The sequence below is a fragment of the Terracoccus sp. 273MFTsu3.1 genome (genome assembly GCF_000383675.1).
Classification (GTDB): Bacteria; Actinomycetota; Actinomycetes; order Actinomycetales; family Dermatophilaceae; genus Terrabacter.
The window spans coordinates 288,358-400,150 of sequence record NZ_KB911820.1; the positions used below are offsets into that span (position 1 = coordinate 288,358).

Genomic DNA, 111,793 nt, shown 5'->3' on the forward strand with positions numbered 1-111,793 from the left:
AGGGTCTGCTGCACGAGGTCCTCCGCGAGGTGGGAGTCCCCGCAGATGAGCCACGCGGTGCGGAAGAGGTGGGTACGCCTGCGCGCGACGTAGTCGCTGAACTCCGCCTCGCGCTGTGCCCTCGTCCGCATCGCTGCACCGTCCCCTGTCCGTGTGGATCGTCGCCGAGGCGTCCGTCACCGTCTAGACGAGCGTGGGTGCCCGACGGTGGGTCAGGCGCCGGGGTCGTGCGGCGTCAGGCGGCGTCAGGCGGGTCGGACGGCTCGGCCGAGGTAGCCGAAGACCCACGGCCGCATGACCTTCGGCATCGGCGCATAGGCCCGCTCGACGTCCTCGAGGACGAGGCCCGACTCCTCGACGAGACGGTCGATGGGTCGGGTCAGGTGGCAGCCGTCGAAGACCTTCTTCTGGACGGGCTCGATGAGGCGCTGCCAGCGCTGCACCCCCTCTTCGGGGGCGACGCCGTGCTCGAGGAAGTGCAGCGCGGCCCCCGGGCGCAGGACGCGTCGGACCTCGGCGAGCGCTCGGTGGACGTCCGGGATCGTGCACAGCGTGAACGTCGAGAGGACCGCGTCGGCGCTCGCGTCCGGCAGGCTGAGCCACTGGCCGTCGAGGTCTCCACGATCGATGGGGATCGGGCTGCGTGCCCGGCGCTGCGCCCCCAGCTCCCAGGCGACGTCGGACGGCTCGACGGCGACGATGCGGGTGACTGCGGCGGGGTAGAGCCCGACGTTGAGACCGCTGCCGAAGCCGAGCTCGACGACCTCGCCGTGAAGGCCTGCGCAGGCCCGAGCCCGCAGCGCACGGACCTTCTCGTCCTCACCGCCGGCCGCGACGAGGCGCGGCGTGACCTGGGTCGACCAGATGCCCATGCGAGCAGACTACGGGTCGACGAACGACGGCGAGGCGTCCGGCCGGAGCGGTTCAGGCGGGGGTGCCGAAGCGGACCGCGTTGCGCTCGCGCGCCTTCTGGCGCTCGATCTCGCGGTCCTTGGGCGGTGCCGTCGTCGTCAGGTGCTCGAGCAGGTGGGCCGTCGCGTGCGCGACCGCCTCGACGGCCTCGTCGAAGGCCTCCTGGTTGGCCTGGCTGGGCTTGGTGCTCCCGCTGACCTTCCGGACGTACTGCAGCGCGGCGGCACGGACCTCGTCGCTCGTCGCGGGCGGCTCGAAGTTGTGGAGCTGTCGGATGTTGCGGCACATACCTCGACTGTATGTCGCGCCACCCACCGTCGTGCCCCACCGGACCACGTCGTTCGAGGTGCTCGCGGAACCCACCTCGGTGTCGGGACCACCTCGCCTCGCGGGCGCAGCGGTGAACATTTCTCGAGGAAAGGGTTGCGAAACGAGAGTTAGTAAACTTTACTAACTCTCGTGACCACCGCACTGCCGCGAGCTCGCCGCGTCTCCCCCCGCACCGCCGTGCTGCCCGCGCACGGCCGGCGGCACAACCTCTCGCTCGTGCTGCAGATGCTCTACTCCGTCGGCGCGATGAGCCGTGCCGACCTCGCCCGCCGTCTGGGGATGAGCAAGGTGACCGTCTCCGACCTCGTCTCCGAGCTCATGGACAGCGGCCACGCCGTCGAGCTCGGACCGTCCGAGGTCGTGCGCCCCGGCAAGCCGGGCACCCTCGTCGACGTCAACCGCACCGGCCTGCAGGCCATCGGCGTCGACCTCGCCGCCCACGAGGTGCTCCGCGCTGCGGTGCTCGACCTCGACGGCAACATCCTCGTCCGCGCCGAGCGCCCGATCGGCGACGACTCCGGCCAGGCCGTCGTCGACACGGTGCTCGACCTCGTCCACGAGGTCATCGGCGCCGCCACGGCGCCGCTGCTCGGGATCGGCGTGGGCACGCCCGGCATCGTCGGGCCCGGCGGCGTCGTCGACACCGCCCCCAACCTCGGCTGGAACGACGTGCCGCTGCGCGACATCGTCGCCGACGCGACCGGCCTGCCCGTCTTCGTCGTCAACGACGCGGACGCCGCCGTCCACGCCGACTACACCCTCGGCGACGGCGGCGACGACCTCGTCCTCGTCAAGATCGGCCGCGGTGTCGGCGGAGGCCTCATCGTCGGCGGACAGCGGGTGCGCGGTGCGCATTTCGCGTCCGGCGAGATCGGCCACGTCACCGTCGGCACCGACGGCGGCGCGACGTGCCGCTGCGGCAAGGTCGGCTGCCTCGAGACGTGGATCTCGGCCCCCAACCTCGAGAAGGCGCTCGCCGCGGCGCCGGGCGACGACCCGCAGGGGCCGTTGCGCGAGGCGGGCGAGCGGCTCGGCATCGCGCTCGCCCCCGTCGTCGCGGCGCTCGACCTCTCCGAGGTCGTCCTCAGCGGCCCCGAGCACCTGCTCGGGGGCGTCCTGCGCGACGCCGTCGAGGAGACCCTCCGGTCCCGCCTCCTCGCCCGCACGACGACCGACCTCACGGTGCGCCTCGCGCACCGCTCCGACGACATCGTCCTGCGCGGCGCCGCCGTCCTCGTGCTCTGGGACCAGCTCGGCGTCGCCTGACGCCACGGTCCACCCGACCCGGCCCGGCGGCCTACGCCATCGGTCCCCGACACCGCACCACCCCTCGAACTCCCCTCCACAGGGACACCCCTCCACTCGCGTCCAGCGAACAACCGGTCCGCACCGCGGCCCTTCGAAAGGAAGACAAGGAATGAAGAAGACCCTGGGTCTGGCCGTGGCCACGACCACCGCGGCGCTCGTCCTCACCGCGTGCGGTGGGGGAGCCACCGGCTCGACGACCGACCCGTCCGCGGGAGCGTCGGGCAACGCGGGCAAGACGATCACCCTCTGGCTCGCCGGCACCGACACCCCGAAGGAGCTGCGCACCTACCTGCAGGACACCTTCAAGTCCAAGACCGGCGCCACGCTCAAGATCGAGGAGCAGAGCTGGGGCGACCTCGTCACGAAGCTGACGACGTCGCTGCCCGACCCGAAGAACACGCCCGACGTCACCGAGATCGGCAACACGCAGAGCCCGACCTTCACCAACGTCGGCGCCTTCAGCGACGTCTCGGACCTCTACCCGGAGCTCGGCGGCAGCAAGCTGCTCCAGTCGTTCGTCGACGTCGGCAGCGTCGACGGCAAGCAGTACGCGCTGCCCTACTACTTCGGCTCGCGCTACATGTTCGCGCGCAAGGACCTCTGGAAGGAGGCGGGCGTCGCCGCGCCCAAGACGCTCGACGAGTTCAACGCCGCCGTCAAGACGATCACCGCCAAGAACCCCCGCACCATCAAGAACTTCTCGGGCTTCTTCCTCGGCGGCCAGGACTGGCGCAACGGCATCTCGTGGATCTTCGCCAACGGCGGCGAGCTCGCGAAGCAGGAGAACGGCCAGTGGGTCTCGACGCTCGCCGACCCCAACACGGTCAAGGGCCTGACCCAGCTGCAGGACCTCTACCGGAACGCGTCCAAGGCCCCGGCCGACGCCAAGGACCAGACCCCGTGGCTCTACGTCAACGACGCCGACGAGATCCTCGACGAGTCCGGCAACGTGACCGGCAAGACGTCCCTCGCCGCCGCGACGATCATGGCCCCGGGCTGGGCGCACTGGTCGATCGGCGACCTCAAGGACAAGGACGGCAAGAAGGTCCGCGAGTGGAACGACGCGAAGTTCAGCGCCTTCGTGCTCCCGGGCAACGACGGCAAGCCCGCCCCGGTCTTCGCCGGTGGCTCGAACATCGCCATCTCCAAGGCCAGCCAGAACCAGGCCCTGTCCAAGGAGCTGCTCAAGATCATCTTCTCCGCGGACTACCAGAAGAAGCTCGGCGGTGCCGGCCTCGGCCCGGCCAACACCGACTACGTCAGCTCGCTCGGTGACGACCAGTTTGCCAAGGCGCTCATCGACTCCGCGACGAACTCCAAGCTGACGCCGGCCGCCCCGGGTTGGGCCACGGTCGAGTCGAAGATGGTCATGGAGGAGTTCTTCTCCAAGATCCGGGACGCCTCGGACCTCACGGCCCTGGCCCGGGAGTACGACGCGAAGATCACGCCGCTTCTCAACCTCAAGTGACCTGATCCTCGCGTGACACCACGTCCGGCGGTCGGGTGCCCCACCCACCCGACCGCCGGCCGCCAGGTTCGAAAGGCCCGCCCATGACCTCCACGGCGACCGCTCCCCCCGAGACCGCCCCAGCGCCGGAGCCCACGGCTCCCGCCCGCCCCGCCAGACGGCATACGCCCGCGTGGCTCGTGCTCCCCTCGCTCGTCCTGCTCGTCGCCGCGCTCGGCTACCCCGTCGGGTGGCAGGTCGTCACGAGCTTCCAGCACTTCGGGATGATGCAGCAGTTCGGCCAGCCGCCCGAGTGGGTCGGCCTCGCGAACTACGCCTCCCTCGTGACCGACCCGGAGCTCTGGGTCATCGTCGGGCGCTCCATCGTCTTCTGCCTCGTGTGCGCCCTGTCGACGGTGGCGATCGGCCTCGGCCTCGCCCTGCTCATGGGCGCGGTCAGCCGTGCTGGACGCCTCGTGCTCCAGGTCGCGCTCCTGCTCGCCTGGGCCATGCCGGTCGTCGCCTCGATGACGGTGTGGACGTGGATCGTCAACTGGCGCAACGGACTGCTCAACTGGGTGCTCGAACGCGTCGGCGTCGACGCCCAGGGCCACAACTGGCTCGTCGAGCCGCTCTCGTTCCTCGTCGTCGCGGCCGTCATCGTCGTCTGGATGAGCGTGCCGTTCGTCGCCCTGTCGATCTACGCGGGCCTGACCCAGCTCTCCCCGGAGGTGCTGGAGGCGGCCGAGATCGACGGTGCCGGAGGCTGGAAACGCCTGCGGCACATCATTCTTCCCCTCGTGGCGCCCGTCATCTCGATCGTCCTGCTGCTCCAGCTCATCTGGGACCTGCGCGTCTTCACGCAGATCAAGCTGCTCCAGGACGCCGGTGGCGTGGCCAACGAGACCCACCTGCTCGGCACGTACATCTACCAGCTCGGTACGGGTGCCGGCGACTTCGGGATGGCCAGCGCCGTCTCGATCCTCATGCTCCTGCTCACCGTCGCGGTCAGCTGGTACTACGTCCGCTCGCTCATGAAGGAGGAGTCGTGAGCCGCATCCTCGGCCCCGCCAGCTCCCGTCACTCGACCCGTGGCTCGACGCGGCGCTCGGTCCTCACGGTCGTCGCCGTCCTCGTCGCCCTCGTCTGGGCGTTCCCCGTCTACTGGATGGTCAACTCCGCCTTCCTCGACAAGGTGACGCTCCAGTCGAGCACCCCGACCTTCCTGCCCTTCGGCGGCTCGTTCGACAACTTCGCCACCGTCTTCGGCGACGCGGGATTCATTCGCGCACTGGGGATCTCGCTCGCGGTCACCCTCGTCACCGTCGCTGCCGCGATCGTCATCGCCTTCCTCGGCGCCCTCGCGATCAGCCGCTTCCGCTTCCGGGGCCGGCGCTCGTTCATCCTCGCGCTGCTCCTCATCCAGATGCTGCCGGCAGAGGGCCTCTTCATCGCGCAGTACAAGATGATGAGCTCGGTCGGGATGCTCAACAACGTGCTCGGCCTCGCCCTGCTCTACACCGCTGCCGTCGTGCCGTTCACCGTGTGGATGCTCCGCGGCTTCGTCGCCGGCGTCCCGGTCGAGCTCGAGGAGGCCGCCATGGTCGACGGACTCTCGCGCACCAAGGCCTTCCTGCGGATCACGTTCCCGCTGCTGGCTCCCGGCCTCGTCGCGTCGGGCGTCTACGCGTTCCTCCAGGCGTGGAACGAGTTCACCGTGGCCCTGGTCGTCATGACCGAGGAGCAGTCCCGCACCCTCCCGCTGTGGCTGCGCGGCTTCGTCCAGGCGAGCGCGACCCGCGAGACCGACTGGGGCCAGGTCATGGCCGCGTCGACCGTCGTGGCCGTGCCGGTCATCATCTTCTTCCTCGTCGTCCAGGGACGCATGAGCAACGGCCTCGTCGGCGGGGCGGTGAAGGGCTGAGATGAACACCTCACGAGAGGCGCTGCGGCGCCTCGCCGTCGGCACGCTCATGCCCGGATTCGTCGGCACCACCGTCCCCGCGTGGATCGAGCGGGAGCATGCCGCCGGGCTGGCCTCCGTCTGTCTCTACGGCGCGAACGTCGTGGACCCCGACCAGCTGGCACAGCTGTGTGCGTCGCTGCGGTCGGTGGCGCCGGACCTCCTCGTGGCGGTCGACGAGGAGGGCGGGGACGTGACGCGGCTGCACTACCCGACCGGGTCCACGCAGCCCGGCAACGCCCTCCTCGGTCGCCTCGACGACACCGCGCTGACGCGCGCCTCGGCCGCGGCCATCGGGCGCGAGCTCGCGGCATACGGCATCAACCTCGACCTGGCACCCGTCGTCGACGTCAACTCGGCCGACGAGAACCCCGTCATCGGGGTGCGCAGCTTCGGCGCCGAGGCGGCCCACGTCGCGCGGCACTCGGCGGCCTACGTCGACGGCGTGCAGTCGGTCGGGGTCGCCGCCTGCGCCAAGCACTTCCCGGGCCACGGGGACACCGTGACCGACTCGCACCACGCGCTGCCGTGGGTGCACGCCGAGGCGCACGTGCTCGACGCGCGCGAGCTCGAGCCGTTCCGTGCGGCGATCGAGGCGAGGGTCGCGTGCATCATGACCTCGCACGTCGTCGTCAGCGCCATCGACGCCGAACGCCCGGCGACCTTCTCACCTCTCGTCCTCGGCGACCTGCTGCGCGACCGGCTCGGCTTCGAGGGCGTCATCGTCTCGGACGCCCTCGACATGGCCGGGGCCTCGGCGGAGACCGGGATCCCCGAGGCCGCGGTGCGCGCCCTCGTCGCGGGCTGCGACCTGCTCTGTGTCGGCTCCGAGACGACGGAGGACTGCTACCTCGCCGTCGTCGAGGCGGTCGTGCAGGCGGCCGCGTCGGGTCGGCTGCCGCTCGAGCGACTCGAGGAGGCGGCGGCGCGGGTCGTCCTGCTGTCCCAGGGCTTCGCGGTCGGCGGCCCCGGCGCGCTCGGCACGGCCGCCGACGTGACGGCGCCCGCCTGGGCCAACGGCGCGCTCGTCGGCGGCTTCGAGGTCGGGGACGCGGTGCGCGAGTGGCTCGACGCCCCGGGCGATGCCGTCATCGTGCAGGTGGCATCCGACCCTAACCTCGCCGTCGGACGGGTCGCCTGGGGGCCGAAGGCCGCCGGGCTGACGACACCCGAGGCCGACGTGCCCGAGGCCGCCAGGGTCGCGGTGGCCGGCCGTGGGCTCGCTGCGGGGCACCCGCTCTGGGAGGTCGCCGATCGCTTTCGCGCGCAGGGACATCCGACCATCGTCGTCGACTGCGGCTGGCCCCGCGGAGGCGCGGACCTCGTGACCTTCGGCGGCTCCGTCGTCGTCGCCCAGGCCCTCGGCCGCTACCTCGGGGTGGCGGCGCGATGACGGCCGAGCCGCGGCTCGGGATCGACATCGGTGGGACGAAGACGGCTGTGGTCCTCGTGGCCGACGGCTCGGTGCAGGCGATGCGGTCGGCGCCGTCCGGACGCGGTGCGTCAGGAGTCGTCGACGTCGCCGTGCGGTTGGCGCGCCAGGTCCTCGACGCGCACGCACCTCACGCGAGGGGTCGCGGCGCCGACGTGTCGGTCGGGGCCTGCATGCCCGGACTGGTCGACCCGGTCAGCGGCCTCGCACGCCACGCCGTCAACCTCGACGTGGAGTCGCTGGACCTTGCCGGCGGGCTCTCGGCGCGGCTCGGCGTCCCGGTGGCGGTCGAGAACGACGTCAAGGCCGCAGCCCTCGGCGCCTGGCGCCTCCGTGGGTCCTGGTCGGCAGGGTCGGCGAGCCCGGGGGTGTCGGCGGCCGGTGTCGGGCCGGTGAGCGGGTCGACCCACCCTGGGGACGATGCGGCGCTGGCCTACCTCAACCTCGGGACGGGCCTCGCCTCGGCCGTCGTGCGCGACGGCGTCGTCGTCCGCGGGATCGACGGGGCGGCCGGCGAGATCGGGCACCTGCCGGTCGGCGGGGACGCCCCCTGCACCTGTGGCCAGATCGGCTGCCTCGAGACCGTGGCCTCCGGATCGGCGCTCGCCCGTCTCTGGCCGGTGGCCGGTCGCCGGGCCAGGGACCCCTTTGCCGCTGCGGCTGCCGGAGACGCCCTCGCGGCCGCCGCCGTCGACGTGGTCTGCACGGGCGTGGGGCTGGCGGTCCAGCTGCTCGCCCTCGCGTCCGGCGCCGAACGCGTCGTCGTGGGTGGTGGCCTCGCCGGGCTGGGGGCCCCGCTCATCGACGGCATCCGCGCCGATCTCGAACGGCGCGCCCGCAGCTCACGGATGATCGACGCCCTCGGCCTGTCCGACCGCGTCGAGCTGTTGCCGGCCGACGTGCCCGTGGCCGCCCTCGGCGCCGCGTGGCTGCCCGCACCAGAGCTCCCCGGCGCCCCACGGCTGGCCTCCGTCGGCTCGCCGGGCGGGCTCGCCGACGTGACCGTGCCCGGTGAGAGGGTGGGGTGATGGAGGTCCTCGTCCTGCCGACGCCCGCCGACGTCGCCCGCCGCGCTGCCGAGGTCGTCATCGACGGCCTCGAGGCCGCGCGCCGCGACGAGCCGGTCCTCGGGCTCGCGACCGGGTCGTCGCCCCTGGGGCTCTACGCGGAGCTCGCGCGGGCCGTGGCGAGCGGTCGCCTCGACCTGCGCGGCGCCCGCGGCTTCGCGCTCGACGAGTACGTCGGCCTGCCCGCCGGTCATCCCCAGTCGTACCGCGAGGTGTTGCTCCGCGAGGTCTGCGGGCCGCTGGCGCTTGCGCCCGACCGGCTCCACGTGCCCGACGGCTCCGGGGAGGACGAGGACGAGCTCGTCGCCGGCGCAACGGAGTACGAGCGACTCATCCGTGAGGCGGGCGGGGTCGACGTGCAGATCCTCGGCATCGGCGCCAACGGTCACCTCGGCTTCAACGAGCCCGGCTCGGCGCTCTCGTCGCGGACGCGCGTCAAGCGGCTGTCCGACCGCACGCGCCACGACAACGCGCGCTTCTTCGAGGGGATCACCGACGTGCCGACCCACTGCGTCACCCAGGGTCTCGGCACCGTCCTCGACGCGCGACGCCTCGTGCTCGTCGCCTCCGGACCCGGCAAGGCCGAGGCCGTCGCGGCCGCGCTCGAGGGCCCGCTGTCGGCCTCGTGCCCGGCCTCGGTGCTCCAGTGGCACGCAGACGCGACCGCGGTGCTCGACGAGGCCGCCGCCTCGATGCTGCGCAACCGGGACTACTACGACGCCTCGGCCGCCGGGCTCTGAGCGTGTCCGTGCGACCGCGGCAGTCTGCTTACCCCATGGTCGGGCGTGTCGCGACCGGCTGTGGACAACGCACAGGGGTGAGGAACTTGTTCTCCACAGGAGGTGGACAGGCATCTGCGCAGGTCACCGAGCCTGACGGGATGTGACCGGCGCCACATGCCCACAGTTGTTCACACATGTTGTCCACACCTGTTGACGGCGTGTCGGGGGTGTCCGTCCACCGGTTGTCCACAAGGGGACGAGGCCGGGGGGTGGCTGAGGTTGTTGTCCGTGGAGCCCCGCACCTACGGTGGGGCGGGTGCTCCTCGGGAAGGGCGCGCGACGGGCTGGGTAGGTCTCGTCGGCGCCGTCCTGCCTGGCGCTGTCAGCGCCACGCTGTCTACTGGTGTGGACCGGGTTGCACCGATGTCATTCATTACTCAGGGGAAGGGGAGCACGTGTCGCTCGCTGAGCTGAGCACGAGCGCGTTCGCGTCGTCGTCGACCCGTGACGGCGGGCCCCCGGACGACCGCCTCCCGCCGCAGGACGTCGGAGCCGAGCAGTCCGTTCTCGGCGGCATGCTCCTGTCCAAGGACGCGATCGCCGACTGTGTCGAACAGCTCAAGGGCACCGACTTCTACCGTCCCGCGCACGAGCTCATCTACGACGCCGTCCTCGACCTCTACGGCCGCGGCGAGCCCGCCGACGCCATCACCGTCAGCGACGAGCTGACCAAGCGCGGCGACCTCGGGCGCGTCGGCGGCCAGGCCTACCTGCACCAGCTCATCGCCTCGGTGCCCACTGCGGCCAACGCCGGCTACTACGCCCAGATCGTCGCCGAGCGCGCCGTGCTGCGCCGCCTCGTCGAGGCCGGCACCCGCATCGTGCAGCTCGGCTACGCCCAGGGCGGCGGCGACGTCGAGGACATCGTCAACGCGGCCCAGGCCGAGGTCTACGCCGTCGCCGACAAGCGCGGCGGCGAGGACTACCACGCCATCGGCGACATCATCGAGGCAACCGTCGACGAGATCGAGGTCGCGTCGGGCCGCTCCGGTGAGATGACCGGTGTGCCAACGGGATTCACCGACTTCGACGCCCTCACCAACGGCCTCCACCCCGGCCAGATGATCGTCATCGCCGCCCGTCCCGCGATGGGCAAGTCGACCATCGGACTCGACATCGTCCGGTCGGCGGCGATCAAGCACAAGATGGCCGCCGTCGTCTTCTCGCTCGAGATGAGCCGCACGGAGATCACCATGCGTCTGCTCTCGGCCGAGGCCGGCATCCAGCTGCAGCACATGCGCAAGGGCACGATGCGCGAGGAGGACTGGACCCGCCTCGCCTCGACGATGGGCCGGGTCTCGGACGCACCGCTCTTCATCGACGACTCTCCCAACATGTCGCTCATGGAGATCCGCGCCAAGTGCCGCCGGCTCAAGCAGCGCGAGAACCTCAAGCTCGTCGTCATCGACTACCTCCAGCTCATGAGCTCGGGCAAGCGCGTCGAGTCGCGCCAGCAGGAGGTCTCGGAGTTCTCGCGTGCGCTCAAGCTGCTCGCCAAGGAGCTCGAGGTCCCGGTCATCGCCATCTCGCAGCTGAACCGTGGTCCCGAGCAGCGCACCGACAAGAAGCCCGCGATGAGCGACCTGCGAGAGTCCGGGTCGATCGAGCAGGACGCCGACATGGTGATCCTGCTGCACCGCGAGGCCGCCTACGAGAAGGACTCCCCGCGTGAGGGCGAGGCCGACCTCATCGTGGCCAAGCACCGAAACGGCCCCACCGACACGATCGTCGTGGCCTTCCAGGGCCACTTCAGCCGCTTCACCAACATGGCCAACAACTTCTGAGACGCCGCCTGCGAGGCGGCACGACGGAACGCCGGCCCGACGGAACGCCGGCCCGACGGAGGTCGGACCGGCGTTCGGTCGAGCGGCAGGCGCTGGGACGGCTGTCGGCTCAGGTGTAGAAGGTCTGCTTGTCGGAGTAGAGCCAGTTGCCGGCGGCGCTCTCCCAGCGCAGCTGCATGTCGTACAACGCGTCCTCACGGATGCTCAGGTTGCCGGTGCAGTACCAGCCGGCCCCACCCGAGTTCGACGCGGAGCGGATGGCGCGGTCGGGCTCGGACAGCCCGTAGTGGGAGCCGATCGCCACCTGACCCCAGGCGCCGGAGCTGCCGTAGACGATGACGCACAGGTTGTCGGTGAGGTCGTCCCACGTGGCCTTGACCACGACGGTGCCGTCGGCCTTCTTGAGCACCATGGTCTTGTCGTTGGCGGAGGCCGCACCACTGCTTCCCATGACGAGCGCGGCCGTCGCGGCGGTGGCCGCGACGCTGCGGGCAAGCGTTCTCTTTCGCATGTCCTTGTCCCCTGGTTCAGGGCCGACGCCCTTGGTCGGCCGCGCTCAAGGCTCACACAGGTGGGTTGAGCCGACAACCGGAAGCGCCCCACCGTCAACGGAATCGGCGTGGCGAGGGCTGCGGGGGCGACTCTAGGGTGGGCGCATGGCGACGGTGCGGCAGGTCCAGGTCACGTTCGACTGTGCGGATCCCGAGCGCGTGGCTCGCTTCTGGTGCGAGGTGCTCGGCTACGAGGTGCCGCCACCGCCCCGGGGCTTCGCCTCGTGGGACGAGTTCGACCAGTCGCTGCCGCCAGAGCGTCAGGGCTCGGCGTTCGCCTGCTCCGACCCGACGGGCGTCGGGCCCCGCCTGTTCTTCCAGCGCGTCCCGGAGGGCAAGGTCGTCAAGAACCGGGTCCACCTCGACGTCCGGGTCGGCACGGGCCTCGTCGGTGAGGAGCGCCTCGCCGCCCTCGAGTCCGAGTGCGTGCGGCTCGTCGCGCTCGGAGCCACGCGGGGGACGCTGCTGCGCGCCGACGGCTTCAACGAGTCGTGCCAGGTGATGCAGGACGTCGAGGGCAACGAGTTCTGCCTGGACTGAGCGCGCCGGACCCGGCCACCCTGTCCCGTCCTCACGAACGGTTGGGCGGCCGGGTCGGTGACAGGTCTCAGTCGTCGGCCAGCGCGGCGAAGGTCTGCTTGGTGCCGGTGTACCAGGCCATCGACTTCTTCGGGTGCCGCCACCGGGCCTTCATCGCCTGACGGGCCTCCTGGTGGGTGGCGTCGCCCGACTTCTCCGCCTCCTTGAGGTGGCGGTCCTGGGCCTTGATGATCTCGTCGGCGGTGTCGGCCCGGTGGGCGAGGTCGCACGGTCCGCCGAGGTCTCGGCAGGTCATCGTCTTCATGGTCGTCTCCTTCTCGCGGGGGTGTCTCGCTCTACTGACGAGCGGGACGCGGCAGATGTGACAGGCCTCGATCGCTCAGCGCGCCGGCTCCAACCGCCTGATGTCGGTCCACCCGGTCCACCCGCGCTCCTCGAGCAGCTCGAGCAGCCGGGCCGCGCACGCGAAGGACTCGAGAAACGCCGCGTCGAGGAGGGCGATGAGGTCCTCGCTCACGGGGTGCACGTCCTCGATGCCCTCGGCCTCGGCGGACGCGGCCTCGATGAAGGCGGTCACGCGGTCGGCGAGCGCAGGCAGCCGGGGGTCGTCGGGAGCGCAGTCGACGAGATCGCCGATGTCGAGGTAGAGCCGGCGCAGCACCTCGTGCTCGATCTGGGTCTGCTTGATCTCCATGAAGGCGGCGACCTCGTCGGGCATCTGCGCCGCGATGAGGATCCAGCTGTCGCGCTCGACCTCGATGAGCCGCTCGGGAAAGCCGAGCTCGCGCATCCGGTCGACGTAGGCGACCACCTCGGGCGGCAGCGCCAGGCTGTCGCCGGCCGCGAGCTTGGCGATGCGCTCACGGTGGCGCTGCAGCTCGCGGATCTCGGTGCGCAGGCGGCGGTCGATCTGCTCGACCGCCGCCGCGAACTCCTCGTCATCGGCCTCGAGGAGCTCGTGCACGCGGGACAGTGGGACCCCGGCGTCGGCGAGGGTGCGGATCCGGACGAGCTGGACCACCGCCGCCGCGTCGTAGCGCCGGTAGCCCGAGTGGTCGCGCTCGGGCTCGGGCAGCAGCCCCTTGGCGTGGTAGTGCCGCACGGTGCGCACGGTGACGCCGGCGTACGCCGCGAGCTGGCTGATGGTCAGCATGGCCCTATTCTGCGACCTTCGACGCGACCGCGCGGTTCAGCTGGGACCGCCACGTGTCGGCATACGTCGTGACACCGCTCAGGTGCTCGTCGCAGAAGCCGGCGACGTCGCGGCCGGTGACGTCGAGGACCGGCCGCCCCTCGCCGGCGCTGTCCTCGAAGAGCTGGAGGACGTCCCGCAGCACCGCGACGACGTCCATGCCGTCGCCCGAGGTGAAGCGCCACATGTACGACTTCATCTCGCCGTAGACGACCCGGTAGTCGTGGGGCAGCGCGTGCGCCCGCGCCTCCATGGCCTTCCACTCCTTCTTGTCACCGATGATCTTGCTCAGCAGGTTGTTCATGAGGGTCTCCTTGACGAGGTGGATGTGGGTGTATGCCGTGTCAGGCGAGCTTGCTGCGGTAGGTGCGCATCGCGAGCGCGTAGGCCACGAGAAGGAGCCCGACGCACCAGGCGAGCGCGACCCAGCCGTCGCTGCCGACGGGCTGCTGCTCGAAGAGGCTGCGGATGGTGTTGACGATCGAGGTGACCGGCTGGTGCTCGGCGAACCACTGGACGGGGCCGGGCATGCTCTCGGTCGGCACGAAGGCCGAGCTGACGAAGGGCAGGAAGATCAGCGGGTAGGAGAACCCGCTGACGCCGTCGACGGTCTTGGCCGTGAGGCCCGGGATCACGGCGAGCCACGTGAGGGCGAGGGTGAACAGCAGCATGATGCCGATGACGGCGAGCCAGGCGAGGACGCCGGCGCCGGTGCGGAAGCCCATGGCCAGGGCGACGAGGACGACGAGCACGAGCGAGGTCAGGTTGGCCACGACCGACGTCAGCACGTGCCCCCAGAGGAAGGCCGAGCGGGTGATCGGCATCGACTGGAAGCGCTCGAAGATGCCGCCCGAGACGTCGGTGAAGAGCCGGAAGGCGGTGTAGGCGATGCCGGAGGCGACGGTGATGAGCAGGATGCCGGGCAGCAGGTAGTTGACGTAGGAGGCGCCGCCGACGTCGATGGCACCGCCGAAGACGTAGACGAAGAGCAGCAGCATGGCGATCGGGGTAATGGCCGTGGTGATGATGGTGTCCGGGCTGCGCAGGATGTGGCGCAGGGACCGCTTGAGCAGGACGTCGGTGTCGTGCAGGACGTAGGTGGTCATCGCTGGGCTCCTTGGTGGGCGGCGTCGTCGTGACCGACGATCGCGAGGAAGATGTCTTCGAGGGACGGCTGCTTCTCGACGTACTCGACCTTGGCCGGCGGGAGCAGCTGCTTGAGCTCGGCGAGCGTGCCGTCGGCGATGATGCGGCCCTCGTGGAGCACCGCGATCCGGTCGGCGAGGTGCTCGGCCTCGTCGAGGTACTGCGTGGTGAGCAGCACGGTGGTGCCCCGACCGGCCAGCTCCTGCACCGTCTTCCAGACCTCGATGCGCGACTGCGGGTCGAGCCCTGTCGTCGGCTCGTCGAGGAAGAGCACGGGCGGGTCGCCGATGAGGCTCATCGCGATGTCGAGTCGGCGGCGCATGCCGCCCGAGTAGGTCGCGACGCGCTTCCCGCCGGCCTCGGTGAGGCCGAACCGCTCGAGCAGGGAGTCGGCGATGGCGCCCGGGCCGTCGAGACGTCGCAGCTGGGCGACGAGGACGAGGTTCTCGCGTCCCGTGAGGATCTCGTCGACGGCGGCGAACTGCCCGGTGAGGCTGATCGCCGCGCGGACCTTGTCGGGCTCGGTGGCGACGTCGTGGCCGCCGACGGCGGCGGTCCCACCGTCGGCCTTGAGCAGGGTCGAGAGGATCTTGACTGCAGTGGTCTTGCCGGCGCCGTTGGAGCCGAGCAAGGCGAAGATCGTGCCCGAGGGGACAGTGAGGTCGACTCCCTTGAGCACTGCGTGGTCGCCGTAGGACTTGGTGAGCCCGACGATCTCGATGGCTGTTGTCGTGGTCATGGGAACAGCGTGCAACCCTGACGTTGCGTCAAGGTCAAGCGCGGATCGTGACCGACTTTCGCGCGGGCCGCGACCCGTCAGCGAGCGCTGGTGAGAAGGCGTCGCCGGACGTCGAGCAGTCGCGTCGCGACGTCCTTCTCCACCCGCTCCGCGTCGGTGAGCCAGTCCACGAGGGCGCGGTCGTCCCGCGTCACGCCGGACCGCTCGTCGGCGATCGCCGCGGCCATGAGGGCGCCCGTGCGCGGCACCGGAAGGTCCGGGCCGAGCGCCTCGTCGGCCCAGACGTCGGCAGAGCGGATCAGCGCGTCGTCGACGTGGCGGCGTCGGGCCACTGCCAGCACGTCCGCGGCCGCGGGGAGCGACCCAGCCGCGGCCGGACCGGCCACGGAGCGCACCTCGGACACGAGCGCGTCGAGGTGGATCTCGAGCAGCCACGTGGGCATCCCGCGTGCGGCGAGGACGCGTGACAGCCACTGAACCTGGTGCACGGCACGGCTCTCGGCCAGCGTGGCGAGAGAGATGAGCCACGCGGAGTCCGTCGTGGCGAACCGGGAGCCGCGCTCGCCGTAGCGGATGCCGTAGTAGGGCATCGCGTCGATCGACCCCTGCGCCGCCCGGACAGCGGCACGCAGCAGCGTCGCATCCGTCGTGATCTCGTAGCCCCCGGAGGCCGGGTTGACGACCCCCGCGTCCACCGCCTGGCCCGAGCTGCGGCGGATGAGTCCGGCCGAGACGTGGCTCGTCGCCTCGGCGACGAGGGCGGCGAGGCGCTCGGGGTCCGCGCCTGGCACGGGCTGGCCCTCGAGCGCTGCGCGCAGCACCTGCTCGTCGGTGGATCCCGTTGCGACGACGAGGCGCTCGATCCCGACGACGGCCGCGAGCACTGCCGAGTCCTCGAGCGGGCCGGTCACCCGACGATCGGCATGGGCGTAGAGGACCTGGCGCGCTGGGTCGGCGTCGACGGCGTGGCTCACGAGGTCAATCCTCGTGCACCGTCCCCCGCCGTGTCTCGCCACCCCGGCACATCGCACGGGTCGGGAATGGCCGGGCAGCGCGGCGCGTTGACGCCATCGTGCAGCATACCCATGGGGGGTATGCGTGGGGCGGGCTCAGTGGGCCTCGCCGCCTCGGACCGGAAGGATGACCATGAACCACGCGACGAACCACGCGACGAGCTCATCCGGGACGCGCCGTCCCGCGCACCACGACCCGCACGCTCACGCCGGTCACGGCGACGGGCTCGCCTCCATGGCAGCCGGGGCAACGCTGCACTGCCTCACGGGCTGTGCCGTCGGCGAGATCCTCGGCCTCATGATCGGTACCGCCGTCGGGCTCGCCGCCGGCGCGACCATCGCCCTCTCCGTGGCCCTCGCGTTCCTCTTCGGCTACGCGCTCTCGAGCCTCCCCCTGCTGCGCAGTGGCGTCCCGCTGCGCGCTGCGCTCGCCCTCGTCCTCGCTGCCGACACCGTCTCGATCCTCACGATGGAGGTCGTCGACAACCTCGTCATGGCCGTGATCCCCGGCGCCATGGATGCGGGCCTCGTCAACGCCGTCTTCTGGGTCGGCATGTCGATCTCGCTCGTCGCCGCGTTCGCCGCCGCCTATCCGGTCAACCGCCACCTCCTCGCACGCGGGAAGGGTCACGCCCTGACCCACGCGCACCACGGAGCGAGCGGGGCGATCACCGGTTGGCGCAGGTTCATCCCCGACCTGCCCGCTCCGGCGCTGGCCGCAGCCATCGCCGCGTTCATGCTCGGCGGGCTCGTCGTCGCGGTCGCCGACGGCCTGGCGTGACGCGACCCTCGCTCGGGGGATCGGCCCGGCGCTCGGTGCGCCCATGATAGAAGTTAGGCATGCCGAACTCCGAGACCAGGCGACTCGTCACCGGGACGCTCACGACGATCCTCTTCGTCGGATGCTTCGTGCTGCTGGCCCGGCTGCTCACGTAGTCTCTGGCGGTGGCCAAGCCCGAGAACCGCACCGCCGTCGAGGACTACCTCAAGGTCATCTTCTCCCTCGGTGAGTGGCAGGAGGAGACCGTGAGCAACGCGGCCGTCGCCGCCCGGCTCGGGGTCTCGACGTCGTCCGTCTCGGAGATGGCGCGCAAGCTCGCCGACAGCGGGCTCGTCGCCCACAAGCGCTACGGCGGGATGCGGCTGACCGACGAGGGTCTCGAGCAGGCGCTGCGGATGGTGCGCCGCCACCGCCTCGTCGAGACCTTCCTCGTCCGGTCCCTGGGCTACTCGTGGGACGAGGTGCACGACGACGCCGAGGTGCTCGAGCACGCCGTCTCGACGCTCATGGTCGACCGCATGGACGACCAGCTCGGCCGCCCCTGGCGCGATCCGCACGGTGACCCGATCCCCACGCCGGACGGCGTGCTGCACCAGCCGGCCGCCGAGCCGCTCGCGGCGAGTACCGCCGGGGAGCGCCGCTTCGTTGCCCGCATCGACGACGACGATCCGGCACTGCTCCGCTGGTTCGCCGACACCGGTATCGCCGTGGACGCCGAGGTCGTCGTCCGGGAGCGTAAGCCCTTCGGCGGCGCGACGCGGCTCGAGGTCACCCCACCCGGCGCAGCGGCGGGGGTGACCCACGAGGTCGAGCTCGGCGCCCAGGCCGTCGCCGCCCTTCTCGTCAGCCTCGAGCCGGCCTCGCCGGATCCCTTGAACGACAAGGGTTGCCACTATGTCGGATGTCGGCACATCGGCGTCCCAAGGGTTTCCGAGAAGAATCGCTAGGCGCACCGAGACGTTGCACGACGCGCGGCGCTCCGCCTACGGTCGGGGCATCGAAAGGGAGTAGTCCCCAACGACCGCATCGACATCCTGGCTCCGGCCCGGTGCGGCCGGCCCTGACCGCGACGCCGACTCGGCGGGCGCGGACCCGCGGCGGACGAGACTTTCGACCTCGTGCCGACCCACCGACGGGCGCGCCAGGTCGCGGCTCCCGGCGGTGCCTCGTGCCTGCGCGCCGAGGAGACCGATCCGATGTCCGCCTTCCTGCTGAGTGCAGCAGTCATCTTCGTCGCCGAGCTCGGCGACAAGAGCCAGCTCATGGCGATGACCTTCGCCACCCGCTTCAAGATGCTCCACGTGCTCGCCGGCATCACGATCGCGACGGCCGTCGTGCACCTCGGCTCCGTCGCCATCGGCGCCGCCATCGGCGACCGCCTCCCGCGAGACGCCATCTCGATCACCGCCGGGGTCGCGTTCCTCTTCTTCGCCGCCTGGACGCTGCGCGGCGACTCCCTCTCCGACGAGGAGGCCGCCGTCGCGCGGACGACGCGGCGCACGGCGATCATCGCCGTCTCCGTCGCCTTCTTCCTCGCCGAGCTCGGCGACAAGACGATGCTCGCCACCATCACCCTGGCGACGCAGCACGGGTGGTTCGGCACCTGGCTGGGAAGCACCGTGGGCATGGTCGCCGCGGACGCGCTCGCCATCGTCGTCGGCGCTGCCCTCGGCAGGCGTCTGCCCGAGCACGTCATCAGGTGGGGCGCTGCCGCGGCCTTCGTCGTCTTCGGCATCCTGCTCATCGTCGAGGGAGTCCGCTGAACCGGAGGTCTCAGGACGCGGATCGTCCGGGAGCCGTCCTAGGCTTCCTCTCGCGCCAGCGACCACGAGCCAAGGAGACCGGGATGAGCGACGTGACCTACGACGACCAGCAGGGCGCCCGCTTCGAGCGAGTGCGGCTGACCGGTGCGACCTTCGAGGACGTCTACCTCGACGGAGTGCAGCTGCACGACGTGGACCTGCGGGGGGCCTCGCTGCGGATGGTGGACCTGCGGGGTCTGCGAGCGCGTGACGTCTGGCTCGAGGACGTCGACATCACCGGCGACGTCGAGAACCTCGTCATCAACGGCGTCGACGTCGCGCCGCTCATCGAGGCCGAGCTCGACCGCCGTGACCCCGACCGACCCAGGATGCGGCCGACGGATGCTGCCGGCTACCGCGAGGGCTGGGACGTCGTCGAGCGACTCTGGGCCGGCACGGTCGCCAGGGCACGCACCTTCGCGCCCGAGCAGCTGCACGAGCGGGTCGACGGCGAGTGGTCGTTCATCGAGACCCTCCGCCACCTCGTCTTCGCCACCGACGCGTGGGTGTGCCGAGCCCTCCTCGGCGAACCCGAGCCCTGGGATGCCCTCGACCTGCCGCACGACGACATGCCGGACAGTCCCCCAGTGCCGCGCGACCGTGACGCGCGCCCGACGCTCGACGAGGTGCTCGCCCTGCGGGCCGACCGGATGGCGACGGTGCGTCGCGTCGTCGACGGCCTCACCGACGACGACCTCGCTCGCACGACCGAGCCGGTCACCGCCCCCGGCTACCCCGAGCCGGAGGCGTATGCCGTGACCCGGATCCTGCGCACCATCCTCAACGAGGAGTGGCAGCACCGCCTCTACGCCGAGCGCGACCTCGACGCGCTGGCCACACGCCAGGGCGCGGAAGGCGACACGGCGGCCGCTGCGCGCTGACCGGTGTGACCCCGCGCTCGGCGGGCTCACAGCCGGCTCCCGGACGTTTCCCACCCGCGGCTCCTACGGTGCCCCCTCACCATGCGTGCGCGGGCGCGGGAAGCCGCCGGCGCCGCCGACGTCAGGAGGTTCCCGTGGCAGATCTCGGGTGGCCGGAGCTCAGCATCATCGCCCTCGCCGTCGTGCTCCTCTTCGGCTGGAAGCGGATGCCCGACATGGCCCGCAGCCTCGGACGGTCAGCACGCATCTTCAAGTCCGAGGTCGACCAGATGCGGTCCGGGCCGGACGCCACCGTCAAGCCCGCCGCGAGCGCGCTCGCCGGTCTTGACGACGCGACGGTCTCGGCGGCCGAAGACCGCGTGACTGCTGCCGAGGCCGAGGTCGCCCGGCTGCGCGCCGAGCTCGAGACCCGGAAGCACGCGAGCGGCTCGCACTAGTCCGCGACGGTGACGAGCGACCCCTCCAGCTCTTCGTGGTCCTCCCCGGCCACTCGCGGTCAGGCGACGGTGTGGATCGGGTCGTTCGGCAGCTTGCGCACCTTGGCGCGCCGGCGCCGGCGCTCCGGGATCATCGAGCGCATCTCCTCGAGGCGGCCGAAGCACAGCAGGCGGTCCTCCGCCTCGAGCACGACCCGGCGTCGAGGGTTGGGGATGACGCTCGTGCCGCGGTGCAGGGTGAGCACCTGGAGGTCGCGCTCCTCGAGGCCTGAGTCGCCGATCGTCTTGCCGATGATGTCGGCGCCCGCGTGCACGACGAGCTCGGCGACGCCGTAGCCGGTCGAGACGGTGAGCCGCTGGCGCACGTCGATCTCGGGGAAGGCGACCTGGCCGGCGATGTGGTCGATGATCGCGCCGGCGACGTCGAGCTTCGTCGCAGTCTCGATGCCCTCGAGGCCGGGGGAGGAGTTGACCTCCATGACGAGCGGGCCGTCGTTGCCCTCGAGCATGTCGACACCGGCGACGCGCAGGCCCATGATCTGGGCCGAGCGCACAGCGGCCTGCTCGTACTCCGGCGTCAGCTCGACCGCCTCGACGGTGCCGCCGCGGTGGACGTTGGAGCGGAACTCGTCACCGCTGGCCCGCCGCCGCATGGCGGCCACGACGCGGTCGCCGACGACGAGCGCACGGATGTCGCGTCCCCGGCTCTCGGTGACGAAGCTCTGGATGAGCACGTTCTGCTTCGTGCTGTGCAACGTCTCGATGATCGCCTCGGCGATCTTGATGTCGGGCGCGAGGATGACGCCGATGCCCTGGGTGCCCTCGAGCAGCTTGATGACGACGGGGGCCCCGCCGACGCGCTCGATGGCCGGCATGACGTCGGCGCGGTTGCGCACGAAGGTCGTTGCGGGCATGCCGATCTGGTGGCGCGAGAGGATCTGCGCGGCGCGGAGCTTGTCGCGGGCGTTGGAGATGCCGTTGGCCGTGTTCGGTGTGTAGACGTCCATCTGCTCGAACTGGCGCACGACGGCCGTGCCGAAGTAGGTGATCGAGTTGCCGATGCGCGGCAGCACCGCGTCGTAGTCGGAGATCGGGCGTCCGCGGAACTGCAGGTCCGGCTCCGGGCCCGACAGGTCGATGGCGAAGCGAAGCGTGTTGAGCACCCGCACCTGGTGCCCGCGGTCGAGCGCTGCGGTGCGCAGGCGCTGCGTCGAGTAGGCACGCGGCGCGCGGGAGAGGATCGCGAGTTTCATGCAGGGTCCTGCCAAGATGGGCGGGTGTCTGGGCCGGCCTATTCAAGCACTCCTGTCGGATGGAGGGAGTGGGTCGGTATGCCCGGAATCGGCCTGCCGTGGCTCAAGGCCAAGATCGACACCGGAGCCCGCACGTCGTCGTTGCACGCCGCGGACGTCGAGGAGTTCGACCGCGACGGGCAGCCCTGGGTGCGGTTCACCGTGCACCCCTGGCAGGACGCCGACGACGACGCCCGGACCATCGAGTGCCCCGTGCACGACCGCCGCAGCGTGCGCAGCTCCTCGGGCCACGTGACCAAGCGCTACGTCGTGCGCCTCGACCTCTCGCTCGCCGGGCGCACGGTGCCGGCCGAGGTGACGCTGAGCAAGCGCGACCGGATGGGCTTCCGGATGCTCGTCGGCCGTGAGGCCCTGCGCCAGGGCTACGTCGTCGACCCGTCGCGCTCGTACGCCGGCGGCAAGCCCCCCAAGGACGTCCGCCGCCGCAACCGCGGTCGCTGACCTGCGCGCACGAGCGCCGTCCCGAGGAGCGCCATCGCTGCTGCGCCGAACGGCGCCCCCGGGCCGTATGCCGTCCCGAGCGTCGCGAGGATCGCCGGCGCGACCGACGTGGCGAGTCCCCACGTCAGTCCCAGCACGGCGAGGTAGGTGCCGCGCGACCCGTCCGGCGCCAGCGTGCCGGCGCGGGCCATCGTCGTCGCGATGACGAGCAGGCTGCCGACGTCGAAGGCGACGAGGCCGGCGGCGAGGGCGACCGGGTGGCCGGCGAGGGCGATCGTCGCGAGTCCCGCCGAGGCGACCATCTCGCCGACGAGGAGCACCCCGGCGTCGTCGGTGCGGCGGCGCAGCGCGGCCGCGAGCCACGCCCCCGGGACGCCGGCCGCAGCACCCGCGGCCAGGACCCAGCCGGTGACGGCCGGTGACAGGCCGCGCTGCTCGACGAGGAGTGGCACGCCGAAGACGACGACCATCGTCACGGTCGCCGCGACCGTGCCGAAGGCGACGACGGGACGCAGGCGCCGGTCCGTGAGGGCAGCGACCCAGCGTGCGCGAGCCGGGGTCACGCCCACGTCGGTCGCCTCCCTCGGGGGCGACGAGGCGCCCGTGCTGCGGGGGATCCGGTGGGCCACGACGGCCGCGCACGCGAGGCAGGTGGCAGCGTCGACGACGAAGAGCCAGCGCAGGCCGAGTCCCGACACGGCTGCCGCGACGAGGCCGGCGAGGACGCCCGCGACGGCGAGCGAGGCGTTGAGCGCCGAGTAGGCGAAGGCGCGGGAGTGCTCGGGCACGAGGTCGGAGACGAGGGCCTGCGTCGGCGGCTCGACGACCTCGTAGGCGAGGCCGAGCAGGACGGCTCCGAGGAGCGCCCAGGCGAGGGTCGGCGCCGCGGCGATGACGAGCTGCGCGGCGGCGCAGCCGGCGAGACCGAGGAGCATCGTCGACCGGTGGCCCCACGCGTCCGCGAGGTGGCCACCGACGATCCGCGAGGGGATCGTCGCGACGCCGAAGCACGTGAGGGCCAGGGCCGTCTCGGCCGCTCCGGCCCCGAGCTCGCGAACGAGGAGCACCCCGAGGAAGGCCATCGAGAAGCCGCCGAGCCGGTTGACGCAGCGGGCCGCGATGAGCACCCGCAACCGGGGCGGCAGGGACGGCGTGCGGGGTGGTCGGGCCATTGTCCCTCCTGACTGTCGAACTAGACTTCGGTGGTCACGAGCCTACGAAGGGATAGGTGACTGGTCAAATGCGTTTCGACAGTCATGTCGAGCGGCTGCTCGACGCGACGGTGGCCCTCGTCAACCTCGCGAGCCCCGGGGAGGCGCACGGGACGGCATACGACCCCCCCGTGGGGGCCGACCTCGTGCGAGGGGTGGCCGAGGCGACGTCCTCGCCCGAGCGGCGCTCGCGGCCGACGCCCGCGGACGCGCGGGGGCTGCTCGACGTCGTGCCGCAGGCACGTGTCGTCTTCGAGGCCGCGGATCGTGACGACCTCGCGGCGGCGGCGGCCGTCGTCAACGACCTGCTCGTCTCGACCGCTGCCCGTCCTCGCCTCGACCCGGACGACGAGGGCCGACACCAGCTGCACTTCCACGGCCCCGACGACGGGTTCGTCCGCGGGTGGCAGGCCGGGATCGCGTCGGGGCTGGCCGTCGCCATCGGCAGCGACCTCGGCGGCCGGCTCGGCGTGTGCGACGCCCCGGGCTGCGACCGCGTCTACGTCGACGGGTCGAAGAACGGCACGCGCCGCTACTGCTCGGCGCGGTGCCAGAGTCGCGTCAAGGCCGCCGCCCACCGCGCCCGCACCCGCTGAGGAGCGGAGTGCCTCGTCCTCAGGCGCCGGCGGCCGCGTGGGCGGCCCAGAGGCGGGCCTCGGCGTCGGCGTCCATCGGGCCGCCACCACGGTTCGTCGGCCGCTCCGGCAGACCCTCGCGCTGCAGCCAGGCCCACGTGTCGGCGACCGTCTCGGGCATCGGCCGGCAGTGGAGCCCCGCCGCCCGGGCGGCAGTGGTGTCGAGTGCGTGCAGGCCCGCGAGCTCACCCGTCGGCGGGACCCAGATCGGCAGCTCGGTCCAGGGCTGCACCCCGGCCGCCTCGACCGCTGCGGGCTCGAGCCAGACGAGCTCGGCGTCACTTCCCGTCACGGTGTGCACCTCGTCGAGGAGTGCCCCGATCGTGGTGTGACCGGGCTCGCTCACCATGTTGAAGGTGCCGACCGGACGCGACCCGAGCACCCAGTCCGCGATGTCCCGGCAGTCGACGTACTGCAGCGGCCGCTCGTACGGTCCCGGCGCCGGCACTCGCCCACCCGCTGCGATCCGACGGAGCCAGAACGGCATCCGGCCGACGATCTCGTAGGGCCCGAGGATGAGGCCCGCACGCGCGACGGCCACGTCACCGTCGAACTCCGCCAGGGTGGCGAGCTCGCCGCCGCGCTTGGCCGCGGCGTAGTCGGAACCGTCGGTCGAGGCCGGGTCTCCCTCGACGACGGGTGCTCCCTCGTCGGCGCCGACGGCGATGGGCCACGTGTAGACCGAGCACGACGAGATGTAGGTGTAGTGCCCCGCGCGACCGCGGAGCAGCCGCGCCGACGTCTGCACCGCGACGGGCTCCGCCGACCACGTGTCGACGACGGCATCCCACTCGTCGTCCCCGAGCGCCGTGCGCAGCGCCTCGGGGTCGAGGCGGTCGGCGTGGCGCGCCTGGGCGCCCTCGACGGGGGTGCCGGTGAGTCCCCGGGTCACCGTCGTGACGTCGTCGCCGCGGGCGACGGCGGCCTCGACGAACGCGCGGCCGACGTGGTGGGTTCCTCCGAGCACGAGCAGTCTCATGGGCACGATCCTCGCCTGCGCCGGCCTCCGAGCCAAGGCCCCTTCGCTGTCGACGTAAGGCCGGAGCGGGTGCGTCCCCGAGGGCGCCCCTAGGTCCAGTCGGCGATGTGGGCCGCCGTCGCGCGACCCTCGGTCAGGTCGGCGACGTGTTGCGAGAAGCGCGGGCACGCGACGATGTCATGAGCCCTGCACCGCAGTGCGTGCTCGGTCATCTCGCGTGACCGCTCGATCGACCGCGCTCGCTCGTCGAGGTCGCGCAGGTGGGCCTCGAGCACCTCGTGGCGCCCGGCCGCCTCGCCGTCGAGCAGCACGCCGATCTGCTCGAGCGTCATGCCGGCGGCCTTGTTGCGGAGGATGACCGCGACGCGGACGAGATCGGGCCGGCCGTAGCGCCGATAGCCGGACCCGTCGCGCTCCGGGGTGAGCAGCCCGAGCGTCTCCCAGTGGCGCAGCACGTTCGTCGGCAGGTCGAAGCGTGCCGCCAGCTCTCCGACGGTCCAGGTCTCGTCTCGCGCTCTTGCCTTCATGTCGACATGAAGGTACACGCTGGATCGCAACAGGCACAGAGCCGCTCGAGCACTCGCCGCACCGATCACCAAGGAGCCACCATGACTGCCAGCACGCACACCGACGTCGCCGTCATCGGCGGAGGCCCCGCCGGCCTCCAGGCCGCACTCACCCTCGGTCGCGTCCATCGCGACGCCGTCCTCTTCGACGACGGCACCTACCGCAACGCCACGGTCAGCCACATGCACAACGTCGTCGCCCACGACGGCACCCCGCCGGCGGACTTCCGCGCCGACGCGCGCCAGCAGCTCACGGCATACGACACCGTGAGCGTGCGGGAGCAGCGGGTCACGACGATCGAGGAGGTCGACGGACACTTCCGGCTGCACGTGGCCGACGGCACGGGCGTGACGGCACGGGCCCTCGTCCTCGCCACCGGCGTCCGTGACACCCTGCCGCCCGTGCCCGGGCTCGACGCGCTCTGGGGCGACCTCGTCGCGCACTGCCCCTTCTGTCACGGCCACGAGCTCAGCGGTCAGCGCGTCGGCATCCTCGGGGCGACCATCGCCCCGCACCTGTCGGGCCTGCTCGGCCGGATCGCGTCCGAGATCGTCGTGCTCACCGACGGAGACGCCGTGCCCGTCGGTCTCCCTGTGGGTACCGCCGCCCGCACGGAGCGGGTCGTCTCGGTCGAGCGGTACGACGGGGGCGTACGCGTCGTGCTCGCGGGTGCGGACGGCGAGCAGGCGCCCGCCGGGACGACGGAGCAGGTCGCCGGGCTCTTCGTGAAGCCGGAGCTGAGCCAGTCGGCCCCGTTCGCCGAGCAGCTCGGCCTCGAGCTCAACCCGTCAGGCGCCGTGCGGGTCGACGAGTTCGCCCGGTCGAGTCGCGAGCGGGTCCTCTGTGCGGGTGACATGGCGCACCTGCCCGCCTACCCGATGCCGATGGCCTCCGTCGTCGCGGCCGCCGCGTCGGGACAGCTCGCGGCCTCGGCGGCGATCATGGCGCTGACGGCACACTGAGTGGGGTGCCGGCGGCGCGGCATACGATGCTTGGGATCCCGAGAAGCTCGAAGGAGTGGCCCATGCCGCGCGACCTCGCCCCCGACCTCGTCGAGCGCCTCACGAAGGCGTTCGAGGCCGACCCCACCGCACGAATGCTCCAGAACGCCGTCACGACGACGTCGGTCGACGAGATCGCGCTCGACCGCCGGGTGGTGACGGCCATCGACCACTCGGTCTCGAACCTCCTCGACGACTGGACGGCGACCTCCCAGGAGAAGAGCGGCCGTTGCTGGCTCTTCGCCGGCACCAACCTGCTGCGCGCGAGTGCCCGCGAGAAGCTCAAGGTCAAGGACTTCGAGTTCTCGCAGAACCACCTGCTCTTCTGGGACAAGTTCGAGAAGGCCAACCACTGGCTCGAGTCCGTCATCGCGACGGCCGACCGCGACGTCGACGACCGCACCGTGGCCCACCTGCTCGCCACGCCGGCCGAGGACGGCGGGCAGTGGAACATGTTCGTCGCGCTCGTCGTCAAGCACGGCCTCGTGCCCAAGGTCGCGATGCCCGAGACGAAGAGCTCGAGCAACACCGGACAGATGAACCGCGACCTCAGCACGATCCTGCGGCAGGCCGCCCGCGACCTGCGGGCCCAGGCAGCCGACGGCGCCGACGCCGACGACCTCCAGGACGCCAAGGAGCAGGTGCTCGCGACGGTCCACCGACTGCTCTGCATCCACCTCGGCACGCCGCCGGAGTCGTTCGTGTGGCAGTGGAAGGACACCGACGGCGGCTTCCACCGCGACGGCACGATGACGCCCCTCGAGTTCGCGGAGCGCTACGTCACCGTGCCGCTCGAGGACTACGTGTGCCTTGTCAACGACCCTCGCGCGAGCAGCCCCTACGGGCACACGTTCACGGTCGAGCACCTCGGCAACGTCGTCGGAGCGCCGCCGGTCACCTACCTCAACGTCGAGCCGGATCTCATGAAGTCCCTTGCGGCACAGGCGATCGTCGGCGGCGAGCCGGTCTGGTTCGGCTGCGACACCGGCCAGATGTCCAACGCCACGCTCGGCCTCTGGGACGCCGGCCTCTTCGACCGCGCCGCGATCTACGGCACCGAGCCGAGCCTCGGCAAGGCCGACCGCCTGCTGCACCACGAGTCCCTCATGACGCACGCCATGCTCTTCACCGGCGTCGACCTGATCGACGAGGTCCCGCGTCGCTGGCGCGTCGAGAACAGCTGGGGCACCGAGAAGGGCGACAAGGGCTTCATGACGATGAACGACTCGTGGTTCGCCGAGTTCGTCTTCGAGGTGGCCGTGCGCCGTGACGCGCTGCCCGCCGAGCTGCAGGAGGCGCTGACCCGCGACCCGATCGTGCTCCCTGCTTGGGACCCGATGGGTGCCCTCGCCGGCTGAGTCCCTCCGCTCCGCGTCGAGCGCGCCGTCGCCGGTCAGGCGACGGCGCGCTCGTACGTTCAGGAAGACCGCCAGGGCGACCGGCCTGACCTACGCTGCGAGGCGATGACGACCTCCGAACCATCCCGCACGACACCGGGCCCGGCCACGGACGCTGATGTGCCGGGCTACGTGCGCTCCCTCGGACTGCCGGGGCTCGCCGACATCCACGTGCACTTCCTGCCCGACGCCATGCAGCGCAAGGTGTGGGCCTACTTCGACGAGGCCGAGACCCACTACGGCGCGCCCTGGCCGATCACGTACCGCGACGACGAGCCGACGCGCCTCGGGACGCTGCGCGCCCTCGGGCTGCGCGCGATCCCCGCTCTCGTCTACCCGCACAAGCCCGGCATGACGACGTGGCTCAACGCGTGGTGTGCCGACTTCGCTCGGAGGGTGCCCGACGCGGTGCACTGCGCCACCTTCTATCCGGAGCCGGGCGTGGGTGACCAGGTGGCGGCGGCTCTCGACGCCGGGGCCCGCCTCTTCAAGATCCACGTCCAGGTCGGGGACTTCACCCCGGACGACGACCGGCTCGACCCGGCGTGGGCTCGAGGCGGCTCGGGTGCCCGTCGTCATCCACGCCGGCTCGGCGCCCCTCCGCGGCACCCACACCGGCCCGGGTGCCGTGCGCGAGGTGCTGCGCAGGCACCCCGACCTCGTCCTCGTCGTCGCCCACCTCGGCATGCCGGAATACCACGAGTTTGCCGACCTCGCGGACGAGTTCGTCGGTGTCCACCTCGACACGACGATGAGCGGCACCGACTTCACGAACCGTTTCGCCCCCTTCCCGGACGACTACGTCGACCGTCTGGGCGGGCTGCGCGACCGGGTCGTGCTCGGCTCGGACTTCCCGAGCATCCCCTACGCCTACGCGCACCAGCTCGACGCGCTCGCCCGCCTCGACCTCGGTGACGACTGGATGCGAGCCGTGCTCTGGCACAACGGGGCCCGTCTGCTGGGCCTGCCCACCGCCTAGCCGGCAGGCCGACCCGGCGTCAGCCCAGGTGCTCGCCCAGGAAGGCCTCGGTGCGACGGATCGAGGTGTCCCACTGCGGCGACGCCAGCGTGTGCCGTCCACCCGGGTAGATGCGCAGCTCGACGTCCTTGCCCTTGGCCTCGAGCGCTGCGACGGACTCGCGCGACCACGACAGCGGGCAGTCCTCGTCGGCGGTGCCGTGGTGGATGAGGAGCGGCTCGGTGATGCGGCCGAAGTAGGTGCGTGGGCTCGTCGCCGCCCAGGCCGCCGGCTGCGCCTCGGGAGTGCCGAGGCGGCCGATGACGGCGCGAGCCGCCCCCGACCTGGCGGCGTCCCGGCGCACCCACTTGTCGAAGTTGTCGACGGTGTCTGAGCTGACCGGCGCGTAGGCCACGGCGGCACGGAAGAGCCCCGGGCGTACGACCAGGGCGGTGTAGACGACCCCGCCGCCCATCGACCGGCCGATGAGCGCGATGCGGTCGGGGTCGACGACCCGGGCCTTCTTGAGCGCCAGCCCGGCGTTGATGGCATCGACCGTGTAGCCCGCCCGGAGGTTGGCGTCGTTGCGGGGGTCCCTGTCGGACTGCGCGTGGTTGCGGTAGTCGATGTGCAGCGTGACGTAGCCCTGTCGCGCGAGGTGGTCGCGCTCGCGGAGCATCGTCTCGCCGTTCGTGTAGACCGCGGGGTCGACGTAGCCGTGCGCGAGGACGACGGCCGGGAACGGGCCCGTGCCGCGCGGGATGTTGATGCGCCCCGAGATCGTCAGCCCGTTGCTCACGTACGTCACGAAGTACTGCCGGTAGGCATCGGTGCTGCCGCGCTCGCGCCCGAGCCTGAGGTTGCCGCCGTCGTACCGCGTGGCGATGAGAGCCGCGATCGACGCCGGGTCGGGCGGCGCGGGCTTCGGCGTGCTGGTCGCGCCCGGTGTCGGGGGCTGCTCTGCCGCCGTCGGTGCGGGCGGGGAGGACGGTGCGCTCGACGCGCTGGCGTATGCCGTCGGGCTGGCTCCCGCTGCCCCCGCCCCCGTGGTCCCGCCCCCTCGGTCGTCGGTGGGGCCCACGGTCGAGCAGGCGCCGAGCAGCAGTGCGGCGATGAGGCCGGCGGCGAGGGCTCGTGGGGTGCGCACGTCTCGAGTCTCACCCGCGAGAGGCGGGATTCCCAGCCCGCTCCCAGCCTTCGTGCCCGATCCGAGACCTTCCCGATGAGGTCAACCGAGCGCGGCGGCTGCCTCGAGGACGGTCCAGGCCTGCAGCTGCGGCGACAGCTCGAGTGGGGGTGCGGGCGCCGGCCCGGCCGGTTCGACGGGGAAGACCGACGGGTCACGCCGCCCCGCGACCCGCAGGCTGCCGCGACCTGCCCAGAGCGCGTCGGCCGTGCCCGTGACGAGCCGCCGTGCGGTCTCCCGCGCCTCGGCGTCGAGGGCGCTCGCGTCGGCCGCGAGCGCGAGGTAGCGCACGAGGATCCCGGTGAAGAGGCCGCCGTCGCCGCCGCCGTGGGTCCGCAGCACCCGGGCGCCACCGACCTCGGTCGTCAGCCGCGCGTCGACGGCGGCGACGAGAGCAGCCGCTCGGGCCAGGCTCTGGTCGTCCCCGAGCGTCACGAGCGCGCCGAGCACCGTCCCCTGGTTGTAGGACCAGACGTCGGGGACGAGCACCTCCGAACCCCCGCGGAGCCGTATGCCGTCGAGCACGAGCCCGGTCTCCGCCGACCACAGGCGGGCGTAGAGCCAGTCGACGAGCCGGCGGGCCTCGTCGGCCTCGCCGAGCCGCGCCAGGTGCAGGGCGGCCGGGCCGGTGGCGGGACTGTTCTTGAAGTCGCGGTCCCGGCTCCAGAAGAGGCCGCCGCCGAGGTCGTCCGTGTGGGCCGCCCGCAGCTGCGCCGTGAGGTGGCGGCCGGCCGAGCGGAGGCGCCGGCCCCGCGCGGTGCGCCCGATCTCGTCGTGCAGGTCCTGCAGCCGCCCGGAGGCCAGCGCGAGCCAGGCCATGTCGTCGTAGAAGTCGTTGACCCAGCGCACCCGGTTGCGCAGCCGGATCGTCGAGAGCAGCCGGTCACCCTGGCGGGCCCGGAGGTCGGCGCCGCCCGGGTCGCCGGTGCGCAGGGCCCGGAGGCCGGCGTCGACGACGGCGTCGAGGTAGTGCGCCTGCCACCAGTAGTGCCACGCTCCGCGCAGCCCGCCGCACGTCCGTGACCCGGGCGGCGCGGGGTGCACGATGCGCGCGAGGTGCGTCAACGGCATACGCCCGAGCCGCCCCGCGAAGAGCGCCGTGACGGAGCGCTCGGCCTCGGCGGCGCGCTCGTCGAGGGCCGTCGGAGCAGCGGTCGGGTGGCTGGCGGCGGACACGCTGCGACGCTACCGCGGCCCTCGCCGCTCCCGACTGTGGAAGGGTCGGTGACGGTGTCGAGATCACGGCCACGGCTCCGACGTCACTCACGAGACGCGAACCGGCCGCCGCGACGGCGGCACGAGGAAGGAGTCGACGTGAAGTACCTGCTCATGATCTGGAGCAACCCGCAGACGTGGGGGCACCCGATCTTCCTGCGCACGCCCGAGGCCGCGGCCATGTCCGACGACGAGCGCGCCGGGATGCTGCGCGACTTCGAGGAGCTGATGGGCGAGATCAGCGAGTCCGGGGAGCTCGTCACCGCCCAGGCGCTCGCCGACCCGCTGACGGCTCGGAGTGTTCGGGTGCTCGACGGCGAGAGCCTTGTCACTGACGGCCCCAGCACCTCGTCCAAGGAGCAGATGGCCGGCTACTTCGTCGTCGACTGCGCGACGCCCGAGCGGGCCGAGGAGATCGCGAGGCGCTTCCCCGACGCCAGGTTCGCCGCCGTCGAGGTGCGCCCGCTCATGGGTGGATCGGCCGAGGACCTCTGAGCAGGCTTGTGACGTGGGCGGATCCGCCGTGACCGACGACCTGTGGCGCAGCGTGACGCCGCAGGTCATCGGAGCGCTCGTGCGTCGCTACCGCGACTTCGACCGTGCCGAGGAGGCGGCCCAGGAGGCGCTCCTCGCCGCGGCAGCACAGTGGCCCGAGGAGGGCGTGCCGGACGACCCCAAGGCGTGGCTCATCCGGGTCGGCTCGCGTCGGCTCATCGACGGGCTGCGCAGCGACGAGGCACGAGAGCGCCGTGAGCTCGCCGACGCGAGTCGCGTGCCGGCCGAGGACCTCGTCGCCCCGGCGCCGTATGCCGTCGGGCCGGGTGACCGCGACGACACCCTGACGCTCCTCCTCCTGTGCTGTCACCCCGCGCTGCCCCCGGCGTCGCGGATCGCCCTGACCCTCAGGGCGGTCGGCGGCCTGACGACGGCGCAGATCGCCCACGCCTTCCTCGTGCCGGAAGCGACCATGGCGCAGCGGATCAGCCGGGCCAAGCAGCGGATCCGTGAGTCGGGTGCCGAGTTCCGGATGCCGCCGCCCGACGACGTGCCCGAGCGGCTGCGCGAGGTGCTGCACGTCCTCTACCTCGTCTTCACCGAGGGTCACACGACGAGCAGCGGAGACACCCTGCACCGGGTCGACCTGACGACAGAGGCGATCCGCCTCACGCGCCAGGCGCACGCCCTCCTGCCCGACGACGGTGAGGTCGCCGGGCTGCTCGCCCTCATGCTCCTCACCGAGGCACGGCGACCGGCCCGGACGAACGAGGCGGGTGAGCTCGTGCCGCTCGCCGAGCAGGACCGCGCGCGGTGGGACACGGCATACGTCCGGGAGGGCGTCGCCCTCGTGACGGACTCCCTGACGCGGACGCGGCTCGGGCCCTACCAGGTGCAGGCGGCGATCGCCGCCGTGCACGACGAGGCGCCGACGGCGGCGCAGACGGACTGGGAGCAGGTGCTCGCGCTGTACGGGCTGCTCGAGCAGCTCGCGCCCGGGCCGGTCGTGACGCTCAACCGCGCCGTCGCGCTCGCCATGGTCGAGGGACCCGCCGCCGGGCTCGCCCTGCTGGACGACCTCGAGCAGGACAAGCGGCTCGCCCGGCACCACCGGCTGCACGCGGTGCGCGCCCACCTGCTCGAGATGTCGGGTGACGCCGCCGGGGCTCGCGACAGCTACCTGCTCGCATCGCGGCTCACGACGAGCATCCCCGAGCAGGACCACCTCCGACGAAAGGCCGAAGCCCTGTGACCGACACCAGCAGCTCCTCGACACCGCCGGTCACCGAGACCGACGTCGACCTCGGGGACGGGCACGTGCTCCATGTCTACGACACCGGAGACCCTGACGACCCGGGCGACGTCGAGGCGCTCGGCATCGAGCCGCTCGTCGTCGTGTGGCACCACGGCACGCCCAACATCGGAGCCCCGCCACGCCCGCTCTTCGCCGCCGCGGCGCGGCTGGGCATCCGCTGGGTGTCCTACGACCGGCCCGGCTACGGCGGCTCGACGTCGCGACCGGGGCGCGACATCGCCTCCGCGGCGCGTGACGTCGAGGCCGTCGTCGACCACCTCGGCGTCGGTTCGTTCGCGGTGATGGGCTACTCCGGAGGTGGTACGCACGCGCTGGCCCCGGCCGCGCTGCTCGGCGACCGCGTGCGGGGCGTCGTCTCCGTATCGGGGGTCGCTCCGTTCGGCGCCCCCGGCCTCGACTGGTTCGGCGGCATGGCGCCCGGGGGCGAGGCGTCGCTCCGTGCCGCGGCTGCCGGTCGCGAGGTCAAGGAGGCGCACGAGGCCGCTGTCGCGCTGGCCCCGGAGGGTGAGATCGACGTCGGCTTCGTGGAGGCGGACGAGACTGCCTTCTCCGGCCCGTGGGGCTGGCTCGGGTCGGTCGGCCGGCCCGCGATGGACGCCGGCCCGGCTGCTCTCATCGACGACGACCTCGCCTACGTCTCCGACTGGGGCTGTGCGCCCGGCGACGTCGCGGCCCCGACTCTCGTCGTGCACGGGGGCGCCGACCGGATCGTCCCCGTCGCGCACGGTGAGTGGCTCGCGAGTGCCCTGCCCGACGCCGATCTGTGGATCCAACCGCTCGACGGCCACGTCTCCGTGCTGAGCACTGCCGGGGACGCCCTCGCGTGGCTCGCCCGCGCCGCGCGCAGCTCCTGACCGCGGGGCTCCACGGCCGGCTTGCGTTGGAGCGCACTTGAAGTCATAGCGTCGAACGCATGACGAAAACGTGGTTCATCACCGGAACGTCCCGCGGGTTCGGTCGCGAGTGGGCGATCGCCGCACTCGAGCGAGGCGACACCGTCGCTGCGACCGCCCGTGACACCAGCACCCTCGACGATCTCGTCCAGACCTACGGCGACCGGCTGCTGCCCATCGCCCTCGACGTCACCGACCGGGACGCGGACTTCGCGGCGGTCGCGCAGGCGCACGAGCGTTTCGGCCGCCTCGACGTCGTCGTCAACAACGCCGGCTACGGCCACTTCGGCTTCGTCGAGGAGCTGAGCGAGGCCGACGTGCGCAACCAGATGGAGACGAACTTCTTCGGCGCGCTCTGGGTGACCCAGGCAGCGCTGCCGATCATGCGCGAGCAGGGCTCCGGCCACATCATCCAGGTCAGCTCCATCGGTGGCATCTCCGCCTTCCCGATCGTCGGCGCCTACCACGCCTCGAAGTGGGCGCTCGAGGGCCTGAGCCAGTCGCTCGCCCAGGAGGTCGCACCCTTCGGCATCACGGTCACCCTCATCGAGCCCGGCGGCTTCTCGACCGACTGGGCGGGCCCGTCGGCCAAGCACTCCGAGCCGTCGTCGACCTACGACGACATCCGCGAGCGCACCCACCGCGAGCGCGCCGCGCGCAACACGTCCGGCCCCGGCGACCCCACGGCCTCCGCTGCCGCCGTGCTCAAGATCGTCGACGCCGAGGAGCCGCCGCTGCGCGTCTTCTTCGGCGCCGCCCCGCTCTCGATCGCCAGGGCGGACTACGCCTCGCGGATGGAGACGTGGGAGAAGTGGGACGACGTGTCCCAGCTCGCGCAGGGCTGACGCCCGCCACGACCCGAGGAGGTATGCCGTCACGCACGTCCGTGACGGCATACCTCCTCCGCGTCGGGTGCCCGCGACGGCGCCCGCGTGACCTCCGTCGTGTCGGTGTCGTTCTCCTCGGAGACCGACACCGGACGAAGGAGTCCCGCCGTGCCCCGTTCCTCACCCACCGGCCGTCCTGCCCGCCCCGCCGCGGCCCTCGTCGCGGCGCTCGCGACTGCGGCAGCACTCACGGCCGGCGCGGTCGCCGCTCCGTCGGCTGCGGCCGCCCCGGCTGCCTCGACCACCGCGCCGCACGTCGTCCAGCTCGGGGACTCCTACTCGGCCGGCAACGGCACGGGCAGCTACGAGGAGCGCAGCTGCTACCGCTCACCCGACAACTACGGCTCGCAGGTCGCGGCCTCGATCGGGGCGAGCTACACCGACGTCGCCTGCAGCGGCGGCGTCGTGGCCGACATCCTCGAGCCGCGCGAGCTCGGCGACGCGTCCACGAAGAGCGCGACGTACCCGATCGACCCGGCCCGTTATCCCGACCAGAAGGCCGAGTGGCTGCGCCGGGCGAAGAACGAGCGGCTCTGCGGCGTCCCGGCCCAGCCCGACTTCTCCTACACCTACACCTTCGTCGCCGGCGTCGGCGTCGGCGGCCTCTACACCGGCACGGTCTCGTGCCAGCTCGTCGCCCGGCCGCAGATCGACGCGGTCACGCCCGACACCGACTACGTCTTCGTCACCATCGGCGGCAACGACATCGGCTTCTCGACGATCGTGGTCGACTGCCTGACCCTCCGCGACCCGTCCAGCTGCAAGCAGGCGCTCGACGCGGCCTCGGCCAAGGCGCCCGAGATGGTCGACCGCACCAAGGCGGCCCTGCGTGCCGTCGTCGCCCGGTCCGGCGGGCACGCGCAGGTCTACCTGCTCAGCTACCCGTTCCTCATCAACACGGAGAGCTACGCCATCCCCGAGGTCGCTCCCGTCTACGACGCGGGCACGGCGCTCAACGACCTCCAGCGTCTCGGTGACAGCCTCCAGGCGCGCGGCATCGCCGAGCTCGACGCGGAGGGCGCGACGACGCAGTACCACTTCGTCGACACCGTCAAGGCGGCCTGGGGCGGCCGCGTCCACGGTCTCGACCCGCACGTCGTCGCCGACAACTCGAAGGCGTGGCTCGTGCCCGTCGGCACCCCGGGCCGTGACGTCGCCGAGTTCGTCCACCCGACCCAGCCCGGCTGGGACGCGACCGCCGGAGCCCTCCGGGTCGCCGTCACCGGCTGAGCTCCACGGGGTCCGAGACGGGCCCCGCTGGGACGAGGTATGCCGTCGCGCCCGGTCGCGACGGCATACCTCGTTCGCGTCGTGGTGCCGTGTGCACCGGGCGGGGCCCTGACCACGCTGCCTGCACACGGCGGCGGTGGCGGAGCGGCGGCTCAGAGCTCGAGGGTCATGAACGTGCTGTGCGGGTCGAGACGGTAGCTGCCGAAGGGCCCGCACCCGATGAAGCCGTGCGCGGCGTAGAGGGCCCGCGCCGGCGCGAAGAAGTCGTCGGAACCGGTCTCCAGGCTGAGCCGGGCCAGACCCCGGCGCCGGGCCTCTGCGACGATCTCGCCGAGCACGGCCCGGGCGACGCCGCGGCGCTGGGCCGTCGGCGCCGTGCGCATCGACTTGACCTCGCCGTGGCCGGGCGCGACCTCCGTGAGGGCCCCGCAGCCGAGCACCTCGTCACCGTCGCGGGCCACCCAGAACGTCACCCCGGGCGCACGCAGCCCATCGAGGTCGAGGGCGTGAGAGCTCTCGGGCGGCGAGATCGACCGCAGCTGCGCGACGTGCCCGTCGAGCAGGGCGATGACGGCCGGGTCGGTGAGGTCGTCGAGCGTGATCCGCATGGGCCCATGGTCGGACATCCCCGTGCGCGTGCGTCGGTCAGGCCCAGATGGCGGCCGGGATGCCGTCGGAGAAGACCTCCGGCGGGTCGGGCAGCGACCTGGCGAGACCCGCGGCGTGACGGGCGGCCGACCACGCGACCGCGCAGGCGTCGAGGACGTCGTCGGCGGCATACCCCTGGCCCCGGAGCACGGGCGGGCGTGCGACGCCCGCCGCCGTCAGGGCCGCGAGGCGCTCCTCGCGTCCCTCGTCGGTCTTCTTGCTCGCGAGGATCGGGGCGCCCGACATCGTCGCGAAGGACACCTCCGGGTGGACCTCGAGCACCGTCACGGTGGGGCGCGTGCGCAGCCAGGCGTCGACCTCGACGATCTTGTCGCGCAGGGCGAACGCCTGGGCGCCGACGCCCTGCCCGACGAGGTCGCGGTTCACGGCGTCGGCCTCGAGGCGCGTCGTCGCTCCGTAGGCGGGCCGGGTCAGCGTCGAGAAGATCGACGACGCCTTGCCGGGCAGAGCCCGGCGTGCGAGGACGTCGGCCTGGCGGATCGTGCTGTCCGGCAGGCCGATCGGGATGTCGACGCCGACGACGCGGACGCCGGTCGACTCGCGCACCATGGCGACGAGCTCGGCGATCGTCGGGGCGACGACGATGCGCGGACGGGGAGCGCCGGGCTCGAGCAGCGCGCCCACCCAGCCGGCGGAGCAGCCGTCGACACCGAGCACCGGCGCGACGACCTCGACGGGAGCAGGGCGCCCGGACGTCGCGGCGGCCGCGGAGTGCTGCTCGACGACGTCGGCGAGCCGGCGCAGCGCCGCGACACTCTCCTCGAGGGCGGCCCCGATCTCGCTGTCGCTGCCGGCCGGCCCGGCCAGCGCGGTCGTCAGCCCGTCGGCGAGCCCGCGGATCCGCTGCGCATCCGTCTCCATGGCCCCACTCAACCCCATCGGCGGCGCTGCGGCGGGACCGGTGGGTGGACACCTCGGAATGGACCGGTCGCGTGGCTCGTTGCCGCCCTCATGGAGACACGCGCAACGATCGGCGTCACCGGGCTCGCGACGATGGGTCGCAACCTCGCCCGCAACATCGCCCGGCACGGCCACACAGTGGCGGTCCACAACCGCACGACGTCGCGGATGACGAGCCTCGTCGAGCAGTTCGGCGACGAGGGCGACTTCGTCGGCGCCGAGACGGTCGAGGACTTCGTGGCCGCGATCCAGAAGCCGCGGGCCATCATCGTCATGGTCAAGGCGGGTGATCCGACCGACGCCGTCATCGACGAGCTCGTGCCCCTGCTCGACGAGGGCGACATCGTCGTCGACGCCGGCAACGCGTACTTCGCCGACACGCTCCGCCGCGAGAAGGCGCTCTCCGACCGGGGGATCCACTTCGTCGGGATGGGCGTCTCGGGCGGCGAGGAGGGCGCGCTCAACGGGCCCTCGATCATGGTCGGGGGCTCCGACCACGCCTACGAGCGCCTGGCCCCGGTCGTCGAGTCGATCGCCGCGCAGGTCGACGGGACGCCGTGCGCCGCGCACCTCGGGCCCGACGCCGCGGGCCACTTCGTCAAGATGGTCCACAACGGCATCGAGTACGCCGACATGCAGCTCATCGCCGAGTCCTTCGACCTGCTCCGCAGCGTCCTCGGACTCGAGCCCGCCGAGATCGCCGACGTCTTCCGCGAGTGGAACGGGGGAGACCTCGAGTCCTTCCTCATCGAGATGACGGCCGACGTGCTCGCCCACACCGACGCCTCGACCGGCAAGCCGTTCGTCGACGTCGTCGGCGACGCGGCCGAGCAGAAGGGCACCGGCCGCTGGACCGTGCAGAGCGCCCTCGACCTCGGCATTCCCGTCACGGGCATCGCGGAGGCGACCTTCGCGCGCAGCCTGTCGGGCCACACGACCCAACGCGCTGCGGTGCGCCAGACCTTCTCGGACCTCGCCGACCTGGACCCCTCGACGCGGCGCGACGTCGAGCGCGACGCCTTCGTCGACGACGTGCGCGCGGCGCTCTACGCGTCGAAGATCGTCGCCTACGCCCAGGGCTTCGACCAGCTCGCCGCCGGCTCGCGGGAGCACGGCTGGGACCTCGACCTCGGTGAGGTCGCGACGATCTGGCGCGGTGGCTGCATCATCCGCGCCCGCTTCCTCGACCGGATCAAGGAGGCGTACGCCGCCGAGCCCGACCTCGAGACGCTGCTGACCGCGCCGTGGTTCGCCGACGCGATCGGCGACGGCGTGCAGGCCTGGCGCCGCGTCGTGGCCGTCTCGGCCGAGCGGGGCGTCCCCGCACCGGCCTTCGCGTCGTCGCTCGCCTACTTCGACGCCCTCCGCCGTGACCGGCTGCCGGCCGCGCTCATCCAGGCCCTCCGCGACAACTTCGGCGCGCACACCTACACGCGGGTCGACCGCGAGGGCACGTTCCACACCGACTGGGCCGGCGACCGCGCGGAGTCCTCGACCGTCTGAGCGGTCCGTCTGAGCGGCGGACCCCGGTCGCGCACGACCGAGACCTCACGCCATGGCACGACCCGCTCGGTGCGGGTCGTGCCGTGATGCATGGAGGTGGGGCGGGCACCACGTCAGTGCTGCGCTGGGCGGAGCAGTGTCCGAGGGCACCACGCACGTCACGGGGCCCGACGGACCGGGCACACGGCATACGGACGCCGGGCGGTGCCCGACACCACGCGTCAAACGAAAGGCCGCGAGCCGGCGTCACGCCCTGAGGCTCCGGCGAGGAGATGCCGGACCAGCCCTCGACGCACCCTTCGACAGGGTCGGGAGTCGGACGTAGCGTGAAGCAATGACCCACCCCGACACCGGTCGTGCCACCACCCTCGGCGAGCTGCGCGCCTCCGGCCACGTCCACCGCAGCGTCAAGAGCGAGATCCGCGAGAACCTCCTGGCCCGGCTGCGCTCCGGCGAGGACGCGTTCCCGGGGATGGTCGGCTTCGAGGAGACCGTCCTGCCCGAGCTCGAGACGGCGCTGCTCGCCGGCCACGACCTCGTCCTGCTCGGCGAGCGCGGCCAGGGCAAGACCCGCCTCATGCGCACGCTGTCCGGCCTGCTCGACGAGTGGAGCCCCGTCGTCGAGGGGTGCGAGATCGGCGACGACCCGCACGCGCCGTCGTGCACCCGCTGTCGTCGGCTCGCCGCCGAGCTCGGTGACGACCTGCCTATCGTGTGGCGCCACCGCAGCGAGCGCTACACCGAGAAGCTCGCGACGCCCGACACGAGCGTCGGCGACCTCGTCGGTGACGTCGACCCCGTCAAGGTCGCGCAGGGTCGCACGCTCGGCGACCCGGAGACGGTGCACTACGGCCTCGTGCCCCGCAGCAACCGCGGCATCTTCGGCCTCAACGAGCTGCCCGACCTCGCCGAGCGCATCCAGGTCGCCCTCTTCAACGTGCTCGAGGAGCGCGACATCCAGATCCGCGGCTACTCGCTGCGGCTGCCGCTCGACATCCTCCTCGTCGCCACGGCCAACCCCGAGGACTACACGAACCGCGGCCGCATCATCACGCCGCTCAAGGACCGCTTCGGCGCCGAGATCCGCACGCACTACCCGACCGAGGTCAGCGACGAGGTCGCCCTCATCGCGCAGGAGTCCGCGCTCGTCGCCGACGTGCCGGAGCACCTCCTCGAGGTCGTCGCTCGCTTCACCCGCGGGCTGCGCGAGTCGTCGGCCGTCGACCAGCGCTCCGGCGTCTCGGCCCGGTTCGCCATCGCGGGGGCCGAGGGTGTGGCCGGCTCCGCGCTGCGCCGCGCCGCCCGCTCCGGGGAGGCGTATGCCGTCGCGCGCGTCTGCGACGTCCCCACCGTCGTGCCGACCCTCCTCGGCAAGGTCGAGTTCGAGATGGGGGAGGAGGGTCGGGAGCGCGACGTGCTGACGCACCTGCTGCGCCTCGCCGTCGCCGAGACCTACCGCTCGCGGCTGGCAGGGCTCGACCTCACCGGCTTCACGAACCTCTTCGCCGAGGGCGCCGTCGTCGAGACCGGAGAGCTCGTGCCGGGTGCCGACCTGCTCGCGCAGGTGGGCCCGGTGCCCGGTCTGTCCAAGGTGCTCGACCGCCTCGGACACGGCGACGACGCGACGCTCGGGCAGGTCGCCGCCGCGGTGGAGTTCGTCCTCGAGGGCCTGCACCTGACGCGTCGCATCGACAAGGACTCCGTCGCGGGCCGCACGGTCTACGGGGCCTAGGTCGTGCCGATGACGCCCCGCGACGGCGGTGAGCAGCACGGGCGGTTCCGCTACGCGCCGTGGTCCGGTGGGCCGGACCCGCTGGCGCCGCCCTTCGACGTGCGTTCGGTCCTCGACGAGGTCGGGCAGGACGTCTTGTCCGGGGGCTCCCTCCGGGAGGCGCTGCGCGAGCTCATGCGACGGGGCATGGACGGACGTCGCGGCCTCGACGACCTCGCCGACCGCGTACGCCGTCTGCGAGAGGCCGCGCGCCGGCGCGGCGACCTTGGGGGCACCCTCGACCAGGTGCGCGCCATGCTCGACCAGGCCCTCGCCGAGGAGCGCGACGCCCTCGCCGGTGAGGCCGGCGACGACGCCCGCCTGGCCGAGATGGACCTCGCGACGATCCCCGACGACGTGGCCGGTGCGGTCCGCGCGCTCGGGGACTACGAGTGGCACTCGCCCGAGGCCCGACAGACGTACGAGCAGATCCAGCAGATGCTCCAGCGCGAGGTCGTCGGGGCGCAGTTCGAGGGGCTCAAGCAGGCGTTGTCGGGCAACGACCCGGGGGCGATGCAGGCCGTCAAGGACATGCTCGCCGACCTCAACCAGCTCCTCGCCGCCCACGCCCGCGGCGAGGACACCGAGGACCAGTTCCGCGACTTCATGGACAAGCACGGCGACCTCTTCCCGGAGCGGCCCGAGAACGTCGACGAGCTCATCGACGCCCTGGCCCGGCGACAGGCCGCGGCCGAGCGGCTGATGGCCTCGCTGACCCCCGAGCAGCGCGAGCAGCTCGGCCAGCTCATGTCCGACGCCCTGGGTGACCCCGACCTCGCGTCGCAGATGGCGCAGCTGTCCGACAACCTGCGCGCGCTGCGGCCCGGCCTCGACCGGCGCAGCCCGGTGCAGCAGGGGCAGGGCGGCGAGCCGATGGGCTACGGCGACGCGGTCGGCGCCGTGGCCGAGCTCGCCGATCTCGAGCAGCTCGGCGAGCAGCTCGGGCAGGGGTACTTCGGCGCGACCCTCGACGACGTCGACGTGGAGCGGCTCGAGCAGTACCTCGGCGCCGACGCCGCCCGTGACATGGAGGCCCTCCGCCAGCTCGAGCGCGAGCTCGAACGCCAGGGCTACGTCTCCCGTGGTGACGACGGGCTGCGCCTGACGCCCCGCGCGGTCCGGCGTCTGGGCGAGACCGCGCTGAAGCGGGTCTTCGACCGAGTCGAGGCGGCCGGTCGCGGCGACCACGACGACCGCGCGGCCGGCCAGGCCGACGAGCCGACCGGGCTCACCCGCCAGTGGGAGTTCGGGGACGAGCTGCCCATCGACACCGTGCGCACCGTGTCGAACGCCTTGCAGCGCAACGCGGCCCAACGGAGCTCGACGTCTGGCGGTGGCGTGGAGCTGCTCGTCGAGGACTTCGAGGTGGCCGAGACGGAGCGGCGCTCGGTCGCGGCGGTCGCGCTGTGCGTCGACATGTCGTTCTCGATGTTGCAGGAGGGTCGGTGGGGACCGATGAAGCAGACCGCCCTCGCGCTCTCGCACCTCGTGCAGACCCGCTTCCGGCACGACGCGCTGCAGATCATCGGCTTCAACCTCGCGGCCCGCAAGCTGACCCCGACCGAGCTGACCGAGGCCGAGCCGGAGTGGGTGCAGGGCACGAACCTCCAGCACGCGCTCATGCTCGCCTCGCGTCACCTGCGCCGGCACCCGGACGCGGAACCCGTCGTCCTCGTCGTCACCGACGGCGAGCCCACCGCCCACATCGAGGTCGACGGGCGACCGACCTTCCACTGGCCGGCGACACAGGAGACGGTGCGCGCGACGGTGGCGCAGGTCGACGAGCTCCGCCGCGCGGGTGCGCAGCTCAACATCTTCATGCTCGGCGACGACCCGGGGTTGGCTCGTTTCGTCGACGCGGTGGCGCGGCGGGCGGGAGGACGCGTCTTCACGCCCGACATCGCGAGACTCGGGGAGTACGTCGTCGCCGACTACCTCCGCACCCGCCGGGGTCGCCGCTGACCGGCGGCAATTCGGTCGCCCGCGAGGGCCGGCGGCTGTCATCGTGGCGCCATGGGGCGAGCTCACGACGCGCGGCTGGACCGGATCGAGGCGTACTACGACTGCGTCCCGCGCGCCGTCGCGAGCGCCATGGACGTCGGGCCCTTCACGCTCTTCGTCGCCGAGGAGGGCACGGGGTGGCAGTTCTACGCCCGCCCCCGGCGGGGTGGCCGGGACGCCTTCAGCGCCGATGACGTATGCCGTGTCCTCGAGACCCAGCGCGAGCTCGACGTGCCGCGGGCCATCGAGTGGGTCGACGAGGTCACGCCGTCGTTGCTGCCCGCGGTGCGTGCGGCCGGTCACGAGCCGCACCGGTACCCGCTGCTCGTCATGCCACCGGACGTCCCGGTGGCGGCGGACCCACGGGCCCGGGCGCTGAAACCGGCCGAGCCGCACCTGTCGCTGGCCATGGGCGCCGTGTCGGCGGGCTTCGCCGGGCGCGACGAGGTGGAGCCGAAGGACCCGGGCAAGCGGCCCGAGCTCATCGAACGAGGTGACCTCCTCGTCGTCGCCTCGTTCGAGGGCAACCGCCTCTGCGGTGCCGGATCGGCCGCTCCTCGGGGTGACGTCGCCGAGCTCATGGGCATCGCCGTGCCCCCGGGTCACCGGGGCCGCGGTCACGGCACGGCGATCACGAGCACCCTCGTCGCCGCATGTCGCGAGCAGGGCGTCGAGATCGTCTTCCTGTCGGCCGGATCGGACGCGGCTGCCGACATCTACCGCCGGGTCGGTTTCGTCGACGTCGGGACGGCCTGCATCCTCGAGCTCGACGACTGAGTCCTCGGCATCGTCAGGCGCGCCCTACGTCAGTGCTGCGCTGGGTGGAGCACTGACGCAGTGAGGTCCGGGTGACCGTGGCCTCCTCACGACGGCGACCGACGCACGATCAGACCTTGGCGGGGCGGAAGCCGGCCGCCTCGGCGTCGGCCATCGTCGCGAAGCACTGCTCCGGCTTGGTCACGGTGTAGTACCGGTCGCCCGGCTCGTGGGCGATCATCGAGTTCTCGTTGCCCTTGACCGGGCGCGACTGCGGGCAGGGGTACGTGTCGCCGGCCAGCGGCCATGACCCGGTGACCCCGCTGCCGCCCGTCCTGCCGCTGGACGTGCCGGCGCCGGGTTCGGCGCAGGAGGCCTTGGGGCTCGCCGCGTCGGCGCGGACGTAGGCCGCCTCGCGGGTGTGCGAGCCGTAGCCGTCGCGCGAGTCGTAGCGGGCGACGGCATACCCCTGCTTGACGAGGCGCAGGCCCGCGTCGACGCCGTTCACGTCGACGTAGCGCAGCAGTCTGCCGTAGCGGTCGACGTCGTCCTGGGCGCCGGCGGTGAGGGTGACGCGCTGGCCGCCGATGATGCCGCGCAGCGCGTTGCGGGCCTCGGTGAAGCCGCACTGGCCGGTCTCCGGGGTGTCGATGCCGATGAAGCGGATCTTGCGGGAGGCGCCGGCGCGCGACACCCAGATCGTGTCACCGTCGACGACCTTCGTGACGACCCACGTGGCGGCCGCAGCCTTGGTCGCCGCGGCGCGCGCGGCAGCCGCCTTGGCGTCAGCGGCCTTCTTCGCCGCCGCGGCCTGGTCAGCGGCCGCTTGGTCAGCGGCGGCCCTCGCCTCGACGGCGCGGCGCGCCGCGTCGCCGTCGGTCGTCACGCTCGGCGCCGGCGCGCTCGTCACGCTCGGCGCGGGCACGCGCGTCACGGTGACGACAGGCACGGGACCCGCGCCGGTGAGCGCGATCTCGTCCGAGCCTCGTGCGGCGTGACCCCCGACCGCCGCGAGCGCGACGAGGGCGGCGACCGTGACGAGTCCCCTGGTCCTGCGACTGCGCATCGTGCTCCCTGGTCCCCTGGTGATCGGCTCACCGTAGGTGATCGGCACCGCCCTGTCCGGCGAATGGACCATGGTCGCCGGGCGCCCGGTGGGTCACACTGGCGGGGACGGTGCAGCAGCCATGACGGGGCACGAGGGGGATCGATGAGCGAGCCGGAGACCACTCCCGAGACCAGTTCCGACGCGGAGGGCGGGGGCGCGCCGACGACCGTCGACGCCTACATCCACCGGTTTCCTGACGGGCCCCGGCAGGTGCTCGAGCAGGTGCGCGCGGCGCTTCGGCGGGCAGTTCCCGGCGGCGAGGAGAAGATCCGCTACGGCATGCCGGCCGTCATGTTCGCCGACCGCTACGGCATCCACTTCGCGGGGTGGAAGAAGCACGTCGGGCTCTACCCGGTGGGCGAGCTCGATCCCGACCTCGAGGCCGAGATCGCGCCGCACCGGGCGACGAAGGACACGGTGCAGTTCTTCTACAAGGACCCGGTCCCCTACGACCTCATCGAGCGGGTCGCCCGGGCGCTCGCGGAGCGCCATCGGGCGTGAGTGTCGCGGCGGCGCTCAGTCAGTGACGGTGACGCCGCGCCAGAAGGCGACGCGGTCGCGGATCTCCGCCGCGGCGCTCTTGGGCGTCGGGTAGTACCAGGCTGCGTCGCGGTTGGTGTCTCCGTCGACGGCGACGGAGAAGTACGACGCCTCGCCCTTCCACGGGCACGTCGTCTGCGTGCTGCTGTCGACGAGCACGCTGTCGTCGACGGACTCGCGGGGGAAGTAGTGGTTGCCCTCGACGACGACGGTGTCGTCGCTCTCGGCGATGACCTTGCCGTTCCAGATCGCACGCACGCTGAGCTCCTCATCGGTCGGGCCCCGGTCGGGCCGTCCTCACCGACAACTCCCGGAGCGGCGGAATCCTTCCTGACGTTGGACAACCTCAGCCGCGGCGAGGCTCAACCGCGGCGGGCGAGGAGGAAGGCCTGCGGCGTCTTCTCGTAGTCCTGAGGGGCCCGCTCGGTGCGAACGGTGACCCGGAAGCCCGCGTCGGCCAGCTGTGCGGCGACGCCGTCGGGGTCGTGGCGGTGGGCCTCGAAGGTGACCTCGTGGCCGTAGGCCTGCTCGTGCCGTACCGAGAAGCCGCCGGCCTGGAAGGCGAGCAGGAGCAGGCCGTTCGCCCGGATGACGCGGTGGAGCTCGACGAAGACCTCGGGCAGCAGCGCAGGGGGCGTGTGGATGATCGAGTACCACGCGACGACACCCGTGACCGAGGCGTCGGCGAGGCCGAGAGTGGCGAGGCTTCCCGTGCGGAAGTCGAGGTCGGGGTGCCGCCGCCGCGCTTCGGCGACCATGCCCGGCGAGAGGTCGATGCCGCTGACGTCGAGCCCGAGGGCCGCGAGGTGCCCCGTCACGCGACCCGGCCCGCATCCGACGTCGACGACCGGGCCGCCATCCTCGAGGCCGACGAGCTCGGCGAAGTGCCCGAGCAGGGCCCGGTCGAGCGGGCTGCGCGCGAGCTCACCCTCGAGGAGCCTCGCGTAGTCGACGGCGACCGTGTCGTAGGCGGCGCGCGTCTCGCTGACGTGGCTCGGCTCGGTGGGGTGGCTCGGATCGGTGGAGTGGGCTTCGCTCACGCCTCGGCCTCGAGATGCCCGAGGGTGTGGGCGACGACGGCGTTGGCGTGGCCGTGCCCGAGCCCGTGCTCGGTCTTGAGCCAGGCGACGAGCTGGCCGTGCCGGACCGTGCCGGCGGCGTACTGCTCGCGGACGAGGCCGATCCAGTGCTCGATCGGCCGACCGTAGGTCTTCTCGATCGACGGGAAGTAGGACGCCGGACCCTTGGGCGCGGGGCTGGCGGGGCTGCCGGTCGTGGGCTGGGTGGTCATGGCTCCTCCTGAGGTGGTCGTCATGCCACCACGTCGAACGGCACTCTCGCATCTCGACACCCCGGCGCCGATCGTCCGCGCGGAAGGGACGACAGGCCGAGCTGCCTAGGCGGTGCGGGCCGCGGCGAGGTCGGCCACCGCGGGCTCGGCGGATGTCCGAGCCGTGCGGCCGTGGGCGGCATGCCGGGCGAAGTCGGTCACGACCTGTGCTGCCTTGCGCCGCGACGGCATGAAGCGCAGGAAGAAGGTCAGCCGCAGCACCCACGCCACCCAGCCGGTGAAGGGGATGCCGTAGAGCTCGGAGATGGAGCGGCCGACCCCGAAGGAGGCCGCCTGCCCGAGGCCGCGGTACGCGAACGGCCGGGTCGAGCGACCCCGCAGCGTCCGCGCGAGGTTGCGTCCGACGTGCTCGCCGCCCTTGATCGCCCAGAGCGCGTTGGCCGGGACGGGTGCGCCGGTGGTCGGGTGGACGACGCACGCCGCGTCGCCGGCAGCCCAGACGCCGTCGACGACGGAGAGGTCGGGGCGGGTCACGAGCCGGCCGCGCGGGTCGCGGTGGGTGTCGAGTCCCGGGACGTTCACGGGCCGCTGTCCGATCGTGGCGATGACGGTGCTCGCCGGGAGGCTCGTCCCGTCGGAGAGGTAGGCATGGTTCTCCGTCACCGACGCGAGGCGCACTCCCAGCCGGACCCGGACACCGAGACGCCGCAGCTCCTGCTCGGCGCGGCGGGCCAGGCGGGGCTGCTCGTCGCGCAGCTCAGGCAGGATCGCGTCGCGGGAGTGGACGAGCTCGACCCGGAGGCGCGCTCCGCCGAGGTCCGCGACGGCCGCGGCCATCTCGACCCCGGCCATCCCGCCGCCGGCGACGACGACCGTGTGACGACGGAGGCCACGGTGCGCCGCCGCCTCACGGACCCGCTCGGTGAGGACGGCGATGTCGCCGGGCGCTCGCAGGGTGAAGCCGTGCTCCCCGAGGCCGGGCACCGCGGTCGCGGGCTCGCGGCCGCCGGTGCCGACGACCAGGGAGTCGAAGTCGAGCACCCGCTCCGCGGTCGACGTGTGGTCCGGGCCGGACTCGTCGTCGGCGAGCACGTAGCGCACGACCCGTCGCTCGGCGTCGATGGCGGTCGCTCGTCCGAGGACGACGTGCGCGTGCGGCATCGCGTCGACGAGCGGAGTGCGGGTGCGGTCGTAGGGCAGCAGGCCGGCGAGCACCTCTCCGGTGAAGCCGTGAAAGCTGTGCGCGTCGTCCGCGCTGATGACGACGACCTGGATGTCGCCGGCGCGGACGGCACCTCCGACGTGACGCATGAGACCGGCATACGCGTGGAGGGTGACGTAGCCGCCGCCGAGGAGGACGACGCGGTGTTGGGCGCGGTGGCCGCCCCGGACGAGTGTTGTCACGACGCCATCCCCAGCGCAGGGGTGGTCGCGCTCCGGCCGACGACGACCGGCCGGCCGAAGCTCGTCGGCTCCGCGGCCCGGAAGCCGAGGTGCGCGAGGTCGGCGGCCATGGCGCGCGTCCGGTCGACGAGCTCGAGCGTCGGCACGCCGATGGAGAAGTGGCCGCGGTGACCGGTCAGGGCGAGGAGGGCGGTCTCGGCGAAGCACGCGTAGGAGCGGCCGTCGGGCAGGCCGATGTTGCCGCCGACGAGGCGCAGGCTCGGGATGTCGACGACGCCGCCGTCGACGACGAGGACGTCGGGCCGCTCGTCGACGAGTGTCGGTGAGGTGTTGCGCGGCTGGGTCGCGTCGAGGACGACCGCGCCGGGCGCGAGGTGCCGCGCCTCGAGGAGCGCGTCGGCGGAGGCCGTGAGCAGGATGACGAGATCAGCCGTCGTGACGGCGTCCATCGTCGTCGCGGTGGTCGTCGGGACCTGGCGGCCGACGTCGGCGGCCAGGGCCTCGAGCCGGCCCGTCGACCGGGCCACCAGGGTGAGCCGGGCGACGGCGCCGTCGCGGGCGAGCAGCCGGGTCACGGCGGCACCGACGCTGCCGGTGGCTCCGACGATCGCGACGTGCGGGTCGGCCGCGTGGTCGACGGCGTCGCGCAGCAGGCGCCGGGCCTGGTCGTCGACGATCGCCGCGGTGAAGGCGTTGCCGTTCGTCACGCCGATGTCGGTGCGGCCGCGTAGCGAGACCCCGCCCGCGGTCACCGTGGCGGTCAGGGCGCCGAGCCCCACGACGTCGCAGCCGAGGGCGCGGGCCTTGTCGACCGCACGGTGAACGCGGGCCCGGCCTTCGCTGGGGGAGGTGAGCAGGTGGCGGGCCCCGAAGGGCACGAGCACGACGTGGCCGACGTGCGCGCCGCCGATGTGGATGCCGGCCATCGAGATCGGACGGAGCGGGAGCCGGCGCAGGGCGGCGTCGTAGACCGGGTCCGGCACGCGGCCGAGCGGCGACCAGACGCGGGCGAGGTCCTCGCCGAGGCGGGCCCGCGGGTGGACGGTGAAGGCGAACGTGCTGCTCACGAGGTGCTCCTGTGGGGTCTGCGTATGCCGTGTGGCGCGGGGCGGCGCCGTTGCAGGAGAGGAGGAGCGGGCGGATGAGGTGATACCTCTGGGAACGGGTGGGACGGCATACGCCCCGTGAATTGGGTACGCGTGCCTAGGCTGCCGTCATGGCGACATCGCGCACGGGGAAGTGGTCGATCGCGTCGCGGGACTCGTTCCTGTCGATCGGGTCGACGGGGTCGGTGCTCTCGATCGGGAGCGTGGGGTCGGTGCTGTCGATCGGCAGCGTCGGGTCGTTCGCGTCGTTCCTGTCGATCGGGTCGTCGATGAGCATGACGTCGCTGCTGTCGAACATGTCGCGCCTGTCGGTGCTCTCGCACCAGAGCGACGGGTCGATCCTCTCGGCGCAGTCGCGGCGGGCGGTGCGCGGCTACCGCGTCAGCGGGACCTGGGTCGGCGGCGTGCCTACGAGGCCGGGGCGGCAGGGCGGTAGACGAGCCAGAGCGCGCCCGTGGGGGTCGGGGTCGCGCTGACGAGGGTGAGGCGCTGCAGCTCGGGCAGGCCGTCGAAGAGGCGGCGGCCCTCGGGGTCGAGGACGGGCGCGACGGCCAGGTGCAGCTCGTCGACGAGGCCCTCTGCGAGAAGGGACTGTACGAGCTGGATGCTGCCGTGCACGCCGATGTCGTTGCCGGGCAGGGCTTTCAGGTCGCGGACGATCTCGGCGAGCGGTCCCCGGACGGCTTCGGCGTCGCCCCACTGCGTGCTGAGCGGGGTGGAGGTGACGACGTACTTCGTGACGCCGTTGATGAAGTCGGCGAAGGGCTGCTCGTCGGACGTCGGCCAGTAGCGGGCCCACTCGTCGTACATGTGCCGGCCGAGGAGCACGGCGTCCTGCTGCTCGATGAGCGCGGTCTCGCGCTCGATGAGGACGTCGTCGAAGGTCGGCGGCTGCGGCTTGTCGGGGTCGACGTCGGGCGGGAAGGAGCGGGTGGGGTCGTCGACGGAGCCGTCGAGCGAGGTGATGACGTAGGCGACGATCCTGCGCACGGCGGTCTCCTGGTGGTCGGTGTCGAGGTCGGTGTCGTGGTCGGTGTCGTGGTCGGCGTGGCCGGGCTACGGTGTGGCCGGGCTACGGCGCGGCCGGGCCGGTGGGAGTGAGCCCGAGCCACGCCGCGAGGTCGGCGACCTCGCGCTCGACGGCGGTCCGGATGGCCTTGGTGAAGCGGACGTCCTCGTGGACGGCGTTGACGACGAGAGTGCCGGCCTTGCGGTCGGCCTGGGCGTCGAGCTTCCCGACGAGACGGTCGTGGTGGAGGATCGGCAGCGCGAAGTAGCCCCAGCGCCGTTGGTCCTTGGGTTTGTACATCTCGAGGATGTACTCGAAGCCCCAGAGCTGCTCGGCGCGGACGCGGTCGTGGATGAGCCGGTCGAAGGGGCTGAGCAGCGCGGTGCGTCCCGTGAAGGTGTCGGCGACGTCGAGGTATGCCGGGTGGACGCGCCACGTGCCCGGCACGCCCTCGACCTCGGCGGGCTCACCGGCGTCGCCGACGTAGTTGCCCTCACCGGGCATGACGGTGCCGGTGGCGCGGGCGATGCCGAGGGCGGCGAGGCGTCGCTCGTTGCGCTGGTCGATGGCCTGCTGGAGCGTGAGCCTCGGCAGGTCGGGCGGGTAGACGCGCTCGGGGAGGTCGAAGTAGCGCTGGCGTCCCTTGCGTCCGGCGATGGCCACCTCGCCGCGCAGCGCGAGGGCCTCGAGCATCTTCGTGATGTTGCGGTTGTTCGTCCAGCCGGTCGAGGGCCAGGGGACGACGCTCGTGTCGGGGATGTCGCGGGAGAGGAGGGGCCCGTCGGCCTCGAGCGTGGCGAGGATGTCGCGGCGGAACGAGTCGTTGGCCTCGAGCCAGGTGGCCATGAAGGGATAGGGCTCGGCCTCGCGCACCTCGGCGATGACGGCGGGGATGTCGGTCGGGCTGCGCACGTAGGCGACGGTCTCGACGAGCGTGCGGTCGTGCTCGACGGCCTTCGTCAGGTCGGCGGGGTCGTAGGTGCGACCGAGCCGGCTCCACAGCACGAGGTCGGCGCTCGGCGCGATGGCCGCCGTGGGGTCGATCTGCAGGAAGGTCAGACGCTCGACGGTCTGCACGAGGTCGGTCGGGCGCGGCAGGTCGAGCAGCTGCGCGTGCACGGCGATGCGACATGCCTGCTCGACCGTGAGCTGGTGGGCCACCATGCCCGAGACGCTAGCCGAGCGCGGGGACAGGGCGAGGGATCCGGCCCACGCATCCTCGGCGGCGCATCCTCGGCCGCGCATCCTCGGCCAGGCATCCGAAGCGTGCGCTGGTTGGCACGCGGCATACGGCATCGCCGGGACCGGGCACGCGCGCGACTACTGTGGCGGCATGGCAGGTGAGGTGCAGGCGCCCTTCTGGGCCAAGGTGATCGCGACGTTCACCGGGTGCGCGTCGATCGGGGCGCTCGCCGGGCTCATGGGCGGCGCGCTGACCAAGGATGTCGGCCGCGGTCTCGTCGTCGGCATCGTGGCCGGCCTGCTCGTCGCGCTGGCCCTCGTCATCCTCAAGCCGGATCGCATCCGCGGCGACTGACTGCTGCCTCGATCGCGAGGCGGTCAGGCCCGGTCGCGCCCTGACGGGGCCGCCACGTGCGCCAGCCGCCCCAGCCGGAGCCCCGGCACGAGCGCGGGGACGCGGGCGGCATACGCGTCGTAGTCCGCCCCGAAGGTGCGACGGAGGTCGCGCTCCTCGAAGCTGATGCCGACGGCGATGTAGCCGGTCGCGGCGACGGCGAAGAGCAGGTGTGGCGCGCTCATCCGCGGGGTCGCCCAGAACGCGAGCACCATCCCGGTCATCAACGGGTGCCGCACGATCGCGTGGAGCCCACCGACCTGCAGTGCCGCCGGTCCGTCGTCGGACGGAGTCGTCCGTGCGCCCCAGCCGGCCTGTCGGAGCCCGAGGAGCTCGAGGTGGTCGACCGCGAACGTCGCCGCGATCGCGAGCACCCAGCCCGCCGCGCACACCGACCAGAGCACGTATGACGCCGGCCCCTCGACCTCCCACACGACCTGGTCCCACGGCTGCCACAGCGCCAGCAGGAGCGCGAGGCAGACGTCGGTGGCGAGCACGTAGGTGGTGCGCTCGAGCTCGGCCGGGACCCATCGCCGGAGCCAGGCCTTCGCCGGGCGGCGCGCCATCACGGAGTGCTGGAGGGCGAAGAGCAGCAGGAGGGCGAGGTCGACGGCGACGGCCCGGCCGGTGCTCGTGCGCGCCGGACCGTCGACGGTGCGGGGGAGCAGCACGCCGGCGAGGAAGGCCATCGTCCACGCGGTGATGGCGACGAAGCCGCACCAGGCGGCGGCAGAGACGGCGAGGGGCACGATGCGTCGGGTCATCTCCTCATGCTGTCCACGGTCACTCCGCAGCACAGCCGTGGAACTACCCCACTTCTACGGGGTCCGGGCGACGTACCAGGCGGCCACCTGTGCGCGGGAGCTGAACCCGAGGCGCATCCGGATCCGCTCGAGGTGCGACTCGGCGGACCGCTCGGTGATGCCGAGCCGGTCGGCGATCTGGCGGTTCGTCAGGCCCTCGGCGACCAGGGCTGCGACCTCGGTCTGGCGCGTCGTCAGCCCGGTCGGCACCGCCCGGCGCACCCTCGGCAGGCCGAGGAAGCGCCGCACCTCGTCGACGACCGACTGCGCGTCGCCGATGGCGGGGAGGTGCGAGCGGCCCTCGAGCTCGACGAGCTCGGCACCCGGGATCGCCTGTGCGAGAGCGTGTCCCCCGGCCACGGGCGCCGCCCGGTCGCCGCGCCGGTGCAGCACGAGGGTCGGCGCGCGCACCTGCGCGAGCTGCGGGCTGACGTCGAGCTCGTAGGCGAGCCGCAGCAGCGCGACCGCCGTCTCGGCCGAGGAGGCAGCGCGTTGGTAGCGAGCGAGGGTGCGCCTCGTGCCCGCGTCCGTGTCGGGGGCGAACACGTCGGTGAGCAGGTCCGACCCGAGACCCCAGTGCGTGGCCAGCAGGCCGAGCACGTGCTGGCGGCTGTCGTCGTCGCCGATGGAGCTCCCGGTGGCCCAGCCGCCGTAGAGCACGAGGCGCGAGAGGGTGTCCGGCCGCTCGGCGGCCCACTGCACCGCCGCCGCCGCACCGAGCGACCAGCCCAGCAGGTCGAAGCGCTCCGCGCCGACCGCCTCGGCCACGGCAGCGATCGTCGCGACCTCGAGGTCCATGGTGCGGGGGCCGTCGTAGGCGTCGGAGAGGCCGCAGCCCGGGCGGTCGTAGCGCACGAGCGTGCGTCCCGACGACAGCGCCTCGTGGAACATGCGCTCGGCCGGGATGGCCCACCCCATCTCGAGGTGGCTCAGCCATCCGGGGGCGACGACGAGGAACGGACCGCTGCCCGTGACGGCATACGCGACCCCCGTCCCGTCCGTCAGGGATGCCGTCCCCAGGCGCTGCGCGGCCACGCTCTCCAGTGAACCGCACCGGGCGACGGCCGGCTCCGGGTGGGCTCAGCCGGCGTCGGTCGGCAGGGTCAGGCCCTCGCGCTCGTCGTCCCAGGCGGCGGCGCTGATCCGCCACCCGTCAGTCGTGCGGACGAGCTGGATCGTCTTCATCCCTCGCCCGGTGAACGGCTCGCCCTCCTGCGTTCCGGCCTTGGCGTAGCTGCCGAACCAGTGCGCGATGTCGCCGAAGACCTCGACGCGCCCCGCGGCGGGCCACTCGCGGAAGTCGGTGAGCGAGCCGTCGGTCAGCAGCGCCTCGCGTGGTGCGATGAACTCCTCGACACCCATGACCGCGGGCTCCGTCCCGCACGTCCGCACGATGACGGCCTCCGGGAGCAGCAGCCCGCGCAGCAGGTCCATCCGCTCGGCGCAGCCGGGTCCCGAGACGAACGCCCCGAAGAACGCGTCGACCATCCCCTCGATCGTCGCCCGGTCGGTGGTCGCGTCGTTCGTCAGCTCTGTCGCCACCGCCCACACGCTAGCCGCGTCACCCCACCGATGGCGTATGCCGGGTGCCCGGGTCCGTGTGGGAGGTGCCCTTACGAGGCCTTGCGGGTGAAGGTGAGGTGCGTGACACCGGTCGGGGAGGCGACGGTCTCGACATCGAAGGCCCCTTCGACGCCCTCGAGACCGTCCCAGAGGCGGACGCCGCGGCCGAGCACGATCGGGACCTGGACGAGGTGCATGTGGTCGACGAGGCCGGCGGCGAGGAAGTCGCGGACGACGGTGGCGCCTCCACCGATCCGGATGTCCTGTCCGTCGGCGGCCGCGCGGGCCGTCTCGAGCGCCTCGGCCGGGGAGGCCTCGAGGAAGTGGAAGACGTTGCCGCCCTCCATCTCGAGGGAGGGGCGGGCGTGGTGGGTCAGGACGAAGACGGGCGTGTGGAAGGGCGGGTTGGGTCCCCACCAGCCCTTCCAGTCCGGGTCGTCGTGCCAGCCGGGAGGGCCGAACTTGTTGGCGCCCATGATCTCCGCGCCGATGCCGGGGCCGTGGCGCTCGGCGTACGCGTGGTCGACCCCGTCGGTGCCGTCGGGGTCCCAGTACTGGGTGCGCATCATCCAGTGGTGGAGCTTGTGACCCGCGTGGCCGAAGGGGGCCTCGAGCGACTGCGGCTCGCCGGTGGCGAAGCCGTCGAGGGAGATCGAGAAGTTGTGGATCCGCGTGCGTGACATCGGTGTCCTCCGTGATGGTCCGGGCGCTCGCCGGTCGTCGCCGTGAGGGCGGATCTCGGCGACCGTGCCGACTCTAGTGCCGGGTGACGACACCGTCGGCGCATGGTGGAGCGGGTCCTTCGGAGGCTTCCGAAGATTTCTCGAGATGCGTGTCGAGGACCTGCCCAGCCGGTCGACGTACGAGTACGAAGGACACCACAGCAACCAGGAGGAGTGATCGACATGCCGCGTTTCATGGGTTTCGTGAGGATGGAAGAAGGGATCGGGACGCCGCCGCAGGCGCTGTTCGACGCGATGGACGTCCACATCGGCGAGCGGGCCGCCGCGGGCGTGTTCCTCGACGGCGGCGGGCTCTACGGGACGGAGGACGCCGTGAACTTCGTCGTCAGCCAGGGCGAGATCACCCAGCACGACGGGCCGTACGCCGAGTCCAAGGAGGTCATCGGCGGGTGGTCGATCATGCAGTACGACACCCTCGAGGAGGCCGTGGCCGACCAGCGGAAGTTCGCCGAGCTGCACGCCGAGCACTGGCCCGAGGTCACGGTGATCTCGACCCTGCGCCAGATCTCCAACGGCCCGGACGCGCCCGGCGACTGACGCTGCACGCATCGGCGCCATCTCGCCGCGCCCTCAGGCGACGCACGCACGCACTGCCTGAGGTCGCGGCGAGCAGCACGCCGTGTGGTGACAGCCCCCGTGCTGACGCCATGCGTGTCGGCGACGGTGACGCCGCCGTTCGACCAGGCCGCGGTCACTTCGACGCTTCGCTGCCGGCAGAGGCCCCGCTGGCCCAGACTTGCCACCATGGATGATCCCCACAGCACGGCCGAGGAGTCGGAGAGCGGGCTGTCGACGGTGGCGGTCACGCCGGTCCTCGTCGCCGAGCTGCTCGCCGACGGCGAACCGATGCCGGTCTACGTGCACGTCATCGACCACCCTGACGCGCGCGTGCTGGTCGACACCGGCATGACACAGCTGCACCCTGCGGTCGACGACATGGATCCCAGGCTGACTCCACTGAGCGAGCAGGCCGGCTTCGACGTGGCCGGGGTCGACATCGTGGTCAACACCCATCTGCACTTCGACCACTGTGGTGGCAACCACCTCTTCGCAGGCAAGCCCGTGTACGTCCAGGCGGCCGAGCTGGATGACGCGCTGACCCGGGACGACTACACGATCCGCGAGTGGGTCGAGGCATCCGGAGTGCACTACGAGACCGTCGACGGCACGCTCGAGCTGCTGCCCGGCGTCCGGCTCGTGTCGACGCCCGGCCACACGCGAGGCTCGCAGGTCGTGGTCGTCGAGACGGGCGACCGCTCCGTCGTCATCGCCGGAGACACGGCGGTCTTCTTCGACGAGCTCGACCATCCGCGCACCGAGGGCCAGCGGCTGGTCCGCGCGCTCGCCCCCGACGAGGTCTGGCTCTCGCACCAGCACGAGCCATGGCGCCCGACGGGCGACGAGCCTCCACGCGAGTCGCGACTCGCGGATTGACCGGTCGCGCAGCCGACCACCCCGTCGGTGGGCGGTGACACGATGGGCGCATGTCCGACGAGGAGACGGCGGAGGAGGTGGCCGGAGAGCCGGTGATCTCGTTCGCCACCGCCGCTGACTGCGAGGTCTGGTTCGACGAGCACCAGGCCGACCGTCGCGGCTTCTGGCTCAAGATCGGCAAGGCGGGTGCGGCCGAGACGGTCACCTACGTCGAGGCGCTCGACGTCGCCCTCTGTCACGGCTGGATCGACGGGCAGAAGCGGGGCTACGACGAGACCTACTGGTTGCAGAGGTTCACCCCGCGAGGGCCGCGGAGCGTGTGGTCGCAGATCAACCGGGACAAGGCCGAGGCGTTGATCACGGCCGGTCGCATGCGCCCGGCCGGACAGGCCAAGGTCGACGCGGCCAAGGCGGACGGCCGCTGGGCGGCGGCCTATGCCGGTCAGAAGAGCGCGACCGTCCCCGACGACCTGGCCGCCGCACTCGCTGCCGATCCGGACGCCCATGCGTTCTTCGAGACCCTCACACGGGCCAACCGCTTCGCGATCCTCTACCGCGTCGGCGAGGCCAAGAAGCCAGAGACCCGGGCAGCGCGCATCGCGAAGTTCGTCGAGATGTGCCACCGCCACGAGACCCTCCACTGACTCGCCCGCCCGGAGCCGCCGTCCTCCGTGACGGGGCTGTCCCCTCCCTTGTCTCCCCTCCCGGAGTGTGGTTGCGTGGCGAGACCGTCCCCGCCGCACGGCGAGGCACCACGACGAGGTGGTAACGATGGGATCGACGTACGACTACGTGATCGTGGGGGCGGGATCGGCGGGCGCCGTCGTCGCTGCCCGGCTGAGCGAGGACCCGGAAGTCACGGTGTGCCTGCTCGAGGCCGGCGGCCCGCCGCCGCCCGCGGAGCTCGTGCCGGCAGCCGTCGCGAGCCTGCAGAACGACCCCGCGACCGACTGGATGTACAACGGCGACCCCGGGGGAGTGGGAAAGGGCCTCGTCGGCGGCCAGATGATGGTGCCGCGGGGGAAGATGCTCGGCGGCTCCTCCGGCCTCAACTACATGGCCTACGTGCGAGGGCACCCCGGCGACTTCGACGCGTGGGCCGCCGGTGGCGCGGAGGGCTGGTCCTACGACGAGGTCCTGCCCTACTTCCGCAAGGCCGAGGGCTTCGTGGACAGCCCGGAGCTGCACGCCGACCTCGACCTGCACGGCCAGCACGGCCCGGTGGGTGTGTCCGTGCGCCAGCCGGTCCTCCGCGCCTCGACCCAGTTCGTCGAGGCCGCGGGCGCCGCGGGTCTGAAGCAGGGTGACTACAACGGTCGCGACCGCCTCGAACCCCAGGGCGTGGCCTCGCTCTTCCAGACGACGACGAAGGACGGGCGGCGCAGCTCGACCTTCCACGCCTACCTCGAGCCCGCGATGGAGCGCGAGAACCTCACCGTGGTCACCGGCGCCCGCGTCGAGCGGATCCTGACCGAGGCGGACGGGGAGGCGGTCCGCGCCACCGGCGTCGCCTACCGCACCGGGGACGGCGCCCACGAGGAGGTGACCGCGGGCACCGAGGTGGTGCTGTGCGCGGGCGCCATCGGGTCGCCCCACATCCTGCTGCTCTCCGGTGTCGGGGCCCGCGACGAGCTCGCCGCCGTCGGCGTGGACTGCGTCGTCGACCTCCCGGACGTGGGCCGTCACCTCAAGGACCACCTCCACACGCCCTTGATGTTTGCCGCCGACGGCATCGGCGAGACGATGACCGAGGTCGCCCTGTCCCTGGGACCCGACGCGCTGCGGTCCCCGGCCGGTCCGCTCCCGACCGACCCCGCCGACGACGTCGACCTCCCCGAGCCCCTCGCAGCGGCCAAGGCCGAGGCCGAGCGCCGCATCGGCGAGTGGTTCACCACCGGCCGCGGCATCGCGTCGTCCTCGCTCTACGACGCCGTCGCGTTCTACTCGACCGGGCTCGGGGACGAGCACACCCACGACGCGCAGATCGGCTTCCTCGCGACCGGCTACACGCCGGCGATCTGGGAGGGCGTCTTCCGACTCCCGCCGTCCGCGTTCTTCGAGGACCCCGAGTCCTTCCTCGACCCGACGCACGGCCAGGTGGTCGTGCTCCCCAACCCGGTGCAACCCCACTCCGAGGGTTCGGTGACGCTGAGCAGCGCCGACCCTGCGGTCTCACCACGCATCGCGTTCAACTACTTCGGCGACCCGCACGACGTGTCGGTCATGGTCGCCGTGATGCGCCGAGCGCTCGAGATCGCGAAGGCCTGGCCCGGGGGTGGCCTCGGTGAGCCGGTCATCCCGCCGCACCTGGCGCGAGCCCACGGGCACGAGTCCGGCTCCGAGCCGAGCGACGCGTTGCTGGAGGACCTGGCCCGCCACTACGCGCTGACCGTCTACCACGCGACATCGACGTGCCGGATCGGTGAGGTCGTCGACCCGGGGCTGCGGGTGCACGGCATCGCGGCCCTGCGCGTGGCCGACGCGAGCGTCATGCCGAACGTCGTCAGTGGCAACACCAACGCTGCAGCGATCATGATCGGCGAGAAGGCGGCCGAGCTGATCGCCACGGACCACGGCGTCCACCTCCACGAGATGGTCGGCTGACCGGCCCGCCGAGCCCGACGGTCCGGGGCACGAGCGTCGCGTCCACGTCTCGCCCTGCTCCGGGATTCGGCGCGCCTCAAGGTGTCGAGCGGCGGAGCGAGAGGCCCAGACCGGCGAGCAGGAGCGCTGCGGCCACGATGCCGGCCGCGGCGCTGAGGTCGATGTCCTGCTCGCTGACCGTGACGTGCTTGGGGAGGTCGGCGAGGACCTTGGTCAGGCCGTCGGCATCGGTCGCGGCGAAGTACTCGCCACCCGTCGTCTGGGCGACTCCCTTGAGCGCCGCCTCGTCGACCACGAGGAAGTTGCGGCCGCCCAGCGCCCCGCCGCCCGGACCGCCGAAGTCGCGCGCCCGCGGCTGGAAGCCGCCGTACTGGTCGCGCGTGCACGCCATCTGCGTCGGGTTCGTCGTGCCGAAGCCGATCGGATAGACGCGCACCCCACGCGCCGCGGCCTGCTCCGCGGCCCGGGCGGGCGTCACGCCGCGGGTGTTCGCGCCGTCCGTCAGCAGCACGATGATCTCCGGTGCGACGTCCACGGCTGCCCCGCTGCCGTCAGCCCCACCCGCGCCACCACCGGTGGGCGTCGGCGCAGGAGTCGGGTCAGCCAGGCCCGGCCCGTCGGTCGACGGCTCGTCCACCGCATCCGCCGGCGCCACGTTCGGGTCCAGCTCGGCGATCGCGTCGATGGACCGCAGGATGGCCGCGCCGATCGTCGTCCCGCGTCCCGTCGTCACCGCGTCGATCGCCGACAGCAGCTCGTCCCGGTCGGCGGTCGGCGCCACGGCCAGCTGCGCGAACCCCGAGAAGACGACGAGTCCGACCTTCGTCTCGTCGTCCTGCCCCTCGACGAACGACCGCACCGCCGCCTGCGCCGCGCTGAGCCGGTTGGGCACCACGTCCGTCGCGCACATCGACCCCGACACGTCCAGGGCCAGGATGATCGTCGCGCTCGACGTCGGCACCTCGGCCCGCACCGTGGGCCGCGCGCTCGCCAGCCCCAGCAGCCCGAGGGCCCCGAGCACCAGGGCGATGGGCACGTGCCGCTTCCACGACGCCGACCCCGCCCCCGCAGACCGCAGCAGCGCGACGTTCGAGTAGCGCACCGCCTGCCTGCGTCGACGCCGCAGCTGCCACGCGTAGACCCCGAGCAGCACCGGCACGAAGACCAGCGTCACGAGCAGCAGCGGCACCCCGAACGACACGTCAGACCACCCGCCCCTGCCGCAGCACCGACACCGTCGCCCCGCCGAGCAGCAGCAACGCAGCGAACGCAGCCACCCACGACGTCACCTCGTGGGGGACCGTCCGCGTCGTCCACTGCAGCTCGACCGCGTCATACACGGCCGCCAGGGACGCGGCGTCCGACGCCCGGCGGTACGTCCCGCCGGTCGTCTCCGCCACTGCCTGCAAAGACGACTCGTCGAGCGCCGTCGCGATGCTGAAGCCGTCGACCTTGATCGTCGTCCCCGCCGGCGTCCCCAGCCCGATCGGCTCGATCCGGACTCCCGCCGCCGACGCGAGCTCGGCCGCGCCGGAAGGCCCGTCGTCCGTCGTGTCCTCGCCGTCGGTGAGCAGCACGATCGCCGTCCCGCTGTGGTAGCCGATCGGGGTCTCCTCGGCCGTCCCCTTCTCCGCGTCGCCGGGCGCCTTGACCGGCTTGCCGACGATCGCGCTCAGGCCGCCGAGGATCCCGTCGCTCAGCGACGTGTCGCCGGCGGGCTTGAGCCGCGCCACCGCCGCCAGCACGGCCGCCCGGTCCAGGGTCGGTCGCTGGGTCACGAGCCCCGTCCCGCCGAACGCGACCACGGCGATCCGTACGGACGCCGGCTGCTTCTCGACGAAGGCACGCGCCGCGGCCTTCGCCGCCTCGAGCCGCGACGGCTTGACGTCGGTCGCCGCCATGCTGTTGGACACGTCGAACGCGAGCACGACCGTGCCCTCCCGGTGCGGCTCCGCGACCGACGCCACCGGCCGCGTCAGCGACAGCACCATGACCCCCAGCGCCGCGATGAGCAGCACCGGCCCGAGGTGCCGCCACCGCGACGGGGTCGGCGCGGGCATGACGAGCCCGTCCGCGGCCAGCGCCGCCCGCCGTGCCTCCTGCGTGCGCAGCACCCGCCGGTAGCCGACGACGAGCACCGGCACGACGAGAAGTCCCGCCAGCGCCCACGGCCACGTCAGCGACAGCTCGCTCATCGCGGCCACCACGTTCGCGGCACCAACATTCGCTGCCAGCCCATTCGCTGCCGTCTCATCGCCGTCGCCTCCGCCGCAGCTCGGAGATCCGCAGCAGGGACCGCACGAGGTCGTCGTCGGTCCGCACCGGGTAGAGGTCGACGCCGGCCTGGCGCGTCCGCGCCTCGAGGTCGGACTGCCGCGACTCCGCAGCCGCCGCGAGCCGGGCCCGGAACGCGACGTCGCTCGTGTCGACGAAGATCTGCTCGCCCGTCTCCGCGTCCTCGACGTAGACCCCGCCCGCGTCGGGCAGCTCGCTCTCGCGCGGGTCGACGACCTGGATCGCGACCACCTCGTGCCGCCGCGCCAGCCGCGACAGCGGCGCCTCCCACCCGTCAGCGGAGATGAAGTCGGACACGACGAGCACGAGCGACCGCCGCCGGGCGATGCCGTATGCCGCCGCGAGCAGCACCCCGAGGTCCGTGACCGTCCCCGAGGGGGCTGGGACTCCGACCTGTCCCGAGCGACCCAGCACCCGGCGTACGCCACGACGGAGGCTCGACGCCCCACCGTCCCGGCGCGTGGCGTTGCCACGGTCCACCAGGAGGGAGCGGGCCTCGCGGCGGTCGAGCAGCGTCTTCGCGATCCGCAGGACCTGGTTGCGCCCCGACGCCGGCGGGATGACGAGGTCGACCCCGGTGTCCATGACGACGGCGCCGACCCGGCTCCCACCACGGGTCAGCACGTGGGCGAGCGTCGTCGCCACCTCGGCCAGCACGAGGTCCTTCTGCCGGTCGACCGGTCCGAAGCCCATCGACGCCGAGTGGTCGAGCAGCAGCCACGCCGTCAGCTCGCGGTCCTCGACGAACTCGCGCACGTAGGGCTCGTCGAGCCGCGCCGTGACGTTCCACTCGATGTGCCGCAGGTCGTCGCCTGGCACGTACTCCCGCAGGTCGGTGAAGTCGAGCCCGGCACCGCGGAAGAGCGTCCGGTAGTCGCCCTGGAGTCGCCCGTCGAGCCGCCGCACCACCCTCCACTCGAGGCGCCGCAGCAGACTCTCGGCGCTCAGCGTGGTGGTCGCGCCCATGTCGCGTCCCCACCGGATCCACCCGAGCCACCCGCCGCGTCGTCCGGCGCGGCCCCGAAAGCGCCTGCCACGGAGGCCGACCCGGCCGCCCGCTCGCGCAACGGAGCCGTCGGCACCGGGACGGCCGCGAGGAGCGGTGTCAGCAGGTCGTCGGGCGAGAGGTCCTCGGCGAGCGCCTCGTAGGACAGCACGATCCGGTGTCGCAGCACGTCCCGCGCCAGGTCGCGCACGTCGTCGGGCAGGGCGTAGTCCCGGCCGCGGAGGAACGCCAGCGCCCGCGCCGCCAGCACGAGGTTGATCGACGCGCGCGGGCTCGCGCCGTACGTCAGCAGCCGGGCCAGGTCGTCCCGGCCGACGCTCGCCGGCTCGCGGGTCGCGGTGGCCAGCCGGACGGCGTACTCGATGACCGCGGGGTCGACGTAGACGGCGTCCGCCTCGCGCTGGAAGCCCCGCAGCATCTCCGGGTCGAGCACCCTGACGGTCGCCACAGCCTCCGAGATCTGCCGCTCGACGACGACGAACTCCTCAGCGGCAGAGGGATACCCGATGAGCACCTTGAGCATGAAGCGGTCGACCTGGGCCTCGGGCAGCGCATACGTCCCCTCGGACTCGATGGGGTTCTGAGTCGCCATGACGAGGAACGGGTCCGGCGCCGGGAAGGTCTCGCGCCCGATCGTCACCTGCCGCTCCTGCATGACCTCGAGCAGCGCGCTCTGCACCTTCGCCGGCGCCCGGTTGATCTCGTCGGCGAGCACGAGGTTGGCGAAGACCGGCCCGAGCGAGACCTGGAACTCGCCGTCCTTCTGGTTGTAGATCCGCGTCCCGACGAGGTCGGCCGGCACGAGGTCGGGCGTGAACTGGATGCGCTGGAAGTCGCCGCCGATGGCCTGCGCGAGCGTCTTGATCGCCATCGTCTTGGCCAGCCCCGGCACGCCCTCGACGAGCAGGTGCCCCCGTGCGAGCAGCGCGACGAGCATCCGCTCGACGAGCACGTCCTGCCCGACGATGGTCCGCTTCACCTCGTACAGCGCCTGCTCGAGCGCGTGTCGAGCGGGGTGACCCGCGGGTGCCTGTCCGTCCATGCCGTCCTCCTGCTCGTTCACGCCTGCTCGTTCACGCCTGCTCGTTCACGCCTGCTGGGTCACGCTCGTCGATGGCGTATGCCGTGTGGTCGCCTCCCCGCGGAGGCCCGGTCTCAGCGGGGCGGGCTGCCCGCGGCCCCTCCCGCCGTCGCGATCGGCACCGCGAAGCCGATGCCGACGAAGAGGCTCTGGTCGGTCGGGTTCGCGAGCCCCGTGACGATGCCGACGACCTGCCCCGCCTTGTTGAGCAGCGGTCCGCCCGAGTTGCCGGGGTTGACCGCCGCGTCGATCTGGATCAGGTGCTCGAGCTTCCGGTCGCCCTCGACGCGCACGGTCCGGTCGAGCGCCGAGACGACGCCCGCCGACAGCGAGTCGGTGAGGCCGAGCGGGTGGCCGACGGCGAAGACCGGCGCCCCGACCGCCACGCCGCCGCCGAGCACGGCGGGCACGACGGTCTCGGGCAGCGTCGAGGGCCGGAGGGTCGCGATGTCGCTCTCCGGCTTCTCGGTCGCGATCTTCGCCGGCGAGGTCGTGCCGTCGGCGAAGGTGACGGTGATGTTCGTCGACCCGTCGACGACGTGCAGCGCCGTCAGCACGGTGCCGTCCTCGTTGACGACGACTCCCGCGCCGCTGCCCTCCTGTTCCTCTCCGGCCACGGTGTCGCGGGTCTCGATGAGCACGAGCGACGGCGCGATCGCCGCGTGCGCGACCGACCCGTCGGCCGGCGCGGCAGCCTCCGCCTCGGCCTGCTTCTCGATGCCGCGCTGGACGCTCGTGTCGACGTCGCGCTGCGTGAGGACGGGCGGTCCCGGAGGTCGCGTCACGGCATACGCGATGACGAGCGCGACGATGACGACGAGGGCGACGACGCCCCACCAGACGCGGCGCGGCACCCGGGCGAGCCGGTCGCGGAGCCGCCGCCATCGGCTCGGTGGGGGAGGATCGGGCTCCGCGTCGGGCGCACGAAGGAGGAGCCTGGCGCCTGGGGCGACGGCGGTGTCGATCGCGGGAGGAGCGGTGACCCGTGCCACCTTTTCGACTGTACGTTTCCTGAGACCCGAGCGGCAGAGGCTGGTGAGTCTTCACAGGATCCGGCGAAGCAGGGGACGCCCACGGCGGCGCACGGTAGACAATGCCTATGCCGTCCGCCGCGTCCCTGCTGAGCGAGCACCTCCGCGAGCAGCGGGAGGCCCTCGCGACCGCCGAGGCCGCCGTGCGCGCGGGGGAGCCCGAGGGGGTCCACGACCTCCGGGTCGCGATGCGACGGATCCGCAGCGCCCTCGCCAGCTTCCACGCGCTCGTCGACCCGGCCGTCACCGAGCCGCTCCGCGACGAGCTGCGCTGGGCGGCCGGTCGCCTCGGGGAGGCGCGCGATGCCGAGGTCGTGCAGGACCTCGTCGACACGCTCCTCGACGACATCGGCCCCGCCGGCCTCAACGGCCTCGACGAGGCCGTGACCGGGCTCCGCGCCCGGCTGCACCTCGACGCCACCGCCGCCACCGAGGTCATCGACGAGACCCTCGGGTCGAGCCGGTATGCCGCCGCGATCGCCCTGCTCGACAGCGTCGTCACGCACCCGCCCTTCACGGACGACGCCGAGCGGGGCGCGAAGAAGGTCGTGCGCACCGTGCTGCGCAAGGAGAGCAAGCGGGTGCGTGAGCGGGCGGACCTCGCCGAGGCCGCTCTCGCCACGGGTGACCCCGAGCTGCGGTCCGCCTGCCTCCACGACGTGCGCAAGGCCGCCAAGCGGCTGCGCTACGCGGCCGAGGCGGTGGCACCGGTGACCGGGGCCAAGGTCGCCCTCGTGGCCGAGCGGGCCGCGGACGTGCAGGGCCTCCTCGGCGACCACCACGACGCCGTCGTCACCCGGGCGACCCTGCGGCACCTGGCCATCGACGAGGACGCGGGTGTCGCGGCGGCCTTCCTCCTCGGCCACCTCGACGCCGACGAGCAGCGCGCCGCGGACCGTCTCGAGCGACGTGGCGGCAAGGCACTGCGTCGCCTCGACCGCGCCAGCGACCGGGCCCTCGCCTAGAGCGCGGCCCCCCGGCTGCTCAGCGTGTGGCGGTGCGACCCTCGGCGATGAGCCGTGGGACGGGCTGGTCCGGGTGGGGCTCGTCGCCGACCTCCTGCTGCGCCAGCCACAGCCGGGCCTCGAGCTCTTCGCGCACCGCGGCGTAGGCCGGGTCGTCGGCGACGTTGACGAGCTCCTCGGGGTCGGCCTCGAGGTCGTAGAGCTCCCACTCCTGCGCGAAGCGCCGGTCCGAGCAGCCCGGCAGCCCGAGCCCGTCGTTGTAGAAGAAGATCAGCGTGTAGCGGTGCGTGCGGTAGCCGTAGTGCGCGCCGACCTGGTGGCTGCGGTCGTCGTGCATCCAGTAGCGGTAGTAGAAGCCCTCGGCCTCCCGCTCACGATCACGTCGTGCCGCAGCCGGATCGGTGAGGTCCCGCCAGAACGACCGGCCCTGCATGCGCTCGGGCACCTCGACCCCGGCCGCGTCGAGCAGGGTCGGCGCGAGGTCGACGTTCGTGACGATCCGGTCGAGTGCCTGTCCGGCCGCGACCGCGCGCGGGTAGGACAGGACGAACGGCATCCGGATCGACTCCTCGTACATGAAACGCTTGTCGAACCAGCCGTGGTCACCGAGGAAGAAGCCCTGGTCGGAGGAGTAGACGACGATCGTGTCGTCGAGCTCGCCGCGGTCGGCCAGCCACGACGTCAGCCGCCCGACGTTGTCGTCGACGGACGCGACGCACGCGAGGTAGTCCTCCATGTAACGCTGGTACTTCCACAGCGCCTCCTCGTCGGCCGACAGCCCCTGCGGGACCGGTTGCTTGAGGTCCTCCTCGGTGAGGTGGTCGGCGATCCGCATCGCCGCCCGACGTGCCGTGTCGGAGCGGCCGGCGAGGTCGTCGGTGAACGTCGGGGGCACCGGGATCGGCTCGCCTCCGGCAGGCCCGCCCTCGGCATACATCCCCGCGTGGGCGGCGTCGGGCTCCCACGGACGATGTGGCGCCTTGTGCCACACGAGCACGCACCACGGCCGGTCGTCGCCCGAGCCGTCCAGCGACTCGACCCAGTCGATCGCGAGGTCGGTGATGAGGTCGGTCGCGTAGCCCGGCTCGACGCGCAGTCCGTCGACGGAGAGGAAACGGGGGTCGTGGTACTCGCCCTGGTCGATGAGCGCGTCCCACCGGTCGAAGCCCTGCGGGTCGTGGTCGACACCGTCGCTCGAGCCCTGCCCCATGTGCCACTTGCCGACGAACGCCGTGCGGTAGCCCGCGTCGCGCAGCGCCGTGACGAAGGTCGGCTGCGACGCGTCGACGAACGTGTCGAGGGTCGTCACGCCGTTGACGTGGCTGTAGGTGCCGGTGAGGATCGAGGCCCGACTCGGCGCGCACAGCGAGTTCGTCGCGAAGAGGTTGTCGAGACGCACGCCGGCCTCCGCGACCGCGTCGATGTGCGGCGTGCGGTTGACCACGGAGCCGTAGGTGCCGATGGCGTGCGCGGCGTGGTCGTCGCTCAGCATGAAGACGACGTTGGGCCGGTGGTCGCTCATGACTCGGCCCCGCGGTGGGCTGCGTCGGCCTCCGACGGCGGGCGGTGCGCGTCGGCGGCGGCCTGGATGCGCGCCACGTGCTCGGTCCACCACGCCTCGCCGCCCATGTCGTCGTGGTCGCGCCCGCCCCGCCCGTCGATCGTCTCCCGGAGGATGTCGGCGTGGCCCGCGTGCTGCGACACCTCCGCGACGCAGCGCACGAGCAGCGACCCGAGCGTCGTCGACCGGCGCTCCTCCGGCCACCACGCGACGCTCGCCGGGGCGTCGAGCCCGAGCTCGCGCACGACGGCGTCGCAGTGCACCGCGGCCCGCTCGTAGAGCCCGACGAGGTCGGCACGCGACTCCTCGGCCGTCGCCCACATGTCGGCCGAGTCCCAGATCGAGCCGTCCTCGACCCACGGCAGCCGCTCGACGGACGGCCGGCCGACGGAGTCGCCGAGGTAGGCGAGCTGGACGCCGGCGACGTGCTTGACGAGCCCGAGCAGGTTGGTGCCACTCGGCGTGATCGGGCGCCGCACGTCGTAGTCGCCCAGCCCGTCGAGCGCCGCGAGCAGCCCGTCCCGCCCCTCCTGCAGGTAGCGCAGGAGGTCGTCGACGAGGTGTGGACCACCCACCCGCGTCGACTCGCTCGTCCCACTCACCCGGCTGGTCCCGCTCGGTGTCGCGCTCACGCCGACCACGCTAGACGCAGCCCCTGACGAGGTCGACCGTCCCGACGGGAACGCCGTCGCGCCGCGGGGCATCACAGCGGCATGGACGTCGACCTCGCCTGCCCGATCTGCTCCGCACCGTCGATGACGACCGGCGAGATCGTCGGCCGCTCGCCGGGGGTGAAGTTCAAGGAGAGCGGGGGTGGCCTGCTCGGTGACCTGACCGGGGTCCCCGTCACGACCGGCGTCTTCAACCACAGCGCCCGTGCCCTCCGCTGCGACGCGTGCGGCACGATCGTGGTCCCCTCGCCACAGCGTCGGTGACGCCCCGCGACGCCGCCGCGAGGGGACGCTCGACATCAGGACGGCCCGGGTATGCCGTGTCGCCGGGTCGTCAGGAGGCGGCGCCCTCCAGCACCCTGGCATCACGCCGCCTCGCGGCCGGTGAGCCGGGTGTCGGGGCGAAGCGCCAGATGATGCCCTGCTGCGCGAAGGTCCACGCGTTGTTGACGAACCAGTAGGCGATGAGGCCGGCCGGCACGACGAGCGCCGCCGTGAGGACGCCGGCCGCGCCGAGCCACGGCATGAGCCGCTGGACCGTCGCCATCCCCTCGGGCAGGTCGGTGACGTCGGTCATCGGCAGCACGAACCAGCGCTGCGCGAGCAGGCTGAGCGCGGCTGCACCGAGCGCGACCGCGACGAGGACGAGCCCGGCCACCGGGTTCGACCCCAACGTCGTGCCGAGGTGGCTCGTCAGGTGCAGCCCGGCGAGGGACGCGGCCGACGCCGACGCGACGAGACCGGCGTCGAGCGCCCCGACCGAGTGCCCGGCCGTCAGGTCGGAGACGACGCGGTAGAGCGCGTAGAAGAGCGGCAGCTGCAGGAGTGCCGGCGCGAGGCTCCATCCCGAGACGCCGTGCTCGGCGTGGATCGCCTTCTGCTCGGCCCGCATCGCGGTCAGCTGCTCGAGATCGCGGCTGCCGGCATACCTCTGACGGAGCTCGCGCAGCTGGGGCGCGGCGTGGGCGCGGGCGTGCGACGAGCGCACCCCGTGGATCGTCACGGGCAGCAGGAGCGTGCGGACGGCGACGACGAGCAGCGCGACGGCGAGCAGCCAGGCGCCCGCGGAGCCGGGGCGGAGGCCGACGGCGCCGGCGACGTCGTGGGTGGCCGCGAGCACCGCGGCGACGGCATGGGTGAAGGGGGACAGCAGGTCAGGCATGGGTGAGCTCCTCGGCTCGGGCCCGCGACGGGGCCGGGACAGGTGGGCAGAGGCCCGGACGTCGCGGGTGCGACGAACGGGGTCAGTGCCGACCCGGAGCCCGAGGACGCTGCGGGCAGCGTGGGGCGTCGAGGGCGCACCAGTACGCCGTCGCGGCGGGGACGGAGCCCGACACCCCGGAGGGGTGGAGGGGCACGGGCACCGGCCGGACGGTGCGCACGGCAGTCTTCGTGAGCACGACCATGAGCACGCCGGCCGTCATGGCGGTGAGGAGCACCTGGCCGGCACTCCCACCCGTGACGGTGCCGAGGATGACGACGACGGCCGCGGCGAGGCTCGCCGCGAGGGCGGGGAGGGCGGCCACGTCGGCGGACGCGCGCTGGCGCAGGACGCTCATGCCCGTCTCCTCTCGTGACCTGGCTGCTCGGCAGCCCCGGGGGTCGTCGACCCACCTCGAGCGTACGTCACGCGAGCCGCGTCGCCCGATCCCACAGGGCGGCGACCGCGGCGGTCTGCGCCTCGAGGTCGAGGCCGCTCCCGTCGAGCACGTGGTCGACAGCCAGGTGGGCGTCGGTGTCGGCCTCGTGCAGCGCGACGAACTCCTCGTCGGTCAGCCACACCGTCCGGGTCGCCGCCCGCCGCCACGCCTCGTCGAGCGGGACGCTCAGTCGCACGACGACGCAGTCCGGCACCAGTGCGCGGTAGAGCCCGAGCGTCTCGGCCGTGAGGACGTCGGCGACGACGACGTCGAACCCCGCTGCGGCCATGCGCCCGGCGAGTGCGCAGGCGTTGCGCACCCCGAGCCGCTGCTGCCGCCGACCCTCCTCCCCGTCCCACGGCGCAGCCCCGCCCGAGACGACGAGCTGCCGCACGTCGTCGACGTCGATCACCGCGCACCGCTGGCGCGACTCCGCGACCGTGCGCGCCGTCGTGGACTTGCCCACCGCCGGAGGTCCGGTGAGCACGAGGACGGGACGTGACGGCATACGACCCATGCTCGCGCACGCAGGGTGGTGGGGTTATCCCGTTGCCTCCTGCGCGAGGGCTCCGTACGTTGCCACGCATGGCTACCCGCGTGCCGTACCGACCGCTGCCGATCGACCAGACGGACGTCGTCTACGAGTACGGCCCGGACTCGGAGCGGCGCGCCGGGGTCCCCGCCGGCGAGACGGTCGAGCTGCGGATCGAGGAGAGCGCCACCTACCCGGGGACGTCGCGCCGCGTGTGGGTGCACGTGCCGACCGGCCACGACCCGGCCGAGCCGGCGAACCTCATGGTCTTCAACGACGGCTGGTGGTATCTCGACCCGGACGGTGACGTGCGCGGCGGTATCGTCCTCGACAACCTCGTCCACGCCGGCGACATCCCCGTGACCATCGGTGTCTTCGTCGATCCCGGGGTGTTCGTGGACCGCGACGACCCCGACGAGCGGAAGAACCGCAACACCGAGTACGACGCCTTCGACGACCGCTACGTGACCTTCCTCCTCGACGAGGTGCTGCCCCTCGTCACCGCGCGTTGGGCGGTCAGCGGCGACCCCGACCGGTGGGGGATCTGCGGCGGCAGCAGCGGCGGCGACGGCGCGCTCACCGCGGCGTGGCTGCGGCCCGACCGCTTCCGCAGGGTCATCGCCTTCCTGTCGAGCTTCGCGCAGATGCCGGGCGGCAACCCCTATCCCGACCTCGTCCACGCCGGCCCGCCCCAGCCGCTACGCATCTTCCTCCAGGCCGGGCACCGCGACCTCGGGTGGAACGAGCCGGAGATGAACTGGCTCGCCGAGAACCTCCGCACGACGGCTGCGCTCGTCGAGGCCGGCTACGACGCGCGCCTCGTCCTCGGCGACGGCGGCCACAGCGCCAACCACGGCGGCGTCCTGCTGCCCGACGCGCTGCGCTGGGTCTGGCGCCCCCGGTCCCGGGGGTCGGACGGGGAGCACGAGTCGTGACGGCTCGAGCGCCGGGGCGCTCCCCCCTCGACGGCGGCGCCGCCTGCCTCCTCGTCGTCGGTGCCCCGGGTGCGGGGAAGTCGACGGTCACCAGGCTCGTCGCGGGCCGCCTGTCGCGAGCCGCGCTCCTCGAGGGCGACACCGTCAGCCGGCTCGTCGTCAGCGGGCGCGTCTGGGCGCTCGGGGAGCCCGCCGACGAGGCCGACCGCCAGACCCGCCTCACCAACGACAACCTCGTGGCGCTCGCGGCGAGCTTCGCCGACGCGGGCTTCACGCCCGTCATCGACTGGGTCGTCCCCGACCGTGCCCAGCTCGACCTCTACGTCGCCGGGCTCGGTGACCGCGGCCTGGCTCTCGTCGTCCTCGACCCGGGCGGAGACGTGTGCCGTCACCGCAACGAGCTGCGCGACCCGGAGGAGCAGTTCGACTTCGACGGGCAGGAGGCGCTCGTCGCGACGATGCGCCGCGGCTTCGGCGAGGTCGGCTGGTGGTTCGACACGTCTGCGCTGACGCCCGAGGAGACCGCCGAGCAGGTGCTCGCCCACGCGTACGCCCTCGGGCGGCGTGGTCTCTGACGACCTGCGGGCGCGGGTGGCCCGGCCGCCCTATCCTCGGTCTCGGGGAGCATCTCCCGAAACCCTCGAGGAGGGCGGCATGGCGGAGACCAGCAGCGGGCACGAGGGTGGCGCGGACGCGTCGCCGGCGCCCGGCCGGTCGAGCCGGGCGAGCCGGTCGGGCCGGTCGAGCCGCGAGGGATACCAGAGCCGCCGGGACCGGCTCATCCGCGCGCCCCTGCTCGACCGCTTCGGGCTCGTCCTCGTCCTCGTGCTCCTCACCATCGCGGTCCAGGGCCTCGTCGACGTGCGCGGATCGGTGCCCGCCCGGCTCTTCACGCACGCGATCACCGGTCTGGCCCTCATCGCGGCCGTCCGCGCCTCGGGGTCCCGGAGGCGCTGGCGGCGCGCGGTCGACGTCCTCGTCGTCCTCGTCGTCCTGGCCAGTCTCGTGATGCTGTGGTGGCGCCGCAGCGACGGGTCCTTCGCCGTGCCTCCCGAGACCACGTGGCTGCTCGCCGCCGCCCTGACACCGGTGCTCATCGCCCGCCGGGTGCTCCAGCACACCGTCGTGACGATCCAGACGATCATGGGCTCGGTCGCGGCCTACCTGCAGCTCGCGGTGGCCTACGCGTTCCTCTTCCAGACCATCGACGCCTACACCACGACCCCGTTCTTCGGTGAGGACGTGTCGACGACGACGTACATGTACTTCAGCCTCGTCACGATCTCGACCGTCGGCTTCGGTGACGTCGCGGCCGTGACCGACCTCGGTCGGATGGCGGCCGCGAGCGAGGCCGTCGTCGGGCAGGTCTATCTCGTCACCTTCGTGGCCCTCATCGTGTCCCGCTTCGCGGCCGGTATGCCGCGTGGCTCGGCGGGCGCCGCGGTGCCGCCCCGGACGGGCCCGGTGCCGCGCACGCTCTTCGAGGCGCTCGACTCGTCGCGGAGCCAGCAGCCGCCCCCCGATCGTGACCCCGACGACGAGGACGACGAGGACGACGGGGCCCGCGCGAGCGGGCGGACCTGACCCGCGGCCGAGACCGACCTCGATCACGTCGGCGAGGTCGTCCCGTCGTGTCGAGGTCGAGGCCCTGCCCGAGCCGCGCGCCCGGGCCCTAGCATCGCGCCATGCCCGACCTGCCCGACCTACCTGACCTGCCTGATCCGCTCGATCCGCTCAAACCGCCCGCGCGGAACCTGGTGCGTGACGCCACGCCCGACGACGCTGCCGCGTGCGCCGCGATCTACGCCCCCTACGTCACCGGCACGACGGTCACCTTCGAGACGGAGCCGCCCGACGTCGTCGAGATGGCAGGCCGGATCGCCAAGGCGCAGGCGCGGCACGCCTTCCTCGTGCTCGAGGACGCGGGAGAGGTCGTCGGCTACGCCTATGCCGGTCCGTTCAAGGAGCGGGCGGCGTACCGGTGGTCGTGCGAGGTCTCGGTCTACCTCGCCGCTGATCGGCGCGGTCGCGGGGGAGGGCGCCGGCTCTACGAGGCCCTGCTCGAGCGGCTCACGGCCCGCGGCTACCGGATGGCCGCGGCTGGGATGACCCAGCCCAACGAGGCGAGCGGTCGGCTGCACGCGGCGATGGGCTTCGAGACGGTCGGCACCTACCGCGACATCGGCTGGAAGTTCGGCTCGTCGCACGACGTGGCGTGGGTCCAGCGCCCGCTCGGCGACCCGCTCCCGTCAGCGCACGCCGGCGAGGACCCGCCCGAGCCCACCTGACCCACCCCTCGAGTGAGCGCTTCGTCCCAGTCGAGTGAGCGCCCCGCCACAGTCGAGTGAGCGCGTCGTCCCAGTCGAGTGAGCGCCCCGCCACAGGGGTCTGTGACGGGGCGCTCACTCGAGCGTTACCGGGCGCTCACTCGACGAGGTGGGTGTCGAGGGTTTCACTCGGGTGCGGGGTGGCTCAGGGGAGGGCGGGGTAGTCCGTGTAGCCCTCGGCGCCGCCGCCGTAGAAGGTGGCGGGGTTCGGCTCGTTGAGCGGGGCGCCCTCGCGCCAGCGACGGACGAGGTCCGGGTTGGCGAGGAACTCGCGCCCCACGGCGACGAGGTCACCGAGGTCGCGCTCGAGGATGTCCTCGACGTCGGCCAGCTCGGTCACCTTGCCAAAGCCCGTGTTGAGCACGACCGGGCCCTCGAAGCGCTTGCGCAGGTTGCGGACGAGGTCGGACTCGGGGTCGCCGAGGATGCTGAGGTAGGCGAGCCCGAGCGGGGCGATGCCCTCGACGAGCGACTCGTAGGTGGCGGCCGTCTCGGCCTCGTCCTCCTCGAGGACGCCCTGGATGTTGTGGGCGGGGGAGATGCGGATGCCGACGCGGTCGGCACCGATCGCCTCGGCCACGGCCTTCGTGATCTCGACGGTCAGGCGGGCCCGGTTCTCGGGCGAGCCGCCGTAGGAGTCGTCGCGCTCGTTGCTCGACGGGGCGAGGAACTGGTGCGGCAGGTAGCCGTTGGCGGCGTGCACCTCGACGCCGTCGAGCCCGGCCGCGACGGCCTGACGCGCAGCGTGGACGAACTCCGCCACGAGCGCGGGGATCTCGTCGGTCTCGAGGGCGCGCGGGACGGCATACGCCTGCTGACCCGTCGGGGTCACGATCTCGCCGGGCGCCGCGATCGCGCTCGGCGCCACGCTCTCGAGGCCGCCCTTGTTGTCGGGGTGGGCGATGCGGCCGGCGTGCATGAGCTGGACGACGACGTGGCCGCCGCCCGCGTGCACGGCATCGGCGACGAGGCGCCAGCCGGCGACCTGCTCGTCGGAGTGCATGCCGGGGGTGTCGAGGTAGCCCTGCCCGACGGCGCTCGGCTGGGTGCCCTCGGTGATGATGAGACCGGCGCTCGCGCGCTGGCCGTAGTACTCGGCGTTGAGCTCGGTCGGTGCCTGGCCCTCGCCCGCGCGGTTGCGGGTCAGCGGCGCCATGACGAATCGCTGGGGGAGGTCCCAGCGGCCGATGCGGATGCTCTCGAAGGCCGTGGACACAGGCCTGCTCCTCACGTGTAGGGGATGTCGGTGGTGGTCGGCGGCTCCGACCGTTGATCGGTGGAGCCTTCAACTACCTAGGCGACAAGGAGGGCGGGCGGTCGATCATTCCCGCGTGTCCAGGGTTGCGCGTGTGGGTGATCCCACGCGGCCGGAGGGTCGGGAGGGTATGCCGAAGGGGAGGATGCGCAGGCATCCTCCCCTTCGTACGCGCTCAGCTCGCGGAGAACTCCGCGGTCAGGACCCGTGGGTCACGGCGCGTAGATGTACTTCATGCCGGGACCGTCGGTCAGCGTGCGGGTGTTGTAGTTGTACGCACCGGCGAGGGCGTTCATCTCGATGATCGTCACCTCGTTGCCGTTGACCGCGGTCACCCAGGCGACGTGTCCGACGCTCGAGGAGCCGTGGACGCCGGGCTGCATGACGAGGATCGACCGCGTGCGCGGCGTGCCGGTCACGGTGTATCCGGCGGACGCGGCGCCCGAGGCCCACTCCATGGCGTTGCCGGTCCAGCCACCGGGGTAGTAGCCCTCGGACTGGTACCACTTGTTGAGGGCGCCCCACGTGCACTGGCCCGGGGTGGCCCAGTTGGACGATGAACGCATGCCGGACGAGGCGCTCGGCACGGAGGCGTTGACGCTCGCCTTCGCCGACGACGTGCTCGTCGTCAGGGTGGCGCGCGTCAGGTCGCGCGACGCGCGCTGGGTGGCGGCCTTGCGCTCGGCGGCGGCCTTGGCGGCAGCGCGCTCGGTCTTGACCTGGACGTCCTCGATGACCTGCGGCTTGGCCGGCGCGACGCGGTGGGCGACGGCCTTCTGCACGGCGGGGGCGAAGCCGATCTTCGACAGCGCGGTCGACGTGGCCGGGGCGGCAGCCGTGGCCGGACCGACAGCGGCAGGAGCCGCGGCGTCGACGCCAGCAGCAGCCGCGACGTCACCCGAATTGGGCGACAGGGTGTCGGCGCTCGCCGGGTTGGCGAAGGTGGCGACCAGTCCACCGGTTGCGGCGACGACGGCACCCGCCTTCATGGCCGGCTGGGCCGACTCACGGGCGAGGAGCTTGAGTTCGTTGAGGGGGTTGTGGCGGCCTGGCGCACGATGGCGACCGCGGATGTTCTCAGTGTTCACGCGTGTTACCTCTCCGCGCCTACGAAGTTAGCTGTCGGGTTCGGGCGGAAAGGTGCCCGGGCCACCCCCGCCCCGCGAAGCTCGCGTGGCGGGTGGGTCTTCACCCCAAGGACGTCCGAAGTCGTTGCGTCGGACGTCCGGAGAAACGTGTGGTTCCTCCGCTCCTGTCACAAGGTTCGATCTCTCTCGTCAGGCGGTGACAGGACTAGGCGGTCCACCTCACGAGAGCCCGGCCAGGTGGCCGAACTCCCGGAAGACTAGACGAGGCGACTGGCAAATGTCACGCCACGGTAACGACGGCGTGCCCGGATGGTCCCTGAATGTCCGTAGTGCCCGCCTATACCAACGCTTTACCTTCCGTTGGGTGAGACGTGGATCACATTCGAACGGGGTCCTCGACAAGCCCCCCACGGGTATGCCGTGCGGTCCCTGGGTGGGGACCCCGCGGCATACCCGCGGGGGGCGGCGTGGAGCGCGGCCGCGGCTCGGCTGCTGGTCAGGTGGCGCTCGAGAGGTGGCCGAAGACCACGACGTTGTCGCGGTACTCGTTGCGGCTGTCGGTCGGGCCGCCGCACGTCACGAGTCGGATCTCGGCCTTGGTGAAGTCGCCCTTGTAGACGCGCTCGGTCGGGAACTGCGACTTGCGGTAGGCCGCGACCGAGTCGACGGTGAACGTCAGGTGCGACCCGTCCCGGCGCGACACCTTGACGACGTCACCGGCCCTGACTCTCCCGAGCTCGTGGAAGATGCCCGGCACGCCGGACGGGGTGTCGACGTGGGCGGCGAGGACCGACGGGCCGAGCTGGCCCGGGGTGGGGCCGGCGTCGTAGATCCCGACCTCCTGGGCCGTGCCCGGCACGGAGATCGTGCCGTCGGGCTGGATTCCGAGCCGGACGAAGTGCGACGAGCGCACCCCGATCGACGGGATCTCGATCGACGTCGGCTCGGACGCCTCGAGGAAGTCGCCGATGCCGGTGGCGTCGGCCTTCGCGCCGGTCGTCCCACCGGCCGCCGGTGTCCCACCCTGACCGGGGGCCGCCGACGGGCTCGACGGGCTCGACGGACGTGACGTGCCCGACGGGGCCCCGGCCGCCGCGGGCTGCGGCGGGCCGGGGTTGCCGGAGCTCACCGGGCTCCCCCGGAGGCCGACCACGAGCGCGACGATCCCGACGACGAGGAGCACGGCCGTGACCGCCAGGGCCGCGGCCACCGTCGCGGTGAGGCGACGGGGGCTGCGACCGCCGGTGGGCGGCGTGGGCTCGGCTGCGGGCCCGGTCTCTTCGCTCATGGTCGGGTCACTCCCGTTCGGTGGGGTCGGTCGCTCAGGGTCGGTGTCGATCGCAGGCGCTCAGGCGTTCAGGCGCTCAGGCGCGCGAGCGGGCGCGACGGGCGGCAAAGGCACCGGACCCGGCTGCGGCGAGCAGGGCGCCACCGCCGACGAGCATGAGGGCCTCGTTCTGGCCACCGCTCTTGAGGTTGTCGGCGACCTGGCCGCCACCGGTGTGCATGCCGCCGGCCGGGGCGACGCGCAGCGCGCCACACAGGGCCGGGTCGGTGGCCTCGGTCGGGAGCGACGGCATGAGGTCGCTCTTCGTGGCGCCGGAGTACTTGCCGTCCTTGTTGTAGTCGACGCCGTGGATGACGACGACGGACTGACCGGCCGAGATCGCCTTCGCGACGTCGCTCGAGACCTTGATGCTGCCGCGCTGGTAGGCGATCTTGCCGCCGGGCGCCGTGCTGAAGCGGTCGATGGCGAGACCCGACTTCGGGCTCGTGTCACCGGTCTTCGTCAGCGACACGACGATGTCGCCGTAGGCCGGGCCGCCCTCGGTCGTGTTGAGGTGCCCGTCGCCGTTCTTGTCGTCGGACAGGATCGGGCACTCGTGGCGGGCCTCGGCCCCGAAGTGGATGTGCGCGGCGTGCGGGTTGTCGGGGAGCAGGCCGTTGGCGGCCATGGTCACGGTGATCTTGTTGCCCGTGACCTCGACCATCGCGGTGCCGCTGCCGTCGACACCGTTGCCGGCGACGGGCTTGAGGTTGGCGCTGACCCAGGTGTCGGCGGCGAAGGCCGGGCCGATGCTGAGGGCCATGGCGGCGGCGGCCGCGAGGCTGGCGCCGGCGATTCGAGTGGTGGTGGTGCGCATCTGTGTTTCCTCCTTGACGAGGAGACAAGCCGTCCATCCTGCTCTGCTTCAGACGGGGGGTCGTCGTCGACCGTCTCCGCGCAGGGGTTCGCCGCGGGAGCCGTCACTGGATTGGGGTTCCACCGAAATTTCTTCGACGGGGGCGTGCCGTGGCGTGCCGCACGGGTCTTCACTGGAGGGAGCGGGCGCGCGCCGCGCCCGACCACTGACCCCTGCACGGAAGGACACACGATGCTCCAGGACTCCCACGCCTTCAGCGGCTTCTCCGTCGACGACATCGCCGCGACCAAGGCCTTCTACGCCGACACCCTCGGCCTGCGCGTCACCGAGGAGAACGGCATGCTGACCCTCCACCTCGCAGGCGACGGTGGCGACCGCCCGACGCTCGTCTACCCGAAGCCGAACCACGAACCGGCGTCGTTCACGATCCTCAACTTCCCGGTCGACGACGTCGAGGCCGCGGTCGACGAGCTGACGGCAAGGGGCGTCGTCTTCGAGACGTATGCCGGCACGCCGATGGAGACCGACGCGAAGGGGGTCTTCCGCAAGGGAGGACCGCTCATCGCGTGGTTCACCGACCCGGCCCGCAACGTCCTGGCCGTCATCGAGCGCTGAACGTGAGGCGCCGTGTCAGACGTCGTGGCCCTCCGAGACCGCGGCGCGGCGCTTGAGGCAGAGCTCGGTGATCTCCGAGACGAGCTCGAGCGGGACCGGCCGGCTGATCGGGAAACGCACGGTGTCCTTGGCGCGGCGATAGGGGCTGATCGCCTCCTCGAACTCCGCGTCACCCGTCGGGACGGGGTAGAGACCGACGTGGTTCTTCCAGCCGGCGTAGTAGATGAGGGGCTTGCCGTCGACGGTGAACGTCGCCATGCCGTAGCTGATCTTCTCGCCCGCATGAGGGGCTACCTCGCGGATCGTGCGGCGGACCCCCGCAAGCTGAGTTCGCGTCTCCTCGGGGTAGGAGGCGATGTAGTCATCGACTGACGCAAATCTCGGGGCCAATCCTGGTCCTCACTTCAGTTCCGGACCGGTCGTTGGAGGGGGTGACTCGACTGTATTGGGCGAAACGGACGACTGCAAAGTAAGCACACGTTTAGTGACCAAATGGTCACAAAACTACAAAAGCTGAAATGGACCGACGTTCTCGCCGCAAGACGTGCTGAGAGCCGTCTCCGAGGTGTCTGGGCCCCGACGTTTCATCGGAGGTCCCAACAGAGGTCTTGACCAGACATCTCGGTCAGATGCCTCCATCAGATCTCTCGGTCAGACGTCGATCCAGGCCTCACCGGCGAGGATCCGGCCGACGACTCCCTCGGGTCGGCGGCCGAGCAGGGTCGTGACCGCGAAGTCGGCGGCCAGGCCGTCGAAGACGCTGCCGCGCCGGAGCATCGCGTGCTTGCCGCCCTCGACGGTGACGTAGCCGACCTCCGCGGTGCGGGCGAGGTCGCGGGCCACCGCCGCCGAGCTCGTCGGTCGGGCGATGCGGTCGTCGTCCCCGTGGACGACGAGGACGCGTCGCCCCGTCAGGTCGAGGTGCCCGTCGGTGGGGTAGACCCACGGGTTGAGGGCGACCGCGCTGACGACGGGGTCCTCGCCGGCCGCGAGCAGTGCGGCGCGACCGCCGAGCGAGTGCCCGACGAGGCCGACGGGCAGGTCGGGACCGAACCGGTCGGCCACCTGGCCCAGGGCCCAGCCCACGTCGTCGACCGGGGTGTGGTGCGCGTCCCAGCCGCGCGTCGAGTTGAGCAGCCGCAGCACGGCGAGCTCGCCCTTGGCGGCACGCGCGATGCGGCTCGCGATCGGCACCATCCGCAGCACCGAGAGCTGGGTCGGGCTGACGCGCATCGGCGTGCGCCGGGCCGCGCCGCCGTGGAGCACGAGCACGACGCCGCGGGGCGCGCTCGGGGCCGCCGTGTCGATGAGCCGGGCGTGCGTCACGTCTCGCTCCTGGTCCGCAGCTGGGTATGCCGTGTGCTCGGGTTCGCGGGTCACGTGCGGTCTTCGGAGCGCGAGCGTCGACGGCTTGGTGCCCTCACGGCATACCCGTTCGGTGTTGCCGGTCGGCCACTGTCCAGGGTCGGTCCGGCCGGTTCAAGGGCGCAGCAGGACCTTGATCGCACGCCGCTCGTCCATGGCGCGGCAGCCCTCGGCCACCTCGTCGAGGGGAAGCGTCAGGTCGAAGACCTGGCCCGGGTCGATGCGGCCGTCGAGGACGCGCTCCAGCAGGTCGGGCAGGTAGGTGCGCACGGGAGCCATGCCACCGGCGAGGCCGACGTTGCGGACGAACATCTGCCGGACGGGCAGCTCGACGCCGTGGGGGGCGCCGACGAAGCCGACGGTCGAGCCGGGGCGGCCGATGCGGAAGGCGGTCTTCATCGACTGGTCGGTGCCGACGCACTCGAGCACCGAGTCGGCGCCGATCCCGCCGGTCAGCTCCATGACGGCCTCGACGCCGGCGTCGTCGCGCTCGGCGATGACGTGGGTGGCGCCGAACTCGCGGGCCAGGGCCTGGCGCGGCTCGTGGCGCGACATCGCGACGATGCGCTCGGCGCCGAGCTCCTTGGCGGCGATGACACCGCAGAGACCGACGGCCCCGTCACCGATGACGACGGCCGTGCCACCGGGCCGCACCCGAGAGGACACGGCGGCGTGCCAGCCGGTGGCCATGACGTCGGCGAGCGTGAGGAGCGAGGGGAGCATCGCGTCGTCGGGCATCCCGTCGGTCGCGACGAGGCTGCCGTCCGCCTGGTTGACGCGGACGAGCTCGGCCTGGCCGCTCTCGGTCCAGCCCTGGTGGTCGCACACCGAGGTCATGCCGGCGAGGCAGTGCGGGCACGTGTTGTCGCAGTGGACGAAGGGGATGACGACGAAGTCGCCCTTCCGGATCTGCCGGACGTCGGCGCCGATCTCCTCGACGACGCCGACGGCCTCGTGGCCGATGGTGGAGCCGGCCGTGATCGGGTTGGCCCCCCGGTAGGGCCAGAGGTCCGACCCGCAGATGCAGCCGGCCACGACGCGGACGATGGCGTCGGTCGGCGCCTCGATCGTCGGGTCGGGGACGTCGGACAGGCGGATGTCACCGGGGGCATGGATCGTCGTCGCGCGCATGGGCCCATCCTCGTCCTGCTGGTGTGCCACGCCCAAACCCTGGACATCACGCCTGGACGTTGCCACGCGCTCAGCCGCGGGAGCGCAGGCGCAGGTTGGGCAGGCCCGGGGCGGGGAGGGTGTGGTCCCAGGCGTCGGGGAAGGTGCCGTAGCGAGCGCCGGGTGCCGGGGCGGCATACGACCCCTCCTCGCGCGGCGACCGCTCGCGCTGCCAGTCCTCGCGGAAGCCGACGACCTCGTCGTGGCTGCGGCCGATGAAGTTCCACCACATGACGATCTGCTCGCCGAACGGTGCGCCGCCGAGCACGAGGAGGCGTGCGGGCTCGTCGTGCCCGGCCTCGACGGTGATGCGACTCGTCCCGGTGGCGAGGAAGGCGATCTCGCCGGGCTTGGCCGTGACGTCGCCGACCGTGAGCACGCCGGTGTCGCAGAGCAGTCCGTGCTCGTGGGTGGGATCGACGTCGATGTCGAGGGAGGTGCCGGCCGCGAGCGTCACCTCGGCGCCGACGAGGTCGGAGAACATCGTCACCGGCGAGGTCTGGCCGAAGAGGGTGCCGAGGAAGACCAGGACCCGCGCTCCGTCGACCTCGGTGACCGGCGGCGCGTAGTGCTCGAAGCCCGGCCGCGTGCTGCGGTCGGCCTCGGGCAGCGCGACCCACAGCTGGGCGCCGTGGAGCACGGTCGTGTCGGGGGTGGAGTACTCCGAGTGGGCGATGCCGGAGCCCGCGGTCATGATGTTGAGCTCGCCCGGGCGGACGAAGGCGTGGGCTCCGGTGGTGTCGCGGTGCTCGACCTCGCCCGTGAAGAGCCACGAGACCGTCTGCAGGCCGGTGTGCGGGTGGCCGGGCACGACCATGCCGCCCGTCTGCGAGACGTCGTCGGGGCCGTAGTGGTCGACGAAGCACCATGCCCCGATGAGCGAGCGCTCGCGCTGCGGGAGGCTGCGGCGCACCGCCATCGCTCTCGGGCCGCCGAGCGGCACCTCGCGGTAGGGCAGGACGACGACGGTCGAGGGGGTCGGGTCGTCGCCGCAGACGACCTCGGCGGGGTGGCGGTCCGGGTTGCTCACCCGTTCAGGCTAGGCCCGCCGGCCGGTCTCGTCGCGGGTCTCGTCGGGGGTCTCGTCGTCGGTCTCGTCGCGGTCTGCTCGTCGGTCTCGTCGCCGGTCACGGTGCAGCTCGCGTTGGAGGTCGCATTGCAGGTCGCGTTGCTAGGTTGCCCCGCATGACCGAACCGGCTGCCACCGCTCCCGCCACCGGGGCCGACTCCGGGGCCGACTCCGGTTCCGACTCCGGATCCGGACGCGGCCGCTGGTCGGCGTGGCGGGTCGTGTGGTGGTTCGGCTTCGTCAGCCTCGCCGCCGACATGGTCTACGAGGGCGCGCGCTCGATGTACGGCCCACTCCTCGCCTCCCTCGGCGCCACGGCCCTCGTCGTCGGGCTCGTCACCGGCGCGGGGGAGGCCATGGCGCTCGTGCTGCGCCTCGTCTTCGGGCCGCTCGCCGACCGGACCGGCCGCTACTGGGGTCTGACGATCGTCGGCTACGGCCTCACCGCCGTCTGCGTGCCGCTGCTCGCCGTGACGCCCTTCGTCGGCGGCGCGGGACTCGCGCTCGCGTCCGTCCTCATCCTCCTCGAGCGCTCCGGCAAGGCCGTGCGGAGCCCGTCGAAGTCCGCGCTGCTCGCCCACGTCGCGTCGGCGGTCGGCCGGGGCCGCGGCTTCGGCGTGCACAAGGCGCTCGACCAGGTCGGGGCGTTCGCCGGGCCGCTCCTCGTCGCCGGGGTCATCGCGGCGACCGGGGCGATCTGGCCGAGCATGGCAGTCCTCGCGATCCCCGGCGCGGCCGCGATGCTGCTGCTCGTCATCATCCGTTCCCGCGTGCCCGACCCGTCGGTCTACGACGTCGAGACGGTGGGCACGCCTGCGGCACAGGCGGTTTCGGATGGTGGCGTGTCACGTCGCGGCTTGCGCGGCTGGTTCGCCGACGCGGTCGGCTCGGGCCTGCCGCGCGAGTTCTTCGGCTACGCGCTCGCCGCGGGCCTCATGACCGGTGGCCTCGTCACCTTCGGCATCATCGGCTACCACCTCACGGTGGAGGGGCTCGTCCCCGTCGCCACGGTCCCCGTCGTCTATGCCGGCGCCATGGGGGTCGAGGCGCTCGCGGCGCTCGGGGTGGGCCTCGTCTACGACCGCCGCGGCGGGGCCGTGCTGTATGCCGTGCCGCTGCTCGTCGCGCTCGTGCCCCCGCTCGCCCTGTCGGGCTCGGTCGTGCTCTCCCTCGTCGGGGTCGCCGTCTGGGGTCTGGCCTACGGCGTGCAGGACTCGACGGTCAAGGCGCTCGTCGCGGAGGTCGTGGAGGCGCCGAGGCGCGCGACGGCATACGGCGTCTTCGCGGGGGTGCAGGGAGCGTTCGCGATCGTCGGCGGTCTCGTCGCGGGGTGGCTCTACGACCGGTCGCTGCCCGCCCTCGTCGGCGTCGTGGTCGTCACCCAGCTCGTCGCGCTCGCCCTGCTCGCCCGCACCGTGCGCTCCCTCCGCACCCGGACCGAGTGACGACAAGGCCACTCGAGTGAAGGGAAGGCGTGACATGCCGACCCACCCCACACCGTCGAGTGGCCCCGTCGTCACATGCCGACCGACCCCACATCGTCGAGTGGCCCCGTCGTCACAGGACGACGGGGCCACTCGAGTGGTGGGTGGGGTGCGGGTGGGTCAGCTGACGGCGTCCAGGGCGTCTACGACGCCCTCGCCGAAGAAGCTGTTGTCCTCGACCGGGCCGACGCAGGTCGGGCCCGCGGTCGTCGTGCCGCACGCCTTGTCGTCGGCCTGCTGGCGCAGCTTGTCGATCATCTGTGCGGGCGTCCACGTCGGGTGGACCGACTTCATGAGCGCGAGCACACCGGCGACGTGCGGGGACGCCATCGAGGTGCCGCTCTTCGTGCCGTAGCCGTTGTTCGTGACGATCGTCGAGAGGATCGACGAACCGGGTGCAGCCACGTCGATCTTGCCGAGTCCGCGGTTGCTGAACGAGGAGAGACGGCTGTCCATCGTCCCCGCCGGGAAGCGCTGCATCGAGCTGACCGTCACGACGCCGTCGAGCTCGGTCGGGATGTCCTCGCACCCGCTGTTGAGGGTGCGGGTGACGAAGCCGGCGGGCGGCTGGTCGTCAGGGCTCGTCGTGTCCTTGAACGACGACTTGTCCGACAGGTCGCGGGCCGAGTTGCCGGCCGCGGCCGCGTGGACGACACCCTGCTTCGTCGACCACGTCACCGCTCGCCGGACGGCCTCCTTGGCGGCGTACTGGTCGGGCTGGTCCTCGCAGTAGAACTCGAACGGGTCGACGTAGTAGCTGTTGTTCGTCACGTCCATGTGCTTGAGCCCGGCCCAGATGAAGCCGCACACGGCGTACTCCGGGTAGATGAACCCGGCGTCGTTGACGACCTTGACCGCGGCCATCCGGACGTTCGGTGCGACACCGACGATGCCGACGCCGTTGCGCGCGGCGGCGATCGTGCCGGCCACGTGGGTGCCGTGGTCGCTCGTCGTCGGGTACCAGCCGGTGGCCGAGAGGTCGGGGCGGCCGGCGTCGGTGCAGTTGACGGAGTCGGCGACGTCGATGTTGGCGGCGAGGTCGGGGTGGTCGGGGTCGATGCCGCTGTCGAGCACGCCGACGAGCACGTTGCGGGAGCCGTCGGTGATCGCGTGGGCCTGGTCGGCCTTGATCATCTTGAGGTCCCACTGCTCGCCCTCGCGAGGGTCGCTGGCGGCGGCCGGCGACGCGTCGGACTCGAGGTCGCCGTTGTCCGCCTTCTTCGCGCCCTGCTTGTAGCCGGACGCGCCGCGGCCCCAGGATGCCCCCGCGACCTCGGGCGTGCCCTCGGACACGGCGACGGTGCGGGTCGCGCCGACGGACTCGACGGCGTTGCCGCCCGCCCGCACGACATCGGCCCGGAAGGTGGAGACCTTCGAGTGCGCGATGACGACGCCGATCTGCGGCCACGACTGGACGACGACGCCACCCGCGGCCCGGACCGCGGTCTCGACGAGACGCGTCTGGCCGGGGTTGGCGATGCGGGCGTTGACGACGTAGCTCATGAGCTGGCCGTCCGGGGTGTTGATCGTGACCGGCGTCGAGACCGGCTCGGCGGTGGTCGCGTCGGTCGAGGCGACGGCGACGCCACCGATCGCGGCGGTCGAGGCGAGGGCGAGAGACGCGACGGCGACGATGCCGCGTCTGGTCAGGCTGGGGTGGCGCATGTGTGAGCTCCCGTGGTGTGAGGAACAAGTGGCAGCGCCCTGGATCGGGCGCGTCCCCACATCATTGGGGGCTACCGGTGAGTCCGCTCGTCGAGATGCGTCACGGTTGGCGGGCAGTCGGCTGACGGCTCGCACCACGAGGCCACGGGTCGTGTCGGGCCCTCAGTCCGCCTCGACCGGTCGGGTGAGCGGGGCGAGGGCGATGAGGAGCACGAGCGCGGCGAGCGGGACCAGACCCCAGGGCAGCAGCATGATCCCGATGGAGACGGCCGCGAGGGCGAGCGAGCCGACGGGCAGGAGCCCCTCGACGGTGAGGGCCACGAGCACCGTCGCGAGGGCCACGGCCGTCAGGACGCCGCCGCCAAAGGAGAGTGCGGCCGGCGCCGTGTGGCCGATGAGACCCGTGACCTGACCGACCCAGACGGCGGCCGTCGCGCCGGCCCCGAACGCCGCTAGCAGCGCCGTCGGGACCGCGAGCGGGAGGTGGCGCAGGCGGGCTCCAAGACCGACGGCGAGCCACGCGAAGCTCGCGACCGACAGGACGAGGAGCACGCCCGCGGCCACCGACAGGGCGCCCTGGTCGCGGGCGGCGGCGACCCCGCCGAGCCCACCGAGACCGCGGAGCCCGTCGAGGGAGTCGAGGCCGTCGACCCAGTCGACGATGCCGTGGGTGAAGAGCAGGAGCGGTGCGAGCAGCGCCAGCAGCGGCACGCGGTCCGTCGCCTCCCGCGTGCCCGGCAGGGTGGACGTACGCGTGGACACCCTCTCGGTTGCCGGCGCGGTCACGCGGACGGCCGGGACGGCGACGGCGGGCGATGTCGTGGACGCGGCGGACGCGGGAGGGGTGCGGTGCGTCCTCGGTGGCGTGACGGCATACGCGGCCGGTGCGGTCTGGGCTCTCGGGGAGCCGGCGGCGCGGGCCGGGGAGAGCGTGCTCGTCGTCATGCCTCCAGCGTGGCGGTCCGTGGTGGCGGTGCCCATCGGGGTCGACCCCGAGCCGCCCCCGAGCGGTCCCTGAGAGCGGTCGGGCGGACGCGGGCGCCTTTTTGTCCATTTCGGAGACTTTGACCCTCTTTGGGTCGTACCGTGCGCTTGTGGGGTCGAGGTCAGGGTCGACCCCGTCGAGGCTCTGGTCAAAGGGGTAGACATGTCGGTGCGCTTCAATGCTCCTCCGGGATGGCCGGTTCCGTCGTCGTCGTGGGCTCCCGGTGACGACTGGATGCCGGACCCCAGCTGGCCGACGCCGCCGCGCGGCTGGACCTTCTGGGTCGTCGAGCAGCGAGCCGCGGGCGAGGCCGGCACGCCCCGCTTCGGCTCGCCGCCCCGCACGACGGCCGCCACCTCCGTCGCCTACGGCACCGACCGCGGGAGCTGGCTCGCCGGACTGCGCGCCCGCGCCTCGTCCGACGCCCTCGAGGTGGCGACCTCGTCCGGCCCCACGGTCGAGCCGGCCGCGACGCGTGCCGTCCCCGAGAGCTCGTGGGAGATCGACGGCCTGCTGACCTCTGCGGGCCGGCTGGACCTCTGAGGTGGACCTGCTGCTCAGGGTCGCACCGGAGGTGCGGCTCAGCTCCTCGACGTCCGGACTCCGCGCCCTCCTCGACGACGCGGCGGGCCCGCGCGTCGGCACCGGCGTCGGCGCCCGCGCCGACGTCTCGTCCGTCGCCGATCGCGGCTCCGGCGAGACGCTGACTCTCGCCGAGCTCGAGGTGCGGTCGCTGCAGGCCCAGGAGACCGGTGACCTCAATGCGCTGCGCTCCATCGAGGAGGCGCTCGTCGCCCTGCACCACGAGAACCACCCGCCCCGTCGGCGCCCCGAGCCGCCCGAGACGGCCGCGCTGTCGCCCAGAGAGCGAAGCCTGCTCGAGCGCAAGGCCTTCAACGCCGCGCTGCCGCAGGTGTCGGTCTTCAAGCGCGCTGCCCGCGCCAAGGCCAAGGCGATCGCGGAGACCGAGGCGGACGGCTTCAGCCGCACCCTCGACGTCGCGCACGCCGTCGTCGCCCAGCACCGCGCCGCCGCCCTCGACGACCAGTGGAACGACCTGGCCGGGCACGACCGCTGCGCCGTCATCGCCGAGCTCGACGCCGACTTCGCCGCGGCGACGTGCGGCTGCACGTGCGTCGACGCCGGGTGGGACGCCGAGACCTCGCGCGGCTACGTCACGATCGTGGCCCGCTACCCGTCGCTCGACATCGTCGCCGAGCGCGGCCCCGGCGTCTCGTCGAGCGGACGTCGGATGCTGCGGCGCCGCACCCGCTCCGAGCGCAACGCGCTCTACCTCGGCGGCCTCGCGTCGTTCGCCCTGGCCGCCGCCCGCCGCGCGATCAGCATCGCCGTCGCGGCCGACGACATCCACCTCGTCATCGTGCGACCGACCGAGACCGGCGAGGGACTCGAGCCGATCTACGTCGGCAGCCTGAGCCGCGAGGCGGTGACGCTGCGCCCCGCGCTAGCGGACCCGTTGCCGCTGCTGCTCGGGTCGGCGGTGCGACCGATGCAGTTCGACGGACCGGCGCACGACCTCACGGCCGTGGCCCCCGACACCGACGTCATGGAGATCGTGCGGGTGTGCGTCGACGCGCTGGGCGACGAGGCGCTCGACGGGCTGCTCGAGACCGGTCACGCCTGACCCGCGGACTCTGGCCTCTCGACGGTGCGAGGTGGCTGAGCGGGGCGGAAGACGGGCATGGCGCGAGCCGTCCACGGCGTGGGCTCCGGCGCTACGCTGCGACGACGGGTGCGCGGACATCTGGACCATCCCTCCACCGCGGGCCCGTCGATGCGCGATGATGCCCGGCGGGGAGGGCCATGAGGGGTGGCCGAGGGGGGCCGTGCTGTGACCGTGTGTTTCAACCCGCCGCCGGGGTGGCCGACGCCGCCTGCGACGTGGCTGCCGCCTGACGAGTGGCTGCCCGACCCCGAGTGGCCCGAGCCGCCGAGCGACTGGACCTTCTGGTCGGTGACCGCGTCGCAGCCCCGGGCCGGGTCCCGGCGTGCCGGGCGCGGGCATCTGGGCAGGGTGTCCTTCCCCGTCGCGACCGTGGCCGCACAGTCGACGGTGTCGCTCGCCGCCCTCTTCCCCGAGCGGGGTCGCCAGACCGCGGCGTCGGCATACGGCAGCTCGACCGGTGCGACCGCCGCACCGGCGACCAAGGCAGGCCGCGAGTACTACGAACCGCGCGGCTGGGGCGGCAGCTCGACTGTCGGCGCCGGTGCGTCCGCCGCCGGGTCGGTCCTCAACGGCTCTGCCCCAACGGCGCCCGGGCACCTTCTCGTGCAGACGGATCCGGTGATCGCCGACGCCGACACCGTGCGGGGTCCCGACGACGTGGCCGAAGATGCCGAGGAGGCCGGGGAGGCCGAGGAGGCCGAGATGACGCCGGGCATCCGGCTCTCACCGATCCTGCGGCTCGTCGCACACCCCTCCGGGCTACGCGTGCAGTTCCGGGTCGGAGGTCCGGTGGCCGCGGCGCTCGCCGAGGTCATGACGCCCGCCATCGAGGCGGCCACGCCCGGTCTCATCCCGACCGGGGGAGCGTCGTCGGGGCGCGCGGCCTCGGGCGGTCCCGACCGCGGGGGAAGCGGAAGGCGGCAGGGGCGGCAGGGCCGGCTGCGCCTGCTGAGGCGCGGCCGCCACGAGGCGAGCGACCTGCCGGCCGACACGTCCGCGGGTCGACGGGTCGGCGACCGCCCGGTGGCGCTCTCCGTCCGCGAGCTCGCGGGCCGGGCCCTCACGGCCCGTCGCGAGTCCGACCGAGAGGAGGCGCTCGCGGTCGACCGCGACCTGTGCTCCTTCCACCGTCAGCCGTTCAGCGCGATCCGGCCGCCGGTCGTGACGCCGCTCGAGCCCCTGACCGCGTCCGAGGTGGCCGCCGTCCGGCAGCAGGTTCTCGCCGCGGCCGGGGCGACGGCCAAGGGCCTCTCGCGCTCCGCGAGCACGGAGCTCAAGGCGCACGCCACGGAGCAGGCGGCTGCCTTCGTCAGCGCGAGCAACGTCGCACGTCGGGTCCTCGCCGATCGACGGGCGGCGCTCGCGTCGGGCGCGTGGCAGCTCCTCGAGTCCCACGACCCGGCGGCCGTCGTGGCCGTCGTCGACGAGGCCCTGCGCCTGTCGGGCAGCGACGTCACGTGCCTCGACGCCGGCACCGACCCCGTGACGGAACGCGCCTACGTCACCGTCCTCGTGCGCTTCGCGACCATCGGCATCGTCGCCGAGGAGGGCCGCGAGGCCGCCCCGTCGGGCCGCACGTCGTGGCGAGCGCGGACGGCCTGGGAGCGCAACGGGGTGTATGCCGCCGGGCTGGCCGCCGTCGTCCTCGCCGCCGCCAAGCACGTCGACAGCATCGCGCCGGCGACCGACGACGTGAACGTCGTCGTCGTGCGCCCGACCCGCAACGGCCGCGGCGTCGAGCCGGTCTACGTCGGGCGGCTCGACCGGGAGGACGTGTCGCTGCGCCATCCCGAGGCCGACCCGCTGCCGCTCGTCATCGGCTCGGCGGTGCCGCACGGCATCCGCATCCACGGTCCGGAGCGCGAGGTCACCGCGCTCGAGCACGCGGTCGACGTCGACGGGGCCCTGCGCGAGATCGTCGACGCGTGTCGGGCGGCGGACGCGCGGGCCGCTCGGCTCCGCGAGGCCGCCGGAGCCCGACCCGGTGGGTCCGTCCCTCCCGCGGGCTAGAGATCCTTCGCCGGGGATCCGTCGGGCTGGAGGTCGCGCCGGACGAGGCGCCGCAGCGCGAGGGCCGCGACCGGCCGGTACCCGACGACCGCGAACGCCGGCCCGTCGATGACGAGCTCGGTCGTGCAGCCGCCCGGCGCGGGCCGCACGACGTGGTCGAGGGTGGCGTGCACGGGGCCGAGGCGCACGTGCCAGCTCCACTCCATCGCCTCGGCGTCGACGGCCAGCACCTCGAACGGGACGCGGACCCCGAGCGGGCCGACGACGAGCCCGTTGAGCCCGGCGGCGATGCGAGTGGTGGGCGCGATGACCTCCTGGATCTGCGGGGACCACGTCGACCAGAGGTCGAGGTGCTCGTAGCGCGCCCAGGCGACGGCAGGGTCGGCGCCGCCGCTGGCCGTGATCGTCGCGCGCATCGCTCAGCTCTCTCGTCGGTCAGGCATGGTCGCTCAGGTGCCGTCCGGTGCTGTCGGGTCTTGAACGGATGCCGGAGCGGGGGCCGGCCCGTCGACGTTGACCGTCGGCGTGCCCGAACCGCAGCGCACGATGACGGCCCGCGACGTGCCGTCGCCCGGGTTGGACTCGCGGTGCACGGCACCGGCCGGCACGCGGAGGAAGTCGCCGGGGCCGGCCTCGACGACGACCTCGCCGCCCGGGCCGGACTCGAGTCGCATCCGGCCCGAGACGACGTAGAGGGTCGTGTCGTGGTCGCCGTGGTGGTGCCACCCGGAGACGGCGCCCGCCTCGGTGTCGACGGTGCCCGACCACATCGACTCCGTGTGCAGGGCCACCTGCCGGCTCATCCCAGGCGTCGGGTCGGCCGGGCTGAGGGCGTCACCGGCCACGCGGCTGCACGGCTCGGCGGCGGCGGTCGGCAGGTCGGTGTGCTCGGTCATGCCCCCATCAAACCCCCACGGCTCTAGCCTTGTCGTGTCCGTGATCGTGTCCTGGTCCATGTCGGTGGTCGGGTCCGTCGGCGAGGTGAGGTGAGCTGTGGCAGCCGGTCGCTCGGGTCGGGTCGTCGTCGTCGGCGGCAGCATGGCCGGACTGCTCGCGGCGCGGGCGCTCGCCGACCACGCCGAGTCGGTCGTCGTGCTCGAGCGCGAGCACCTTCCCGAGACCGTCGGGCCGCGAGGCCGCGTGCCGCAGGGGCGGCACCTGCACCTGCTCCTGTCGGCGGGCCTCGACCTGCTCAGCGACTGGTTCCCCGGCATCGAGGAGGAGCTCGAGGGCCACGGGGCCGTGCGCGTCGACGGCACGGGCGCGTGGGTGCACCAGGGTGGCGCCTACCGTGCTCGCGGCGACTGGGGTCGTCCCGCCATCTCGCAGACGCGCCCCCTGCTCGAGCACGTCGTCCGCGCACGCGTCGCGGCGCTGCCCGGCGTCACCGTCGAGGACGGCGTGACCGTCGAGGGCGTGGTCCGGTCCGGGCGTCGCGTGACGGGTGTCGTCGTGGACGGTCAGGAACGGCCGGCCGACCTCGTCGTCGACTGCTCCGGGCGCAGCTCGCGCCTGGCGCACGACCTCGCGGAGTCGCACGTGCTCGACCCACCCGTCACCCGCGTCGGGATCGACATCGGCTACACGTCCTTCATGATGCGACGGTCGCCGCAGGACTTCGAGGGTCACTTCGTCGTGTGCATCGAGAACCCGGGCTCGTTCCGGGCCGGCGCCGTGCTGCCCGTCGAGGGCGAACGGTGGCAGGTGACGCTCGCCGGCGTCCACGGAGACGCACCGCCGGCGGACGACGAGGGCATCGCGGCGTTCGCGAGGACCCTCCCCTCCCCGGCGGTGGGCCAGCTCATCGCCCGGTGCGAGCGGCTCTCGGACGTCTCGACCTACCGCTTCCCGTCGAGCCAGCGACGGCACTACGAGAAGGTCCGCGACCTGCTCCCGGGGCTCGTCATGCTCGGGGACGCCTCGAGCAGCTTCGACCCGATCTACGGGCAGGGCATGACGTCATCGGCGCTCCAGGCAGCGGCGCTGGGCGAGGTTGCGTCGCGGGTGGGCGTCGGTTCGGACGACCTGCCGAAACGATTCCACCGCAAGGCATCCCGGATCATCGAGTCCCCGTGGCGCATCGCGGTCGGCGGCGACTTCGGCCACCCCGCAACCGAGGGTCCGCGGCCGCTCGGCACCGCCGAGGTCAACGGCTACCTCCAGCGCGTCATCCGCGCCTCGCACGTGTCGGTGCCTGTCGCGCGGTCGTTCGACCGGGTGCTCCAGCTCGCCGATCCGCCGACGTCGCTCGTCCACCCGGCACTCGTCGTGCGGGTGCTGCGCGAGTCCCGCCGCTCGCCCGTCGCGACCGGCGCGACGATCCACCACCCTCGCATCGGGCCGGCCCAGGTCGGCTGAGTCCGGGCGCGCGTCACGCGGCCGCCGCTTCTTTGACAGGGTGGACGCATGAGGACCGACCACTTCATCCGATTCGAGCGCGTCGACTCCGTCGAGGAGACGCCCCGCGGGCTGCTCGCCCGACTGCACGGGGAGCAGCTGCGCATCGACGCCGTGCGTCCCGACGTCGTGCGCGTCCAGCTGAGCCGCGGCGGTGTCTTCGACGATAAGCCGACGTATGCCGTGTGCGTCGACCCGCTGGAGGGTGACGTCACGTGGCGGGCCGAGCAGGTGGAGGGCGCGTGGCGGCTCGTCACCGACGACCTCGTCGTGACGCTGTGGCTCGAGCCGTTTCGGGTCGACGTGCACCGCACGGACGGGTCGGTCGTCATCGAGTCGACGCCGGACTCGGAGGGCCGCTACTGGTCCTACGCGACGCTCAACGACGCCTGGACGACGCGCCGCCGGATCGGTCGCGATGACGCGATCTTCGGCCTCGGCGAGAAGGGCGGCCACCACAACCGACGCGGCCGCGACTTCACGATGTGGAACACCGACGTCCTCAACGAGCACGCGACCGCGGAGTTCCGGGCCGGGCTCGACGCGGACGACCCGCGGGCCGACATGACGAGCGCCGAGTTCGACCCGTACTACGTGACGATCCCGTTCTTCTACCAGCGCGACGCCGCCACCGGTGCCGCGATGGGCTCGTTCGTCGACAACGGCTACCGCGGCGAGTACGAGTTCAGCCACGACGACGAGTACCGCGTCTCCTTCCACGGCGGCCAGTGGACGGAGTACGTCTTCGCCGGTCCCTCGATGGCGAGCATCCTCGAGCGCTACACGTGGCTCACCGGCCGGGCGTCGCTGCCTCCGATGTGGGCGCTCGGCTACCACCACTGCCGGTGGCACGCGTACAAGCAGAAGGATGTCGAGGTCATCGCCAAGCGCTACCGCGACGACGAGTTCCCTTGCGACGCCATCTGGCTCGACATCGACTACATGGACGGCTACCGCGTCTTCACGTGGGACGCGGAGCGCTACCCCGACCCCGCCGGCATGCTCAAGGGGCTGGCCAACCAGGGCTTCCGCACCATCTCGATCGTCGACCCGGGCGTCAAGCACGACCCCGGCTACGCGGTCTACGACGACGGGCTCGAGCAGGACGTCTTCTGCCGCACCGAGGGCGGCGACACGTACATCGGCCAGGTCTGGCCGGGCAACACCGTCTTCCCGGACTTCGCGACGGCGGAGGCGCGGTCGTGGTGGGGCGCGCTCAACGCCAAGCACGTGGAGTCGGGGCTGGCGGGCATCTGGAACGACATGAACGAGCCCGCGACGGGCGAGATCGCCCCGCAGGCGATGCTCTTCGACAAGGGGCGCGCCAAGCACGAGCGCTTCCACAACCAGTACGCCCTCCTCATGGCCATGGGGACCATCGAGGGACTGCGTGCGGCCCGTCCGGAGGCGCGGACGTTCATCCTGTCGCGCGCCGGGTTCGCCGGCATCCAGCGTTACGCCGCGAACTGGATGGGCGACAACCAGGCCCGTTGGGACCACCTGTGGGTCAGCATGCCGATGGCGTGCGGCTTCGGCCTGTCGGGCCAGCCCTTCGTCGGCGCCGACATCGGCGGCTTCCAGGGCGACACGAACCCGGAGCTCTTTCTGCGCTGGATGCAGATGGGCGTGCTGACTCCCTTCTGCCGCAACCACTCCGAGACGAACAACATCGACCAGTACCCGTGGTCGTTCGGCCCGGAGATCCACGACCTCGCCCGTGAGGCCGTGCGGCTGCGCTACCGGCTCATGCCCTACATCTACTCGGCGTTCGTCCGGGCGACGGAGACCGGTGAGCCGGTGCAGCGCCCGCTCGTCCTCGACTACCAGGGGGACCCTGCCGTCGTCGACCTCGACGACCAGTACCTCTTCGGCCGCGACCTGCTCGTCGCGCCCGTGACGGAGCAGGGACAGACGTCGCGCACCGTCTACCTCCCCGAGGGTGACTGGTACGACTGGTACACCGGGGAGCTGCACCCGGGCGGCCAGCGGATCACCGTCGAGACGCCGCTCGAGCGCCTGCCGCTCTTCGCCCGTGCCGGTGCCGCGATCCCGATGTGGGCCGAGGCGCCCACGTCGACCGACGGCTACCGCCCCGAGTCGGTCGAGCTGCACGTCTTCGACCCCGTCGTCGACGGCCGCTGGGAGTCCGTGCTCGTCGAGGACGACGGGCTGACCGTCTCGGGCGGTGACGGTGCGGGTGACGCCGAGCGCCTCACGACGACCGTCGTCGTCGAGCGGGCCGCTGGAGAGGTGACCGTCGCGCACGAGACCGCCGGCCCCGGGTATGCCGGTCACGCGCGCACCCGCTTCGACGTCGTGCGCCACAGCTGAGTCGAGCGGGGCCGTGCCGTCGGCTGGGACTGCAGCGAACGGCATACGCCCCCATCGGGTATGCCGTCGGGGCAGTCCGCTCGAGCGCCCCTTGAGTGGGTGACCCCCGAACGGAAGACTGACGAGCATGGCTGACACGGCGGAGCCCGAGCAGGGCCAGAAGAGCGAGAGTCTGCTCACCGTCATCATCGCGCTGGCGATGAACGCCCTGATCGCCGTGGCGAAGTCGGTCGTCGCGATCATCACCGGGTCGGCGTCGATGGTCGCCGAGGCCGCCCACTCGTGGGCGGACGCCGGCAACGAGATCTTCCTGCTCATCGCCGAGCGTCGCGCGGGTCAGAAGCGCGACACGACGCACCCCTTCGGCTACGGGCGCGAGGCGTACGTGTGGTCGATGTTCGCGGCGTTCGGACTCTTCGGCGCCGGTGCGGTCGTGTCGGTCTGGCACGGCATCTCGGTGCTCGGGCACGAGGAGCCGGAGACGTCGTACACGTGGGCGTATGCCGTGCTCGCCATCGCCTTCGTGCTCGAGAGCGTCTCGTTCGTCCAGGCGACACGGCAGACGCGGTCCGAGGCGCGAGCCCTCGGCCTCCGGCCGCTGAAGTTCATCGCCAACACGTCGAACCCGACGCTGCGGGCGGTCTTCGCCGAGGACGCCGCGGCGCTCATCGGGCTCCTCATCGCGGGGCTCGGGATCTTCCTGCACCAGGTCACGGGCAACGCCGTCTGGGACGCGCTCGGCTCGATCCTCGTCGGCCTGCTGCTCGGCGTCGTCGCGATCTTCCTCATCGGCCGCAACCGTGACTACCTCGTCGGGCAGGCCGTGCGGCCGGAGCTGTGGGCGCGGGCGTTCGACGCCCTACACGACAGCTCCGAGGTCGAGCGGATCACCTTCCTGCACCTCGAGTTCGTCGGGCCGGGTCGGGTCTTCCTCGTCGCCGCCGTGGACCTCACGGGCGACGACACGGAGTCCCAGGTGGCCGACCGGCTCGCGGCGCTCGGTCACGAGGTCGAGAAGCACGAGCTCGTGGAGCTCGCGATGATCACGCTGTCGCGGACGGACGCACCGAGCCTCGAACGGCCGGCGGTCGCGTGAACCGTGGGCGCGAGGGGCTTGTCGCCACCGCCGACCCTAGGTAGAGTACGACCATGCCTCCGCGCATGACCATCGCCACCCGGTTGGTCCTCGGCGTCCTGATGAGCGACCTGGGGGCAGAGTGGTACGGCTCGCAGATCGGCAAGGTCGCGGGTCTCCCGAGTGGGACGGTCCACCCGATCCTCGCGCGCCTCGAGCGCGTGGGCTGGCTGGAGTCCTCCTGGGAGGACATCGACCCGAGCCAGGAGGGTCGGCCGGCGCGCAGGTACTACCGCCTGACGGAGTCGGGCGGCAGACAGGCGCAGCAGGCCCTGACGGCTGCGCGTCGACCGCAGTTCGGTTTTGCCGTGATGCCCGAGGAGGGGTGGTCATGAGAAGGAAGCAGCAGCGGGGATCGATCAGGTTTGCCGTGGCGGCAATGGAGCGTGCGACGAACGGTCTGCCCTCCGAGGCCCGCAACCGCTACCACGACGAGCTCGTCGCCGAGATGCACGACCTCGGACGCGTCGCCGCGTGGCGCTACGCGGTCGGGGTGGCGGCGTCGGCATCGTCGATGCACGCGGCCCTGACCGACGGAGGCCCGCAGCCCGAGCCCGCGCCCCACCGCGTCCTCGGCTGTCGCACCAACACGCACCATGTGTGGAAGACGACCCACACCCCGGACGGCGAACTCTACCGGGCCTGCGCCCGGTGCGGCAAGGAGTACGTGAGCACGGGCAACGCCTGGTTCCTCGGCAGCGCCTGAGCGACCGGGCTCGTGGCGCGCGCAGGTGACCCCGCCACGGTCGGCGGGGTGCGGGGCGCGATCGTCAGGTGTGCCGGGTGACGCTCGTGGTGGTCACCGTCGCGTGAGGTCGCGCTCGTGGCGCGCGCAGGTGACCCCGCCCCGGTCGGCGGGGTGCGGGGCGCGATCGTCAGGTGTGCCGGGTGACGCTCGTGGTGGTCACCGTCGCGTGAGGTCGCGCTCGTGGCGCGCGCAGGTGACCCCGCCCCGGGTGGGCGGGGTGCGGGGCGCGGTCGTCTGGTGTGCCGGGTGACGCCGGTGGTGGTCACCGTCGGCGTGAGGTCGCGCTCGTGGCGCGCGCGCAGGTGGCCCCGCCCGGGGTGGGCGGGGTGCGGGGCGCGGTCGTCTGGTGTGCCGGGTGACGCCGGTGGTGGTCACCGTCGGCGTGAGGTCGCGCTCGTGGCGCGCGCAGGTGCCCCCGCCACGGTCGGCGGGGTGCGGGGCGCGGTCGTCAGGTGTGCCAGATGACGCCGGTGGTGGTGACCGTGGCCGTGAGGTCCCGGTCGTGGACCTCGGTGTGGTGCTTCGGGCAGAGCAGGGCCCCGTTGGCGACGGAGGTGGCGCCGCCGTGTCGCCAGTGCACGACGTGGTGGGCGTCGCACCAGGTAGCGGGCACCGTGCACCCGTCGAAGCTGCAGCCCTGGTCGCGGGCGGTGAGGGCCAGGCGCTGACCTCGGGTGAAGAGGCGCTGACTGCGCCCCACGTCGAGCGGCTCGCTGTCACGGCCGAGCACCATGGGGACGATCTCGGCGTCGCAGGCCATCCGGCGCACGACGCCGGGCGACAGGACGTCGCCGGTCAGTGTCGTGCCGGTGCCGCGGACGTCGTCGACGAGGGTCTCGAGGTCGATGAGGACGACGACCTTGGCCTTGTCGGTGGTCGGGACCCCGTCTGCCGAGGCGACCCCGCGCTGCACCATCGTCAGCAGGGCATCCATCCGGCGTCGCGCGGGAGTCCGGTCGTCGGGCGTGACCGTGTGGCCGTGCTCGTCCTTCTCGGGGCAGGGGATCGACAGCGGGTCGATCGCGGCCTTGAGCACGGCGGCGCCCTCGGGGTCGAGCACCCCGCGCAGACCCACCATGCCCGTGGCGTTGGGCGGCGTGAACCACAACCCCCGGGCCTCGCGCCGGCCACGGTCGAGCCGGTCCTCGTCGCGGGGTGGTCGGACCTGCTCGGTGTGGTGCCGGACGAGCCGTGCGAGCTCCTCGGGACGCAGCCGCGGTGCCTGCTCGGTGAGGTCGGCCAGCGTGGTCGTGAGGTCGTCGGGGTCGGCGACCGGGCTCGTGCGCGCATCGAACTCGACGATCTGCGCGGCGTTGCCGACCGTGACCTGCTGGGTGGCGACGAGCAGCCGCAGCCGCGCCCACCGCGACTCGGCGAGGGCGGTGCCGACGGTGACGAACGCCTTGGCCTGCCCGGCGGTCAGCGACGGATCGTGGCGGCGCAGCCAGTCGGTGCGCGACAGACCGTCGGGGGCCTCGATGCCGCGTGACACGAGCTCGGAGACGATCGTGACGAGGGTGACCTCGTGCGTGCGTCGTTGCCGGGCCACCCGCTCGGCGGCGGCGGTCAGCTCGGCCTCGGCGTGGCGGGTCAGGCCCAACCCGGCAGAGGCCTCGACGACGATCGCCTCGTCGAACCTCGACGATCCTGCGGTGCCAGTCTGCCCAAAGCCGTGTGCCGAGCCGGCGCCGTGCGCCGAGCCGGCGCCGTGCGCCGAGCCCGTCGCCCCCGGCGACCCCGGCGACCCGGTGGTCACGGCACCCGCGGCCGCATTCGCCCGGGCACGCAGCGAGGTCGACTCGACCCACGCCGGGTCGTCGACCATCTGCGCGTAGTCGGACGCGTCGAGCCACCTCGGGTGCCGCAGGTCCACGTGCTCGAGCGAGTCCGCCGCGGTGTCCACCAGACCAGACCACGGGCCCGTGACCCCCGGCTCCGGACGAGCACCAGGTGCTGCCCGTCGTGCCCAGGAGACCGACCGACCCGCAGGCGTAACGGCCTCGGCCGAGGGTGACGGCGTCCGAGCTGCGAAGCGCTCCCAGAACCCGCCCTTGGCCACCCCACCCGTGGCGCGCTGTCGCGCCTCGAGGTCGGTGAGCCGGCTCCTCAGGAGCTCGAGCGTCGTGGGATCCCCTGCCATGTAACGACTTTAGACGCGACCACCGACAGTGCTTCGACCCCGCGCGAGCCATGGAGGAAGGCCGGACCCAGCCCCGGGACTGTCCTGCAACCACAGCGCCCACCCAGCCACAACCCAGCCGTCGACCAGCCGTCCACCAGTGCGCGTCCAGCGGTTGCCCAGCCGCGACGCGGCCCGCGCTCGCCTGCCGCCCGCAGGCACACGGCATACGCAATCGCCTGTGTCTCAACGAAACTCGCGTTCGGCCACGACGGCGCTCGCCCGGGAGTACCGTCCGAAGGTCGGGGGATCGTCACCGTTCACGAGACCTTGGAGAGGTGCACCATGGGCAACACCCGTCGGCGGAGGGTGGCCGTGCTGGCCAGTCTCGGCCTCGTCTCCTTCGCGTTCACGGCGGTGCCGGCCATCGGGCCGGCGAGTGCGGCGCCGCCGGGACACGCCCACGCCTCCCCGCACCTCAAGCACGCCCAGCCGCTACGGGTCAACGAGCTGCTCGACGGCCGCGACGAGGACAACGGCGCGCCCGAGCCCACGATCTCGGCGCTGTGCCAGAGCTTCCTCGGGGCGCCGAACCCCTACGCCAACCCAGCGCCGAACGTCGACGCGATCGTCGGCGACTCGATCGTGCAGGTCGGCTCGCAGGCGGGCTGCGCGGCCGCGCAGAACGAGACGACGGTGGCCGTCGACCCGGCCAACCCGCGTCACCTCGTGGCCGGCGCCAACGACTACCGCCTCTTCAACTCCCGTGAGGCACGCAACGACTCCTACGGCTTCGCCTACACCTCGCTCGACGGCGGGGCGACGTGGACGAACGTCGCGCTGCCGCACCTGACCTTCCAGACAGGCGCCACGGGCGCGCTGTCCGACATGGACGCGGCCGGTGACCCGGCGATCGCCTTCGGGCGCAACAACACCGTCTACTACGCCAACATCGCCTTCAGCCGCCTCAACGACGGCAGCGCGATCACCGTCAACGTCTCGCACGACGGCGGCTTCACGTGGAGCGAGCCGACGATCCTGGCGCTCGACGGTGCCGACGCGAACGGCAACCCGGTGCCCACCGACTTCTTCAACGACAAGGAGTGGGTCGGCGTCGACCAGAACAGCGGCGCGGCCTACGTGTCGTGGACCCGCTTCGGACCGAGCGGCTCACCGATCGTCGTGACCAAGTCAATCGACGGCGGGACCACGTGGAGCGCGCCCACCTCGGTGACGCCGGCCTTCACACCGGGCGGCGTCACGCCCTTCGACCAGGGCTCGTTCCCGCTCGTGGGCTCCGACGGTGCCGTCTACATCGCCTACGAGGGCGCGGTCTGCCAGACCCTCGCGTGCGACCAGGCCACCGACCACGACGCCGTCATCGTCGCGAAGTCGACCAACGGCGGGGCGAGCTTCGCCAGTCGCGAGGTGTCGGCCGACTTCGACTTCCCGTTCAACGCCGACGTGGGCAGCCCGACGCTGACGGGCGAGAACTTCCGGATCAACAGCTACCCGTCGATGGCCATCGACCGGACGAACAACCGCCTCTACGTCACGTGGGCGGACGACCGGAACGGCTCCTACGACAGCTCCGGCCAGTCGACGAAGACCAACGGTGACGTCTTCGTCGCGACCTCGGGCAACGGGGTGCAGTGGCAGGCGCCGGTGCGGCTCGGGTCGTCGGCGGACGAGGTCTTCCCGGCCGTCGCCGCCTACAACGGACGGGTGGCCGTCTCGACGTACACCCGGTCGTTCGACACCGGCGGCATCGGCCTCGACGTCGTCATGAACGGCGCGACCGGCATCGGCAACATCAAGAAGTCGCCGACGGTGCGCGTCACGACGCAGACGAGCAACCCGCAGGTGCAGTTCGTGACCGTCGGTGCCGTCTCGGGCCAGGTGCTGCAGGGCGCGTTCATCGGTGACTACACGAGCATCGCGATGGGCAGCGACCTCGTCGCCCACCCGGTGTGGACCGACTTCCGCGGCAACCCGACGCTCACCGGGTCGACGCCGAACCAGGAGGTCTACAGCGCGTCGATGCCAGTGCGGTGAGGGAGACGTTGAGAGGGCACTGAGACGGCGCTGACGCGCTGATGGCGAATGCCGGTGGGCGGGTCCGTCCCCGCCCACCGGTGCGTCCGGGGACGGAGTGATCGGCCGACGTCAGGTCAGTGAGCGGATCGAGCCGCGCACCTGCAGGGGCATCTGGACGAGGTGCTCGCCGGGCGTCGGGTCGGGGTCGAGCAGCAGCTCCAGGGCGCGCCGTCCCATCTCGAGGTAGGGCAGGCGAGCCGTGGTGAGGCCGGGCCGCAGGTAGGCGGCGATCTGGTCGTCGTCGAACGAGGCGATCGAGAGGTCGTCGGGGACGCGAAGCCCCTTCTCCTGCATGGCCTGCTGGGCGCCGAATGCGACACGGTCGTTGAGGCAGAGCAGGGCGGTCACCGGGGCGCCGGAGTCGAGCACGGCCTTGGCGCCGTCGTAGCCGTTCCACGGCTCCCACTCCTCGATGTCGGCGACCGCGGCGGGCGTCACCCCGGCCTCGTCGAGGGCACGGTGGATGCCATCGAAGCGGCGGCCGATCGTGACGGAGATGCGGGGCGTGGTGCGGGCGACGGGAGCGTTGCCGATGATGGCGATCCCGTCGCGGTGGCCGGCGTCGAGCAGGTGGCGGGTGACGGCGTACCCGGCCTCCTCCTCGGACGGCAGGACGGCGACGGGGATGTCGGGGTTGACGCAGTTGACGGTGACGGCGCGCATGCCCTCCGGCAGCGGCGGGAGGTCGATGAGCCGGGCCGAGAGGGCGCCGAAGATGAGCCCGTCGACCTGCCGGTCGGCCATCGCCTCCATCGCCTTGCCCAGCTGCTTGGGGTGGTTGAAGGTCTCGGCGATGAGCACGCCGCGATCGCTCTCGTCGGCGGCGTCGAGCAGGCCGCGGATCATCGCGGAGGCGAAGCGGGTGACCGTGACGTCGTCGGAGATGAAGCCGACGGTGCCGGTCGTGCCGAGGCGCAGCGAGCGGGCCTGGGCGTTGGGGCGGTAGTTGAGGTCGCGGGCCGCCTCATGGATGCGCGCTACGGCGTCGGCCGACAGGCGCGATCCTGGGCGATTGTTGAGCACGAGGCTCACGGCCGTCTTGGACAGTCCTGCTCGCGCAGCGACATCGGCGAGCGTCGGTCGCTTCGTCACAGCCATCCCCTTCGTCGCCGCCTCGCCGCCTCGTCGCGTCGGTGCGGGTGCCGCGCCGGTCCGCATGTCGCACGAGTGCGTATGCCGTGTGGCCCACGTCCAGCGGCGCCCGCCGTCAGCGTACCCCACGGTAGGTCTATGGCGAACGCATATCCGCTGGTGAAAAGGTTTTAGCAGGGTCTTGTGCTGTCCTGTCCAGAGGGTCTACATTCCGGTGCTGAAAGGTTTTAGCACTGACGCTGACCTTCCCACCACGGAGGAACCGATGAAGCTCACCCCCACCACCAAGCGCGTCGCCGTCGGCCTGCTCGCCGCGGCGTTGCCCCTCTCCATGGCCGCCTGCACCAAGGGCGGCAGCTCCAGCTCCGGCGGCGCCGGTGGCGAGCTGACGATGTGGACGCACAACGCCGGCAACAAGGCCGAGCTCGCGGCGATCACGAAGATCGTCGACGACTACAACGCGAGCCAGCAGAAGTACAAGGTCAAGATCCAGGCCTTCCCGCAGGACAGCTACAACCAGTCCGTCGTCGCGGCGGCCGCCTCCAAGAAGCTGCCGTGCATCCTCGACATCGACGGCCCGAACGTGCCGAACTGGGCGTGGGCCGGCTACCTGGCGCCGCTCGACGGCCTCGACGCCACGCTCTCGAAGTACCTCCCGACGGTGCTCGGCAAGTGGGACAACAAGACGTACTCCTACGGCTACTACGACGTCGCGCTCGTCATGGTCACGCGCAAGACGATCCTCGACAAGTACGGCATCCGCGTCCCGACCACCGACTCCCCGTGGACGAAGGACGAGTTCGACGCGGCGCTGACGAAGATCAAGGCGTCCGGCGACTTCCAGAACCCGCTCGACATCGCGACGAGCTTCACCGGCGAGTGGTGGCCCTACGCGTACTCCCCGATGCTCCAGAGCTTCGGCGGCGACCTCATCAACCGCGATGGCTACAAGACCGCCGAGGGCTCGCTCAACGGGCCCAAGGCCGTCGAGTGGGCGACGTGGTTCCGCAGCCTCGTCACCGACGGGCTCGTGCCGCTCAAGTCCGGCGCCGACCCGGCCAAGGACTTCATCAACGGCAAGTCCGCGATCCTCTACAACGGCACGTGGACGGCGGTCGACACCCGCAAGGCCTTCGGCAAGGACACCCTCTTCCTCCCGCCGCCGGACCTCGGCACCGGCCCGAAGATCGGTGGCGGGTCCTGGCAGTGGGGCATCTCGCAGAACTGTGCCGACCAGGCCGGCGCGCTCGACTACATGAAGTTCGCGGCGCAGGACAAGTACGTCGCGAGCGTCGCCCGGGACACGAACAACATCCCGGCGACGGACGCCGCGGCCGCGCAGGTGAAGGGCTACGAGAAGGGCGGGGAGAACGAGATCTTCCTCGACTACGCGAAGAAGTTCGCCGTGCTGCGACCCGTGACCCCCGGCTACCCGTTCATCGCGACGGAGTTCACGAAGACCGCGCAGGACATCCTCAACGGCGCCGACCCCAAGCAGGCGCTCGACCAGGCCGTCAAGAACATCGACGCCAACCAGAAGTCCAACGGCTACTTCCAGTGAGTGACTGACATGTCCACCATCACCGCTGCCGAGAACGCGTCGGCGACCACGCTTCGGGAGCGCAAGCCGGCCAAGGGCTCCCGCTCATCGACCACGACGGCACTGCTCATGCTGCTGCCGGCGGCGGTCCTGCTCATCACCTTCCTGCTCATCCCGATCGGGCTGACGTTCGGGCTGGCGTTCACCAACGCCCGGCTCATCTCGCCACGGCCGGCCGAGTTCATCGGCACCGACAACTTCGTCCGCCTCTTCCAGGACGAGACGTTCTGGAAGTCGCTGCGCAACACGATCGTCTTCGCCGTGGTCATCGTGCCGCTGCAGTCGGCGTGCGCCCTCGGGCTGGCGCTGCTCGTCAACGTCAAGATGCGCGGGGTCAACTTCTTCCGGACCGTGTACTTCCTGCCGGTCGTCACCTCGATGGTCGTCGTGTCGATGCTGTGGCTGTTCATGTACCAGAAGAACGGGCTCATCAACGAGGTGCTGCTCAAGTTCGGGATCGTCGGGCCGGACTGGCTCGGCGACCCGAAGACGGCGCTGCTCGCGATCATCCTCATGTCGGCGTGGCAGGCGATGGGCTTCCACATGGTCATCTGGCTCTCCGGGCTGCAGACCATCCCCGCCGACCTCTACGAGGCGGCCGACCTCGACGGGGCCGACACCTGGCAGAAGTTCCGCTACGTCACGTGGCCGGGGCTGCGCGCGACCCGCACGTTCATCCTCATCACGATCACGATCTCGGCGTTCGCCCTGTTCACCCAGGTCAACATCATGACCCAGGGCGGACCCCTCGACTCGACGTCGACGCTCGTGCTCATGGCGGTGCGCACCGGCTTCCAGCAGCAGCAGACCGGCTACGCGTCGGCGATCTCGCTCGCCTTCTTCGTGCTCGTGCTGGCCGTGACGCTGCTCAACCGCTACGTCACCCGAGACAAGGACGTCGTCCGATGATCGCCACCCTCACCACCGGCACGAGCGGCACCGAGGGCCTGGCCCACGTCGCCGAGACCGCCGCCCCCGAGCAGCGCCGTGGCGGCGACCGGCCCCACCCGGCCCGGCACGCCCTCGGCCTGCTGCTCCGGATCGTGCTCTGCCTCGTCTTCGGTCTGCCGCTGGTCTTCATGGTCGTGTCGAGCTTCAAGCCCGACCTGCAGATCTTCGACGACCTCGGCAGCTTCAAGGCCTTCCTGCCGACCGGGGACATCTCGACGGACAACTACACCGGCGTCTTCGGGCGAGTGCCCTTCGCACAGTTCATGACGAACTCCGTCGTCATCACCGTCGTCACCGTGGTGCTGGGGATCGTCGTCAACTCGATGGCGGCCTTCGCCCTGTCGCGCATCGGCTTCCGCGGTGCGGGAGCGGTGCTCGGGATCATCCTCGCGACGCTCATCGTGCCCTTCGAGACGCTGGCGCTGCCGCTGCTGTGGTGGTCGAACCAGCTGCCCTTCCTCGGGCCGGACGGCATCTCGCAGGGCTGGCTCGACACCTACCAGGTGCAGATCATCCCGTTCATCGCCAACGCCTTCTCGATCTTCCTCTTCTACCAGTACTTCGACTCGATCCCGAAGGAGCTCGACGAGGCGGCGAAGGTCGACGGCGCCGGATGGTTCCGGATCTACCGGAGCATCGTCATGCCGCTGTCGGGGCCCGCGATCGCGACGGTCGCGATCCTCACCTTCCTGCCCATGTGGAATCAGTATCTCTGGCCGCTCATGGCGGTGCAGACCGAGGAGCTGCGGCCGGTCATGGTCGGCATCGACTACTTCAAGCAGCTCAACACCTCGTGGGGTCAGATCATGGCGTACGCCACGATGATCACCGCGCCGGTGCTCGTCCTGTTCGTCGCCTTCCAGCGGTCGTTCATCAACTCCATCGCCAGCTCTGGCGTGAAAGGCTGAATCGTGTTTCGTCTCCCCGAGGCGTGGGTGTGGGACTTCTGGCTCGTCGACGACGGATCGGACTATCACCTGTTCTTCCTGTACGCGTCGCGTGCTCTCAAGGATCCGCACGCGCGGCACTACCGGGCGTCGATCGGGCATGCGGTGTCTTCTGACCTGGTCCACTGGGAGCGGGTGGTGGATGCGCTCGTGCGGTCGGACGCGCCGGCGTTCGACGAGCTCGCGACGTGGACCGGGTCGGTCGTGCGGCACCCGGACGGGCGGTGGTTCATGTTCTACACCGGGGCCCGCCTCAACGAGCACGGCGCCAACGTGCAGTCCATCGGGTATGCCGTGTCGTCCGACCTCTACACGTGGGACAAGGCGCCCGGGCCGGTGCTCGAGGCGGACGGTCGCTGGTACGAGAAGTGGGCGCCGCCACCCGAGGGGAACTGGCACGACGAGGCGTTCCGTGACCCGTGGGTGGTGGCTGATCCGGACGGGGACGGGTGGCACATGCTGATCACGGCTCGTTCTGCTGTCGGGCCTGCTCACGATCCCTCGGATCGGGTGGACCGGGGGATCGTGGGGCACGCGTGGTCGGCGGACCTGGAGAACTGGGAGCTGCGGGAGCCGCTGTCTGAGCCTGGTGCTGGGTTCGGGCAGCTCGAGGTGTTCCAGACGCATGTGGTGGAAGGGAAGCAGGTGCTGCTCTTCAACTGCGCGGTGGGGGACATGCCCGAGGCGGCTCGGGCAGCCGGCATCACGGGTGGGGTGTGGATCGCGCCTGCCGAGTCGGTGCTGGGGCCGTATGACCTGGCCGGCGCTCAGGAGATCGACGACCCGTCGCTTTACGTCGGCAAGTTCATCGACGACCGCGAGACCGGCGAGACCAAGTTCCTCGCCTTCCGCAACGAGACCGGAGGCCAGTTCATCGGCGAAGTCACCGACCCGTGCACCGTCACATGGCGAGCCGGCCGAATGTCCTTCGCCACGGGCTAGCCGGGAAGTGCCTGTAGGTCAGAGTTTGGCTACCGCGCGTCGTCACTTCACGGAGACCCCTAGAAGGCCGGCGACGACCTCCGCCAACTTTAGTGCGAGATAAGGAGGCACGGCGTTCCCCACCTGGTGGTACTGCTGGGTTCTATTACCGCAGAAGAAGTAGTCGTCGGGGAATGTCTGCAGGCGGGCGGCCTCCCGCACTGTCAAGCTCCGCATCTGGCCGGGGTCTGGGTGGATGTAATAGTGGCCGTCCTTGGAGATGTGCGACGTGACTGTCGTGCTTGGGTTCTTCCACGCCTGCACCCGGAATCTGTCGGTGAAAGGAGCGTCTAGATTGCGCGCGTTGGCGTGGTTCGGGACGAGAGCCTCTGGAAGCTGGCCTAGCTTCACTGTCGTGCCCGTAGCCGCCTTTGCGGCGAGGTATGCGTACCTCATGAGATCACTGACCATGTGTCCCCGAGCCTCGTGCTGGACGATCGCTCCGATTCCCGCCTTTGTCAGCCATCTTTCGAGTTCACCGTCAGCATGCGCTGGGGCAGGCCCGCCGAGGGCCCACCCGGTTTCGGCGAGGCGGGGCCGGTGTCCCTTGGCTACGCCGGCCGTCCGAAGACCGGCTTCCCGAACCTCTCGCCACACGTTGAGGTCATCTTGGCGCGAGGGGCTGATGCGCGACCGTATGCGTGGCAGGTGCCCGATGGCCTGCTCGACGGTAGATGCAGTCGAGGGGTGAAGGATCTTGGAACGGGCCGCTGCGATGTCACTGCGTACCCCGAGCAGGATCACTCGGTGACGCCGTTGGGGCACGCCGTAGTCCTCGGCCCGGATGACGTAGTCGCCCGGCGTCAGGCCCGAAAACAGTGCGGAGCTGTCGTCGCTGACAACGAAGGAGCGGATCTCGTATCCGTCGCCTGCGCTTGCGAGGTCGTCCAAGATCATCGTGAAGAGGCGTTGTCCACGGTGCGTGTGCGAGAGCAGCCCTTTGACGTTCTCCATGACGAAGACCGGGGGGCGATGTGTCGTGATTATGTCCAGGTACTCCCTGAAGAGGAAATGCTTGACGTCGTCCTCGAAGTCCGGGTCGTGGGTGCGCCGTGCGCGTCCAACCAGTGAGTACGCCTGGCAAGGGGGTCCACCGATCAGGACCCACGGGCCTTCCTCGGCTGACCTGGTCCGAAGCGCTTCCCTGATGTGTGATGAGGCCTGTGTACGGTTTGTTGGTCCGAGCTCGAGCTCAAGCACCTCTTTGTGAGCGTGGTTGAGCGCCACCTGAGCGTCGCGTTCGGACGCGAAGTCCTCCCACGAACTATTCCCGCGCAGGAACGACTTGTATCGCGCCAGCGCTCGCTCAGAGTCGCGCAATCCCCGCACCGCCGCGCGCAACCGGAGTGTCCTGCACGCTACGGGGTCCATCTCGATGGATGCAGCTGTGGAGAACACGGCCTCGTCATCGCGACCGAGCAAGCTGCAGAAGCCCTCGTTCAGTCCGCCGGGTCCAGCGAAAAGGTCGATGACAGGAACAGGTTCCACTAGACCTCCAGAGTCAGAAGAAGGCTCGCCGGCTGGTTTCGAGCTGATGCCAGGTTACCAGGCTGGCCAGAGCGATGCTGGCGCCCGTCACATGGCGCCCCAACTCCGCCGCGAGATCGTCCTGCTCCAGCCAGCGGTGGTTCGGGCGGCGGTGCCTCTATCGTGCCGCTCTGGCGATTGCGACGGGCCCGATGGCCGTAGGCCTGCAGCGGCACAAACCGCGGATGCAACTATTAGCCCCACGGCAGAAAGCTGCCTGCGTGGGCAGCCGCCCGGGAACCTCGGACCAGCGGACGTGACGCCTCAGCGAAATCCGCTATCCATTGCGCGCTGATGAATGCCCAAAAGGCGTGCTGCTTGGCGCTCGCTCGGCACTTTCGGTCGTGCTCCAGTCATCAACCCAACAATATCGTTGTCGGCCGGCGACAAGAGCCGGTTCTCGCGACAAAAAGCGTGAACTTGCTTCCATTCGTCCACGCTGATCTCGAAGATCCTAGACAGTGCCGCAATGTTGGTATCAATCCTCTGTGTAGCCCGAGCGTCCTTGTGGACTTCAGCAGCGACGCTGGCCAAAACCAGTTCGCCTGCGAGGCTGGAGGGAAGTTCATATTGAACCTTCTTGACCAGTTCCCAGCACTGCTCCCGCTTGGCCCACTCGGTCACGTTCTGGATCGGACGCTGCTCTGCGGTTAGCACGCGGAAGCAGAGATGAGCGATGTCTAGGCATGCCTCGAGTAGAGCGGCAGAGGGGTCCTGACGGTTCCAGATCGCGAGAAAATCTAGGCGAGCACCCCGCGCTTGGGTTGCGATGGCATGTGCCAACTTGGCCATTGTGTAGGCAACAATGTTTGCCAAGTAGCCAGACTGGTACCACTCGCTCTTCGCCACCCGCGCTCGAATAGCCTGGAACAAGATGGCTTTCGCGACCAGCTCTTTAAAATATGCCTCGTTGAACTGTGTGTCGTTGCTGGCCCATCGATCCGCAACCGAGTTTGCGAACGCAAGGAAGTTCTTCTGGGCTCCGGCGCTCACCTTGTGGGGTTCTTGGCCCCATGAAACCGAGTATTTGGCGGCATCTGTCTTGGTAATGAGCTGAGCTCTGGGATACACCGCTTCGAACTTTTTGGCCTCAGCAGGGGAAAGCTTTGCCCTTTCGTTCTGGTACTGACCGCGGGTTCGCTCGTAGAACCACTTCGTCTGGAAATGGGTTCCGGCCATGCTGGGCACCAGAACCTGTCGTGACAGGGTCTCCATCCGGACATGGAACGGGCTGTTCGAGAAGAAGTCGGCTTCACTAATCCGATTCTGACTGTTCGCGTAGCGCGAGACGTTTGGAACCAAGTCGACAGCATTCTCAGGCTCGACCACGACGAGCTTCATCTGAACATGGACCTTGGAGAGATCGGGCTTCGGAGAGCTGTCCCGACGCACGTAGAACAATGACGCCGTCGTTTGACCGCCGTTGACAATCTGAAGGTCGCGCACGCGGAGGATGGATCCATCTGGCCCAGTCTCGACATCGGTTGCGGTGGCAGTCACGCCGTTGTTGTAAGCTAGGAATAGATGTGGATCGCTGAGGATTGTCGTGCGGATGCCCCTATTGATGTTTCCCCGTCCACTCAGGAATGATCGCACATTGCTTTCCAGCAGCCGGCTTCCGTACCGGCCATACAAGTCAGCAAGAAGGTTGCCAGGAACGGCCGCCAAGTAGGTCTCAAACTCCCCCTCCCCGCGCACGGTCAAAGCCGGAACGCCGCGTGCGCTCCACTCGGTGAGGTCAAGGTCGAGTTGAGCGCGTCCTTGGGACGAAGTGGCTAAAGCCTCCAACCGTTGCAGGTCCCAAATGTGGAAGTCTACCGGGACGTCGCCCACGCTGGTCGAGGGCAAACTGGCTACCCGTGACCCAAGGGTGAGGTCGGTGAAGAGGTAGAGGCGAAAGCGCGTGATGGCTCGACCTCTGCTGTGTATGTCGCGTGCAAGCTGGACTGCAGCCTCAGATGGCTCTCGGTCTAAGGGAAACGTGCCGGCGACGGCATCGCGCAAGTAGGCCTCGAGCAGGCCGAAGAGGCGTTGGACTTCGGTGTTGCCCATGGTCCCCTCAACGCCAGAACCATCGAAATGCGAGATGGCAAGGGCGACCGAGTCGTCCGTGTCGCCGAGGTCGTGACCGTCGACTCCACTGTTGCGACGGCCACTCTGACCTCTGAAATGGATCGGGATGAGGTTTTCGATTTCTTCAGCAGCGGCCATTCGCTCGGCCATCTCGGTCATGAATGCGGAAGCAGTCAGATCATTGTCAACATCGGCCCGCACCTCGACTGTGTTCAGTAGCTCCAAAAGAAACTCATTCACGATTCATTCCCCCGTCCACCATCCAGGCTTCCAATCCTCGAACGTCCAATTGATACCGCACAGAGCTGACTGGGCTCGGCATGTCGTGGGACCGGAGGCTCGGAAAGTGCGAGTTCACACGAAACACGGTCGCGTTCTGCAACGTGAAACACATCTCCGAATAGTAGTGATCAGACAGGTCCACCCCGAGTCGAGAGACCAAGAGATCGAACAGGTGGCGTTCGGCCGGGTTGACGCCGAGGGCCGCCCTCCATGACTGCACAAGATCGACAAGCGAGCGAGCGCCCGGGGAGTCGATCGAGCGTTCGTCAAGATCGAACACGACTAAATGCAATGTCTTGTCCGCAGGATCAAGCTGCTCCACGGACGACACCTTGACCGTGGTCGCCTTGGACCGTTTGGCCTTGACTTCCCAAACGTGCCCGGAGGGGAAAGTGAAATCCTGAACGCCGCCAAGGGGGCCTGACCATGAGCGCACGATTTCGGCACGAGATCGACCTTGGCTTACGACTGTCTCGCCCGCCCACAACTCCGCCACGAGACCTCGGAGCCTCTCGAGTGTCAGGCGCTTGGGAGGATGCGGCCGAAAGAGCACCTGCCATTGCGCAAGGGCAAGCAGAAACTGGTCGATGGGCGCCAGGCCTGCTCTGGGCACGGCTGACCGCTCGGCCAGATCTACGCCCAGTCGCACGAAAGTAGGGAACAGCGATTGGTCGACGAGTGTCCAAGTAGTGGCCCAGCGTCCGTCCTCGCGCCGGGAGGATGAGGTGGTGACGTCACGACTCAGATCCTCCAGTTCCGGATCTTGGGCGGTGATGAGCACCATCACTGCGCGCCCCTTCTCGTCTGCACCGAAGAGCAGGTTCAGCGGGTGGCTCGGATCGAAATACTTCTTCGCCGGCGACCTGTCTGAACAGAGTCGCGCCCACTGGACCTCGACGTCGTCAGTCTGCATCCGTGCCCCATTCCAACTGCGCAAGCCACCCCTGCTGCGCAACGGTATTGATGATGTAATCGGCGTCGGTGGACGTGTCCTTTACGTCCACGTGGCGGCCAGGTATCGCGATCTTTGTTGCTACGACTAAGTGCTCACTGACGTGATTAAGCCCCAAAGGCGCCTCGTTGTCCTTCCACTTCGGTCTTAGCGGATAGAGCATGAGGACTGGCCGTGGCAGACAGTGGTAGAACGCGGTCTCCGGAACACCCTTGGGACGCTTCCCCTCCGGCCACTTCTTTGAGTTCCAAAATGCGGCCGTTGCTCGTTCCTTGGCCTCCTTCGATATGAAGTTGAGGGATGCCACATCCGAGGAGCCCGCCAGCCTGGCCGAGCCGCCCGACACTCGGAGGACATTGCCGTCCGACGCCGTCAACATGCGCTCGGGCGGATAGATCGGAAGTCCAAGTCGCGTATCGCGATCGCCGGTCTTCCTGCCGTTGGCAAGTACGACATCCCATTTCTGCATACTGGGTGATTTCGCATTGCGCACGAATGTCTGGAGGTTATTTCCCGTCCAGATGAGCTCGGCTTGATCCGTCACCAATGCGTCCAAATAGTCGGCAATTGTCGACTTCGCCACTCCGCGCCAAGCCGGCCAGTCCATGCGATTCGCCGGTTCGGTTGGTGCGCCCATAGCGGTCAACAGCATCCTCAAAGCTGATTCGTTCTGAGCGAGACTTACATCTTCACTACTGAGTCGAACGGTCTCGATTCTGCGGCCGCCAAGAGAGACTGATTTCTTGAAAGTTGTCGCTGCCTTCATCTTGTTTCGCGCAGTTACTAACAAGCTCTCAGGGTGCTTCTTGACGGCGAGCCCGAAGTCCGCTGGAGTCAGACGCTGTGCCTTCATCTCTGCGAGATCGTCTCGGAGCTCTCGAACGGCTTCGTCGACGAACCGGAACTGGTCGGCCACATCGGCTGTGATCCACAGTCTAGTTAAGTCCTGGAATCCGTCACGGTAACCGAACCATCGCGCCATCTGCATTAACGTGTCGAATGCGCCTGCTTGTCGGTAGAAGTAGCTAGTACTCAGGCCATCCAACGTCAGCCCTCGGCTTAACACGTCGCCGCCCACGGCGATCATGCGTGGCGGCTTGTCCCATGCCAGCTCTTGGTCGACTAAGGCCTTGTCGCGGTCGGAGTTCACCAAGGTCACGCGTATGTCGGCCACAGAGGCCCACAGCGAGTCGAGTATCTGGGTCCAAGTGAACTCCACATCCGAGTAGACCTGATCGTAGGTCTCTTCGAGGGACTCGAGGTGCGAATTGGGTTGCCCGTCGGCGTAGGCGGCGGCATGGAACTCCGCAGCGTTGCGTAGCTCGACGGCGTATTGCTCGACTAGTTCATGAACCTGACGCTGGATGTT

At 71.6% G+C, this 111,793-nt stretch carries 114 protein-coding genes, 1 pseudogene and 1 riboswitch (2 of these 116 running past the window's edge); of the genes and pseudogenes, 56 read left to right on the forward strand and 59 right to left on the reverse strand.

The genetic code is table 11. The annotated features are described in order from the left end of the window. The 3 genes from H283_RS0101215 to H283_RS0101225 form a co-directional block, all read right to left on the reverse strand. On the reverse strand, positions 1 to 131 hold the 5' end (the start) of the coding sequence (locus H283_RS0101215; RefSeq protein WP_020141682.1) for a SigE family RNA polymerase sigma factor. The gene continues 385 nt to the left of window position 1, outside the view; the window shows 131 of its 516 coding nt (coding positions 1-131); the start codon lies at positions 129 to 131; its stop codon lies beyond the left edge, outside the window. 114 nt (positions 132 to 245) lie between these two features. After that, the gene (locus H283_RS0101220) at positions 246 to 872 is read right to left on the reverse strand and encodes a class I SAM-dependent methyltransferase (RefSeq protein WP_020141683.1); all 627 of its coding nucleotides are present in this window, start codon (positions 870 to 872) and stop codon (positions 246 to 248) included. Positions 873 to 924: 52 nt separating this feature from the next. Then, positions 925 to 1,200: a DUF2277 domain-containing protein gene (locus tag H283_RS0101225; RefSeq protein WP_020141684.1), complete on the reverse strand. Its 276-nt coding sequence runs from the start codon at positions 1,198 to 1,200 to the stop codon at positions 925 to 927. Positions 1,201 to 1,371: 171 nt separating this feature from the next. Here H283_RS0101225 and H283_RS0101230 point away from each other — a divergent pair, with 171 nt between their 5' ends. From H283_RS0101230 to dnaB, 8 genes are all read left to right on the forward strand, one after another. Next, complete coding sequence (locus H283_RS0101230; protein ID WP_020141685.1) at positions 1,372 to 2,508, forward strand: ROK family transcriptional regulator; 1,137 nt, start codon at positions 1,372 to 1,374, stop codon at positions 2,506 to 2,508. 151 nt (positions 2,509 to 2,659) lie between these two features. Beyond that, a complete protein-coding gene (locus H283_RS0101235; RefSeq protein ID WP_020141686.1) occupies positions 2,660 to 4,018 on the forward strand; it encodes an extracellular solute-binding protein in 1,359 nt (452 codons plus the stop codon). Between the two features lie 83 nt (positions 4,019 to 4,101). Next, entirely contained in the window at positions 4,102 to 5,049 is a 948-nt protein-coding gene (locus H283_RS0101240) for a carbohydrate ABC transporter permease (protein WP_028785250.1), read from the forward strand. Beyond that, the gene (locus H283_RS0101245) at positions 5,046 to 5,921 is read left to right on the forward strand and encodes a carbohydrate ABC transporter permease (RefSeq protein WP_020141688.1); all 876 of its coding nucleotides are present in this window, start codon (positions 5,046 to 5,048) and stop codon (positions 5,919 to 5,921) included. Before H283_RS0101240 ends, H283_RS0101245 begins: the two co-directional genes overlap by 4 nt. A 1-nt stretch (position 5,922) precedes the next feature. Further along, entirely contained in the window at positions 5,923 to 7,353 is a 1,431-nt protein-coding gene (gene nagZ / locus H283_RS23625; protein WP_020141689.1) for a beta-N-acetylhexosaminidase, read from the forward strand. Continuing rightward, positions 7,350 to 8,420 (forward strand): ROK family protein, encoded by a 1,071-nt coding sequence (locus H283_RS23630; protein ID WP_020141690.1) that lies wholly within the window; start codon positions 7,350 to 7,352, stop codon positions 8,418 to 8,420. The genes nagZ and H283_RS23630 overlap by 4 nt, the downstream gene beginning before the upstream one ends. Further along, positions 8,420 to 9,199, forward strand: a complete 780-nt coding sequence (locus H283_RS0101260) for a glucosamine-6-phosphate deaminase (RefSeq protein ID WP_020141691.1) — start codon at positions 8,420 to 8,422, stop codon at positions 9,197 to 9,199. The genes H283_RS23630 and H283_RS0101260 overlap by 1 nt, the downstream gene beginning before the upstream one ends. A gap of 437 nt (positions 9,200 to 9,636) precedes the next feature. Continuing rightward, positions 9,637 to 11,025, forward strand: coding sequence for a replicative DNA helicase (gene dnaB / locus H283_RS0101265; protein WP_020141692.1), 1,389 nt, complete (start codon positions 9,637 to 9,639; stop codon positions 11,023 to 11,025). A 109-nt stretch (positions 11,026 to 11,134) separates the two neighbouring features. Here the strand turns inward: dnaB and H283_RS0101270 are convergent, their stop codons facing one another. Next, positions 11,135 to 11,536: a hypothetical protein gene (locus tag H283_RS0101270; protein ID WP_020141693.1), complete on the reverse strand. Its 402-nt coding sequence runs from the start codon at positions 11,534 to 11,536 to the stop codon at positions 11,135 to 11,137. A gap of 145 nt (positions 11,537 to 11,681) precedes the next feature. Here H283_RS0101270 and H283_RS0101275 point away from each other — a divergent pair, with 145 nt between their 5' ends. Beyond that, entirely contained in the window at positions 11,682 to 12,116 is a 435-nt protein-coding gene (locus H283_RS0101275) for a VOC family protein (protein WP_020141694.1), read from the forward strand. 67 nt (positions 12,117 to 12,183) lie between these two features. Here the strand turns inward: H283_RS0101275 and H283_RS0101280 are convergent, their stop codons facing one another. The 6 genes from H283_RS0101280 to H283_RS0101305 all read right to left on the reverse strand — a co-directional run bounded on the left by H283_RS0101280 (position 12,184) and on the right by H283_RS0101305 (position 16,167). Then, positions 12,184 to 12,420: a DUF1059 domain-containing protein gene (locus H283_RS0101280; RefSeq protein WP_020141695.1), complete on the reverse strand. Its 237-nt coding sequence runs from the start codon at positions 12,418 to 12,420 to the stop codon at positions 12,184 to 12,186. Positions 12,421 to 12,495: 75 nt separating this feature from the next. Continuing rightward, entirely contained in the window at positions 12,496 to 13,269 is a 774-nt protein-coding gene (locus tag H283_RS0101285) for a MerR family transcriptional regulator (protein WP_020141696.1), read from the reverse strand. A 4-nt stretch (positions 13,270 to 13,273) separates the two neighbouring features. Further along, complete coding sequence (locus H283_RS0101290) at positions 13,274 to 13,612, reverse strand: DUF1048 domain-containing protein (protein ID WP_020141697.1); 339 nt, start codon at positions 13,610 to 13,612, stop codon at positions 13,274 to 13,276. Between the two features lie 40 nt (positions 13,613 to 13,652). Further along, a complete protein-coding gene (locus H283_RS0101295; RefSeq protein WP_020141698.1) occupies positions 13,653 to 14,414 on the reverse strand; it encodes an ABC transporter permease in 762 nt (253 codons plus the stop codon). Beyond that, positions 14,411 to 15,193, reverse strand: a complete 783-nt coding sequence (locus H283_RS0101300; protein ID WP_020141699.1) for an ABC transporter ATP-binding protein — start codon at positions 15,191 to 15,193, stop codon at positions 14,411 to 14,413. Before H283_RS0101300 ends, H283_RS0101295 begins: the two co-directional genes overlap by 4 nt. A gap of 77 nt (positions 15,194 to 15,270) precedes the next feature. Beyond that, positions 15,271 to 16,167 carry a hypothetical protein gene (locus H283_RS0101305; RefSeq protein WP_020141700.1) on the reverse strand — a complete coding sequence of 299 codons (897 nt, stop codon included), beginning with the start codon at positions 16,165 to 16,167 and terminating at the stop codon, positions 15,271 to 15,273. 172 nt (positions 16,168 to 16,339) lie between these two features. Between H283_RS0101305 and H283_RS0101310 the strand changes: the two genes are divergently transcribed. The 5 genes from H283_RS0101310 to H283_RS23635 all read left to right on the forward strand — a co-directional run bounded on the left by H283_RS0101310 (position 16,340) and on the right by H283_RS23635 (position 20,107). After that, positions 16,340 to 16,987: a DUF4396 domain-containing protein gene (locus tag H283_RS0101310; protein WP_020141701.1), complete on the forward strand. Its 648-nt coding sequence runs from the start codon at positions 16,340 to 16,342 to the stop codon at positions 16,985 to 16,987. Positions 16,988 to 17,151: 164 nt separating this feature from the next. Beyond that, on the forward strand, positions 17,152 to 17,934 hold the full coding sequence (locus H283_RS0101320) for a metal-dependent transcriptional regulator (RefSeq protein ID WP_020141703.1): 783 nt from the start codon (positions 17,152 to 17,154) through the stop codon (positions 17,932 to 17,934). 171 nt (positions 17,935 to 18,105) lie between these two features. Beyond that, positions 18,106 to 18,750: a TMEM165/GDT1 family protein gene (locus H283_RS0101325; protein WP_020141704.1), complete on the forward strand. Its 645-nt coding sequence runs from the start codon at positions 18,106 to 18,108 to the stop codon at positions 18,748 to 18,750. An 83-nt stretch (positions 18,751 to 18,833) separates the two neighbouring features. Next, entirely contained in the window at positions 18,834 to 19,670 is an 837-nt protein-coding gene (locus tag H283_RS0101330) for a DinB family protein (protein WP_020141705.1), read from the forward strand. A gap of 134 nt (positions 19,671 to 19,804) precedes the next feature. Next, complete coding sequence (locus H283_RS23635; protein WP_020141706.1) at positions 19,805 to 20,107, forward strand: Sec-independent protein translocase subunit TatA; 303 nt, start codon at positions 19,805 to 19,807, stop codon at positions 20,105 to 20,107. Between the two features lie 59 nt (positions 20,108 to 20,166). Here H283_RS23635 and H283_RS0101340 read toward each other — a convergent pair whose 3' ends face one another. Further along, complete coding sequence (locus tag H283_RS0101340) at positions 20,167 to 21,360, reverse strand: RimK family alpha-L-glutamate ligase (protein ID WP_020141707.1); 1,194 nt, start codon at positions 21,358 to 21,360, stop codon at positions 20,167 to 20,169. A gap of 78 nt (positions 21,361 to 21,438) precedes the next feature. Between H283_RS0101340 and H283_RS0101345 the strand changes: the two genes are divergently transcribed. Beyond that, the gene (locus H283_RS0101345) at positions 21,439 to 21,861 is read left to right on the forward strand and encodes an ATP-dependent zinc protease (protein WP_020141708.1); all 423 of its coding nucleotides are present in this window, start codon (positions 21,439 to 21,441) and stop codon (positions 21,859 to 21,861) included. On the opposite strand, the gene H283_RS23640 is transcribed toward H283_RS0101345, so the two are convergent. Next, positions 21,783 to 23,033, reverse strand: a complete 1,251-nt coding sequence (locus H283_RS23640) for an MFS transporter (RefSeq protein ID WP_020141709.1) — start codon at positions 23,031 to 23,033, stop codon at positions 21,783 to 21,785. The two genes, H283_RS0101345 and H283_RS23640, sit on opposite strands and share 79 nt — an antisense overlap. Before the next feature lie 68 nt (positions 23,034 to 23,101). Between H283_RS23640 and H283_RS0101355 the strand changes: the two genes are divergently transcribed. Beyond that, positions 23,102 to 23,668: a CGNR zinc finger domain-containing protein gene (locus tag H283_RS0101355; RefSeq protein ID WP_020141710.1), complete on the forward strand. Its 567-nt coding sequence runs from the start codon at positions 23,102 to 23,104 to the stop codon at positions 23,666 to 23,668. 19 nt (positions 23,669 to 23,687) lie between these two features. On the opposite strand, the gene H283_RS0101360 is transcribed toward H283_RS0101355, so the two are convergent. Both H283_RS0101360 and H283_RS0101365 read right to left on the reverse strand, forming a co-directional pair. Continuing rightward, the gene (locus tag H283_RS0101360) at positions 23,688 to 24,686 is read right to left on the reverse strand and encodes an NAD-dependent epimerase/dehydratase family protein (RefSeq protein ID WP_020141711.1); all 999 of its coding nucleotides are present in this window, start codon (positions 24,684 to 24,686) and stop codon (positions 23,688 to 23,690) included. An 89-nt stretch (positions 24,687 to 24,775) separates the two neighbouring features. Further along, a complete protein-coding gene (locus H283_RS0101365; RefSeq protein WP_020141712.1) occupies positions 24,776 to 25,213 on the reverse strand; it encodes a MerR family transcriptional regulator in 438 nt (145 codons plus the stop codon). An 81-nt stretch (positions 25,214 to 25,294) separates the two neighbouring features. On the opposite strand from H283_RS0101365, the gene H283_RS0101370 reads away from it, so the two are divergent. From H283_RS0101370 to H283_RS23645, 3 genes and pseudogenes are all read left to right on the forward strand, one after another. Further along, positions 25,295 to 26,215, forward strand: coding sequence for an NAD(P)/FAD-dependent oxidoreductase (locus H283_RS0101370; protein ID WP_020141713.1), 921 nt, complete (start codon positions 25,295 to 25,297; stop codon positions 26,213 to 26,215). Positions 26,216 to 26,277: 62 nt separating this feature from the next. Further along, positions 26,278 to 27,612, forward strand: coding sequence for an aminopeptidase C (locus H283_RS0101375; protein ID WP_020141714.1), 1,335 nt, complete (start codon positions 26,278 to 26,280; stop codon positions 27,610 to 27,612). Between the two features lie 231 nt (positions 27,613 to 27,843). Continuing rightward, positions 27,844 to 28,630 (forward strand): annotated as a pseudogene (locus H283_RS23645) (amidohydrolase family protein). 19 nt (positions 28,631 to 28,649) lie between these two features. Here the strand turns inward: H283_RS23645 and H283_RS0101385 are convergent. Together H283_RS0101385 and H283_RS0101390 are read right to left on the reverse strand one after the other, a co-directional pair. Next, entirely contained in the window at positions 28,650 to 29,756 is a 1,107-nt protein-coding gene (locus H283_RS0101385; RefSeq protein WP_020141716.1) for a S9 family peptidase, read from the reverse strand. A gap of 81 nt (positions 29,757 to 29,837) precedes the next feature. Then, on the reverse strand, positions 29,838 to 30,971 hold the full coding sequence (locus H283_RS0101390; RefSeq protein ID WP_020141717.1) for a glycoside hydrolase family 76 protein: 1,134 nt from the start codon (positions 30,969 to 30,971) through the stop codon (positions 29,838 to 29,840). A gap of 138 nt (positions 30,972 to 31,109) precedes the next feature. Here H283_RS0101390 and H283_RS0101395 point away from each other — a divergent pair, with 138 nt between their 5' ends. From H283_RS0101395 to H283_RS0101415, 5 genes are all read left to right on the forward strand, one after another. Further along, on the forward strand, positions 31,110 to 31,505 hold the full coding sequence (locus tag H283_RS0101395; RefSeq protein WP_020141718.1) for a YciI family protein: 396 nt from the start codon (positions 31,110 to 31,112) through the stop codon (positions 31,503 to 31,505). A gap of 28 nt (positions 31,506 to 31,533) precedes the next feature. Then, complete coding sequence (locus H283_RS0101400) at positions 31,534 to 32,757, forward strand: RNA polymerase sigma factor (protein ID WP_231372203.1); 1,224 nt, start codon at positions 31,534 to 31,536, stop codon at positions 32,755 to 32,757. Further along, positions 32,754 to 33,674, forward strand: coding sequence for an alpha/beta fold hydrolase (locus tag H283_RS0101405; RefSeq protein ID WP_020141720.1), 921 nt, complete (start codon positions 32,754 to 32,756; stop codon positions 33,672 to 33,674). Before H283_RS0101400 ends, H283_RS0101405 begins: the two co-directional genes overlap by 4 nt. 59 nt (positions 33,675 to 33,733) lie before the next feature. Further along, entirely contained in the window at positions 33,734 to 34,558 is an 825-nt protein-coding gene (locus tag H283_RS0101410) for an SDR family oxidoreductase (protein ID WP_020141721.1), read from the forward strand. A 150-nt stretch (positions 34,559 to 34,708) separates the two neighbouring features. Further along, on the forward strand, positions 34,709 to 35,830 hold the full coding sequence (locus tag H283_RS0101415) for an SGNH/GDSL hydrolase family protein (protein WP_020141722.1): 1,122 nt from the start codon (positions 34,709 to 34,711) through the stop codon (positions 35,828 to 35,830). Positions 35,831 to 35,982: 152 nt separating this feature from the next. Here the strand turns inward: H283_RS0101415 and H283_RS0101420 are convergent, their stop codons facing one another. Further along, a complete protein-coding gene (locus H283_RS0101420; protein ID WP_020141723.1) occupies positions 35,983 to 36,438 on the reverse strand; it encodes a GNAT family N-acetyltransferase in 456 nt (151 codons plus the stop codon). Between the two features lie 37 nt (positions 36,439 to 36,475). After that, positions 36,476 to 37,360 carry a DUF429 domain-containing protein gene (locus tag H283_RS0101425; protein ID WP_020141724.1) on the reverse strand — a complete coding sequence of 295 codons (885 nt, stop codon included), beginning with the start codon at positions 37,358 to 37,360 and terminating at the stop codon, positions 36,476 to 36,478. A gap of 90 nt (positions 37,361 to 37,450) precedes the next feature. Between H283_RS0101425 and gndA the strand changes: the two genes are divergently transcribed. The 4 genes from gndA to H283_RS0101445 all read left to right on the forward strand — a co-directional run bounded on the left by gndA (position 37,451) and on the right by H283_RS0101445 (position 43,451). Next, entirely contained in the window at positions 37,451 to 38,902 is a 1,452-nt protein-coding gene (gene gndA, locus H283_RS0101430) for an NADP-dependent phosphogluconate dehydrogenase (RefSeq protein ID WP_020141725.1), read from the forward strand. 334 nt (positions 38,903 to 39,236) lie between these two features. Continuing rightward, complete coding sequence (locus H283_RS0101435; protein ID WP_020141726.1) at positions 39,237 to 40,634, forward strand: sigma 54-interacting transcriptional regulator; 1,398 nt, start codon at positions 39,237 to 39,239, stop codon at positions 40,632 to 40,634. A gap of 9 nt (positions 40,635 to 40,643) precedes the next feature. Beyond that, entirely contained in the window at positions 40,644 to 42,635 is a 1,992-nt protein-coding gene (locus H283_RS0101440; protein ID WP_020141727.1) for a VWA domain-containing protein, read from the forward strand. A gap of 51 nt (positions 42,636 to 42,686) precedes the next feature. Then, positions 42,687 to 43,451 carry a GNAT family N-acetyltransferase gene (locus H283_RS0101445; protein WP_020141728.1) on the forward strand — a complete coding sequence of 255 codons (765 nt, stop codon included), beginning with the start codon at positions 42,687 to 42,689 and terminating at the stop codon, positions 43,449 to 43,451. A 109-nt stretch (positions 43,452 to 43,560) separates the two neighbouring features. Here the strand turns inward: H283_RS0101445 and H283_RS0101450 are convergent, their stop codons facing one another. Continuing rightward, the gene (locus tag H283_RS0101450) at positions 43,561 to 44,496 is read right to left on the reverse strand and encodes a thermonuclease family protein (RefSeq protein ID WP_156022905.1); all 936 of its coding nucleotides are present in this window, start codon (positions 44,494 to 44,496) and stop codon (positions 43,561 to 43,563) included. A gap of 144 nt (positions 44,497 to 44,640) precedes the next feature. Between H283_RS0101450 and H283_RS0101455 the strand changes: the two genes are divergently transcribed. Next, positions 44,641 to 45,039: an iron chaperone gene (locus H283_RS0101455; protein WP_020141730.1), complete on the forward strand. Its 399-nt coding sequence runs from the start codon at positions 44,641 to 44,643 to the stop codon at positions 45,037 to 45,039. 15 nt (positions 45,040 to 45,054) lie between these two features. Here H283_RS0101455 and H283_RS0101460 read toward each other — a convergent pair whose 3' ends face one another. The 8 genes from H283_RS0101460 to H283_RS0101495 form a co-directional block, all read right to left on the reverse strand. Further along, positions 45,055 to 45,336, reverse strand: coding sequence for a DUF427 domain-containing protein (locus H283_RS0101460; RefSeq protein ID WP_020141731.1), 282 nt, complete (start codon positions 45,334 to 45,336; stop codon positions 45,055 to 45,057). A gap of 104 nt (positions 45,337 to 45,440) precedes the next feature. Then, the gene (locus H283_RS0101465) at positions 45,441 to 46,118 is read right to left on the reverse strand and encodes a class I SAM-dependent methyltransferase (protein WP_020141732.1); all 678 of its coding nucleotides are present in this window, start codon (positions 46,116 to 46,118) and stop codon (positions 45,441 to 45,443) included. After that, positions 46,115 to 46,369 (reverse strand): DUF4287 domain-containing protein, encoded by a 255-nt coding sequence (locus H283_RS0101470; RefSeq protein WP_020141733.1) that lies wholly within the window; start codon positions 46,367 to 46,369, stop codon positions 46,115 to 46,117. The genes H283_RS0101465 and H283_RS0101470 overlap by 4 nt, the downstream gene beginning before the upstream one ends. Positions 46,370 to 46,474: 105 nt before the next feature. Then, on the reverse strand, positions 46,475 to 47,773 hold the full coding sequence (locus tag H283_RS0101475) for an NAD(P)/FAD-dependent oxidoreductase (protein WP_028785253.1): 1,299 nt from the start codon (positions 47,771 to 47,773) through the stop codon (positions 46,475 to 46,477). Continuing rightward, positions 47,770 to 48,840, reverse strand: a complete 1,071-nt coding sequence (locus H283_RS0101480) for a saccharopine dehydrogenase NADP-binding domain-containing protein (RefSeq protein ID WP_020141734.1) — start codon at positions 48,838 to 48,840, stop codon at positions 47,770 to 47,772. Before H283_RS0101480 ends, H283_RS0101475 begins: the two co-directional genes overlap by 4 nt. Before the next feature lie 136 nt (positions 48,841 to 48,976). After that, positions 48,977 to 49,177, reverse strand: a complete 201-nt coding sequence (locus H283_RS27465; protein ID WP_020141735.1) for a hypothetical protein — start codon at positions 49,175 to 49,177, stop codon at positions 48,977 to 48,979. 110 nt (positions 49,178 to 49,287) lie between these two features. After that, complete coding sequence (locus tag H283_RS0101490) at positions 49,288 to 49,869, reverse strand: dihydrofolate reductase family protein (RefSeq protein ID WP_020141736.1); 582 nt, start codon at positions 49,867 to 49,869, stop codon at positions 49,288 to 49,290. A gap of 82 nt (positions 49,870 to 49,951) precedes the next feature. Further along, positions 49,952 to 51,052, reverse strand: coding sequence for a DNA glycosylase AlkZ-like family protein (locus H283_RS0101495; RefSeq protein ID WP_020141737.1), 1,101 nt, complete (start codon positions 51,050 to 51,052; stop codon positions 49,952 to 49,954). 169 nt (positions 51,053 to 51,221) lie between these two features. On the opposite strand from H283_RS0101495, the gene H283_RS0101500 reads away from it, so the two are divergent. After that, complete coding sequence (locus tag H283_RS0101500; protein ID WP_020141738.1) at positions 51,222 to 51,425, forward strand: hypothetical protein; 204 nt, start codon at positions 51,222 to 51,224, stop codon at positions 51,423 to 51,425. 23 nt (positions 51,426 to 51,448) lie between these two features. On the opposite strand, the gene H283_RS0101505 is transcribed toward H283_RS0101500, so the two are convergent. The 4 genes from H283_RS0101505 to H283_RS0101520 form a co-directional block, all read right to left on the reverse strand. Next, positions 51,449 to 52,228 (reverse strand): isoprenylcysteine carboxylmethyltransferase family protein, encoded by a 780-nt coding sequence (locus H283_RS0101505; RefSeq protein ID WP_020141739.1) that lies wholly within the window; start codon positions 52,226 to 52,228, stop codon positions 51,449 to 51,451. A gap of 54 nt (positions 52,229 to 52,282) precedes the next feature. Continuing rightward, on the reverse strand, positions 52,283 to 53,302 hold the full coding sequence (locus tag H283_RS0101510; RefSeq protein ID WP_020141740.1) for an alpha/beta fold hydrolase: 1,020 nt from the start codon (positions 53,300 to 53,302) through the stop codon (positions 52,283 to 52,285). Positions 53,303 to 53,347: 45 nt separating this feature from the next. Beyond that, entirely contained in the window at positions 53,348 to 53,809 is a 462-nt protein-coding gene (locus tag H283_RS0101515) for a DUF4440 domain-containing protein (protein ID WP_020141741.1), read from the reverse strand. A gap of 71 nt (positions 53,810 to 53,880) precedes the next feature. Further along, positions 53,881 to 54,513 carry a dihydrofolate reductase family protein gene (locus H283_RS0101520; protein ID WP_020141742.1) on the reverse strand — a complete coding sequence of 211 codons (633 nt, stop codon included), beginning with the start codon at positions 54,511 to 54,513 and terminating at the stop codon, positions 53,881 to 53,883. Between the two features lie 64 nt (positions 54,514 to 54,577). Here H283_RS0101520 and H283_RS27470 point away from each other — a divergent pair, with 64 nt between their 5' ends. The 5 genes from H283_RS27470 to H283_RS0101545 all read left to right on the forward strand — a co-directional run bounded on the left by H283_RS27470 (position 54,578) and on the right by H283_RS0101545 (position 58,611). Next, positions 54,578 to 54,730, forward strand: a complete 153-nt coding sequence (locus H283_RS27470) for a hypothetical protein (RefSeq protein WP_156022908.1) — start codon at positions 54,578 to 54,580, stop codon at positions 54,728 to 54,730. A gap of 5 nt (positions 54,731 to 54,735) precedes the next feature. Beyond that, positions 54,736 to 55,110 carry a YciI family protein gene (locus tag H283_RS0101530; RefSeq protein WP_043648139.1) on the forward strand — a complete coding sequence of 125 codons (375 nt, stop codon included), beginning with the start codon at positions 54,736 to 54,738 and terminating at the stop codon, positions 55,108 to 55,110. Positions 55,111 to 55,317: 207 nt separating this feature from the next. Continuing rightward, a complete protein-coding gene (locus tag H283_RS23650; protein WP_051103513.1) occupies positions 55,318 to 56,007 on the forward strand; it encodes an N-acyl homoserine lactonase family protein in 690 nt (229 codons plus the stop codon). 50 nt (positions 56,008 to 56,057) lie between these two features. Then, entirely contained in the window at positions 56,058 to 56,651 is a 594-nt protein-coding gene (locus tag H283_RS0101540; RefSeq protein ID WP_020141746.1) for a YdeI family protein, read from the forward strand. Between the two features lie 127 nt (positions 56,652 to 56,778). Further along, on the forward strand, positions 56,779 to 58,611 hold the full coding sequence (locus H283_RS0101545) for a GMC family oxidoreductase (protein ID WP_020141747.1): 1,833 nt from the start codon (positions 56,779 to 56,781) through the stop codon (positions 58,609 to 58,611). 76 nt (positions 58,612 to 58,687) lie between these two features. Here the strand turns inward: H283_RS0101545 and H283_RS0101550 are convergent, their stop codons facing one another. From H283_RS0101550 to H283_RS0101570, 5 genes are all read right to left on the reverse strand, one after another. Beyond that, complete coding sequence (locus H283_RS0101550; RefSeq protein ID WP_020141748.1) at positions 58,688 to 59,812, reverse strand: VWA domain-containing protein; 1,125 nt, start codon at positions 59,810 to 59,812, stop codon at positions 58,688 to 58,690. Position 59,813: 1 nt separating this feature from the next. After that, positions 59,814 to 60,806, reverse strand: a complete 993-nt coding sequence (locus tag H283_RS0101555; RefSeq protein ID WP_043647898.1) for a VWA domain-containing protein — start codon at positions 60,804 to 60,806, stop codon at positions 59,814 to 59,816. Positions 60,807 to 60,861: 55 nt separating this feature from the next. Next, positions 60,862 to 61,872 (reverse strand): DUF58 domain-containing protein, encoded by a 1,011-nt coding sequence (locus H283_RS0101560; protein WP_020141750.1) that lies wholly within the window; start codon positions 61,870 to 61,872, stop codon positions 60,862 to 60,864. Further along, positions 61,851 to 62,975 (reverse strand): MoxR family ATPase, encoded by a 1,125-nt coding sequence (locus tag H283_RS0101565; RefSeq protein ID WP_020141751.1) that lies wholly within the window; start codon positions 62,973 to 62,975, stop codon positions 61,851 to 61,853. The genes H283_RS0101560 and H283_RS0101565 overlap by 22 nt, the downstream gene beginning before the upstream one ends. Before the next feature lie 92 nt (positions 62,976 to 63,067). Further along, positions 63,068 to 63,985: a S1C family serine protease gene (locus H283_RS0101570; RefSeq protein ID WP_196805887.1), complete on the reverse strand. Its 918-nt coding sequence runs from the start codon at positions 63,983 to 63,985 to the stop codon at positions 63,068 to 63,070. A 107-nt stretch (positions 63,986 to 64,092) separates the two neighbouring features. Between H283_RS0101570 and H283_RS23655 the strand changes: the two genes are divergently transcribed. Continuing rightward, positions 64,093 to 64,989, forward strand: coding sequence for a CHAD domain-containing protein (locus H283_RS23655; protein ID WP_020141753.1), 897 nt, complete (start codon positions 64,093 to 64,095; stop codon positions 64,987 to 64,989). A 19-nt stretch (positions 64,990 to 65,008) separates the two neighbouring features. Here the strand turns inward: H283_RS23655 and H283_RS0101580 are convergent, their stop codons facing one another. Continuing rightward, positions 65,009 to 66,511 (reverse strand): sulfatase, encoded by a 1,503-nt coding sequence (locus tag H283_RS0101580; RefSeq protein ID WP_020141754.1) that lies wholly within the window; start codon positions 66,509 to 66,511, stop codon positions 65,009 to 65,011. Continuing rightward, a complete protein-coding gene (locus H283_RS0101585) occupies positions 66,508 to 67,182 on the reverse strand; it encodes a DinB family protein (RefSeq protein ID WP_231372204.1) in 675 nt (224 codons plus the stop codon). The genes H283_RS0101580 and H283_RS0101585 overlap by 4 nt, the downstream gene beginning before the upstream one ends. An 81-nt stretch (positions 67,183 to 67,263) precedes the next feature. On the opposite strand from H283_RS0101585, the gene H283_RS0101590 reads away from it, so the two are divergent. Further along, positions 67,264 to 67,485, forward strand: coding sequence for a hypothetical protein (locus tag H283_RS0101590; RefSeq protein ID WP_020141756.1), 222 nt, complete (start codon positions 67,264 to 67,266; stop codon positions 67,483 to 67,485). A gap of 70 nt (positions 67,486 to 67,555) precedes the next feature. Here the strand turns inward: H283_RS0101590 and yidC are convergent, their stop codons facing one another. The 3 genes from yidC to H283_RS27475 all read right to left on the reverse strand — a co-directional run bounded on the left by yidC (position 67,556) and on the right by H283_RS27475 (position 69,369). Further along, positions 67,556 to 68,383, reverse strand: coding sequence for a membrane protein insertase YidC (gene yidC, locus H283_RS0101595; protein ID WP_020141757.1), 828 nt, complete (start codon positions 68,381 to 68,383; stop codon positions 67,556 to 67,558). An 82-nt stretch (positions 68,384 to 68,465) separates the two neighbouring features. Then, positions 68,466 to 68,780 (reverse strand): hypothetical protein, encoded by a 315-nt coding sequence (locus H283_RS0101600; RefSeq protein WP_020141758.1) that lies wholly within the window; start codon positions 68,778 to 68,780, stop codon positions 68,466 to 68,468. 67 nt (positions 68,781 to 68,847) lie between these two features. Continuing rightward, complete coding sequence (locus H283_RS27475; protein WP_020141759.1) at positions 68,848 to 69,369, reverse strand: AAA family ATPase; 522 nt, start codon at positions 69,367 to 69,369, stop codon at positions 68,848 to 68,850. Between the two features lie 77 nt (positions 69,370 to 69,446). On the opposite strand from H283_RS27475, the gene H283_RS23665 reads away from it, so the two are divergent. The 4 genes from H283_RS23665 to H283_RS23670 all read left to right on the forward strand — a co-directional run bounded on the left by H283_RS23665 (position 69,447) and on the right by H283_RS23670 (position 72,616). Then, positions 69,447 to 70,328 carry an esterase family protein gene (locus tag H283_RS23665; protein ID WP_043647899.1) on the forward strand — a complete coding sequence of 294 codons (882 nt, stop codon included), beginning with the start codon at positions 69,447 to 69,449 and terminating at the stop codon, positions 70,326 to 70,328. After that, positions 70,325 to 70,903, forward strand: coding sequence for an AAA family ATPase (locus H283_RS0101615; RefSeq protein WP_020141761.1), 579 nt, complete (start codon positions 70,325 to 70,327; stop codon positions 70,901 to 70,903). The genes H283_RS23665 and H283_RS0101615 overlap by 4 nt, the downstream gene beginning before the upstream one ends. A gap of 79 nt (positions 70,904 to 70,982) precedes the next feature. Further along, positions 70,983 to 71,912 (forward strand): potassium channel family protein, encoded by a 930-nt coding sequence (locus H283_RS0101620; RefSeq protein WP_020141762.1) that lies wholly within the window; start codon positions 70,983 to 70,985, stop codon positions 71,910 to 71,912. A gap of 101 nt (positions 71,913 to 72,013) precedes the next feature. Beyond that, positions 72,014 to 72,616 carry a GNAT family N-acetyltransferase gene (locus H283_RS23670; protein ID WP_081633747.1) on the forward strand — a complete coding sequence of 201 codons (603 nt, stop codon included), beginning with the start codon at positions 72,014 to 72,016 and terminating at the stop codon, positions 72,614 to 72,616. Positions 72,617 to 72,800: 184 nt separating this feature from the next. Here the strand turns inward: H283_RS23670 and H283_RS0101630 are convergent, their stop codons facing one another. From H283_RS0101630 to H283_RS0101645, 4 genes are all read right to left on the reverse strand, one after another. Beyond that, positions 72,801 to 73,871, reverse strand: coding sequence for an alkene reductase (locus H283_RS0101630; protein ID WP_020141764.1), 1,071 nt, complete (start codon positions 73,869 to 73,871; stop codon positions 72,801 to 72,803). Between the two features lie 251 nt (positions 73,872 to 74,122). Next, on the reverse strand, positions 74,123 to 74,998 hold the full coding sequence (locus H283_RS0101635) for a CHAP domain-containing protein (protein ID WP_020141765.1): 876 nt from the start codon (positions 74,996 to 74,998) through the stop codon (positions 74,123 to 74,125). Positions 74,999 to 75,002: 4 nt separating this feature from the next. Then, positions 75,003 to 75,190: riboswitch (cyclic di-AMP (ydaO/yuaA leader) on the reverse strand. Between the two features lie 304 nt (positions 75,191 to 75,494). Then, positions 75,495 to 76,286 carry a sortase domain-bontaining protein gene (locus H283_RS0101640; RefSeq protein WP_020141766.1) on the reverse strand — a complete coding sequence of 264 codons (792 nt, stop codon included), beginning with the start codon at positions 76,284 to 76,286 and terminating at the stop codon, positions 75,495 to 75,497. Positions 76,287 to 76,362: 76 nt separating this feature from the next. After that, positions 76,363 to 77,142 (reverse strand): CHRD domain-containing protein, encoded by a 780-nt coding sequence (locus tag H283_RS0101645; protein WP_020141767.1) that lies wholly within the window; start codon positions 77,140 to 77,142, stop codon positions 76,363 to 76,365. 231 nt (positions 77,143 to 77,373) lie between these two features. Between H283_RS0101645 and H283_RS0101650 the strand changes: the two genes are divergently transcribed. Then, entirely contained in the window at positions 77,374 to 77,757 is a 384-nt protein-coding gene (locus tag H283_RS0101650; RefSeq protein ID WP_020141768.1) for a VOC family protein, read from the forward strand. 15 nt (positions 77,758 to 77,772) lie between these two features. Here the strand turns inward: H283_RS0101650 and H283_RS0101655 are convergent, their stop codons facing one another. The 4 genes from H283_RS0101655 to H283_RS0101670 form a co-directional block, all read right to left on the reverse strand. Beyond that, on the reverse strand, positions 77,773 to 78,147 hold the full coding sequence (locus H283_RS0101655; protein WP_028785258.1) for an iron chaperone: 375 nt from the start codon (positions 78,145 to 78,147) through the stop codon (positions 77,773 to 77,775). Between the two features lie 261 nt (positions 78,148 to 78,408). After that, complete coding sequence (locus H283_RS0101660; RefSeq protein ID WP_196805888.1) at positions 78,409 to 79,137, reverse strand: alpha/beta hydrolase; 729 nt, start codon at positions 79,135 to 79,137, stop codon at positions 78,409 to 78,411. Positions 79,138 to 79,236: 99 nt separating this feature from the next. Continuing rightward, positions 79,237 to 80,253 carry a zinc-dependent alcohol dehydrogenase family protein gene (locus H283_RS0101665; protein ID WP_020141771.1) on the reverse strand — a complete coding sequence of 339 codons (1,017 nt, stop codon included), beginning with the start codon at positions 80,251 to 80,253 and terminating at the stop codon, positions 79,237 to 79,239. A 70-nt stretch (positions 80,254 to 80,323) separates the two neighbouring features. Beyond that, on the reverse strand, positions 80,324 to 81,322 hold the full coding sequence (locus tag H283_RS0101670; RefSeq protein WP_020141772.1) for a pirin family protein: 999 nt from the start codon (positions 81,320 to 81,322) through the stop codon (positions 80,324 to 80,326). 155 nt (positions 81,323 to 81,477) lie between these two features. On the opposite strand from H283_RS0101670, the gene H283_RS0101680 reads away from it, so the two are divergent. Next, positions 81,478 to 82,806, forward strand: a complete 1,329-nt coding sequence (locus H283_RS0101680) for an MFS transporter (protein ID WP_020141774.1) — start codon at positions 81,478 to 81,480, stop codon at positions 82,804 to 82,806. A 159-nt stretch (positions 82,807 to 82,965) separates the two neighbouring features. Here H283_RS0101680 and H283_RS0101685 read toward each other — a convergent pair whose 3' ends face one another. Further along, complete coding sequence (locus H283_RS0101685) at positions 82,966 to 84,510, reverse strand: S8 family serine peptidase (RefSeq protein ID WP_020141775.1); 1,545 nt, start codon at positions 84,508 to 84,510, stop codon at positions 82,966 to 82,968. Positions 84,511 to 84,672: 162 nt separating this feature from the next. Continuing rightward, complete coding sequence (locus H283_RS0101690) at positions 84,673 to 85,455, reverse strand: hypothetical protein (RefSeq protein ID WP_156022910.1); 783 nt, start codon at positions 85,453 to 85,455, stop codon at positions 84,673 to 84,675. Between the two features lie 274 nt (positions 85,456 to 85,729). On the opposite strand from H283_RS0101690, the gene H283_RS0101700 reads away from it, so the two are divergent. From H283_RS0101700 to H283_RS0101710, 3 genes are all read left to right on the forward strand, one after another. After that, positions 85,730 to 86,038, forward strand: coding sequence for a hypothetical protein (locus H283_RS0101700; protein ID WP_020141778.1), 309 nt, complete (start codon positions 85,730 to 85,732; stop codon positions 86,036 to 86,038). Between the two features lies 1 nt (position 86,039). Further along, positions 86,040 to 87,140, forward strand: coding sequence for a hypothetical protein (locus H283_RS0101705; RefSeq protein WP_020141779.1), 1,101 nt, complete (start codon positions 86,040 to 86,042; stop codon positions 87,138 to 87,140). 213 nt (positions 87,141 to 87,353) lie between these two features. Beyond that, positions 87,354 to 89,192: a hypothetical protein gene (locus H283_RS0101710; protein WP_156022911.1), complete on the forward strand. Its 1,839-nt coding sequence runs from the start codon at positions 87,354 to 87,356 to the stop codon at positions 89,190 to 89,192. On the opposite strand, the gene H283_RS0101715 is transcribed toward H283_RS0101710, so the two are convergent. Both H283_RS0101715 and H283_RS23675 read right to left on the reverse strand, forming a co-directional pair. Then, a complete protein-coding gene (locus tag H283_RS0101715) occupies positions 89,189 to 89,608 on the reverse strand; it encodes an SRPBCC family protein (RefSeq protein WP_020141781.1) in 420 nt (139 codons plus the stop codon). The two genes, H283_RS0101710 and H283_RS0101715, sit on opposite strands and share 4 nt — an antisense overlap. 33 nt (positions 89,609 to 89,641) lie before the next feature. Then, on the reverse strand, positions 89,642 to 90,088 hold the full coding sequence (locus tag H283_RS23675; RefSeq protein WP_020141782.1) for a cupin domain-containing protein: 447 nt from the start codon (positions 90,086 to 90,088) through the stop codon (positions 89,642 to 89,644). Between the two features lie 97 nt (positions 90,089 to 90,185). On the opposite strand from H283_RS23675, the gene H283_RS23680 reads away from it, so the two are divergent. From H283_RS23680 to H283_RS0101750, 5 genes are all read left to right on the forward strand, one after another. Next, complete coding sequence (locus H283_RS23680) at positions 90,186 to 91,550, forward strand: NAD(P)/FAD-dependent oxidoreductase (RefSeq protein WP_020141783.1); 1,365 nt, start codon at positions 90,186 to 90,188, stop codon at positions 91,548 to 91,550. A gap of 48 nt (positions 91,551 to 91,598) precedes the next feature. Next, the gene (locus H283_RS0101730; protein WP_020141784.1) at positions 91,599 to 93,920 is read left to right on the forward strand and encodes a TIM-barrel domain-containing protein; all 2,322 of its coding nucleotides are present in this window, start codon (positions 91,599 to 91,601) and stop codon (positions 93,918 to 93,920) included. A gap of 127 nt (positions 93,921 to 94,047) precedes the next feature. Then, positions 94,048 to 95,016, forward strand: a complete 969-nt coding sequence (locus tag H283_RS0101740; protein ID WP_020141785.1) for a cation diffusion facilitator family transporter — start codon at positions 94,048 to 94,050, stop codon at positions 95,014 to 95,016. Positions 95,017 to 95,069: 53 nt separating this feature from the next. Further along, positions 95,070 to 95,390, forward strand: coding sequence for a PadR family transcriptional regulator (locus H283_RS23685; protein ID WP_231372205.1), 321 nt, complete (start codon positions 95,070 to 95,072; stop codon positions 95,388 to 95,390). Positions 95,391 to 95,434: 44 nt separating this feature from the next. Then, the gene (locus H283_RS0101750; protein ID WP_020141787.1) at positions 95,435 to 95,761 is read left to right on the forward strand and encodes a hypothetical protein; all 327 of its coding nucleotides are present in this window, start codon (positions 95,435 to 95,437) and stop codon (positions 95,759 to 95,761) included. Between the two features lie 490 nt (positions 95,762 to 96,251). Here H283_RS0101750 and H283_RS0101755 read toward each other — a convergent pair whose 3' ends face one another. After that, positions 96,252 to 97,706 carry an HNH endonuclease signature motif containing protein gene (locus H283_RS0101755; protein WP_020141788.1) on the reverse strand — a complete coding sequence of 485 codons (1,455 nt, stop codon included), beginning with the start codon at positions 97,704 to 97,706 and terminating at the stop codon, positions 96,252 to 96,254. A 561-nt stretch (positions 97,707 to 98,267) separates the two neighbouring features. On the opposite strand from H283_RS0101755, the gene H283_RS0101760 reads away from it, so the two are divergent. Beyond that, positions 98,268 to 99,977, forward strand: coding sequence for a sialidase family protein (locus H283_RS0101760; protein ID WP_020141789.1), 1,710 nt, complete (start codon positions 98,268 to 98,270; stop codon positions 99,975 to 99,977). Positions 99,978 to 100,088: 111 nt separating this feature from the next. On the opposite strand, the gene H283_RS0101765 is transcribed toward H283_RS0101760, so the two are convergent. Continuing rightward, complete coding sequence (locus H283_RS0101765) at positions 100,089 to 101,117, reverse strand: LacI family DNA-binding transcriptional regulator (protein ID WP_043648152.1); 1,029 nt, start codon at positions 101,115 to 101,117, stop codon at positions 100,089 to 100,091. 259 nt (positions 101,118 to 101,376) lie between these two features. Between H283_RS0101765 and H283_RS0101770 the strand changes: the two genes are divergently transcribed. From H283_RS0101770 to H283_RS0101785, 4 genes are read left to right on the forward strand one after another with little or no spacing between them, the layout of a single operon-like run. Further along, positions 101,377 to 102,672, forward strand: a complete 1,296-nt coding sequence (locus H283_RS0101770; protein ID WP_020141791.1) for a sugar ABC transporter substrate-binding protein — start codon at positions 101,377 to 101,379, stop codon at positions 102,670 to 102,672. A gap of 9 nt (positions 102,673 to 102,681) precedes the next feature. Then, a complete protein-coding gene (locus tag H283_RS0101775; protein WP_028785260.1) occupies positions 102,682 to 103,620 on the forward strand; it encodes a carbohydrate ABC transporter permease in 939 nt (312 codons plus the stop codon). Beyond that, entirely contained in the window at positions 103,617 to 104,570 is a 954-nt protein-coding gene (locus H283_RS0101780; protein WP_020141793.1) for an ABC transporter permease subunit, read from the forward strand. Before H283_RS0101775 ends, H283_RS0101780 begins: the two co-directional genes overlap by 4 nt. Before the next feature lie 3 nt (positions 104,571 to 104,573). After that, the gene (locus H283_RS0101785; RefSeq protein ID WP_028785261.1) at positions 104,574 to 105,551 is read left to right on the forward strand and encodes a family 43 glycosylhydrolase; all 978 of its coding nucleotides are present in this window, start codon (positions 104,574 to 104,576) and stop codon (positions 105,549 to 105,551) included. 42 nt (positions 105,552 to 105,593) lie between these two features. Here H283_RS0101785 and H283_RS0101790 read toward each other — a convergent pair whose 3' ends face one another. The 4 genes from H283_RS0101790 to H283_RS23695 form a co-directional block, all read right to left on the reverse strand. Further along, positions 105,594 to 107,078, reverse strand: coding sequence for a DNA cytosine methyltransferase (locus H283_RS0101790; RefSeq protein ID WP_020141795.1), 1,485 nt, complete (start codon positions 107,076 to 107,078; stop codon positions 105,594 to 105,596). A gap of 303 nt (positions 107,079 to 107,381) precedes the next feature. Continuing rightward, positions 107,382 to 109,430, reverse strand: coding sequence for an AIPR family protein (locus H283_RS23690; protein ID WP_020141796.1), 2,049 nt, complete (start codon positions 109,428 to 109,430; stop codon positions 107,382 to 107,384). Then, a complete protein-coding gene (locus H283_RS0101800) occupies positions 109,423 to 110,385 on the reverse strand; it encodes a PD-(D/E)XK motif protein (protein ID WP_020141797.1) in 963 nt (320 codons plus the stop codon). Before H283_RS0101800 ends, H283_RS23690 begins: the two co-directional genes overlap by 8 nt. After that, positions 110,375 to 111,793 carry the 3' portion of a Z1 domain-containing protein gene (locus H283_RS23695; protein ID WP_020141798.1) on the reverse strand. 1,308 nt of this gene lie beyond the right edge of the window, so the window shows 1,419 of its 2,727 coding nt (coding positions 1,309-2,727); the start codon falls outside the window, past its right edge; it ends in the stop codon at positions 110,375 to 110,377. Before H283_RS23695 ends, H283_RS0101800 begins: the two co-directional genes overlap by 11 nt.

Excerpts from the sequence above, each read along its gene's own strand:
- H283_RS0101220 (WP_020141683.1), bottom strand. The coding sequence starts at position 872 with ATGGGCATCTGGTCGACCCAGGTCACGCCGCGCCTCGTCGCGGCCGGC.
- H283_RS0101225 (WP_020141684.1), bottom strand. The coding sequence starts at position 1,200 with ATGTGCCGCAACATCCGACAGCTCCACAACTTCGAGCCGCCCGCGACG.
- H283_RS0101235 (WP_020141686.1), top strand. The coding sequence starts at position 2,660 with ATGAAGAAGACCCTGGGTCTGGCCGTGGCCACGACCACCGCGGCGCTC.
- H283_RS0101240 (WP_028785250.1), top strand. The coding sequence starts at position 4,102 with ATGACCTCCACGGCGACCGCTCCCCCCGAGACCGCCCCAGCGCCGGAG.
- nagZ (WP_020141689.1), top strand. The coding sequence starts at position 5,923 with ATGAACACCTCACGAGAGGCGCTGCGGCGCCTCGCCGTCGGCACGCTC.
- H283_RS23630 (WP_020141690.1), top strand. The coding sequence starts at position 7,350 with ATGACGGCCGAGCCGCGGCTCGGGATCGACATCGGTGGGACGAAGACG.
- H283_RS0101260 (WP_020141691.1), top strand. The coding sequence starts at position 8,420 with ATGGAGGTCCTCGTCCTGCCGACGCCCGCCGACGTCGCCCGCCGCGCT.
- H283_RS0101270 (WP_020141693.1), bottom strand. The coding sequence starts at position 11,536 with ATGCGAAAGAGAACGCTTGCCCGCAGCGTCGCGGCCACCGCCGCGACG.
- H283_RS0101275 (WP_020141694.1), top strand. The coding sequence starts at position 11,682 with ATGGCGACGGTGCGGCAGGTCCAGGTCACGTTCGACTGTGCGGATCCC.
- H283_RS0101280 (WP_020141695.1), bottom strand. The coding sequence starts at position 12,420 with ATGAAGACGATGACCTGCCGAGACCTCGGCGGACCGTGCGACCTCGCC.
- H283_RS0101285 (WP_020141696.1), bottom strand. The coding sequence starts at position 13,269 with ATGCTGACCATCAGCCAGCTCGCGGCGTACGCCGGCGTCACCGTGCGC.
- H283_RS0101290 (WP_020141697.1), bottom strand. The coding sequence starts at position 13,612 with ATGAACAACCTGCTGAGCAAGATCATCGGTGACAAGAAGGAGTGGAAG.
- H283_RS0101295 (WP_020141698.1), bottom strand. The coding sequence starts at position 14,414 with ATGACCACCTACGTCCTGCACGACACCGACGTCCTGCTCAAGCGGTCC.
- H283_RS0101300 (WP_020141699.1), bottom strand. The coding sequence starts at position 15,193 with ATGACCACGACAACAGCCATCGAGATCGTCGGGCTCACCAAGTCCTAC.
- H283_RS0101310 (WP_020141701.1), top strand. The coding sequence starts at position 16,340 with ATGAACCACGCGACGAACCACGCGACGAGCTCATCCGGGACGCGCCGT.
- H283_RS0101330 (WP_020141705.1), top strand. The coding sequence starts at position 18,834 with ATGAGCGACGTGACCTACGACGACCAGCAGGGCGCCCGCTTCGAGCGA.
- H283_RS0101340 (WP_020141707.1), bottom strand. The coding sequence starts at position 21,360 with ATGAAACTCGCGATCCTCTCCCGCGCGCCGCGTGCCTACTCGACGCAG.
- H283_RS0101345 (WP_020141708.1), top strand. The coding sequence starts at position 21,439 with ATGCCCGGAATCGGCCTGCCGTGGCTCAAGGCCAAGATCGACACCGGA.
- H283_RS23640 (WP_020141709.1), bottom strand. The coding sequence starts at position 23,033 with ATGGCCCGACCACCCCGCACGCCGTCCCTGCCGCCCCGGTTGCGGGTG.
- H283_RS0101355 (WP_020141710.1), top strand. The coding sequence starts at position 23,102 with ATGCGTTTCGACAGTCATGTCGAGCGGCTGCTCGACGCGACGGTGGCC.
- H283_RS0101360 (WP_020141711.1), bottom strand. The coding sequence starts at position 24,686 with ATGAGACTGCTCGTGCTCGGAGGAACCCACCACGTCGGCCGCGCGTTC.
- H283_RS0101365 (WP_020141712.1), bottom strand. The coding sequence starts at position 25,213 with ATGAAGGCAAGAGCGCGAGACGAGACCTGGACCGTCGGAGAGCTGGCG.
- H283_RS0101370 (WP_020141713.1), top strand. The coding sequence starts at position 25,295 with ATGACTGCCAGCACGCACACCGACGTCGCCGTCATCGGCGGAGGCCCC.
- H283_RS0101375 (WP_020141714.1), top strand. The coding sequence starts at position 26,278 with ATGCCGCGCGACCTCGCCCCCGACCTCGTCGAGCGCCTCACGAAGGCG.
- H283_RS0101410 (WP_020141721.1), top strand. The coding sequence starts at position 33,734 with ATGACGAAAACGTGGTTCATCACCGGAACGTCCCGCGGGTTCGGTCGC.
- H283_RS0101420 (WP_020141723.1), bottom strand. The coding sequence starts at position 36,438 with ATGCGGATCACGCTCGACGACCTCACCGACCCGGCCGTCATCGCCCTG.
- H283_RS0101425 (WP_020141724.1), bottom strand. The coding sequence starts at position 37,360 with ATGGAGACGGATGCGCAGCGGATCCGCGGGCTCGCCGACGGGCTGACG.
- gndA (WP_020141725.1), top strand. The coding sequence starts at position 37,451 with ATGGAGACACGCGCAACGATCGGCGTCACCGGGCTCGCGACGATGGGT.
- H283_RS0101435 (WP_020141726.1), top strand. The coding sequence starts at position 39,237 with ATGACCCACCCCGACACCGGTCGTGCCACCACCCTCGGCGAGCTGCGC.
- H283_RS0101440 (WP_020141727.1), top strand. The coding sequence starts at position 40,644 with ATGACGCCCCGCGACGGCGGTGAGCAGCACGGGCGGTTCCGCTACGCG.
- H283_RS0101445 (WP_020141728.1), top strand. The coding sequence starts at position 42,687 with ATGGGGCGAGCTCACGACGCGCGGCTGGACCGGATCGAGGCGTACTAC.
- H283_RS0101450 (WP_156022905.1), bottom strand. The coding sequence starts at position 44,496 with ATGCGCAGTCGCAGGACCAGGGGACTCGTCACGGTCGCCGCCCTCGTC.
- H283_RS0101455 (WP_020141730.1), top strand. The coding sequence starts at position 44,641 with ATGAGCGAGCCGGAGACCACTCCCGAGACCAGTTCCGACGCGGAGGGC.
- H283_RS0101470 (WP_020141733.1), bottom strand. The coding sequence starts at position 46,369 with ATGACCACCCAGCCCACGACCGGCAGCCCCGCCAGCCCCGCGCCCAAG.
- H283_RS27465 (WP_020141735.1), bottom strand. The coding sequence starts at position 49,177 with ATGTTCGACAGCAGCGACGTCATGCTCATCGACGACCCGATCGACAGG.
- H283_RS0101495 (WP_020141737.1), bottom strand. The coding sequence starts at position 51,052 with ATGGTGGCCCACCAGCTCACGGTCGAGCAGGCATGTCGCATCGCCGTG.
- H283_RS0101500 (WP_020141738.1), top strand. The coding sequence starts at position 51,222 with ATGGCAGGTGAGGTGCAGGCGCCCTTCTGGGCCAAGGTGATCGCGACG.
- H283_RS0101505 (WP_020141739.1), bottom strand. The coding sequence starts at position 52,228 with ATGACCCGACGCATCGTGCCCCTCGCCGTCTCTGCCGCCGCCTGGTGC.
- H283_RS0101520 (WP_020141742.1), bottom strand. The coding sequence starts at position 54,513 with ATGTCACGCACGCGGATCCACAACTTCTCGATCTCCCTCGACGGCTTC.
- H283_RS0101530 (WP_043648139.1), top strand. The coding sequence starts at position 54,736 with ATGCCGCGTTTCATGGGTTTCGTGAGGATGGAAGAAGGGATCGGGACG.
- H283_RS23650 (WP_051103513.1), top strand. The coding sequence starts at position 55,318 with ATGGATGATCCCCACAGCACGGCCGAGGAGTCGGAGAGCGGGCTGTCG.
- H283_RS0101540 (WP_020141746.1), top strand. The coding sequence starts at position 56,058 with ATGTCCGACGAGGAGACGGCGGAGGAGGTGGCCGGAGAGCCGGTGATC.
- H283_RS0101545 (WP_020141747.1), top strand. The coding sequence starts at position 56,779 with ATGGGATCGACGTACGACTACGTGATCGTGGGGGCGGGATCGGCGGGC.
- H283_RS0101555 (WP_043647898.1), bottom strand. The coding sequence starts at position 60,806 with ATGAGCGAGCTGTCGCTGACGTGGCCGTGGGCGCTGGCGGGACTTCTC.
- H283_RS0101560 (WP_020141750.1), bottom strand. The coding sequence starts at position 61,872 with ATGGGCGCGACCACCACGCTGAGCGCCGAGAGTCTGCTGCGGCGCCTC.
- H283_RS23655 (WP_020141753.1), top strand. The coding sequence starts at position 64,093 with ATGCCGTCCGCCGCGTCCCTGCTGAGCGAGCACCTCCGCGAGCAGCGG.
- H283_RS0101580 (WP_020141754.1), bottom strand. The coding sequence starts at position 66,511 with ATGAGCGACCACCGGCCCAACGTCGTCTTCATGCTGAGCGACGACCAC.
- H283_RS0101590 (WP_020141756.1), top strand. The coding sequence starts at position 67,264 with ATGGACGTCGACCTCGCCTGCCCGATCTGCTCCGCACCGTCGATGACG.
- yidC (WP_020141757.1), bottom strand. The coding sequence starts at position 68,383 with ATGCCTGACCTGCTGTCCCCCTTCACCCATGCCGTCGCCGCGGTGCTC.
- H283_RS0101600 (WP_020141758.1), bottom strand. The coding sequence starts at position 68,780 with ATGAGCGTCCTGCGCCAGCGCGCGTCCGCCGACGTGGCCGCCCTCCCC.
- H283_RS27475 (WP_020141759.1), bottom strand. The coding sequence starts at position 69,369 with ATGCCGTCACGTCCCGTCCTCGTGCTCACCGGACCTCCGGCGGTGGGC.
- H283_RS23665 (WP_043647899.1), top strand. The coding sequence starts at position 69,447 with ATGGCTACCCGCGTGCCGTACCGACCGCTGCCGATCGACCAGACGGAC.
- H283_RS0101620 (WP_020141762.1), top strand. The coding sequence starts at position 70,983 with ATGGCGGAGACCAGCAGCGGGCACGAGGGTGGCGCGGACGCGTCGCCG.
- H283_RS23670 (WP_081633747.1), top strand. The coding sequence starts at position 72,014 with ATGCCCGACCTGCCCGACCTACCTGACCTGCCTGATCCGCTCGATCCG.
- H283_RS0101640 (WP_020141766.1), bottom strand. The coding sequence starts at position 76,286 with ATGAGCGAAGAGACCGGGCCCGCAGCCGAGCCCACGCCGCCCACCGGC.
- H283_RS0101645 (WP_020141767.1), bottom strand. The coding sequence starts at position 77,142 with ATGCGCACCACCACCACTCGAATCGCCGGCGCCAGCCTCGCGGCCGCC.
- H283_RS0101650 (WP_020141768.1), top strand. The coding sequence starts at position 77,374 with ATGCTCCAGGACTCCCACGCCTTCAGCGGCTTCTCCGTCGACGACATC.
- H283_RS0101665 (WP_020141771.1), bottom strand. The coding sequence starts at position 80,253 with ATGCGCGCGACGACGATCCATGCCCCCGGTGACATCCGCCTGTCCGAC.
- H283_RS0101680 (WP_020141774.1), top strand. The coding sequence starts at position 81,478 with ATGACCGAACCGGCTGCCACCGCTCCCGCCACCGGGGCCGACTCCGGG.
- H283_RS0101685 (WP_020141775.1), bottom strand. The coding sequence starts at position 84,510 with ATGCGCCACCCCAGCCTGACCAGACGCGGCATCGTCGCCGTCGCGTCT.
- H283_RS0101690 (WP_156022910.1), bottom strand. The coding sequence starts at position 85,455 with ATGACGACGAGCACGCTCTCCCCGGCCCGCGCCGCCGGCTCCCCGAGA.
- H283_RS0101700 (WP_020141778.1), top strand. The coding sequence starts at position 85,730 with ATGCCGGACCCCAGCTGGCCGACGCCGCCGCGCGGCTGGACCTTCTGG.
- H283_RS0101715 (WP_020141781.1), bottom strand. The coding sequence starts at position 89,608 with ATGCGCGCGACGATCACGGCCAGCGGCGGCGCCGACCCTGCCGTCGCC.
- H283_RS23675 (WP_020141782.1), bottom strand. The coding sequence starts at position 90,088 with ATGACCGAGCACACCGACCTGCCGACCGCCGCCGCCGAGCCGTGCAGC.
- H283_RS0101730 (WP_020141784.1), top strand. The coding sequence starts at position 91,599 with ATGAGGACCGACCACTTCATCCGATTCGAGCGCGTCGACTCCGTCGAG.
- H283_RS0101740 (WP_020141785.1), top strand. The coding sequence starts at position 94,048 with ATGGCTGACACGGCGGAGCCCGAGCAGGGCCAGAAGAGCGAGAGTCTG.
- H283_RS23685 (WP_231372205.1), top strand. The coding sequence starts at position 95,070 with ATGCCTCCGCGCATGACCATCGCCACCCGGTTGGTCCTCGGCGTCCTG.
- H283_RS0101750 (WP_020141787.1), top strand. The coding sequence starts at position 95,435 with ATGGAGCGTGCGACGAACGGTCTGCCCTCCGAGGCCCGCAACCGCTAC.
- H283_RS0101760 (WP_020141789.1), top strand. The coding sequence starts at position 98,268 with ATGGGCAACACCCGTCGGCGGAGGGTGGCCGTGCTGGCCAGTCTCGGC.
- H283_RS0101765 (WP_043648152.1), bottom strand. The coding sequence starts at position 101,117 with ATGGCTGTGACGAAGCGACCGACGCTCGCCGATGTCGCTGCGCGAGCA.
- H283_RS0101770 (WP_020141791.1), top strand. The coding sequence starts at position 101,377 with ATGAAGCTCACCCCCACCACCAAGCGCGTCGCCGTCGGCCTGCTCGCC.
- H283_RS0101775 (WP_028785260.1), top strand. The coding sequence starts at position 102,682 with ATGTCCACCATCACCGCTGCCGAGAACGCGTCGGCGACCACGCTTCGG.
- H283_RS0101780 (WP_020141793.1), top strand. The coding sequence starts at position 103,617 with ATGATCGCCACCCTCACCACCGGCACGAGCGGCACCGAGGGCCTGGCC.
- H283_RS0101800 (WP_020141797.1), bottom strand. The coding sequence starts at position 110,385 with ATGCAGACTGACGACGTCGAGGTCCAGTGGGCGCGACTCTGTTCAGAC.